General features: G+C 57.2%; 112 protein-coding genes and 3 pseudogenes (1 of these 115 cut by a window edge). 54 read left to right on the forward strand and 61 right to left on the reverse strand.

Translation table 11 applies throughout. From position 1 onward, the window contains the following. Positions 1-60 precede the first annotated feature (60 nt). A pseudogene (locus tag FIV39_RS33295) lies at positions 61-478 on the forward strand (KUP/HAK/KT family potassium transporter); the annotation flags it as partial. Positions 479-743: 265 nt separating this feature from the next. Here FIV39_RS33295 and FIV39_RS07875 read toward each other — a convergent pair. The 3 genes from FIV39_RS07875 to FIV39_RS07885 are packed head-to-tail and all read right to left on the reverse strand — an operon-like array spanning position 744 to position 2,527. Then, complete coding sequence (locus FIV39_RS07875) at positions 744-1,391, reverse strand: hypothetical protein (RefSeq protein ID WP_032856627.1); 648 nt, start codon at positions 1,389-1,391, stop codon at positions 744-746. Between the two features lie 12 nt (positions 1,392-1,403). Beyond that, entirely contained in the window at positions 1,404-2,141 is a 738-nt protein-coding gene (locus FIV39_RS07880; RefSeq protein ID WP_032856628.1) for a HupE/UreJ family protein, read from the reverse strand. Positions 2,142-2,188: 47 nt separating this feature from the next. After that, positions 2,189-2,527: a hypothetical protein gene (locus FIV39_RS07885; RefSeq protein ID WP_229752137.1), complete on the reverse strand. Its 339-nt coding sequence runs from the start codon at positions 2,525-2,527 to the stop codon at positions 2,189-2,191. A gap of 127 nt (positions 2,528-2,654) precedes the next feature. On the opposite strand from FIV39_RS07885, the gene FIV39_RS07890 reads away from it, so the two are divergent. The 4 genes and pseudogenes from FIV39_RS07890 to FIV39_RS07905 all read left to right on the forward strand — a co-directional run bounded on the left by FIV39_RS07890 (position 2,655) and on the right by FIV39_RS07905 (position 5,287). Then, positions 2,655-2,954, forward strand: a complete 300-nt coding sequence (locus tag FIV39_RS07890) for a metal-sensing transcriptional repressor (protein WP_032856629.1) — start codon at positions 2,655-2,657, stop codon at positions 2,952-2,954. A gap of 7 nt (positions 2,955-2,961) precedes the next feature. After that, a pseudogene (locus FIV39_RS07895) lies at positions 2,962-4,097 on the forward strand (nickel/cobalt efflux protein RcnA). Between the two features lie 12 nt (positions 4,098-4,109). Beyond that, a complete protein-coding gene (locus FIV39_RS07900) occupies positions 4,110-4,547 on the forward strand; it encodes a YqaA family protein (protein WP_032856630.1) in 438 nt (145 codons plus the stop codon). Further along, entirely contained in the window at positions 4,544-5,287 is a 744-nt protein-coding gene (locus tag FIV39_RS07905; RefSeq protein WP_050593284.1) for a TraX family protein, read from the forward strand. Before FIV39_RS07900 ends, FIV39_RS07905 begins: the two co-directional genes overlap by 4 nt. Before the next feature lie 41 nt (positions 5,288-5,328). On the opposite strand, the gene FIV39_RS07910 is transcribed toward FIV39_RS07905, so the two are convergent. Then, positions 5,329-6,639, reverse strand: coding sequence for an MFS transporter (locus tag FIV39_RS07910; protein WP_032856631.1), 1,311 nt, complete (start codon positions 6,637-6,639; stop codon positions 5,329-5,331). 359 nt (positions 6,640-6,998) lie between these two features. On the opposite strand from FIV39_RS07910, the gene FIV39_RS07915 reads away from it, so the two are divergent. Genes FIV39_RS07915 through FIV39_RS07925 form a run of 3 tightly spaced genes read left to right on the forward strand, consistent with a single transcriptional unit; the run spans position 6,999 to position 8,477 of the window. Next, on the forward strand, positions 6,999-7,274 hold the full coding sequence (locus FIV39_RS07915) for a metal/formaldehyde-sensitive transcriptional repressor (protein WP_025992775.1): 276 nt from the start codon (positions 6,999-7,001) through the stop codon (positions 7,272-7,274). 11 nt (positions 7,275-7,285) lie between these two features. Further along, positions 7,286-8,251, forward strand: coding sequence for a CDF family Co(II)/Ni(II) efflux transporter DmeF (gene dmeF / locus FIV39_RS07920; protein WP_032856632.1), 966 nt, complete (start codon positions 7,286-7,288; stop codon positions 8,249-8,251). Between the two features lie 43 nt (positions 8,252-8,294). Then, positions 8,295-8,477 carry a DUF1289 domain-containing protein gene (locus tag FIV39_RS07925; protein ID WP_017341650.1) on the forward strand — a complete coding sequence of 61 codons (183 nt, stop codon included), beginning with the start codon at positions 8,295-8,297 and terminating at the stop codon, positions 8,475-8,477. Between the two features lie 319 nt (positions 8,478-8,796). Here the strand turns inward: FIV39_RS07925 and FIV39_RS07930 are convergent, their stop codons facing one another. The 5 genes from FIV39_RS07930 to FIV39_RS33300 form a co-directional block, all read right to left on the reverse strand. Further along, positions 8,797-9,264, reverse strand: coding sequence for a DUF411 domain-containing protein (locus FIV39_RS07930; RefSeq protein ID WP_032856633.1), 468 nt, complete (start codon positions 9,262-9,264; stop codon positions 8,797-8,799). Positions 9,265-9,426: 162 nt separating this feature from the next. After that, positions 9,427-10,428: a copper resistance protein B gene (locus tag FIV39_RS07935; protein WP_032856634.1), complete on the reverse strand. Its 1,002-nt coding sequence runs from the start codon at positions 10,426-10,428 to the stop codon at positions 9,427-9,429. Further along, the gene (locus FIV39_RS07940) at positions 10,400-10,645 is read right to left on the reverse strand and encodes a hypothetical protein (protein WP_099170805.1); all 246 of its coding nucleotides are present in this window, start codon (positions 10,643-10,645) and stop codon (positions 10,400-10,402) included. Before FIV39_RS07940 ends, FIV39_RS07935 begins: the two co-directional genes overlap by 29 nt. 12 nt (positions 10,646-10,657) lie before the next feature. Continuing rightward, a complete protein-coding gene (locus tag FIV39_RS07945; RefSeq protein ID WP_032856635.1) occupies positions 10,658-12,586 on the reverse strand; it encodes a copper resistance system multicopper oxidase in 1,929 nt (642 codons plus the stop codon). A 178-nt stretch (positions 12,587-12,764) separates the two neighbouring features. Continuing rightward, a complete protein-coding gene (locus tag FIV39_RS33300; RefSeq protein WP_032856636.1) occupies positions 12,765-12,971 on the reverse strand; it encodes a co-regulatory protein PtrA N-terminal domain-containing protein in 207 nt (68 codons plus the stop codon). Between the two features lie 392 nt (positions 12,972-13,363). On the opposite strand from FIV39_RS33300, the gene flgB reads away from it, so the two are divergent. Beyond that, a complete protein-coding gene (gene flgB, locus FIV39_RS07955; RefSeq protein WP_080761982.1) occupies positions 13,364-13,777 on the forward strand; it encodes a flagellar basal body rod protein FlgB in 414 nt (137 codons plus the stop codon). Between the two features lie 30 nt (positions 13,778-13,807). On the opposite strand, the gene FIV39_RS07960 is transcribed toward flgB, so the two are convergent. The 5 genes and pseudogenes from FIV39_RS07960 to FIV39_RS07985 all read right to left on the reverse strand — a co-directional run bounded on the left by FIV39_RS07960 (position 13,808) and on the right by FIV39_RS07985 (position 17,875). Beyond that, positions 13,808-14,008 carry a heavy-metal-associated domain-containing protein gene (locus FIV39_RS07960; protein ID WP_074321237.1) on the reverse strand — a complete coding sequence of 67 codons (201 nt, stop codon included), beginning with the start codon at positions 14,006-14,008 and terminating at the stop codon, positions 13,808-13,810. 111 nt (positions 14,009-14,119) lie between these two features. Next, positions 14,120-16,478: pseudogene (locus FIV39_RS07965) on the reverse strand (heavy metal translocating P-type ATPase). Positions 16,479-16,480: 2 nt separating this feature from the next. Further along, positions 16,481-16,726: a DUF2933 domain-containing protein gene (locus FIV39_RS07975; protein WP_050587200.1), complete on the reverse strand. Its 246-nt coding sequence runs from the start codon at positions 16,724-16,726 to the stop codon at positions 16,481-16,483. A gap of 95 nt (positions 16,727-16,821) precedes the next feature. Next, positions 16,822-17,358 carry a cupredoxin domain-containing protein gene (locus tag FIV39_RS07980; RefSeq protein WP_019334911.1) on the reverse strand — a complete coding sequence of 179 codons (537 nt, stop codon included), beginning with the start codon at positions 17,356-17,358 and terminating at the stop codon, positions 16,822-16,824. 163 nt (positions 17,359-17,521) lie between these two features. After that, entirely contained in the window at positions 17,522-17,875 is a 354-nt protein-coding gene (locus tag FIV39_RS07985; RefSeq protein ID WP_019334912.1) for a co-regulatory protein PtrA N-terminal domain-containing protein, read from the reverse strand. A 206-nt stretch (positions 17,876-18,081) separates the two neighbouring features. Between FIV39_RS07985 and FIV39_RS07990 the strand changes: the two genes are divergently transcribed. The 12 genes from FIV39_RS07990 to FIV39_RS08045 all read left to right on the forward strand — a co-directional run bounded on the left by FIV39_RS07990 (position 18,082) and on the right by FIV39_RS08045 (position 33,175). After that, entirely contained in the window at positions 18,082-18,777 is a 696-nt protein-coding gene (locus FIV39_RS07990; RefSeq protein WP_090401330.1) for a heavy metal response regulator transcription factor, read from the forward strand. Continuing rightward, on the forward strand, positions 18,774-20,162 hold the full coding sequence (gene copS / locus FIV39_RS07995) for a copper resistance membrane spanning protein CopS (RefSeq protein WP_032856638.1): 1,389 nt from the start codon (positions 18,774-18,776) through the stop codon (positions 20,160-20,162). Before FIV39_RS07990 ends, copS begins: the two co-directional genes overlap by 4 nt. 339 nt (positions 20,163-20,501) lie before the next feature. Then, positions 20,502-20,885 (forward strand): copper homeostasis periplasmic binding protein CopC, encoded by a 384-nt coding sequence (copC, locus tag FIV39_RS08000; protein WP_017341635.1) that lies wholly within the window; start codon positions 20,502-20,504, stop codon positions 20,883-20,885. Between the two features lie 3 nt (positions 20,886-20,888). Further along, positions 20,889-21,827 (forward strand): copper homeostasis membrane protein CopD, encoded by a 939-nt coding sequence (gene copD, locus FIV39_RS08005; protein ID WP_019334915.1) that lies wholly within the window; start codon positions 20,889-20,891, stop codon positions 21,825-21,827. A gap of 74 nt (positions 21,828-21,901) precedes the next feature. Then, positions 21,902-22,243 (forward strand): hypothetical protein, encoded by a 342-nt coding sequence (locus FIV39_RS33305; RefSeq protein WP_080761980.1) that lies wholly within the window; start codon positions 21,902-21,904, stop codon positions 22,241-22,243. Between the two features lie 99 nt (positions 22,244-22,342). Then, positions 22,343-23,599, forward strand: a complete 1,257-nt coding sequence (locus FIV39_RS08015; RefSeq protein WP_032856639.1) for a TolC family protein — start codon at positions 22,343-22,345, stop codon at positions 23,597-23,599. Then, positions 23,596-25,080, forward strand: a complete 1,485-nt coding sequence (locus tag FIV39_RS08020) for an efflux RND transporter periplasmic adaptor subunit (RefSeq protein WP_032856640.1) — start codon at positions 23,596-23,598, stop codon at positions 25,078-25,080. Before FIV39_RS08015 ends, FIV39_RS08020 begins: the two co-directional genes overlap by 4 nt. Beyond that, entirely contained in the window at positions 25,077-28,220 is a 3,144-nt protein-coding gene (locus FIV39_RS08025) for an efflux RND transporter permease subunit (protein WP_032856641.1), read from the forward strand. Before FIV39_RS08020 ends, FIV39_RS08025 begins: the two co-directional genes overlap by 4 nt. 291 nt (positions 28,221-28,511) lie before the next feature. Next, entirely contained in the window at positions 28,512-29,678 is a 1,167-nt protein-coding gene (locus FIV39_RS08030; protein ID WP_032856642.1) for an SAVED domain-containing protein, read from the forward strand. Beyond that, on the forward strand, positions 29,678-30,928 hold the full coding sequence (locus FIV39_RS08035; protein ID WP_019334920.1) for a nucleotidyltransferase domain-containing protein: 1,251 nt from the start codon (positions 29,678-29,680) through the stop codon (positions 30,926-30,928). The genes FIV39_RS08030 and FIV39_RS08035 overlap by 1 nt, the downstream gene beginning before the upstream one ends. Continuing rightward, positions 30,912-32,696: a HesA/MoeB/ThiF family protein gene (locus FIV39_RS08040; protein WP_032856643.1), complete on the forward strand. Its 1,785-nt coding sequence runs from the start codon at positions 30,912-30,914 to the stop codon at positions 32,694-32,696. Before FIV39_RS08035 ends, FIV39_RS08040 begins: the two co-directional genes overlap by 17 nt. After that, complete coding sequence (locus FIV39_RS08045) at positions 32,693-33,175, forward strand: Mov34/MPN/PAD-1 family protein (protein ID WP_019334922.1); 483 nt, start codon at positions 32,693-32,695, stop codon at positions 33,173-33,175. Before FIV39_RS08040 ends, FIV39_RS08045 begins: the two co-directional genes overlap by 4 nt. Positions 33,176-33,203: 28 nt before the next feature. Here the strand turns inward: FIV39_RS08045 and FIV39_RS08050 are convergent, their stop codons facing one another. After that, on the reverse strand, positions 33,204-33,752 hold the full coding sequence (locus FIV39_RS08050) for a 3'-5' exonuclease (RefSeq protein WP_032856644.1): 549 nt from the start codon (positions 33,750-33,752) through the stop codon (positions 33,204-33,206). A 227-nt stretch (positions 33,753-33,979) separates the two neighbouring features. Here FIV39_RS08050 and FIV39_RS08055 point away from each other — a divergent pair, with 227 nt between their 5' ends. Then, complete coding sequence (locus FIV39_RS08055) at positions 33,980-34,618, forward strand: antitoxin Xre/MbcA/ParS toxin-binding domain-containing protein (protein WP_224793261.1); 639 nt, start codon at positions 33,980-33,982, stop codon at positions 34,616-34,618. Positions 34,619-34,987: 369 nt separating this feature from the next. Then, positions 34,988-35,380 carry a DUF6957 family protein gene (locus FIV39_RS08060; RefSeq protein ID WP_143513845.1) on the forward strand — a complete coding sequence of 131 codons (393 nt, stop codon included), beginning with the start codon at positions 34,988-34,990 and terminating at the stop codon, positions 35,378-35,380. A gap of 249 nt (positions 35,381-35,629) precedes the next feature. Here FIV39_RS08060 and glmS read toward each other — a convergent pair whose 3' ends face one another. From glmS to rpmH, 21 genes are all read right to left on the reverse strand, one after another. Then, entirely contained in the window at positions 35,630-37,462 is a 1,833-nt protein-coding gene (gene glmS, locus FIV39_RS08065; protein ID WP_090401329.1) for a glutamine--fructose-6-phosphate transaminase (isomerizing), read from the reverse strand. 10 nt (positions 37,463-37,472) lie between these two features. Further along, positions 37,473-38,240 (reverse strand): DeoR/GlpR family DNA-binding transcription regulator, encoded by a 768-nt coding sequence (locus FIV39_RS08070; protein ID WP_090401328.1) that lies wholly within the window; start codon positions 38,238-38,240, stop codon positions 37,473-37,475. Between the two features lie 230 nt (positions 38,241-38,470). Beyond that, complete coding sequence (gene glmU / locus FIV39_RS08075; protein WP_090401327.1) at positions 38,471-39,838, reverse strand: bifunctional UDP-N-acetylglucosamine diphosphorylase/glucosamine-1-phosphate N-acetyltransferase GlmU; 1,368 nt, start codon at positions 39,836-39,838, stop codon at positions 38,471-38,473. A gap of 123 nt (positions 39,839-39,961) precedes the next feature. Next, a complete protein-coding gene (locus FIV39_RS08080) occupies positions 39,962-40,378 on the reverse strand; it encodes a F0F1 ATP synthase subunit epsilon (protein WP_003177061.1) in 417 nt (138 codons plus the stop codon). 44 nt (positions 40,379-40,422) lie between these two features. Continuing rightward, positions 40,423-41,799, reverse strand: a complete 1,377-nt coding sequence (gene atpD, locus FIV39_RS08085; RefSeq protein WP_003177062.1) for a F0F1 ATP synthase subunit beta — start codon at positions 41,797-41,799, stop codon at positions 40,423-40,425. A gap of 27 nt (positions 41,800-41,826) precedes the next feature. After that, positions 41,827-42,687, reverse strand: coding sequence for a F0F1 ATP synthase subunit gamma (atpG, locus tag FIV39_RS08090; RefSeq protein ID WP_003195829.1), 861 nt, complete (start codon positions 42,685-42,687; stop codon positions 41,827-41,829). Positions 42,688-42,737: 50 nt separating this feature from the next. After that, positions 42,738-44,282 (reverse strand): F0F1 ATP synthase subunit alpha, encoded by a 1,545-nt coding sequence (gene atpA / locus FIV39_RS08095; RefSeq protein ID WP_003177064.1) that lies wholly within the window; start codon positions 44,280-44,282, stop codon positions 42,738-42,740. Positions 44,283-44,303: 21 nt separating this feature from the next. Continuing rightward, complete coding sequence (locus FIV39_RS08100) at positions 44,304-44,840, reverse strand: F0F1 ATP synthase subunit delta (protein WP_053127454.1); 537 nt, start codon at positions 44,838-44,840, stop codon at positions 44,304-44,306. 12 nt (positions 44,841-44,852) lie between these two features. After that, positions 44,853-45,323 carry a F0F1 ATP synthase subunit B gene (locus tag FIV39_RS08105; RefSeq protein ID WP_008439543.1) on the reverse strand — a complete coding sequence of 157 codons (471 nt, stop codon included), beginning with the start codon at positions 45,321-45,323 and terminating at the stop codon, positions 44,853-44,855. A gap of 55 nt (positions 45,324-45,378) precedes the next feature. After that, positions 45,379-45,636, reverse strand: a complete 258-nt coding sequence (gene atpE / locus FIV39_RS08110; RefSeq protein WP_002555987.1) for a F0F1 ATP synthase subunit C — start codon at positions 45,634-45,636, stop codon at positions 45,379-45,381. Positions 45,637-45,769: 133 nt separating this feature from the next. Next, positions 45,770-46,639: a F0F1 ATP synthase subunit A gene (atpB, locus tag FIV39_RS08115; RefSeq protein ID WP_017736231.1), complete on the reverse strand. Its 870-nt coding sequence runs from the start codon at positions 46,637-46,639 to the stop codon at positions 45,770-45,772. Positions 46,640-46,655: 16 nt separating this feature from the next. Then, entirely contained in the window at positions 46,656-47,063 is a 408-nt protein-coding gene (locus FIV39_RS08120; RefSeq protein ID WP_010565865.1) for a F0F1 ATP synthase subunit I, read from the reverse strand. 148 nt (positions 47,064-47,211) lie between these two features. Continuing rightward, complete coding sequence (locus FIV39_RS08125; RefSeq protein WP_146371495.1) at positions 47,212-48,084, reverse strand: ParB/RepB/Spo0J family partition protein; 873 nt, start codon at positions 48,082-48,084, stop codon at positions 47,212-47,214. A gap of 9 nt (positions 48,085-48,093) precedes the next feature. Continuing rightward, positions 48,094-48,891, reverse strand: a complete 798-nt coding sequence (locus FIV39_RS08130) for a ParA family protein (RefSeq protein WP_090401326.1) — start codon at positions 48,889-48,891, stop codon at positions 48,094-48,096. Between the two features lie 18 nt (positions 48,892-48,909). Then, positions 48,910-49,554 carry a 16S rRNA (guanine(527)-N(7))-methyltransferase RsmG gene (gene rsmG / locus FIV39_RS08135; protein WP_090401325.1) on the reverse strand — a complete coding sequence of 215 codons (645 nt, stop codon included), beginning with the start codon at positions 49,552-49,554 and terminating at the stop codon, positions 48,910-48,912. Beyond that, positions 49,551-51,443, reverse strand: a complete 1,893-nt coding sequence (gene mnmG / locus FIV39_RS08140; protein WP_090401324.1) for a tRNA uridine-5-carboxymethylaminomethyl(34) synthesis enzyme MnmG — start codon at positions 51,441-51,443, stop codon at positions 49,551-49,553. The genes rsmG and mnmG overlap by 4 nt, the downstream gene beginning before the upstream one ends. 552 nt (positions 51,444-51,995) lie before the next feature. Continuing rightward, a complete protein-coding gene (gene mnmE, locus FIV39_RS08150) occupies positions 51,996-53,366 on the reverse strand; it encodes a tRNA uridine-5-carboxymethylaminomethyl(34) synthesis GTPase MnmE (RefSeq protein ID WP_090401323.1) in 1,371 nt (456 codons plus the stop codon). Between the two features lie 79 nt (positions 53,367-53,445). Next, positions 53,446-55,149: a membrane protein insertase YidC gene (yidC, locus tag FIV39_RS08155; RefSeq protein WP_090401322.1), complete on the reverse strand. Its 1,704-nt coding sequence runs from the start codon at positions 55,147-55,149 to the stop codon at positions 53,446-53,448. Positions 55,150-55,151: 2 nt separating this feature from the next. Next, positions 55,152-55,397 carry a membrane protein insertion efficiency factor YidD gene (gene yidD / locus FIV39_RS08160; protein ID WP_010207715.1) on the reverse strand — a complete coding sequence of 82 codons (246 nt, stop codon included), beginning with the start codon at positions 55,395-55,397 and terminating at the stop codon, positions 55,152-55,154. Beyond that, positions 55,390-55,794, reverse strand: coding sequence for a ribonuclease P protein component (gene rnpA, locus FIV39_RS08165; protein ID WP_053128141.1), 405 nt, complete (start codon positions 55,792-55,794; stop codon positions 55,390-55,392). The genes yidD and rnpA overlap by 8 nt, the downstream gene beginning before the upstream one ends. A 16-nt stretch (positions 55,795-55,810) precedes the next feature. Next, complete coding sequence (gene rpmH / locus FIV39_RS08170) at positions 55,811-55,945, reverse strand: 50S ribosomal protein L34 (protein WP_003213577.1); 135 nt, start codon at positions 55,943-55,945, stop codon at positions 55,811-55,813. A 585-nt stretch (positions 55,946-56,530) separates the two neighbouring features. On the opposite strand from rpmH, the gene dnaA reads away from it, so the two are divergent. The 4 genes from dnaA to gyrB are packed head-to-tail and all read left to right on the forward strand — an operon-like array spanning position 56,531 to position 62,739. Next, positions 56,531-58,051 carry a chromosomal replication initiator protein DnaA gene (gene dnaA, locus FIV39_RS08175; RefSeq protein WP_090401321.1) on the forward strand — a complete coding sequence of 507 codons (1,521 nt, stop codon included), beginning with the start codon at positions 56,531-56,533 and terminating at the stop codon, positions 58,049-58,051. 38 nt (positions 58,052-58,089) lie between these two features. Next, the gene (gene dnaN, locus FIV39_RS08180; RefSeq protein ID WP_065926810.1) at positions 58,090-59,193 is read left to right on the forward strand and encodes a DNA polymerase III subunit beta; all 1,104 of its coding nucleotides are present in this window, start codon (positions 58,090-58,092) and stop codon (positions 59,191-59,193) included. 20 nt (positions 59,194-59,213) lie between these two features. Then, on the forward strand, positions 59,214-60,317 hold the full coding sequence (gene recF / locus FIV39_RS08185; RefSeq protein ID WP_010565854.1) for a DNA replication/repair protein RecF: 1,104 nt from the start codon (positions 59,214-59,216) through the stop codon (positions 60,315-60,317). Positions 60,318-60,321: 4 nt separating this feature from the next. Then, entirely contained in the window at positions 60,322-62,739 is a 2,418-nt protein-coding gene (gene gyrB, locus FIV39_RS08190) for a DNA topoisomerase (ATP-hydrolyzing) subunit B (protein WP_090401320.1), read from the forward strand. 108 nt (positions 62,740-62,847) lie between these two features. Here the strand turns inward: gyrB and FIV39_RS08195 are convergent, their stop codons facing one another. Then, positions 62,848-63,570 carry a response regulator transcription factor gene (locus FIV39_RS08195; RefSeq protein ID WP_090401319.1) on the reverse strand — a complete coding sequence of 241 codons (723 nt, stop codon included), beginning with the start codon at positions 63,568-63,570 and terminating at the stop codon, positions 62,848-62,850. Between the two features lie 281 nt (positions 63,571-63,851). On the opposite strand from FIV39_RS08195, the gene FIV39_RS32955 reads away from it, so the two are divergent. Both FIV39_RS32955 and FIV39_RS08200 read left to right on the forward strand, forming a co-directional pair. After that, complete coding sequence (locus tag FIV39_RS32955) at positions 63,852-64,019, forward strand: hypothetical protein (protein WP_159440116.1); 168 nt, start codon at positions 63,852-63,854, stop codon at positions 64,017-64,019. 3 nt (positions 64,020-64,022) lie between these two features. Next, positions 64,023-66,305 (forward strand): CHASE2 domain-containing protein, encoded by a 2,283-nt coding sequence (locus FIV39_RS08200; RefSeq protein ID WP_090401318.1) that lies wholly within the window; start codon positions 64,023-64,025, stop codon positions 66,303-66,305. 179 nt (positions 66,306-66,484) lie between these two features. Here the strand turns inward: FIV39_RS08200 and FIV39_RS08205 are convergent, their stop codons facing one another. The 4 genes from FIV39_RS08205 to glyQ form a co-directional block, all read right to left on the reverse strand. Continuing rightward, positions 66,485-67,255: a lysophospholipid acyltransferase family protein gene (locus FIV39_RS08205; RefSeq protein ID WP_090401317.1), complete on the reverse strand. Its 771-nt coding sequence runs from the start codon at positions 67,253-67,255 to the stop codon at positions 66,485-66,487. Positions 67,256-67,337: 82 nt separating this feature from the next. Then, entirely contained in the window at positions 67,338-67,874 is a 537-nt protein-coding gene (gene gmhB / locus FIV39_RS08210) for a D-glycero-beta-D-manno-heptose 1,7-bisphosphate 7-phosphatase (RefSeq protein WP_167361095.1), read from the reverse strand. A gap of 2 nt (positions 67,875-67,876) precedes the next feature. Continuing rightward, entirely contained in the window at positions 67,877-69,931 is a 2,055-nt protein-coding gene (gene glyS / locus FIV39_RS08215; RefSeq protein WP_090401316.1) for a glycine--tRNA ligase subunit beta, read from the reverse strand. Continuing rightward, a complete protein-coding gene (glyQ, locus tag FIV39_RS08220; protein WP_003213601.1) occupies positions 69,928-70,881 on the reverse strand; it encodes a glycine--tRNA ligase subunit alpha in 954 nt (317 codons plus the stop codon). The genes glyS and glyQ overlap by 4 nt, the downstream gene beginning before the upstream one ends. Positions 70,882-70,962: 81 nt before the next feature. Here glyQ and FIV39_RS08225 point away from each other — a divergent pair, with 81 nt between their 5' ends. Next, positions 70,963-71,520 carry a DNA-3-methyladenine glycosylase I gene (locus tag FIV39_RS08225; RefSeq protein WP_090401315.1) on the forward strand — a complete coding sequence of 186 codons (558 nt, stop codon included), beginning with the start codon at positions 70,963-70,965 and terminating at the stop codon, positions 71,518-71,520. A 40-nt stretch (positions 71,521-71,560) separates the two neighbouring features. Next, complete coding sequence (locus FIV39_RS08230; protein WP_090401314.1) at positions 71,561-72,448, forward strand: lysophospholipid acyltransferase; 888 nt, start codon at positions 71,561-71,563, stop codon at positions 72,446-72,448. A 135-nt stretch (positions 72,449-72,583) separates the two neighbouring features. Here FIV39_RS08230 and FIV39_RS08235 read toward each other — a convergent pair whose 3' ends face one another. From FIV39_RS08235 to def, 5 genes are all read right to left on the reverse strand, one after another. Beyond that, a complete protein-coding gene (locus FIV39_RS08235; protein ID WP_090401313.1) occupies positions 72,584-72,895 on the reverse strand; it encodes a tetratricopeptide repeat protein in 312 nt (103 codons plus the stop codon). An 18-nt stretch (positions 72,896-72,913) separates the two neighbouring features. Further along, a complete protein-coding gene (trkA, locus tag FIV39_RS08240) occupies positions 72,914-74,287 on the reverse strand; it encodes a Trk system potassium transporter TrkA (protein WP_090401312.1) in 1,374 nt (457 codons plus the stop codon). Positions 74,288-74,309: 22 nt separating this feature from the next. Continuing rightward, the gene (gene rsmB, locus FIV39_RS08245; RefSeq protein ID WP_090401311.1) at positions 74,310-75,620 is read right to left on the reverse strand and encodes a 16S rRNA (cytosine(967)-C(5))-methyltransferase RsmB; all 1,311 of its coding nucleotides are present in this window, start codon (positions 75,618-75,620) and stop codon (positions 74,310-74,312) included. Continuing rightward, on the reverse strand, positions 75,617-76,570 hold the full coding sequence (gene fmt, locus FIV39_RS08250) for a methionyl-tRNA formyltransferase (protein ID WP_090401310.1): 954 nt from the start codon (positions 76,568-76,570) through the stop codon (positions 75,617-75,619). The genes rsmB and fmt overlap by 4 nt, the downstream gene beginning before the upstream one ends. Before the next feature lie 69 nt (positions 76,571-76,639). Then, a complete protein-coding gene (gene def, locus FIV39_RS08255) occupies positions 76,640-77,146 on the reverse strand; it encodes a peptide deformylase (RefSeq protein WP_053127413.1) in 507 nt (168 codons plus the stop codon). 136 nt (positions 77,147-77,282) lie between these two features. Here def and FIV39_RS08260 point away from each other — a divergent pair, with 136 nt between their 5' ends. The 3 genes from FIV39_RS08260 (at position 77,283) to FIV39_RS08270 (ending at position 79,859) form a co-directional block, all read left to right on the forward strand. Further along, a complete protein-coding gene (locus FIV39_RS08260; RefSeq protein WP_090401309.1) occupies positions 77,283-78,059 on the forward strand; it encodes a peptidoglycan-binding protein in 777 nt (258 codons plus the stop codon). A gap of 63 nt (positions 78,060-78,122) precedes the next feature. Next, a complete protein-coding gene (gene dprA, locus FIV39_RS08265; RefSeq protein ID WP_090401308.1) occupies positions 78,123-79,226 on the forward strand; it encodes a DNA-processing protein DprA in 1,104 nt (367 codons plus the stop codon). A gap of 75 nt (positions 79,227-79,301) precedes the next feature. Beyond that, positions 79,302-79,859 carry an L-threonylcarbamoyladenylate synthase gene (locus FIV39_RS08270; RefSeq protein ID WP_027608149.1) on the forward strand — a complete coding sequence of 186 codons (558 nt, stop codon included), beginning with the start codon at positions 79,302-79,304 and terminating at the stop codon, positions 79,857-79,859. Between the two features lie 102 nt (positions 79,860-79,961). On the opposite strand, the gene FIV39_RS08275 is transcribed toward FIV39_RS08270, so the two are convergent. Next, entirely contained in the window at positions 79,962-80,939 is a 978-nt protein-coding gene (locus FIV39_RS08275; RefSeq protein ID WP_090401307.1) for a quinone oxidoreductase family protein, read from the reverse strand. A 160-nt stretch (positions 80,940-81,099) separates the two neighbouring features. Between FIV39_RS08275 and hemF the strand changes: the two genes are divergently transcribed. Together hemF and aroE are read left to right on the forward strand one after the other, a co-directional pair. Beyond that, a complete protein-coding gene (hemF, locus tag FIV39_RS08280; protein WP_090401306.1) occupies positions 81,100-82,032 on the forward strand; it encodes an oxygen-dependent coproporphyrinogen oxidase in 933 nt (310 codons plus the stop codon). Further along, positions 82,032-82,850 carry a shikimate dehydrogenase gene (gene aroE, locus FIV39_RS08285; protein WP_053127400.1) on the forward strand — a complete coding sequence of 273 codons (819 nt, stop codon included), beginning with the start codon at positions 82,032-82,034 and terminating at the stop codon, positions 82,848-82,850. Before hemF ends, aroE begins: the two co-directional genes overlap by 1 nt. 113 nt (positions 82,851-82,963) lie before the next feature. Here the strand turns inward: aroE and FIV39_RS08290 are convergent, their stop codons facing one another. The 3 genes from FIV39_RS08290 to betC form a co-directional block, all read right to left on the reverse strand. Continuing rightward, positions 82,964-84,532, reverse strand: coding sequence for a SulP family inorganic anion transporter (locus FIV39_RS08290; RefSeq protein ID WP_090401305.1), 1,569 nt, complete (start codon positions 84,530-84,532; stop codon positions 82,964-82,966). A gap of 159 nt (positions 84,533-84,691) precedes the next feature. Then, positions 84,692-85,606: a choline ABC transporter substrate-binding protein gene (choX, locus tag FIV39_RS08295; RefSeq protein ID WP_090401304.1), complete on the reverse strand. Its 915-nt coding sequence runs from the start codon at positions 85,604-85,606 to the stop codon at positions 84,692-84,694. Between the two features lie 15 nt (positions 85,607-85,621). Further along, on the reverse strand, positions 85,622-87,136 hold the full coding sequence (gene betC, locus FIV39_RS08300; RefSeq protein WP_090401303.1) for a choline-sulfatase: 1,515 nt from the start codon (positions 87,134-87,136) through the stop codon (positions 85,622-85,624). A gap of 103 nt (positions 87,137-87,239) precedes the next feature. Between betC and FIV39_RS08305 the strand changes: the two genes are divergently transcribed. From FIV39_RS08305 to FIV39_RS08330, 6 genes are all read left to right on the forward strand, one after another. Beyond that, positions 87,240-88,190, forward strand: a complete 951-nt coding sequence (locus tag FIV39_RS08305) for a choline sulfate utilization transcriptional regulator (RefSeq protein ID WP_146371497.1) — start codon at positions 87,240-87,242, stop codon at positions 88,188-88,190. A 31-nt stretch (positions 88,191-88,221) separates the two neighbouring features. Next, on the forward strand, positions 88,222-88,548 hold the full coding sequence (locus FIV39_RS08310) for a DOPA 4,5-dioxygenase family protein (RefSeq protein ID WP_090401302.1): 327 nt from the start codon (positions 88,222-88,224) through the stop codon (positions 88,546-88,548). Between the two features lie 166 nt (positions 88,549-88,714). Then, positions 88,715-89,680, forward strand: coding sequence for a 2-dehydro-3-deoxygalactonokinase (locus FIV39_RS08315; RefSeq protein WP_090401301.1), 966 nt, complete (start codon positions 88,715-88,717; stop codon positions 89,678-89,680). Position 89,681: 1 nt separating this feature from the next. Beyond that, complete coding sequence (locus FIV39_RS08320) at positions 89,682-90,302, forward strand: 2-dehydro-3-deoxy-6-phosphogalactonate aldolase (protein ID WP_090401300.1); 621 nt, start codon at positions 89,682-89,684, stop codon at positions 90,300-90,302. Positions 90,303-90,350: 48 nt separating this feature from the next. Further along, positions 90,351-91,499 (forward strand): galactonate dehydratase, encoded by a 1,149-nt coding sequence (dgoD, locus tag FIV39_RS08325; RefSeq protein WP_003170741.1) that lies wholly within the window; start codon positions 90,351-90,353, stop codon positions 91,497-91,499. Positions 91,500-91,613: 114 nt separating this feature from the next. Further along, positions 91,614-92,918, forward strand: coding sequence for an MFS transporter (locus FIV39_RS08330; protein WP_090401299.1), 1,305 nt, complete (start codon positions 91,614-91,616; stop codon positions 92,916-92,918). Positions 92,919-92,956: 38 nt separating this feature from the next. On the opposite strand, the gene FIV39_RS08335 is transcribed toward FIV39_RS08330, so the two are convergent. The 3 genes from FIV39_RS08335 to FIV39_RS08345 form a co-directional block, all read right to left on the reverse strand. Then, positions 92,957-94,618, reverse strand: a complete 1,662-nt coding sequence (locus FIV39_RS08335; protein WP_090401298.1) for an FAD-dependent oxidoreductase — start codon at positions 94,616-94,618, stop codon at positions 92,957-92,959. Positions 94,619-94,868: 250 nt separating this feature from the next. Continuing rightward, a complete protein-coding gene (locus tag FIV39_RS08340; protein ID WP_143513844.1) occupies positions 94,869-96,017 on the reverse strand; it encodes a hypothetical protein in 1,149 nt (382 codons plus the stop codon). A gap of 35 nt (positions 96,018-96,052) precedes the next feature. Beyond that, positions 96,053-96,643, reverse strand: coding sequence for a hypothetical protein (locus FIV39_RS08345; RefSeq protein WP_143513843.1), 591 nt, complete (start codon positions 96,641-96,643; stop codon positions 96,053-96,055). Here FIV39_RS08345 and FIV39_RS08350 point away from each other — a divergent pair. Continuing rightward, complete coding sequence (locus FIV39_RS08350; protein WP_143513842.1) at positions 96,642-96,839, forward strand: hypothetical protein; 198 nt, start codon at positions 96,642-96,644, stop codon at positions 96,837-96,839. The genes FIV39_RS08345 and FIV39_RS08350 overlap by 2 nt on opposite strands. Positions 96,840-96,908: 69 nt before the next feature. Here FIV39_RS08350 and trpA read toward each other — a convergent pair whose 3' ends face one another. Then, positions 96,909-97,721: a tryptophan synthase subunit alpha gene (trpA, locus tag FIV39_RS08355; RefSeq protein ID WP_090401296.1), complete on the reverse strand. Its 813-nt coding sequence runs from the start codon at positions 97,719-97,721 to the stop codon at positions 96,909-96,911. Continuing rightward, positions 97,722-98,948 carry a tryptophan synthase subunit beta gene (gene trpB, locus FIV39_RS08360; protein ID WP_053127374.1) on the reverse strand — a complete coding sequence of 409 codons (1,227 nt, stop codon included), beginning with the start codon at positions 98,946-98,948 and terminating at the stop codon, positions 97,722-97,724. A gap of 111 nt (positions 98,949-99,059) precedes the next feature. Here trpB and FIV39_RS08365 point away from each other — a divergent pair, with 111 nt between their 5' ends. Beyond that, a complete protein-coding gene (locus tag FIV39_RS08365) occupies positions 99,060-99,956 on the forward strand; it encodes a LysR family transcriptional regulator (RefSeq protein ID WP_090401295.1) in 897 nt (298 codons plus the stop codon). Here FIV39_RS08365 and FIV39_RS08370 read toward each other — a convergent pair. Next, positions 99,953-100,279, reverse strand: coding sequence for a DUF883 family protein (locus FIV39_RS08370; RefSeq protein ID WP_003170746.1), 327 nt, complete (start codon positions 100,277-100,279; stop codon positions 99,953-99,955). The genes FIV39_RS08365 and FIV39_RS08370 overlap by 4 nt on opposite strands. A 156-nt stretch (positions 100,280-100,435) precedes the next feature. Here FIV39_RS08370 and FIV39_RS08375 point away from each other — a divergent pair, with 156 nt between their 5' ends. Together FIV39_RS08375 and FIV39_RS08380 are read left to right on the forward strand one after the other, a co-directional pair. Then, the gene (locus FIV39_RS08375; RefSeq protein ID WP_017848986.1) at positions 100,436-100,651 is read left to right on the forward strand and encodes a dodecin; all 216 of its coding nucleotides are present in this window, start codon (positions 100,436-100,438) and stop codon (positions 100,649-100,651) included. A 115-nt stretch (positions 100,652-100,766) separates the two neighbouring features. Then, the gene (locus FIV39_RS08380; RefSeq protein WP_090401294.1) at positions 100,767-100,991 is read left to right on the forward strand and encodes a DUF1161 domain-containing protein; all 225 of its coding nucleotides are present in this window, start codon (positions 100,767-100,769) and stop codon (positions 100,989-100,991) included. A 60-nt stretch (positions 100,992-101,051) separates the two neighbouring features. Here FIV39_RS08380 and FIV39_RS08385 read toward each other — a convergent pair whose 3' ends face one another. After that, complete coding sequence (locus tag FIV39_RS08385) at positions 101,052-102,053, reverse strand: LLM class flavin-dependent oxidoreductase (RefSeq protein WP_090401293.1); 1,002 nt, start codon at positions 102,051-102,053, stop codon at positions 101,052-101,054. Between the two features lie 217 nt (positions 102,054-102,270). On the opposite strand from FIV39_RS08385, the gene FIV39_RS08390 reads away from it, so the two are divergent. Continuing rightward, entirely contained in the window at positions 102,271-102,702 is a 432-nt protein-coding gene (locus FIV39_RS08390; protein WP_027608131.1) for an OsmC family protein, read from the forward strand. Between the two features lie 207 nt (positions 102,703-102,909). Beyond that, positions 102,910-103,149 (forward strand): DUF1161 domain-containing protein, encoded by a 240-nt coding sequence (locus tag FIV39_RS08395; protein WP_090401292.1) that lies wholly within the window; start codon positions 102,910-102,912, stop codon positions 103,147-103,149. Here FIV39_RS08395 and FIV39_RS08400 read toward each other — a convergent pair whose 3' ends face one another. After that, on the reverse strand, positions 103,150-103,572 hold the full coding sequence (locus tag FIV39_RS08400; protein ID WP_090401291.1) for a PA0061/PA0062 family lipoprotein: 423 nt from the start codon (positions 103,570-103,572) through the stop codon (positions 103,150-103,152). Positions 103,573-103,682: 110 nt separating this feature from the next. Between FIV39_RS08400 and FIV39_RS08405 the strand changes: the two genes are divergently transcribed. Next, positions 103,683-104,726 (forward strand): aminopeptidase, encoded by a 1,044-nt coding sequence (locus tag FIV39_RS08405; RefSeq protein ID WP_090401290.1) that lies wholly within the window; start codon positions 103,683-103,685, stop codon positions 104,724-104,726. Between the two features lie 86 nt (positions 104,727-104,812). Here the strand turns inward: FIV39_RS08405 and FIV39_RS08410 are convergent, their stop codons facing one another. Together FIV39_RS08410 and FIV39_RS08415 are read right to left on the reverse strand one after the other, a co-directional pair. After that, entirely contained in the window at positions 104,813-105,472 is a 660-nt protein-coding gene (locus FIV39_RS08410) for an HAD family hydrolase (protein ID WP_090401289.1), read from the reverse strand. Then, positions 105,469-106,011, reverse strand: a complete 543-nt coding sequence (locus FIV39_RS08415; RefSeq protein WP_090401288.1) for a gamma carbonic anhydrase family protein — start codon at positions 106,009-106,011, stop codon at positions 105,469-105,471. Before FIV39_RS08415 ends, FIV39_RS08410 begins: the two co-directional genes overlap by 4 nt. A 54-nt stretch (positions 106,012-106,065) precedes the next feature. Between FIV39_RS08415 and prlC the strand changes: the two genes are divergently transcribed. Both prlC and FIV39_RS08425 read left to right on the forward strand, forming a co-directional pair. Next, entirely contained in the window at positions 106,066-108,165 is a 2,100-nt protein-coding gene (prlC, locus tag FIV39_RS08420; protein WP_186731508.1) for an oligopeptidase A, read from the forward strand. After that, positions 108,162-108,434 (forward strand): YheV family putative zinc ribbon protein, encoded by a 273-nt coding sequence (locus FIV39_RS08425; RefSeq protein WP_027608125.1) that lies wholly within the window; start codon positions 108,162-108,164, stop codon positions 108,432-108,434. The genes prlC and FIV39_RS08425 overlap by 4 nt, the downstream gene beginning before the upstream one ends. A gap of 25 nt (positions 108,435-108,459) precedes the next feature. On the opposite strand, the gene FIV39_RS08430 is transcribed toward FIV39_RS08425, so the two are convergent. Beyond that, positions 108,460-109,146 (reverse strand): phosphatase domain-containing protein, encoded by a 687-nt coding sequence (locus tag FIV39_RS08430; RefSeq protein ID WP_090401286.1) that lies wholly within the window; start codon positions 109,144-109,146, stop codon positions 108,460-108,462. Between the two features lie 274 nt (positions 109,147-109,420). On the opposite strand from FIV39_RS08430, the gene FIV39_RS08435 reads away from it, so the two are divergent. The 3 genes in view from FIV39_RS08435 to FIV39_RS08445 are tightly spaced (at most 12 nt apart) and all read left to right on the forward strand, a layout consistent with a single transcriptional unit that may run on beyond the window. Then, positions 109,421-110,173 carry a gluconate 2-dehydrogenase subunit 3 family protein gene (locus FIV39_RS08435; RefSeq protein WP_090401285.1) on the forward strand — a complete coding sequence of 251 codons (753 nt, stop codon included), beginning with the start codon at positions 109,421-109,423 and terminating at the stop codon, positions 110,171-110,173. A gap of 2 nt (positions 110,174-110,175) precedes the next feature. Further along, positions 110,176-111,960, forward strand: a complete 1,785-nt coding sequence (locus FIV39_RS08440) for a GMC family oxidoreductase (protein ID WP_090401284.1) — start codon at positions 110,176-110,178, stop codon at positions 111,958-111,960. Positions 111,961-111,972: 12 nt separating this feature from the next. Further along, positions 111,973-111,982 carry the beginning of a cytochrome c gene (locus FIV39_RS08445; protein ID WP_090401283.1) on the forward strand. 1,289 nt of this gene lie beyond the right edge of the window, so the window shows 10 of its 1,299 coding nt (coding positions 1-10); the start codon lies at positions 111,973-111,975; its stop codon lies off the right edge, out of view.

Below are 111,982 nucleotides of genomic sequence, written 5' to 3' on the forward strand. Positions count from 1 at the left end.
AGTGGCGCCTTTTTTTGTGGATTGACATAAATGTTGGTATGACCCGGCAGTTATTACAATGCTGATACAGCCCCTCATGCGCTCTCGCACAATCTATTGCATAAACAGGTTCTGCACGAGCAGGTGGTGTTGCTAACTGTGGCGTCTGAAGACAGCTGCGCGTACCAGATGATCGGCGGTTTGAGGTCTAGGCTTATGACGAATAATTTTTCCGGGTTAACCCGCACTTTGGTCTTATCGGGGAGCCTGACCTAGCCGTAGCCTTGAGTTTCTTACACTTGAATGAGCTGGATTTCTGCACGAAGCAATCCACCTACTTCCTTAGCCGCGAGACGGATATCCCGATCAAGCGTATCGGAATGGCTCGTCGGCGAGAAAGCTTGTTCACTTTTTTACTGAAGCACGTCAACAGCAACCTCAAATACTTCCATTTGCCGCTGACCGAGTGGTCGAACTGGGTGCGCAGGTTGAGATATAGAAGCAAACAAGGCCGCAAATGCGGCCATGTTTTATTCAGGGTGTTACTCGTGTGAGTGTCCGTGCTCAGCGGTCTTGGATGTTGTTCCTTTCTCACCGCCACCGCATGCGGTCATCAGGCCAATAAAGCAAATCAGGAGCATCGAACGAATCAGCGTTGCTGGGGTTTTCATGGAATGACTCTTCAAAAAATGGATGAGATAAATGGTCTTTATCTAGGTTGATCGCTGCATTTTCGGCAATAGAACAGCCATCGCTGCTTCGGATTACTGTTTGACGCTCAAGTAATCGCCGGCCGTTCTCAGTGAGATGGTCACGTCGCTATTGCTGCGGTTACGCCAAAACCAACCATGGGTGCCGTCAAAAATGGCGGTGAATTCACCTTTGTCACTTTTGACTTGCTTGCCCTTGGTATAGCTGTGGAAGTAACCCTTTTCACCGTTGTAAGGCTCGCCATGGGTGTCGTAATTCACAGGCCCACCAGCCGCTGTCCATTCATAGCTGACCGTCTTGCCCTTCAGCACTTTCAGTTTGATTTCTGTCCCTTCACCTGGCTTGAGCGTGACGCTCATTTGATTTGTCTTCAGAGCTGGGGGAGGTGTCGCCACTGGCGGAGTAACAGGTGTCGCAACAGGTTCAGCCTGTGCAACCTGCGAAGCTGGAGCTGGAGCTAAAGTTGCTGGTTGAGGTGGTGCTGCATCCGCCAAAGCCTCCTGGGCCAGGATGATCTTCAGTTCGCCCATTTGGGTCAGCCCCAGTGCTCGGCCCACACCCGTTGGATCAACGGCATATTCCGAAGGCATGACAACGGTCACCAGCAGGACGACCGCAGTCAACAGTGCAATGACAGTCGAACGCACCAGTTTGCGAGTGCTGGGCAATTCATTAACAGTTGGAAGCGGAGTATTGAACATGGTCAGAATTCCTTACGCAGAGACAAACAGGCCGGTGATCTGGTAACCCATCAGCAGGAAACCGGCACTCATCATGGCGACGTTGGCGGCGTAGGCGTGGCGCCAGAAACCGCCGGTGCGCCGCCAATACCCCATCAAAATGAGAATCGCGCTAAGGGCCAGCAATTGGCCGATCTCAACACCTACGTTGAAGGCGATCAGGTTCGGAATCAGGCCATCAGACGAGATCTCGTACTCCTGAATCTTCGTTGCCAGCCCAAAACCGTGGAGTAGTCCGAAGATCAACGTGGCCACCTTGGTGTTGGGTTGGAAACCGAACCAGCGCTGGAATGCACCCAGGTTATCGAGCGCCTTGTACACCACCGAGAAACCGATGATGGCGTCGATGATGTAGGAGCTGATGCTGATCTCGGTCAGTACGCCAAGCAGCAGCGTGACCGAGTGGCCTACAGCGAACAGCGTGACGTAGAGCCCCACGTCTTTCAGGCGGTAGAGGAAGAAGATCACCCCGAACAGAAACAGCAGGTGGTCGTAGCCTGTCATCATGTGTTTGGCTCCCATGTAGATGAAGGGCAGCAACAAGACGCCGGAACTTTCCTGGATGAAGCCCTTGTCTCCTTCCGCGACGGCGTGAGCCATCGCCTCGGGCATCCCGAGGAAAAGTGCAGTGACAAGTAAAAAAAACAGCAGTAGCGGGCGGTGCGATGGCGCAGTGAATGCGACAACGCCGCTCATCGAGTGCGAATGCATAGATCAATCCTACGTTGCAGGGATCAAAGGCCGCGGTGCGGCCATGGTCAGGATGCGAACGAAGGACGGGGTGGACGCTCGATCAAGAAAATCGGCGGACGAGGAACGGAATATCGGCGTGCATCAACTCGTATGGACAGCTTCGGCTGTGCAGCCAAACTCAACGCGGACGTGAGCTGTGGCGTTTCGTGCTGATGGTCAGGGGTCAACGGCGAGTGGTAGTGATCCGAGTAGCTCGCGCTCGACATCTCTGCCTGCTGCTCATTGGAGTGATGGGCATCTTGCGCAATCTCCCAGGCTGGCTGTTTCGATGTCACCGACAACGTATAGGTATGCCCGGCCCAAGCCACAAACATGGCCAGAGCAAGTGCGATTACCACCGTCATTGTCAGTGTTCTACTGAACATAGTGTTCGGCTTTCAACTCGTTTTGTGGGGCTTTGATGCGTTTGACCGCATCCCCCTAGGGGGGATAGGATGCCAGCCTAATTCATTGAGGCCTGAGGCTCAAGTCATGAGTGAGCAAGAACACGAACACAGCCATGCGCATACCCACCAAAGTCATGAAGCAATCATCAAGCGGCTCAAGCGGGCGGACGGCCATTTACGCGGCATCATCACCATGATCGAAGAGGGTCGTCAGTGCGTGGACATCGCCCAGCAGCTGCATGCTGTTGAAAAAGCGGTGTGCCAAGCGAAGCGCACGCTCATCCAGGATCACATTGATCACTGCCTGGAGGACACCGTCTCGGCGTTGAACAATGGCGAGCGCGCACCACTGGAAGCCTTCAAGCAAATCACCAAGTACCTTTAGGTCTGACATGCCCAACTTCGCTGAACTCTTGCAGCAGGTGGTTCACACGCCTGGCTGTATTTTCCGAGCGCTATTCTGCTCGGTGCCTTACATGGCCTGGAGCCGGGCCATTCAAAAACCATGATGGCGGCCTTCATCGTGGCTATCCGTGGCTCGGTCAAACAGGCCGTTTTGTTGGGCTTGGCCGCGACGCTTTCGCACACCGCAGTGGTGTGGTTGGTTGCAATCGGCGGAATGTACCTGGGCAAAGGTCTGGATGCTCAAACCACAGAACCTTACTTCCAGCTCGCGTCCTCCGCGCTGATCATTGTGATTGCGCTCTGGATGTTGTGGCGTACCTGGCGTGGTGAGCAGATGTTCAAGTTCGAGCAAGGTGATGATCACCACCACGACGAGCATGACCATGGTCATCATGATGAGACCCACCGAATCGATACCAGCCATGGCCGTGTTGAGCTGTCAATCTTCGAAGAAGGCATGCCACCGCACTGGCGCCTGAAGACATTGACCGGACACGCCTGGGCAGCCTCAGATGTTCGCCTGATGACTACCCGTCCGGACGGCAGCACTCAATCGTTCTCTTTCGTCGAGCGCGAAGGCTTCCTGGAGTCGGCAGTCGATATCCCGGAGCCTCATGAGTTCAGTGCCCGCTTGAGTCTGGGCCATGCGGGTCATTCCCATGATTATGACCTAGAATACCAAGAGCATGATCACGGGCACGCGCATTCCGAACTGGAAGGCCTGGAGTTGTCGATTGATGGCTATCAGGATGCGCATGAGCGCGCCCATGCCAACGATATCCGCAAGCGCTTTACCAACCGTGAGGTCACCACGGGACAGATCATTATGTTCGGCTTGACGGGGGGGCTCATTCCTTGCCCTGCGGCCATCACCGTTCTACTGCTCTGCCTTCAGATCAAAGAAGTCGCCTTGGGTGGCGTGCTCGTCCTGTGCTTCAGCATTGGTCTGGCGCTCACACTGGTTACCGTCGGTGCAGCAGCCGCTATTGGCGCCAAGCAGGCCTCGAATCGCTGGCCTTGGATGGGCGCCGTTGCGCGTCGTGCACCTTACCTGTCCAGCGTGTTGATCATCGGTGTTGGTCTGTACGTCGGCTTTCATGGCTGGATCGGCCTGAACGCATGAGGCGACGTCCGAGTGTTTGAACTCACCAGCTACGTTGGTCTGTTCCTGGCGGCATTCGGTGCCGCCACGTTACTGCCAATGCAATCTGAAGCTGTGCTGGTCGGGATGCTGCTTTCCGACCAGTACGTCGTTTCTACGCTTTTGGCGGTCGCCACCTTCGGCAACGTGCTCGGATCGGCGCTGAACTGGATTCTAGGTCGCTCTATTGAGCGATTGCGCCACAAGCGCTGGTTCCCGGTGAGCGAGAGCAAGCTTGAAAAGGCCCGGAACTCCTACCTGCGCTACGGGCGCTGGTCGTTGCTGCTGAGCTGGGTGCCGATCATTGGCGATCCGCTGACAGTCGTCGCCGGAGTCATGCGCGAGCCACTTTGGAGTTTTCTGCTGATTGTCACCCTGGCCAAGGGCGTGCGTTATCTCGTGCTGACCGCCGTCACACTGGGGTGGGTATGACGACTGCTCATACAGCCCAGAATTCCTTACTCAAGAGCCGAAGCAGTAGTCTGGATCTGATCAAGTGGCTGGCGATGCTGACCATGGTTATCGATCACTTACGCTTGGTGTGGCCGGAGATGAGTAATCTGTTCATTCTGGGGCGGCTGTCTTTTCCGCTGTTCTGTCTCGCCATTGCGGCCAACGTGGCGCGCTCCAAACCGGGTGAGTGGCTGACTGCTGCGAACGGACGCTACCTCGCCTTGATGCTGTTGTTCGCCGCCATTTCAGAAGTGCCTTATCGCTACATCAGCACCTCGGGATCATTCAACGTGTTGGTTACCCTGGCGTTAGGGCTGGTGATTGCCTGGGGGTGGCAACATCGCACTTTGTTGAGCGGCGCTATGGCGTTGATGGCCGCTGCAGTTGCCTACGTGCTGGATGATCCTCTGATGTACGGCTTCTACGGTGCACTTGTTCCAGCGGCTGTCTTAGTAGCAATAAAGAACCCAGGTGTTCTTTGGCTGCTGCCAGCGGCTCTATGCCTGTTGAGCAATACCCGCAGTAGCATCGTAACCAGGGCGTTGGACTTGGAAATCTATTCAATGCTGGCTTTGAGCACCGCATTCGCGGCCCCCTTGATCGGACTTTGGCTTCTGCGTCAGACCTTCTCCTTCAAGATCTGGCCGGTCGGGCAATGGGGCTACTGGTTCTATCCGGGGCACCTTGCCGCTCTGCAAGCCCTACGGCTCCTAGTCTGAATGTCCGACAGCTAGCCTTAGCAAATCTTAGGAACTTACAATCATTTGTTGGGCCATCGGCGATGTTGATCATCGATCACGTATGGATGTTCGTGATCCGCACCTTCCTGGCCGTCGACGTGCGTGTGATCGCCCGGCAGATTCTCATGGGTGTGCTTGATAGAGTCTTGGTCATGAGCTGGACGCCAGATCACGATGCTGACCACCAGCGCACTACCTGCCACGACAGCGAGCCCAACAAACGACGCAGTGAGGCTGATGTTCGCACCCAACCATCCCGCCAATGGGTAGGTAATCAACCAGCAAGCATGGGATAGCGCAAATTGGGCGGCAAACAACGCTGGGCGATCTTCGGCATGTGCCGAGCGACGCAACAGTCGACCGCTCGGGGTTTGAGCCAAGGAGTAGCCCACCCCAAGCACCACCCACAGCGGTAGCAGGAAGTTATAGGTGGTTAGGTTGATGCCAACTGCTAAGCCTGCGACCAATACTCCTCCACCAAACAACATGGCCGTTCGGTCTTTGATATTTTTCAACAGTCGAGGCAAGACCAGGGCCGCCACCATGGAACCGCCACCAAACGCGGCCAGCGCCAATGCCGTAGAACTCTGCGGCAGAGCGAAGCGCGACTGCACCAGCACCACCGTATTGACGATGACCATAGCACTGGCGGCCGCAACCGTAAGATTGAGAGCCAACAGCCCTCGCAAGCGAGGTGTGGCCAGAAATATGCGCATGCCACGGGTGGTTCGTTCGTAGATGCTGCGTCGTGGTATCTGCTTCGCCTTAGGCAGCAGCACTGTGGCGACTAGGGCCGCTGAGGCAAGGAACCCAATGACCGTGCCGGCGAACAGGCTATGGAAGCTGATCACCGTCAACAGTGCAGCGGCAAGCATCGGGCTCGCGACACTTTCAAGATCATAGGCCAGACGTGATAGCGACAAGGCACGGGTGTAGTCGTCTTCATCCACCAGTATGTCTGGAATGGTCGCCTGGAACGTCGGAGTGAACGCTGCCGAAGCGGACTGAAGGACGAAAATCAGCACGTAGATTTGCCAGACTTCCGTCACAAACGGAAGAGCCAGTGCGACCAGTGCTCGCACCAGATCCAGAGAGACCAGCATTGCCCGGCGGGGTAAACGCTCTGCAAAAGCGGCTGCGATTGGCGCAACGCCAATGTAGGCCGTCATTTTGATCGCCAACGCCGTACCGAGCACAGCGCCCGCATTGGCACCTGCAAGGTCGAACGCTAATAGGCCTAATGCAACAGTGGCAAGACCCGTCCCAATGAGCGCAATCACTTGAGCCAAGAAGAGGTGGCGGTAGGTACGGTTGGCTAGGATTTTCAGCATGAAATATCTCAAATAGCGAAGTGCGTAACCATGTGGTTACCGAACTTTCCACGAAGAGACGCAATCAGCTGGTTTCGTCTCTGTTGATTGCTGCATCCTCCCAGGGGGGATGTGGTTCGATCCTAAACCATAGACCTAGGCAGCTCAAGAGATAGGCGCTACGCCATCTATCGAATTATTGAAGTGCCGGGCCGCCCATACGGCTTGTATTGGTACTGCGCGGCGAGGCGACGTGCTGAATGTTTCGAATGCAGCATTCAGATGCTGCAACGCTGCTGGTCGGATGGATTCCCTCCCTGGGTTGTATGGCCAATTGGAACGTGTGATTATATTGTTCTAATAGGTAGGGGGGGTATGGTATGAGTCACATGAGATCAAGCAAAGACAATCTTCTTAAGCGCGTAAAGCGAATCGCTGGGCAAGTCCAGGCGATTGAGCGAGCACTCGACTCTGATGATGACTGCTCGAAAACCCTGCTTTTGGTCGCTTCTGCCCGTGGCGCTATCAATGGGCTGATGGATGAAATTATCGAAGACCACGCTCGTGAACACGTCGCGAATCCGACACTCAGCAATGACGAAAGAGCGAAAGGTGTCGACGAGCTGCTCGAAGCCATTCGCCGCTATTCCAAATAGGATTTGCCCAGATGAGTAATTCGTACGCCGAGTATTCCCACGACCATATGTTCCTTGGGAAATCACATGAAGAAAACGCCAAGCGAACCTTGTGGGTGGTGGCCCTGACCGTCGTAATGATGGTTGCTGAAATCACCGCAGGTTATCTCACTGGCTCAATGGCGTTGCTTGCCGATGGTTTTCACATGGCAACGCATGCAGGAGCACTCGGCATAGCCGCAGCTGCTTACGCTTACGCTAAAAGACATGCCTCAAGTGCTCGCTACAGTTTTGGAACTGGCAAGGTGGGAGACTTGGGTGGCTTCGCTTCTGCTCTGATTTTGGGACTGGTTTCCTTGGGAATTGCTGGAGAGTCGCTGTTTCGTCTCTTTCAACCGACTCAAGTGCAATTCGGGACAGCGACTCTAATCGCGATTGTCGGACTAGCAGTGAATGTGGTGAGCGCGCTTTTGCTGTCTGGCGGTCATGATCATCACCATGGGCATGACCACGATCACGATGAATCTCACCATGCGCATGGCCACGACAATAATTTGCGCTCTGCTTACGTTCACGTCATTGCAGATGCACTGACATCAGTTCTGGCCATCGCAGCCCTTCTTGCTGGTCGATACCTTGGTTGGGTATGGCTCGACCCTGCAATGGGGATTGTGGGTGCCGTTGTGATTGCACGCTGGGCTTGGTCGTTGATGCGGGTGACTTCGGGTGTATTGCTCGACCAGACAGATGATCATGTCGCTGAAGAGATTCGTGAACTGGTTGAGCGACCGGGAGATGCTTCGATCATTGATCTTCATGTCTGGCAGGTTGGGCCGCAAGCCCGCGCCGCGATTGTGAGTGTTCTGGGCAGCCCAGCAGTCAATGCAGAAAACATACGAGAACGGCTTGCGACGGTTCATGAGATCACTCATCTGACAGTTGAGTACCGCACGAAGTTGGGCGCTGACGCACCCGATCAGATCGCCGTTCTGGCTTAGCAATGAAACCGCAGCACGCATAAGTTCGACGAGGAATTGAACAATGGCAAAGGACATCGAAAATCCCTGTATTTCTGTTTGCCAGCTGAACAGCGAACTGTGCGTTAGCTGCGGTCGCACCAAGGAAGACATCAGAAAATGGAAACGAATGAAGCGTCCAGAAAAAATGGCCGCTGTACAACGCGCGACCCTGCGTCTGAAGAGCCTTCAAAAAAAGAACTCTTAAGCCACCGTCATTTACGTTTTCTACTGTTTCAGCCGAGACAGATGTCCTGATTCGGGAAGGTACGCTGAGGGTGCAACGCCATCTCCGAACTTAACACTATCGCGATCAACTGCGCAGTGCTTGTCAGCATGCGGAGGATGGGGTCATCTCAAATTCTTATTGAGGACTGCGGTTCGGGGTTATCTGATTAGGCACAAGCATGCCTTTACGACGGCTGTTGATCGTCTTTAGCCATGGCTTGAGAATGAAATCGAAGGAGCATGTCCCGCTGCATGGTCATGAACGCTGACCATGCTGTGACGGGAGGGATGGGGTGGGATTAGTTTTGAGGGTACTCAGCAATGACCTGATCTGTGCCAGCTTTGGTCAGGCCGATTATCTGGTAGGCCTCATGCACTCCGTCGACTTCCATTCCTGGAGAACCAGGTGGCATGCCAGGAGCAGCGATCCCGAGAAGGTCGTCGCGTTTACTCATCGCAATTATTTGCTCAGCTGGCACGTGGCCTTCAACAAACTTCCCGTTGATCATCGCGGTGTGACAAGACGAGAGTCGTGGAGCGACACCCAGATCTAGTTTGAGAGCACTCATGTTGGTTTCTTCATGATCGATGACGGTGAAGCCATTGGCCTCAAGATGCTGAATCCATTTTTTGCAACATCCGCAGTTTGCATCACGATGCACATCGATGGTGAGGGCCTGCGCCGCTTGAGCCGTTGAGCCAATGAACAGCGCGGCGAATGTTGCGATACGCAGAAATCGACTTGAAAGTCGGAAGCTACCTGTCATGAATATTTCCTTTTCCCTCGGAGACGGCGAGATGTTCCATGAAGCAATAGAACCCCACTCAAGCGTTTATGCCGCTGCAAAGGTTACATTGAAGGATCTACTTTAGAGTCGGGGAGCCAACTCCCCGATCATTTGAATCCGTAGGGCTAGTGCTCAAATCGCTCAGAACCACATCCGAATACCAGCTACAAATCGGGCCTCGTTTGTTTTTTCCCCTTCATCGCTGGCCAGGTCAGCCGTTTTACCGTATGAGCGATTCCAGCTAACACCAATGTAGGGTGCGAATTGACGAGTAATTTCGTAGCGCAACCGCAGGCCTAGTTCGGTGTTGGCCAATCCAGATCCTATGCCGCGCTGAGGATCATTTTTCCCGTACAAGTTTACTTCGGCGGTCGGCTGCAAGATCAGGCGATTGGTCAACAGGATGTCGTAATCGCCTTCAAATCGAGCAGCGGTTTGACCGTTCTCACCAATATAAGCAGTCGCTTCAGCTTCAAAGTTATAGAGGGCCATGCCCTGAATACCGAGCGCTCCCCAGGTTTGAGGTGACCCGGGTTTGAAATCTTGTCGAATACCGGTGACGACATCCCACCATGGACCGATGGCGTGTCCCCACAGAGCCTGAAGTTCAGCGTTTTCGGTTACGCCATTTGTACGTTCACCTTCCGAACGCAACCAGAGGCGGTCGACGTCACCGCCGATCCACCCTTTTGCATCCCAAGCCAGCGCACTGCCGTTGTCAGCGTCTTGGTACTCAAATTTATCCAGGAGGATGAACGAGTTAATTTTTTTATCGTGCACACCATGGCCTGGTACGTCTGGAAAAGCGGCGGCCCGGTCAGCGTCGGTAAGTACGGGGATCGGGGTTCGGCTTGTGGTAGTCGCCCCTCCATCCATGCTTTGCATACCGTCCATTTGCCCGTTATCCATGCTCATCTTGCTGTGATCCATCGCGGCATCTTTCGCTTTGGCTGGTTTGGATTTTTGTGCAGTTGAAGGCTTTGCGTCCGCACTTGATGGCATCGCCATCGACGGATCCATCTCTTCAGCGGCTTGAGCCATAAAAAAGAATGCTGGACCGGTGGAGACTGCAAGTGCCATCAGCGTTGGGCGTAAAAACTTACTGGTCATGATCTCAATCTGCCTTTTTGGTTTTTTGGTCATGATCCATCGACTCATGGCTCATCTTGCTATGGTCCATTGACCCGTGATCTAGCTTCGAATCGTTTGCCGCTGCTGGCTTGTCCGTTGCTGTAGCAGGAACAGTGGTTGAATGATCGCTGCCATTTTCCTCTGCCAGCACCGTGGACGAGAGTCCACTCAGCAGGACAGCGGCAAAGAGGCAACCCACGAGGGAATTACGATTTAGGTATGTGCTCACAGATCGTCTCCTTTACTCATCAACCCGTACTTCACGGAACATGCCCATTTCCATATGGAAAAGCAGATGGCAGTGATATGCCCAGCGGCCTAAGGCATCAGCGGTGACTCGATAGCTGCGTTTGGTACCTGGTGGCATATCAATCGTGTGCTTGCGCACCATGAACTTGCCGTTCTCATCCTCGAGGTCACTCCACATGCCGTGAAGGTGGATGGGGTGGGTCATCATGGTGTCGTTCACCAAGGTGATGCGCAGACGCTCGCCATACTTCAGGCGCAGCGGTTCGGCGTCAGAGAATTTGATGCCGTTGAACGACCACGAAAACTTCTCCATGTGACCGGTCAGGTGAAGCTCGATGGTACGATTTGGCTCGCGGCCGTCAGGATCTTGGAAAGTGCTTTTCAAGTCGGAGTAAGTGAGCACTCGACGACCATTGTTCCGCAAGCCTATGCCAGGATCGTTCAGCTTTGGCGTTGGACTCATGGCTTGCATGTCAACCAAGGGATTGTTGGTTTCAGAGGCTGGGTGAGTCTGCATTTCTCCACCCATACCGCCCATGCCAGCCATCCCTGACATATCGCCACTGCCCATTCCTGCCATCTTGCTGTGGTCCATGCCAGCCATGTTGGACATGTCGCCTTTGTCCATGCCAGCCATCTTGCTGTGGTCCATGCCAGCCATGTTAGTCATGTCACCGCTGTCCATGCCGGTCATCCCGGTCATGTCACCTTGGTTCATCCCTGCCATCTTGCTGTGATCCATGCCGGCCATGTCGCCGCCGCCCATTCCACCCGAGCTGCCATGGTCCATACCAGCCATACCGCCCATCCCCATGTCATCCATAGTTACTATAGGACGTGGGTCAATCGCAGGTATCGGTGCCTTTAGGCCGTCACGCACTGCAAGTGTTCCGCTGGCGTAACCTGTGCGATCCATAGACTGAGCGAAGATGGTGTAAGCCTCATCAGTAGCAGTCTCCACAATAACGTCATATGTTTCAGCTACCGCAATACGAAACTCGTCGACGCTCACCGGCTTGACATGTTGACCGTCTGCGGCAACCACGGTCATCTTCAACCCAGGAATGCGGACGTCGAAATAGCTCATGGCGGAGCCGTTGATAAAGCGCAGACGGAGTTTCTCACCCGGTTTGAAAATACCAGTCCAGTTACCGTTGGGTGCCTGGCCATTCATGAGATAGGTATAGGTATCCGCGCTGACATCGCCGAGGTCAGTAGGACTCATGTTCATCTCAGCCCACATCTTTCGATCTGCTACCGTCGAAGACCAACCTTTGCTGCTGACATCGTCTATGAAGTCTCCGACGGTGCGCTTGTGATGGTTGTAATAGCCCGATTGTTTCTTGAGCTTCGCCATAACGCGACTGGGATCTTCGTCGGTCCAGTCAGTCAACATCACCACGTAGTCGCGATCGTATTGAAACGGTTCAGGTTCTTTCGAATCGATGACGATTGGACCGTAAACGCCTGCCTGCTCCTGCAAACCCGAGTGGCTGTGATACCAGTAGGTTCCGTTCTGATGAAGCTTGAATTTGTATTCGTACATGCCATCGGGTGCGATGCCATGGAAGCTCAAGCCAGGCACACCGTCCATGTTGGCGGGTAGGATGATCCCGTGCCAATGGATTGATGTGTCTTGGTCTAGACGGTTTTTTACACGCAGAGTGACGGTCTCCCCCTCACGCCAACGCAGCAAAGGTCCGGGCAATGATCCGTTGATGGTCATAGCTGTGCGAGGCGAGCCTGTGATGTTTACAGGGCTTTCACCAATAAACAGATCAAATTCGTTACCGGAGAGTACGCTCGGCATACCAGGACTTGTCACCGCCCATACAGGAGTGCGCCAAAGGCCAAGGCCGCCGAGAATGCCACCAGCGGCCAAGCCTTTCACGAATGTCCGCCTAGAGGTTTTGGAGTGCATGCCGTTATGTCCAATCAGTCAAAAGGGAAGCCGCGCGAAACAACAAATGAATTGTCTGGATGAGACTCACTCACCGTTACAAAAGACGAACTCAAACGGTAAGCGAGCTCAGAAGTTGCCACATTTAAACCACCACAGTGATTACATTTCTGTCAGCTTGTGAGCGTAGCTCAAATATTTAGCAATTTTTGTGGTCCATCGCCCTGGCTTTGCTTTCCGCGACAGGAGGCTGGGCATTTTTCGTTTGGGCTACTTGGTACGATTCCATCGAGTTACTCCTGGCCGCTTCCATACGTTCGAAAGTGCGGTCACCTCCGCCTTCAGCCATAGCAAAAGAAGATACGGTCAGAGCAGCGATGACGAACAAGGTTTTGATAGGGTTCAATAGGGTTCATTTGGGTTTCCTCTGATAGATGGTAGCCCCTGAATCCACAACAAAGTTGATGCTCAGGGAAGAGCTTAAGGCTCAATAAGACTATAAGACTGATTCCCTGTCAGGCAGCTTAGGCCAATATTACAGTTGTGTCAGGTTCCGATATTTCTCTTGAGGTGCGATGTACTTAATCCGTATGGTCTATCCACTGTCGGAGTTCGCTGAAACCAATCTCCTAAAATTTAGCCGTTCGGTGTTCTGTGCTTTCGGTCACTTTCACAGGGCTTGACGTTTTTTGAATTTGCACCGGAGTTATAAGTCGACTTAGACGCACCACATTCAACACATAAGTGTTTGATATAGGTGAAAATTGGAAATAGTAGCGTAACGGAAGGTGGCCGCTTGTGAGCATTAATTTTGAAAAAGCGCTTGGCTCCGCCGAAAGAGCGTTAGTTTATCGCAGCCAAAGAGCCGAGGTACTTAGCAATAATATCGCTAACGCCGATACTCCTAACTTTAAGGCTAGAGATTTGGAGTTTTCTGCTGTGCTCGCCAGCCAGACAACACGAGGCTTGAATTCTCCATTCTCTTTGAAAACAACAAACATAAAACATATTGCCATTAACGAATCAGCAAGTGATGGTCAACGTGATGCTTTGTTTTACAGCACGCCTTACCAACCTTCAATTGATCAAAATACTGTGGATGCACAGCTTGAAGTTGCAAAGTTTACTGAGAACGAAATTCATTTTGAAAGCGCTTTTAATAGATTGAACGGAGCATTTAAGGGGCTGCTTAAAGCTCTGCGAGGTGATTAGTAAAATTTACCCAACAATGAAATCAGCGCCTTAAGCGCTGATTTGCGATGGGAAACCGAGTGATTCGACAGCTTTACGAACTTGCTCTGGGTTTTCGCTACTTTCAACGCTTACCTTACCTGCCGCGCGATCCACGGAAACTTTAGCCTCGCTGTCCAACGATTGAATCGCTTTAGTGATTTTGCTGACGCAGCTACCGCAACCAATGCCTGATACGTTTAAGACGAACATGGTTATTCCTCTTGTGCTGAGCGGTCTCTTTTCACCGCGATGACAGCATCAACGTTGACACCGCGGTAAGGTCAAGAGTTATGTTTTGTGGGGTGCGAGCAACGGTTTCGCTCAAGCTATATGGGTATTCCTCAGTCTCAAAGCATTGAAAACTACAGACGCAGAACTGACGCTCATGGCTAACGCAGCGATCATTGGCGACAGAAGGTGCCCCGTCAGCGGATAGAGTAGGCCTGCGGCCAAGGGAATACCCATTGAGTTGTAAAGGAAGGCGAAACCCAAGTTTTGCCGCATGTTTTTTACTGTCGCAACCGAAAGTGCCCGTGCCCGTAGAATCCCCATCAGGTCGCCTTTTACCAGCGTGAGCTGAGCGCTATTCATCGCGACATCAGTCCCTGTACCCATGGCAATGCCCACATCTGCACGCGCCAAGGCCGGTGCGTCGTTGATACCGTCGCCGGCCATGGCAACCTTTCGACCGTATCGCTGGAGGTCCGCCACCAGGCGCTCTTTGTCCTGAGGTTTAACTTCTCCATGAACCTCTTCAATACCCATCTCCTTGGCGACAGCACGTGCGGTGGTGAGCCCGTCTCCGGTGGCCATGATGATTTTTACGTTATCAGCTTTAAGCTTGGTGACTGCTTCTTTGGAGGTCGGTTTTATCGGATCTGAGACCGCCAGTAATCCTGCCAGAACCCCGTCAACTGCTAGATAGATGATGCTGATGCCTTCAAGGCGCAACAACTCTGCACGGTACTGTAAGACCTTAGTGCTTACACCGGCAGCGTCCATCAGTGCTGTGTTGCCCAGCTGTACCTTCTTGCCATCAACAAGGCCACTGACTCCAATCCCAGACCCGGACTCAAACGATTCAGGCTTGGTGAGCGCGATATTTTCAGTTCGGGCGTGATCGACGATGGCGTGCGCCAAAGGATGTTCGCTGCCTTGATCAAGGCTAGCGGCCAGTTGAAGAACATCGTGTGGGTTGAAATCTGGTGTGGCCTCCACACTGTGAAATACCGGCCGTCCCTCTGTCAGGGTCCCCGTTTTATCGACAATCAGCGTGTCGATCTTGCAAAGGTTTTCAATAGCACTGGCGTCCCTGAACAGCACACCCATACTGGCCGCTTTACCCGTCGAAACCATGATCGACATGGGCGTTGCGAGACCAAGTGCACAGGGGCAAGCGATGATAAGTACGGCGACAGCGTTGATCAGGCCGAAGACCCAGCTGGGTTCCGGGCCGAATAGTCCCCAGCCTAAGAATGTCAGCAACGCAATCGCGATAACCCCCCATCACAAAGTAGCCGGCGATCGAGTCGGCCATTCTTTGCATTGGCGCTTTGGAGCGTTGGGCTAGAGCAACCATTTGCACTATCTGCGATAGCATGGTGTCGGCGCCGACCTTTTGCGCCTCCATCACCAAGCTCCCGTGAGTATTAAGCGTGGCGCCGATCAAACTATCCCCTGGTCTTTTCATTACCGGCACAGGTTCACCAGTGAGCATGGACTCATCCACCGCACTTTCTCCCTCGAGCACAGAGCCATCAACTGGCACCTTTTCACCAGGTCTGACCCGCAAATGGTCGCCCAAGTGAACATGGGTAAGAGGAATGTCTTCCTCCTGACCATCGGCGTTGATCTTGCGTGCAGTTTTGGGAGATAGGCCTAGAAGGGACTTAATGGCGGCGGAGGTTTGTGACCGTGCTTTTAGCTCAAGAATCTGCCCAAGCAAGGTGAGCGAGATGATGACTGCAGCGGCTTCGAAGTAAACGCCGATGCGTCCATCTTGCATGAAGGTGGTGGGAAAACTTTGGGGAAAGAGGGTTGCTGCGACGCTGTAAAGATAAGCTGCGGAAGTACCCAAACCTATCAGAGTCCACATATTTGGACTGCGATTTCTAACAGATGCTATGCCCCTTACAAAAAAGGGCCACCCTGCCCATAAGGTGACCGGTGTCGCAAGAGCAAACTCGATCCAGTTTTGAACCGAGCCATGGAAGAGTTGTAATGAATGGCCCGCCATGGCTAGAACGGTCACTATCACGGTTAAAGGCAGAGACCACCAAAAGCGGCGCGCGAAATCACGGAGCTCGGTTTTGTCATCGTCATCTAGCGCCGGAATGACAGGTTCTAATGTCATGCCACATTTTGGGCAATTGCCGGGCCCTGGCTGTTTTATTTCCGGGTGCATCGGGCAGGTAAATTCAGTGGCTACTTGGAGCGCGGGCTCTGTAGCCGCGATGCTGGGTTCAGTGCTGGGATGAATACCGCTGTAGTGCTCTGGAGCTGCCCGAAATTTCTCTTGGCATTTCTGGCTGCAAAACTGATAAATCTGTCCCTGATAAGACTCGCCAAATTTACTTGGAGGCGTAATCGTCATGCCGCACACCGGGTCACGTAGATCAGCGTCAGGGGGCGAGGCTGCGTGGGTAGGACCGTGATCGTGGTGGCTCGGTTTATTGGGCATAGCTATTTCTCTTCCTTGTTGGCTTGCGCCTGATTGCCATGGTCATGTGCGCCATGTCCATGCCCAAAAAAATGCATCAATGGACAGATCAACAGAATGAGATAGGGCAAGTATGGATAGACGTGGCTGAAATGCTCCCGCACCACGTAGAAGGCGCCGATCACAATGAACATAATCAGCACAACGCCTGTTTTGCGCGTCCAAAATGGGGTGGTGATGCTTCCAGCCGGATGCTGATGGTTATTCATGATCTAGACCCCAGCGTGTGAGCGAATTGCTCTGATGTCTGCCTCAGAGCGTAGCCAACTCTTGAGGAGACGCGGGTTTAGCGGTCAGTTCAGGCTCACTTCAGGTCAAATTGACCGACCATCCCAGACTGGTAATGACCTGGCACGTTGCAGGCAAATTGAAGTCCAGTTGTATTGTTGAAGGTCCAGATCAATTCCTTTGTTGCTCCTGGCTCGATCAGCATGCTGTTCGGGTCGTTGTGTTCCATTCCAACCATCTTCATCCCTCCCATGCTGTGACCCATGCTGCCCGTCATTTTCCCTGACCCGGTGGGTGTAAGCGTTCCATTCTGGAACATGCTCGCCATTTCTTTTTGGTGCGCCGCATGAGCGGCGGCTTGGCCGATATTGAATTCGTGCAGCAGTGCGCCCTTATTACGAAGGACAAAACGAATAGTCTCACCAGGCTTCACATCGATGTTTTTAGGCATGAAGAAAATATCACCCATCTCCACATCTACCGTACGGGTCACCGCAGAAGCGACGCCAGGCTGGCCGATGTCCTCTTTGCCATGACCTACGTCTGCCATGGCCGTCGCACCGAAGAATAAGGTGATCGCCGCAATAACTGGGGTAACGAGCTTAGCTTTCATGATGACCTCAAGAGCAAATGGAAAACACTAGCTATGCTAAACGGATAGAGCTGCCAGCTAACTGACGTGAACACTACATTTCTGTCAGTTTCCAAGAGTAGTACGGCGCGCATATGACGCCGTACCAACCGAGCGGATCAAACAGCCCATCGGAGGTACCCGGTTACTGATGGTTCTCAGAAAGCATCAGTTTGTGTTCGCGCTGCATTTGGTTCAAAACGTCATCAACCATAGCGTCGTGCTTTTCCATCCAGGAAAGATGTTCCTGAGGCGACATTGATGCTTTTGGGTGATCCTGATGGAGTTGGTTCATGATTTCGCCCAGCAGTTTCATATGCTCGGCCATGTGTACATGGCGCTCTCCCTCTGGGGCTTTTTCAGCTTGCACCAAGGTCGCTTCTGCTTTGTCGCGTAGGCTTTCCATACGCTCCGCAATCCGATCTGCGCCACCTTCAGCCAAAGCAGACGCTGAGATGAGTATCGAACCCACAAAGAAAAGGATTTTTAGATGATTCATGAGGAAGCTCCTTTTTGATCTGTTTTCCGGCTCCCCCAAGGTTTCATGCGGAGGCGTCGGTCGAGTACTAGGGAGTACCCATGCTCGAACCCTAGACAGCACTCGCTGACATCTACCTGAAGCCAATATTACTTTTCTGTCAGTTGCTGGTTGGCAGAAGCATTTCCTTGCAGACTCATCATCACAATCATTCGAGAGCCACCCCCATGAGACTTCTGGTTGCGGAAGACGAACCCAAAATAGGCATTTATTTGCAGCAAGGTCTTGCTGAGGCAGGGTTCAATGTTGATCGCTTTACCAATGGTAAGGAGGCGCTTCAACACGCGTTGAGCGAGGCTTATGACCTGCTGATTCTCGATGTGATGATGCCTGGGCTGGACGGATGGGAAGTACTTCAGAAGGTGCGGGCATCCGGAAAAAATGTCCCCGTGCTTTTTCTCACGGCGCGAGACCGCGTCGAGGATCGCGTCAAAGGACTTGAGCTGGGGGCAGACGATTACCTCATAAAACCCTTCGCTTTTTCTGAATTGCTTGCCCGCGTCAGAACGCTGCTGCGAAGAGGGAGTACAGCCCCCTCCCAAACTCATATGAAATTGGCTGATCTTGAGGTTGACCTGCTCAAGCGCAGGGTTGTCCGTGGAGGCAAACGTATATATCTCACGACCAAAGAGTTTGCGTTACTCGAATTGCTGCTCCGTCGTCGAGGTGAGGTGCTGCCTAAGTCGCTTATCGCTTCCCAGGTGTGGGACATGAACTTCGACAGCGATACGAACGTCATCGAGGTCGCCGTAAGGCGGCTCAGAGCAAAGATTGATGATGATTTTGAGGTCAAGCTTATCCACACCTCCCGAGGCATGGGCTACATGCTAGATGCGCCGGATTCTGGGACGGGGCTGGAATGAAGCGAATGTCTCTGACTACCCGCATGAGCCTGATGTTCATGCTAGCTGTAACGGCGGTGCTCACCGTCGCTGGACTCAGTTTTAACAGCCTTAGCCGGCATCATTTCAAAATGCTAGATCAGCAGGCGCTAAACGAGAAGCTACACTCGACCCAAAGAATTTTGACGGGATTGAGTAGCATTGACCAGTTCAGTGATGTTAAGCCTGAGTTGGAGGCGCTGCTGGGTGCTCACCGAGATTTGATAGCCCTGATCTTCGATGGTCACGGCAAGACCCTTTTTGCTGATCCAGGTCCAATCGATATTCCTGAAGACTTTCGCACGACCTCAAACAACAACGTTTGGGAGTGGCGTGATGATGAGCAAACGTTCCGGGGAATAACGGCGCAGGCGATTGTGACTGGACAAGAAAAACCGCTGACCGTTATGTTGATCTTTGACGTTACGCAACATATGGCGTTCTTTGAGACGCTTGAACGCTGGTTTTTGATAGGGTTGTTTATAAGCGCGCTGGTCAGTGCGGCGCTGGGCTGGATGGTCGCGAGCAGTGGACTAAGACCTATTCGCCAGGTTACTCAAGTCGCTGCGTCAATGTCTGCTAAATCGCTCAAAGAACGGATTCCTTTAGCGGCCGTGCCTAAAGAGCTTCAGCAGATGGTGCTTTCTTTCAATGCAATGTTATCTAGACTTGACGATGCATTTGTTCGCTTATCAAACTTCTCTGCGGACATTGCTCACGAACTACGAACACCAGTCAGCAATTTGATGACACACACCGAAGTGGTGCTTTCTCGAAAAAGGAATATTGAAGATTACGAAGACAACTTGTATTCGAATCTTGATGACCTGAAGCGTATGGGGCGGATGATCGATGACATGCTTTTTCTAGCGAAATCAGATAATGGTCTGATTACTCATGAAAACAAACCGATAGACTTGGTAGCGCTAGTAGAAAAATTACTCGAGTACTACCGCTTGTTGGCTGATGAGCAAGGCATCGACCTTAAGGTGACAGGGAGGGGCAGCGTCCGAGGTGACGTTCTTATGCTCGACAGGGCTATCTCTAATCTGCTCTCGAATGCCCTCCGGTACACCCCCGCAGGGAAATGTATCAGCGTCGATATAAGGCAGGAAGGGACGTCAATCTCTGTCTCCGTGGAAAACCCTGGAGAACCTATCGCTCCTGAGCACCTTGAAAAACTGTTTGATCGATTTTATCGAGTGGACCCCGCTCGTAGAGAAGGAAACCCAAGTAATGCGGGGCTAGGCTTATCAATCACTCGATCCATTATCGAGTCGCATGGCGGCAAGATATGGTGCACGTCGTCAGATGGAAAAACAGCCTTTCATATACAGCTCCCATGTGCGAGTGCAGAAAATGCCTAATCAACGACACCATATACACCCGAGCAGCTATGTGGTCTTGCGAACGGTTTTCACGGTGTGAACGTCGCAAAACGGAAGCCCGTTTTAACCATTTTTTCAAGAAATTCAGCGTCCCAAAGCAGGTCCAAGCTGACTGAAATGTAATCGAATAGTTTGCGTTCGTGTGGCATCGTGTACTTGCGCTGTGACGTTGGAATTCTTGTGATTATTCCTGTCCAGCCCGCCCTAGAACACGGAATTTGCTAGGTAGCTCGCCAGTGTTTTTAATAAGCGTAAAAGTAATAACTAGATACTCATCAAAAACCTAGAATCAACAGCTTTTGCTGTGAGGAGTCTTGCATGTCATTCCTTAAAACCACCACCGTAGCTGTAGCACTGACAGCGGGTTTGCTTTTGAGTGCAGTTGCTCAAGCACATCCAAAGCTGCTTTCTTCTACTCCAGCAGAAGGGTCGGATGTTGCTGCTCCTGCGAAAATTGAACTGCAATTTTCTGAGAATCTAACGACTCAGTTTTCCGGTGCTAAGCTGATCATGACCGATATGCCTGGCATGCCTAACTCCCCAATGGGCGTTAAAGCAGCCGTTGCAGGCGGTGGAGATCCTAAGACGATGGTTATTACGCCTGCATCGCCATTGACCACAGGTACTTATAAAGTTGAGTGGCGTGCCGTCTCGTCTGACACTCATCCAATCACCGGCAATTTTTCTTTCAAAGTGAAATGATTCATGAGCGACTCAATAAATATAGCTGTTCGCTTTGCTCTATATTTTGATCTGATGCTGTTATTTGGACTGGCAATATTTGGTCTTTATAGCCTGAGGGGAAAAGAGAGAGTATCGGGAGCGGTTTTAAATTTTGAGTCGCTTCTTTACAGTACATCTGTTTTAGGTGTAGCTCTGTCTCTAGCAGCCATGTTGTTGCTTGCGAAAGCTATGAGTGGTGTGTCGGGCTTCATGGAGCTACATCACCATATTTTTCAAATGGTTCTCATGGGGACTGACGTCGGTTTGACCTGGATGGTCCGGATAGTGGCGTTGCTGACGGCTGTTCTCGGCGTTGCTCTGAGCAAGCGCTTTCCGACACTCAGTCTTTGGATTGTCACTGTATGTGGCGCCATTGCGCTAGCGACGCTGGCATGGACAGGGCATGGTGCGATGGACGAAGGGAGCCGTCGTTACTGGCATTTTACTAGCGACATCTTCCATCTCTTGGCCGCAGGCGGTTGGTTGGGTGCGTTGGCAGCATTTGCACTGCTGCTGCGTTTAAAATCGCTGAAAGGTGATCAGGAAGTACGAGTTCTTGCTCGGGTACTGACAGGGTTTGAATCGGCCGGCGCGGTGATTGTAGTGATCATCAGTATAACGGGCGTGGTGAATTATCTATTTATCGTAGGACCGAGCCTCGATGAGGTGATGCTCAGCACTTATGGCCAGTTGCTATTTTTGAAAATCCTGCTATTTGCAGGGATGATCGTATTAGCCACGCTTAACCGTTTTCATCTAAGCCCCTTATTGGAGCGATCAGTTCGCAATGGCGAATACGCTGTCGCGGTGAATGCCTTGCGCCGTAGCATGAAACTTGAGTTTTCAATGGCGGTCATCATTATCTGTCTTGTCGCATGGTTAGGTACTTTAAGCCCTGTCATGGAAATGAGCGCAGCATAGACGTTGGTAACAGCCAATACAGGAGTCTTAAGGGTGAATTGTAAGGGCCATTTGCACCGTCTACACTTTAGCCCATGAAACGCTATGTGCGGTGTTGCCTGATTTTCCTAATTAGCTTGGCGCTTCCCCTTAGCGGGATGGCGGGTGTTCAGGCATCGACTGAACCATGCCCGATGAAAACCATGGGTATAGCGATGATGGATGGTATGGGTCAAGACTGCTGCCACGACATGAAAAGTACCGCTGAGCATGGCAAACCTTGTAAGTCGGGCCAGGAATGCAAAACGGGCGGCATGCTGCAAGTCTCGATCATCAAGCCTCCTATTACCTTGTCCAGTCCAATCGTTCTGCCCTTCTCCAGCCATTTCCCACTCGTACAAACCCCTTCTGGGTTATGGCGACCTCCCCGTACTTGATTCCTGTACCACACTGAGCCTCATTCCGCGTTAGCGGGATGGCATATCTGCGCGCATGTCTTATGAAGCGCGCGGTGGATCATCACAGGAATCGTGAACATGAACTCCAACTGCTTTTGCACAGGTTGGTCCCTCGTGGCCGGCCTGGCGGCAAGCGTACTGGCATTGCCGAGCCTTGCTGGTGCATTGACACTCGATGAAGCGCTGCGGCTGGCCGAAAACAATGCACCGTCGTTGACCGCACAAGACGCCAAAATTCAAGCAGCCACCAGTGCGGCCATTCCCGCCGGCGAACTACCCGATCCCAAGCTACTGCTGGGCTTGCAGAACTACCCCATTGGTGGTGCCGACAGATGGAGCATCGACCAGGACTTCATGACCATGCAAGTGGTCGGGATCAGACAGGAGATGCCCAACAGCGATAAGCGCAAAGCACGTATCGAGGTCGCGGATGCGGCTGTTGATCGAGCGTCCGCTGAGCGTCGAGTGGCGCGTCTGAACGTCCGACAGTCCACGGCATTGGCCTGGATCAGTAGCTACTCGGTTGAGCGTAAAGATGCGATGTTCCAGGACTTCTACAAAGAAAACCGTCTTCTGACCGATACCGTCAGATCTCAGATTGCGGGTGGCCGCGCCCAACCCGCCGATGCGGTGACACCTAAACAGGAAGCTGCCCAACTGGCGGAGCAGCAGGATGATTTAGTTCGCCAACGTGCACAGGCCCGGGCGGCCCTCAAGCGCTGGATTGGCCCAGCTGCCAATGACAAACCGGCGGGCAGCTTGCCTGATTGGCCCATTGAAACCTCTGGATACTCCCATAAGCTGCAACATCACCCTGAATTGGCGGCGTATGTGCCGATGACCCGTGAAGCACAAGCCAAGATCCGTGAAGCTGAGGCGGAAAAGCAATCTGACTGGAGCTGGGAATTCGACTATCAGCATCGAGGCAAACAATTCGGTGACATGGTTAGCGTCCAGTTTTCATGGGATCTCCCGCTGTTTCCTGACTCTCGGCAAAACCCCAAAATTGCGGCAAAGCACGCCGAACTCAACCAACTTGAAGCTGAGCGGGAAGCTCTGTCGCGCGAGCATACCCAGCAACTGGAGGATGAGTTGGCCGACTACGAGCGACTCAATCGTGCAGTCACCCGTAATCAGGAAAGCTTGTTGCCGCTGGCTAAAGAAAAGGTTGAACTCACCATGGCTAGCTACCGTTCCGGCAAAGGTGATTTGAACTCGGTTGTGGCCGCCCGACGCGAACTCATCGAAGCCCGTCTCAAGCAGATTGACGTTGAAGAGCAACGTGCTCTCACCAGCGCTCGCTTGTATTTCTCTTACGGGGAGCCCGCTCAATGAATTTCAAAGTATGGAAAGGGACTTTAGTTGTCGGCATCTCGATTGCCTTGGGTGTTGCCGGAGGTTACTGGTTAGCCCAACCGCGAATGAGCGAAGTAGCTGGTGTCGAGCCGGATCAGGAAGCCAAAGCCTCTCCCGATCGAAAGGTTCTGTATTGGTATGACCCCATGTACCCACAACAGAAATTCGATAAACCGGGTAAGTCACCCTTCATGGACATGCAGATGATCCCCCAATACGCAGATACCAAGGGGGACAGCGGCGGCATTCGAATTGATCCAAGCCTGACTCAGAACCTTGGTGTGCGACTGGCTAGTGTCAGTCGAGGGGTATTTGCCTCGACACTGAACGTGGTAGGTGTTCTGGCCTTCAACGAACGGGACGTTGCAGTCATTCAGGCCCGTACGGCGGGTTTTGTCGAGCGCGTGTACGCCCATGCACCTGGTGATGTGCTGAAAGTGAATGCAGCCTTGGCAGATATCTTGGTGCCGGATTGGGCAGCTGCTCAAGAGGAATTTCTCGCCCTCAAGCGTAGTGGCGATGCTGACTTGCTGACAGCGGCCCGCCAGCGATTGAGGCTCACCGGAATGCCAACTAAGTTAATTGCTCAAGTTGAGCGCAGTGGCAAAGTTCAACCGAACCTGACTCTGACCAGCCCTATTGGTGGTGTGCTTCAAGAGCTGAGTGTGCGTGAAGGTATGACGGTGGCCGCAGGCGAGACGCTCGCGCGTGTTAATGGTTTGAGCAGTGTCTGGCTGGCCGTGGCGGTACCAGAGTCGGAGGCTGGGTCAATCGTCGTAGGGCAAGCAGCCGAAGCGCGTTTGTCCGCGCTCCCTGGAGTTGTGCTCAAGGGCGTCGTCAGTGCGATTCTTCCGGAAACCAGTTCGGACAGTCGCACACTTCGCGTTCGAGTTGAGTTACCCAATCCGGATGGCCGACTCAGGCCAGGTTTGACCGCGCAGGTAAGTCTCAATCGTTCGACGGAGCAAAGTGTTTTGTGGGTGCCGAGCGAGGCCGTCATTCGTACCGGTCGACGTACGTTGGTCATGCTCTCTGAAGACGCTGGTCGATATCGCCCGGTGGAGGTGCAGTTAGGCCAAGATAACGATGGCAAAACGCTGATATTGAAAGGCTTGGAAGAGGGGCAAAAAGTGGTGACTTCTGGCCAGTTCCTTCTCGACTCGGAGGCCAGTCTCAAGGGCGTTGTCGCAAGCTCACTGGACGTTTCGCCATCTACTGTAACCGCAGGCGCTTTGCATGAGGCCGATGGTCAGATCGTTGAGATCAACGACAAAGAAGTCACGCTCGCCCACGGTCCCTTCAGAACATTGGGTATGTCAGGCATGACGATGACTTTCCCTCTCGCCGCTCCAGCTCTGATGAAGGGTCTTAAAACGGGCGACAAGGTTCGGATCGCTGTCAGCCAGACGGAAGATGGTCTGCGAGTTGAGCGTCTGGAACGCTTTGGGAGCCAGCCATGATCGCGGCCCTTATTCGCTGGTCGGTGGCTAACCGCTTTCTTGTGTTGCTGGCGACGCTGTTTGTCACGGCATGGGGGATCTGGGCGGTTCAAAGTACGCCCATTGACGCATTGCCAGACCTGTCGGATGTTCAGGTAATTATCCGTACACCATATCCAGGCCAAGCCCCACAGATCGTAGAAAACCAGGTCACCTATCCATTGGCAACCACTATGCTCTCTGTGCCTGGTGCCAAGACTGTGCGCGGTTATTCCTTCTTTGGCGACAGTTTCGTTTACGTACTATTCGAAGACGGAACTGACTTGTACTGGGCCCGCTCGCGCGTATTGGAATATCTGAGCCAGATACAAAGCCGGCTTCCGGCCAGTGCCAAGCCCGCATTAGGACCTGATGCCACTGGGGTTGGCTGGATTTTCCAGTACGCCCTGGTAGACCGAAGCGGCGGGCATGACTTGGCGCAGTTACGTGCCTTGCAGGACTGGTTCCTCAAATTCGAGCTTAAGACCCTACCGAACGTTGCGGAAGTGGCCACGGTGGGTGGCATGGTAAAGCAGTACCAGGTGCAGCTTGATCCGGTGAAGTTGGCCAGCTTGGGGATCACGCAGTCTGAAGTGACCGAGGCGATCGGCAAGGCCAATCAGGAAACTGGTGGGGCGGTGCTGGAGATGGCGGAGACCGAGTTTATTGTGCGGGCTTCCGGGTACTTGAAGACCCTCAATGACTTTCGTGCTATCCCACTCAAACTGGGCACGGGTGGTGTGCCGGTCACTCTGGGCGATGTTGCCACGATTCAGATGGGGCCTGAGATGCGTCGAGGCATCACCGAACTCGATGGCGAAGGTGAGACCGTCGGCGGCGTGGTAATTCTGCGCAGCGGTAAGAATGCTCGAGAAACCATTGCGGCGGTCAAGACCAAACTCGACGAGCTGAAAAGCAGTCTGCCGGCGGGGGTAGAAATCGTCACCACCTACGACCGCAGCAAGTTGATTGATCGTGCCGTGGAAAACCTCAGCCACAAGCTGATCGAAGAGTTCATCGTCGTCGCGTTGGTCTGCGGAATCTTTCTCTGGCACCTGCGTTCATCTCTGGTGGCAATCATCTCCCTGCCGGTTGGGGTGCTGATCGCCTTCATCGTAATGCGCTATCAGGGTATCAACGCCAACATCATGTCCCTTGGCGGGATTGCCATCGCCATCGGCGCCATGGTCGACGCTGCCGTGGTGATGATTGAAAACGCCCACAAGAAGGTCGAGGCTTGGCACGTGGCTAATCCTGGGGAGGAACTGAAAGGTGAACGTCATTGGCACGTGATGACTGAAGCGGCTGCCGAGGTAGGACCCGCATTGTTCTTCTGTCTGCTGATCATCACCCTGTCGTTCATTCCGGTGTTCACGCTGGAGGCTCAGGAAGGACGTCTATTCGGTCCATTGGCGTTCACCAAAACCTACGCTATGGCCGCAGCGGCTGGACTGTCGGTAACTCTAGTTCCGGTGTTGATGGGGTATTGGATTCGCGGACGAATTCCTAATGAGCAACAGAATCCGCTAAATCGCTGGTTGATCCGGATCTACGAGCCCGCTCTGGACGCCGTATTACGTCGACCTAAAGTAACGCTGCTGGTTGCATTGCTAGTCTTTGTCAGCGCGTTGTGGCCGATCTCTCGTCTGGGTGGTGAGTTTCTTCCCCCGTTGGACGAAGGGGACCTGCTCTATATGCCGTCAGCTCTGCCTGGATTATCGGCGCAGAAGGCCGCGCAACTGCTTCAGCAGACTGACCGTCTAATAAAGACAGTTCCAGAGGTCGAACACGTTTTCGGAAAAGCCGGCCGCGCTGAAACCGCGACTGACCCGGCACCGTTGGAAATGTTCGAGACCACCATTCAATTCAAACCACGCGAGCAGTGGCGCCCAGGCATGACCCAGGAAAAGCTCGTTGAGGAGCTAGAACAAGTGGTGCGTGTCCCAGGATTAACCAACATCTGGATACCGCCTATTCGTAACCGTATCGACATGCTGGCCACCGGCATAAAAAGCCCGATTGGCGTGAAGGTTGCCGGTACCAACCTGACGGAGATCGATGCCGTCACCCAAGCCATCGAGCGTGTTGCCAAGGACGTCTCAGGTGTCAGTTCAGCGTTAGCCGAACGACTGACCGGTGGCCGCTATATTGATGTAGATATCGATCGCAAAGCTGCGGCACGCTATGGGTTAAATATTGCCGATGTGCAATCAATCGTGGCCGGCGCAATCGGCGGTGAAAACGTCGGGGAGACGATTGAAGGGTTGGCTCGTTTCCCAATTAACGTACGTTACCCTCGTGAGTGGCGGGATTCGCTCGGCGCTTTGGAGCAGTTGCCGATCTACACCCCGCTAGGCAGCCAGATCACCCTTGGCACCGTGGCGAAGATCAAGGTCAACGACGGGCCGCCAATGCTCAAGAGTGAGAACGCACGGCCTTCAGGCTGGGTGTACATCGATGTGCGTGGCCGGGACATTGCCTCCGTAGTCGCCGATCTACGCCGGGTCGTCAGTGAGCAGGTCAAGTTGCAGCCCGGCATGAGCCTGAGCTACTCAGGTCAGTTCGAGTTTCTCGAAAGGGCCAACGCACGACTCAAACTGGTGGTGCCTGCCACGCTGTTGATCATCTTCGTGTTGCTCTACCTGACATTTGCACGCCTTGATGAGGCTTTGCTGATTATGGCCACGCTGCCATTCGCTCTCACGGGCGGGGCATGGTTTCTCTATCTGTTGGGATTCAACCTGTCGGTTGCCACCGGGGTCGGCTTTATCGCCTTGGCCGGTGTTTCTGCCGAATTTGGCGTGATCATGCTGCTCTACCTGAAAAATGCATGGACCGAGCGTCAAGACCTCGGTGACAACACAGAACGCGGGTTGATGGCCGCGATTTGTGAAGGCGCTGTCCAGCGCGTTCGACCTAAGGCTATGACCGTGGCAGTGGTTATCGCTGGTTTGTTACCTATACTTTTGGGAGGCGGTTCCGGTAGCGAGGTTATGAGCCGCATTGCCGCCCCGATGATTGGCGGTATGGTTACGGCACCCTTGCTATCGCTGTTTGTGATCCCGGCGGCCTATCACCTCATGCGTCGTCGACACTTGTCCGTTGAGCCTGGCAAGCACTGACGCGTAAAAACGCATACGAAAGGGGCTGCGCTTGCAGCCTCGTTTGAGCTGCACAGCTCGTTTTCATCAGTCTTACATGCGCTGTGGTCAGTGCCATTACCCACCAGCACTTGCCAGAAAACGAACGCCGCCACCACCGCCTTTCGATGAGCCAAAAAAGCATCCTGCTAAAAGGCGACTCAGCATTCGTCACCCTCAGATCTCTCTTGAAATCGGGACGAATGACCCTAATATGATCTTATCTTGCCATCATCGTTTTCAATCATGGATGTTTTTCGGGGGTCGGTCGAAATGGCAGAAAAAGAAGACGCTAAGCCCGCGAGCGGGCGCTTTAACACGAATGATGAGACGAAGCGGATCGTATGGACACAGACCGCTGGTCATTGTGAACTGTGCGGTACGGATCTAACGTTCGACTATCGTGCCGGCAAGCCAATGAAATGGGGCGAAGTGGCGCATATCTTACCCGCCAGTCCCAAGGGGCCTCGGGGACGCGCGGATCATGATGCTGAGGCGCACACTAACGATACTGCTAACCTGATGCTCCTGTGCCCAGGCTGTCATGACAAAATTGATCGTGACGCAGATGGCTACCCTGAAAATGATCTGAGCGGTTTGCACCAAGCGTACCTTGAACGCATCCGACTCGCCGCAACGACCCCCGATGGTGGCAGAGCCATTCCTCTCATCGTCCAGAGTCAGCACTTTCAGACGATCAACGATATCCCCGTTCGCGATCTGTTGGCTGCGATGTCCGCCGAGGGATTAACCGCCTTCGATCAAGGCATCAAAATCGCCTTCGCTGCGCCCGGACCACGTGGCAGGGACACTACCTATTGGCAGAACGTCAAAGACAGCGTCCAGTATGAGCTGGAGCAGCAACTCAAACGTCGCGGCGGCACTTATGGCGATTCGCCCGCGCTAGCAGTAGTCGGCTTGGCCGACATTCCGGCCTTGATGATGTTGGGCCAGAGTATCGGCGACCGTTCCAAACGCTTGATCTTCTCTTTTCATCGCGAGCATCTTTTGCGCTGGCCCGATCAGTCTGCTGAGCCGCCTAGTTTTCTGTTTACGCCTCCACCCAACGGCGATGGCCCACTGGCGTTGGTGCTCTCCATTTCTGCGCAAGTTCCAGTACGCGACGTGACCGACGCTCTACCCGGTGCACGTATTGCAGAGCTGTCGATCCCAGAACCAAGCTACGCGATGGTACAGAACCGTCGGGTGATTCATGCTTTTCGCGACGCACTTCAAATACGACTGAGCCAGCTTGAGGCTCTGACTCCTGACCCCATCCACGTCTTCGCCGCCATTCCTGCGGCATTGGCCATCGAGTTTGGCGCGTTGCTCACAACACAGCATCAACATACATACCTGATCTTCGATCGGGACAAAGAAAACCAAGATCGGTTTACGCAAACACTGCAATTGGGTCCCGTGGCCCAGGAGGCTATGTAATGCTTTTGAGCAACGAACAGACCAAGCGCAGCAGTTGGGAATATTTTCTGCTTCGCGCCGCGAGGGAGATCTCGCTGTCGGAAGCGCAGTACGAAAAAATCAATGACCGCTACTCCCAACTGGAAAAAATCCTCTCGGCTTCCGACAATCCGTTGCTCGCTGAGGCTCATATTTTCGTTCAGGGCTCAATGCGGCTGAAAACGACCATTAAGCCAATTCCCGGGGCGCCTGCGGATCTGGACACCATTGATGCGGACGCGATTATCTGGCTCCCTCACGCTCAAGGCGCTGGTGCGAAGGAAGTTCTAGAGGCGATTGAGCAGCGTTTTAGGGAAGGCTCCCGCGTTCAGGAAGAAGTTAAGCAACTACGTCGTGGTATTCGAATCGTTTATGCAGACGAAAATCCAGGTTTCCACATCGATGTCACACCTGCCCGGGCGATCAACGGAAATGGCGAAGCAAACGGCGAGGGTAAGCTTGAGGTTCCGGATCGAGTCACAGGATGGAAAGCGAGCAGCCCTATTCCTTACTCGAATTGGTTGCAGGTCGCTTCCGCCCAGGAAATCTCTCTGGAAAGCTTAGTGGTTGCCAAAAGCCAGCGGATGCTTGATGCCGCGACCCAAGATCCTTTGCCGCATTATCAGGATTACATCGATCAAGATCCCCTGCGTGCGACCATTAAGCTGCTCAAGCGGCATCGCGATGAATGGGCCATCAAGACAAGGAGCGCTGATACTCGCCCAATATCTGCGGTCATCACCACTCTAGCCACGCACGCATACCTGGATGTCGTAAAGGAGTCGCAGTCGAAGCCTCTGGCACCGCTCGATGCAATTTTGGAAATCGTTCGCAGAATGCCGCAGCACATCGCGCATAGAGGTAGCGACTGCTATGTCTGCAACCCTGCCGATAACGGCGAAAACTTTGCAGAGAAGTGGAATCGACCGGGCGAGGGGCAAGGCTACCGTCAGGCATTCGCCAAGTGGCATGCGGACGCCAGTGCATCTGTGTCATTAGGTTTGGAAAGTTTTGAATCCAATGACTCCTTTGCCGAGGCAGTGAAAAAGAACTTCGGTATTGCGCCGGCGTTCATCACGGCAGTGAACAATGAAATCCCTGCGAATTGGACGATGCCCGGTCGACCGGATGGCACTACTCGAAACTCTGCTTCGATGGGTTCGCTCTTCGGAGGGGCCAGCGGTGGCGGAACCTCTCAGTCGAGCGTAAAGCCAGTTGGACGCCTTGGCTGATCCTATTAAGACACCATTGCAGCGCGGAATCGCCGCACTGCGTAACACCCTAGGTCAGGATGCTGCCGATGCATTGCTCCAGCCCGCACCCATGCGGGCTGACGAAGCGGCGTGCTTTCACTTCCCCTTGCCCACCGATTACACGGGGCAGGAGCGGCGACTGCGTATAGGTTTCCCCTCCAACTTTCCCCGCGGGCTCTTGCGGCTGAACGTCGAACCCTCTCCATGGCTGGTTTGGCCGCATGCCACTAAGTCGGGGCTTTGCCTTCATGGCTTTCAGGAACGCCCCATCATGGGCTCCCCGGAGGTCGTGGTAGAGGACAGCCTTGCTCGCTTGGCCCAGATCGTTTCGTTGTCCAAGATGGGATCAAACCAGGCAACACGCGATATCGAATTTCAGAATGAGATCACTACCTACTGGTCGTTTCAGCACGGGCAGTCATTCCAGAACCTCTTACTGTTGGATCGACCTCAGGCTGCCTCGCAGTTGTTTGCGCTCAGCGATCCGCGCCGAGCTGTGCCATCCGGTCAGGAAACGGTTTGGTTAGCATCGAATGTAGCTGCACTCAAAGGGCATTACCGACGGGTCGTCGGGCGCTCTGCTGTCATTCGTGCGGCCGAAACTCCCGGTTTTTACGTCAAGCTTCAGACTTATCCGGATATCCGCACCCCGGATCCAGAAGATTTATTGCTGTGGCTAAAGCCACACCTTCAACCAGACGATGCCGAGCAATTGCTGGCATGGTTTGAGCTGCATGGAACGTTGGCGAGTCGATGGATTGTTCTGGAGCTTCCAGGAGGCGCAGATGCTCCAACATATTGTCTCAATGTGCGTTCGCTCGGTGTACAGCAGGAGCGGGGGGCAAAGTTTGGCTTGCGTACAGCTCGCCGGCGGCCAGCTATCGCAAATGCTCATCCTCCGGCGCTCGTCCGAGCAACTGCCCTGGATGTGCTTGATCGAGCGTCTATCCTGTCCCGCGATATAAGCGGCACTGCACAGCACCTTGAAAATGCTCGAGTCGTTTGTGTTGGCGTTGGCTCATTAGGCAGTACGGTGGCAATACAATTGGCACGATCCGGTGTCGGCCACCTTACCCTCATCGATCCTGACACTTTGGTGTCAGCCAATCTGGGGAGGCACGTTCTGGGAGCGGATAGCCTAGGGAGGCTGAAAGCCTCAGCGTTGAGGGACAAGATTCTGTTAGATCTTCCGACGACAGAATGCACCGCTTATTCGACTTTTGCCGAAGTAGTGATGAGTAGCAAACCAGAAGTGTTCGATAACGCAGATCTGGTGGTGATCACGACAGCAGACTGGCAGTCGGAGGTCACTGTATGGCGAACCAAATCCAGCGGCGCTCCTTGGGGGCTTTTACAAGCCTGGAGCGAACCGTATACCCAGGTCGGCCATGCTCTATTCGCACCAGGCGGCACCTTTGATGGCCGTCAGTTGTTCACGGACGTCGGCGATTTTTTGCATAGATTTACAGAGTGGCCGGGAGGCGGTGTTGTTCCACTGCCCGCGTGTGGCGAGAGCTTTATCCCAGGCGGCTCGCTGGGAATGACCAATATCGCCTCTATGGTGTCGCACACGGCCTTACGCGCATTGACCGGCAAGATCGCCACTGCATCTTGGGTCAGCAGCATTTATAGGCCTGAAGATGTGCTGAGCCTAGGAGGCCAATACCATGGGCCCAAACTGCCAGAGGGGACGCAGCAAATCCTACTCGAACGCGGATGGCCGGAAGATAAGGACGAAATGGTATGACGGATATCGCATGGCGCTGGCGATGGCCGGAGGTGGACTCCGAGCTATTGGTGTCCCAGGCGGTCGCGGACATCTTGGATAGTCATCGGCAGGGCCTTTTTGGCGTGGAGCGAGGTGGACAGTTATTCGTCAACCCTGTTGATCCGAAAGGTTTGCTGCTGGCCTTGGCCACGTTGCCTCATCGCGCCGATCGGTCAGGCTGGTCTTGGCTAGAGTTGGATGCGGCGCGGTGCCGTCAGGAGATCCAGGCTGCCAACGAACAAGGGTTACGCCTGGTGGGCTATTGGCATACGCATCCCCAATCCGTTCCGGTGATCTCTCCGGCAGACATCGGTAGTTTCTCCAAATTTGCTGCACGTTACACGCAGGATCTGCCGCACCCAATAGCCATTATTGTCGGCAAGTCCGAAAAACCAGAAGGTATCAAGGCGTGGTCGTTCAGGGACGGCAGATATGTTGAGGCAACCTGGGTCAGATGAACTTCAAGTCAGTGCGGTGGAAGGCAGGTCAGCGTTTATAGTTACCCGCTAGCATTAGGGCGAAGAGCTCTGCCTGAAAGCGGGCATCATCCAATGCGTTATGGTTCGGTTCGCTGAGTGGCTTCAGCGCAGCGGTCATTTTGGATGATTTTGTTTCCTTCCAGCTGCAACCTACAGCGCCCATAAAGTAGGCCTTCATGTCGATAGCGGTAAAACCAAAGGGGTTGGTTTCCAGGTATTTGTGGAAGTAGTAATTGACGAATGACCAGTCAAACGGTGCATTGAGTCCTACGAAAATGACCTTTTGCCCCGTTTGGCAGGACGATCTCAGCCACTGATCAAATGTCAGCATCGCCTGTTGCGGAGCGAGACCCTCGCGCTCCAGCTTCTCCAGACTCAGCCCCGATACTGCCAGCGCTTCGGGGTCGTGTTTCGGACTGTCAGGCCGTAGTTCAAGATATATGGACGTTTCAGGTTGGGCTACAAGACAAGCTCCAATGGAAAGCAGACTGTAATCGCCTGGTATAGGCCCAGAAGTCTCGACGTCGACGGAAACATAAAGCTCATTAGGGTGCATGTCATATCCTTTCGTGTAGTTAACTGATCACGCTCAGGCTCTTAGCCATGTGAAGGTGGAAAGGCAGGTATATCCATTGCCCCATTTTTTGCTGTTTCACTCGCTATCCGGCGTTCGAGCAGCGGCAGTGCCTGTCTACCAGCGGATTGCGCGTTCCTTTGGTCAGCTCTGGGCCCAACCATGATGATGTGTGTCATTCTCTGATGGCGGATGAGGGCCGGACGATCATGAGTGAAACTGAGCGTTGGATAGTAAAATCCCAGAAAACTGAGGACGGAACTGGCGACATCATCATTGATCTGCCTCAAGAGTTGCTTGACCAAATGAGGTTAGGTGTTGGGGACGACTTGGAGCTAACGGTATTGAATGGCACATTAGTCCTGACGCCCGTCCGCAACGCAACATCAGTGCGGCCCATGTTTGCTGGCGTCCTGCGTCAGGATGCCAGTCATGCTTACCGCATGCGTCTGGAGACGCTTCTTCATATTTCTGTCAATGCTTCGGATCTGGACATTCACGACATGATAGTAGCTGGCTTCTCGGCCAGCCTGATCAAAATGCTTTGTGATGATGGAACCCTCAGCGACGAAGAACGCGACAGAATCATTCAACCCAAAACGCTCAAAACAAAACTGTCAGCCAATCAGCTTTTAACGTCGCATGAGAGCGATCGCCTGTTCCGTTTTGCACATATTACCGCTATGGCCGAGGTGGTCTTCGGTGACAAAGGGAAGGCCAAACATTGGCTTTCCAAACCCAAAGCCCGTTTTTTAGGAGAAAGCCCATTGGCGATGGTCACTACAACCTTTGGCACACATCTAGTCGAAGAAATGCTGATTCAAGTGTCTGAGGGCATGTCATTTTGATTCAGTCGCAGCCAAACGGACTCTACCGCTCCTTGAGTAACATGGATTTCATGCACCAATACCGGCGTCGCATAGCCGAATACGGCATGCACGGGCATCCATGAAGCACTAGGTTTCACCCGCATCGGCACCTACCGCTAGGTAGGGTTCACGCACGGCAATGGTATAGCTGTGTACTGGCGCAAACCACTTTATCCGGTGACAACTCGATAGAAATCATCCCGTTCAGTGAGATGAAGGGAGAAGACGGAACAGCCATGAGATCACCCTGCTGCTATCCGTCGGCATCGGAACCTGGTGATCCGCTGGGAGCTAAGCTGAATGATGCTTCTCGTTCGAATCGGTTTTTTGGATCGGCAGGAGGTACAAATGAATTTGGCAGATTATGTTTCAGTGCTTTCTGCAGGCGAGAAAATAGACGGATGCCAACTCGCCCCCTCAGATGCAGTGGCTTTCGCCAGTCTGCATTTTCCTTCCCGTGCCTATTGTCTTGTTGCTGATTGGGCAATATTGGATCTCGACATTACAACACGTCAGCGAAAAGCCATTACGGATAGACAGCTAATTCCTGCTCTCGTTTACGCTTTGACCGTTATCCAAGACAGTAAAGGCCGCTTCCCGCCTGGTGATTGGGTCCGATCAACGCTGGGTGTTTCCTTCACCAATGACTGCTTATTTCGAACAAAAAACACAGTGTATGTGCTGATGGGGACCGGTCGAAGGTTGCGCACGGATTTAGACATCGCACTGAGCCTGTGTTGAAAAAAGACTATTTCCGCACAGGTGATTGACCGGTCGCGCTCACATGGTGTTTCGGCATAAATGATTGCTCTCGCTGTTGTGTCAAACTATGTTGTTACCAATCGAGCCCCGTATTTGAAGTGCGACCCGTCTGTGTCAGTCTATGTTGCTGTTGTGTGGCCCCCGGATCATCCTACAGGCCCCGATTTACGAGAGGGGCTGTGTCAAACTATGTTGTTGGTAACCAGTGGGCCTCCAGCGTGAAGCGGATTACTCCACCGTCACCGACTTCGCCAGGTTGCGCGGCTGGTCAACGTCGGTGCCTTTGAGCACGGCGACGTAGTACGACAGCAGCTGCAGCGGGATGGTGTAGAGGATCGGCGACAGGGTGTCGTGGATGTGCGGCATGTTGATGACGTGGGTGCCTTCGCCGTTGGTCATGCCGGCTTTTTCGTCGGCGAACACGATCAGTTGGCCGCCACGGGCGCGGACTTCCTGCAGGTTGGACTTGAGCTTCTCCAGCAGTTCGTTGTTCGGCGCTACGGTGACCACCGGCATGTCGTCGTCCACCAAGGCCAACGGGCCGTGTTTGAGCTCACCGGCCGGGTAGGCTTCGGCGTGGATGTACGAAATTTCCTTGAGCTTCAGCGAGCCTTCCATCGCCACCGGGTACTGCGCGCCACGGCCGAGGAACAGGGTGTGGTTCTTGTCGGCGAACAGCTCGGCAACTTTTTCCACGGTGCTGTCCATGGCCAAGGCTTCGCCCAGGCGGGTCGGCAGGCGGCGCAGTTCTTCCACCAGGGTGGCTTCGACGCCGGCAGCCAACGTGCCGCGAACCTGGCCCAGGGACAGGGTCAGCAGCAGCAGGCCAACCAACTGGGTGGTGAACGCTTTGGTGGACGCTACGCCGATTTCGCGACCGGCCTGGGTCAGCAGGGTCAGGTCGGACTCACGCACCAGGGAGCTGATGCTGACGTTGCAGATCGCCAGGCTGGCAAGGAAGCCCAGCTCTTTGGCGTTGCGCAGCGCGGCCAGGGTGTCGGCGGTTTCGCCGGACTGGGAAATGGTCACGAACAGGGTGTCGGGCTGCACCACCACCTTGCGGTAGCGGAACTCACTGGCGACTTCGACCTGGCACGGGATGCCGGCCAGTTCTTCCAGCCAGTAACGAGCAACCATACCGGCGTGGTAGCTGGTGCCACAGGCCACGATCTGCACATTGCGCACTTTGGCGAACAGCTCGGCGGCCTGGGGGCCGAAGGCGTTGACCAGCACTTGCTTGTCGCCAAGGCGGCCTTCCAGGGTGCGCTGCACCACGGCCGGTTGCTCGTGGATTTCCTTGAGCATGAAGTGGCGGAACTCGCCTTTGTCGGCGGCCTCAGCACCGTCGCGGTATTGCACGGCTTCGCGTTCGACGGAATTGCCGTTCACATCCCAGATCGCCACGCTTTCACGGCGAATGTCGGCAATATCGCCTTCTTCCAGGTACATGAAGCGATCAGTGACCTGGCGCAGGGCCAGTTGGTCGGAGGCGAGGAAGTTCTCGCCCAGGCCCAGGCCGATTACCAGCGGGCTGCCACTGCGGGCGGCAACTACGCGGTCCGGTTGGCTGGCGCTGACCACGGCCAGACCGTAGGCGCCGTGCAGTTCCTTGACCGTGGCCTTGAGGGCGTTGGTCAGGTCGCCGTGGTCCTTGAGCTTGTGGTTGAGCAGGTGGGCGATGACTTCGGTGTCGGTGTCCGAAGTGAATACGTAGCCCATGCTCTTGAGCTGTTCGCGCAGCACTTCGTGGTTTTCGATGATGCCGTTGTGCACCACCGCCAAGTCACCGGAGAAGTGCGGGTGGGCGTTACGCTCGCACGGTGCGCCGTGGGTAGCCCAGCGGGTGTGGGCAATACCCAGGCGACCTACCAGCGGCTCGCCGGCCAACGCCTGCTCCAACTCGCTGACCTTACCTGGGCGACGCATGCGCTCAAGCTTGCCGGCGTTGGTGAAGACGGCCACACCCGCGCTGTCGTAGCCGCGGTATTCCAGGCGCTTGAGGCCTTCGAGCAGGATGGCAGTAACGTTACGTTCGGCGACTGCGCCAACAATTCCACACATGGTGCTTCTCCTAGATGATTGCCGCGCATATCAGCGTAATGCCGCGGGCTTGGATCTGGTCGCGGGCCTCAAGCGGCAGGCGATCATCGGTAATCAGGGTATGGACGCTGCTCCAGGGCAGTTCCAGGTTGGGAATCTTGCGGCCGATCTTGTCGGATTCGACCATCACCACCACTTCACGGGCGACCTCGGCCATCACACGGCTCAGGCCCAGCAATTCGTTGAACGTGGTGGTGCCACGTTGCAGATCGATGCCGTCGGCGCCGATGAACAGTTGATCAAAGTCGTAGGAACGCAACACCTGCTCGGCGACCTGGCCCTGGAACGAGTCCGAATGCGGGTCCCAGGTACCGCCGGTCATCAACAGCACCGGCTCGTGTTCCAGTTCGCTCAAGGCGCTGGCCACGTGCAGGGAATTGGTCATGACGACCAGGCCGGGCTGGTGGCCCAGTTCCGGGATCATGGCAGCGGTGGTGCTGCCACTGTCGATGATGATGCGGGCGTGTTCACGCAAACGTGTCACGGCAGCACGGGCGATCGCACGCTTGTAGGCAGAGACCGGTTGGGCGGGGTCGCCCACCAGTTCCTGAGGCATGGTGATCGCGCCCCCGTAGCGGCGCAGCAACAGGCCGTTACTTTCGAGGGCGGCCAAGTCCTTGCGGATAGTGACTTCCGAGGTTTCGAAACGCTTGGCCAATTCGTCCACGCTCACTTCGCCCTGTTCGTTGAGCAAGGTGAGGATGTTGTGGCGTCGTTGGGGTGTATTTCGTTTCGACATGGTGATGATAAGTTTCGTTTCGAAAGATAACGAAGGCAATCAAAACCTATTGGTGAAAGATCGTCAAGCGGCGGGCTGCATTTTTTTGATAACGACGCAGAGCAAATGTGGGAGGGGGCTTGCCCCCGATAGCAGTGTGTCAGTCGGTACATAAGCTGACTGATCTACCGCCATCGGGGGCAAGCCCCCTCCCACATTGGAGTTATGTCGCCTGAGAGATTGTGGATAACTCAGGTCTTTTTGATTTTGACCGGGCGTTTCCAGCCGTCGATGTTGCGTTGGCGGGCACGGGCTACGGCCAGTTGGGACTTATCCACATCCTGGTTGATGGTTGAGCCCGCGGCAGTGTTCGAACCATCACCGATAGTCACTGGTGCAATCAGCGAGTTATTCGAGCCGATGAATACGTCCTCACCAATAGTGGTCTGGTACTTGTTGGCGCCATCGTAGTTGCAGGTGATTGCGCCGGCACCAATGTTGCTGCGAGCACCGATTACCGCATCACCGAGGTAGGCCAGGTGGCCGGCCTTTGCGTCGTCGCCCATTCGTGCGTTTTTCAGTTCGACGAAATTGCCGACATGCGCCCTGGCGCCCATCACTGTGCCCGGACGCAACCGCGCAAACGGGCCGGCATCGCTGCCCTCGCCCATCACCGCGCCGTCGATATGGCTGTTAGCCTTGATCACCACGCCCTTGCGCAGGGTGCTGTCCTTGATCACGCAGTTCGGGCCGATGACTACGTCGTCTTCGATGATTACACGACCTTCAAGGATCACGTTGATGTCGATCAGCACGTCGCGGCCCACGGTGACCTCACCGCGTACGTCAAAACGCGCAGGGTCGCGCAGGGTCACACCTTGGGCCATCAGGCGGCGGCCTTCACGCAGTTGGTAGTGACGCTCGAGCTCTGCAAGCTGCTTACGATCATTGGCGCCTTGCACTTCCATTGGGTCGTGAGGCTGTTCGGTGGCGACCAGCAGGCCATCACTCACGGCCATCTCGATCACATCGGTGAGGTAGTACTCACCTTGGGCGTTGTTGTTGGACAGACGGCTCATCCAGTCGGCGAGCTTGTCGGCAGGGACGGCGAGGATACCGGTGTTGCCTTCGGTGATCGCGCGCTGGGCTTCGCTGGCGTCCTTGTGCTCAACGATGGCCGCGACCTTGCCGTCGGCATTGCGCACGATACGTCCGTAGCCGGTAGGGTCGTCAAGTTCAACGGTGAGCAGGCCCATTTGGCCAGGTACCACATGCTTGAGCAGGCGTTGCAGGGTTTCCACTTCGATCAGCGGCACGTCACCGTAGAGGATCAGCACGGTGTCAGCGGTAATGAACGGCACAGCTTGCGCGGTGGCGTGGCCGGTCCCCAGTTGTTTGTCCTGTAATACGAAATTCAGGTCATCCGCAGCCAGGCGCTCGCGCACCACATCAGCACCGTGGCCGATTACTACGTGGATGCGTTGCGGGTCCAACTGACGAGCACTGTGGATAACATGCCCAAGCATGGAGTTGCCAGCAACCGGGTGCAGCACCTTGGGCAGGGCCGAACGCATGCGGGTGCCCTGGCCTGCGGCGAGAATGACGATTTCAAGAGACATGAATGGCTACCAATCCTGGACGGTCCGGCTTCAGACCAAAGATGTGTTTTGCTAAATAAAGAAAAAGGGTAGCCGAGGCTACCCTTTTTAATCAATCGCGCATAAGCATCACGGCGTGGCCGCTTACTTCTTGCGGATCTGCTGGAGCGTGCGCAGCTGGGCTGCAGCCTCGGCCAGACGTACAGCAGCAGCGCTGTAGTCGAAGTCCGCACCCTTTTCGTTCAGGGCCTTCTCGGCAGCCTTGACGGCTTCCTGAGCGGAGGCTTCATCCAGATCGCCAGCACGTTGCACGGTGTCGGCAAGTACCTTGACCATGTTCGGCTGAACCTCAAGGAAACCACCGGAGATGTAAAACACCTCCTTTTCCCCGCCTTGCTTGGTCAGAGTGATCGGACCTGGCTTCAAGCTGGTGATCAATGGCGCGTGGCCCATGGCAATACCCAGGTCACCGAGTTCGCCGTGTGCAATCACCATTTCTACCAGACCGGAGAAGATTTCCCCTTCCGCGCTGACGATATCGCAATGGACTGTCATAGCCATCTGATTGCCTCAACCTGATGAGCGCCCGTTTCCGGGCGCTTGGATTACAGTTTCTTGGCTTTCTCGATCGCTTCTTCGATGCCGCCGACCATGTAGAACGCTTGTTCTGGCAGGTGGTCGTAGTCACCGTTGAGGATGCCTTTGAAGCCAGCAATGGTGTCTTTCAGGGAAACGTATTTACCCGAAGCACCGGTGAAGACTTCAGCCACGAAGAACGGCTGCGACAAGAAGCGCTGGATCTTACGAGCACGGTTTACCAACTGCTTGTCGGCTTCCGACAGCTCGTCCATACCCAGGATCGCAATGATGTCCTTCAGTTCTTTGTAACGCTGCAGCACGTACTGAACGCCGCGAGCGGTGTCGTAGTGCTCCTGGCCGATCACGTTCGGGTCCAGCTGGCGCGAAGTCGAGTCGAGTGGATCGACCGCTGGGTAGATACCCAGGGAAGCGATGTCACGGGACAGAACGACGGTGGCGTCCAAGTGGGCGAAGGTGGTCGCAGGCGATGGGTCGGTCAAGTCATCCGCAGGTACGTATACCGCTTGGATCGAAGTGATCGAACCTTCCTTGGTCGAAGTGATACGTTCTTGCAGAACGCCCATCTCTTCAGCCAGGGTCGGCTGGTAACCTACTGCGGAAGGCATACGGCCCAGCAGTGCGGATACTTCAGTACCGGCCAGGGTGTAACGGTAGATGTTGTCGACGAACAACAGAACGTCGTTACCTTCGTCACGGAACTTCTCGGCCATGGTCAGGCCAGTCAGTGCTACGCGCAGACGGTTTCCCGGCGGCTCGTTCATCTGACCGTAAACCAGTGCCACTTTGTCCAGAACGTTGGAGTCCTTCATCTCGTGGTAGAAGTCGTTACCCTCACGAGTACGCTCACCCACACCGGCGAACACGGAATAACCGCTGTGCTCGATGGCGATGTTACGGATCAGTTCCATCATGTTTACGGTCTTGCCTACACCGGCACCACCGAACAGACCGACTTTACCGCCTTTGGCGAACGGGCAAACCAGGTCGATAACCTTGATGCCGGTTTCCAGCAGGTCGTTGCCGCCAGCTTGTTCCGCAAACGAAGGTGCTGGACGGTGAATGCCCCAGCGCTCTTCGGTGTCGATCGGACCAGCTTCGTCAATCGGGTTGCCCAGTACGTCCATGATCCGGCCCAGGGTCGCTTTACCGACCGGTACGGAGATGGCAGCGCCAGAGTCGATAACGTCCAGACCGCGCTTCAAGCCTTCGGTGGAACCCATCGCAATGGTACGAACTACGCCGTCGCCCAGCTGCTGCTGAACTTCCAGAGTAGTTTCCGCGCCTTGTACTTTCAGCGCGTTGTAGATGCTCGGTACGCTGTCGCGTGGAAATTCCACGTCGATAACGGCGCCGATGATTTGAACGATACGTCCGCTACTCATAGCTGGATCCTCTGAATATTTGAACCGTTAAACCGCGGCAGCGCCGCCGACGATTTCCGAGATCTCTTGGGTGATCGCAGCCTGACGCGCCTTGTTGTAGATCAGCTGCAAATCGCTGATCAGATCACCGGCGTTATCGGTAGCGTTTTTCATCGCGATCATCCGCGCCGCTTGTTCAGCTGCGTTGTTCTCGACCACCGCCTGGTACACCTGCGACTCCACGTAGCGCACCATCAAGCCGTCAAGCAGCTCTTTGGCGTCTGGTTCGTAGAGGTAGTCCCAGTGGTGCTTGAGTTCCTGATCCGGAGTCGCCACCAGTGGAATCAATTGCTCCACGGTTGGCTGCTGGGTCATGGTGTTGATGAACTTGTTGGATACCACGGAAAGGCGGTCAATCCGGCCTTCCAGGTACGCATCCAGCATCACCTTCACACTGCCGATCAAATCATTGATCGACGGTTCTTCACCCAGGTGGCTGATAGCTGCAACGACGTTACCGCCGAAGTTGCGGAAAAAGGCCGCACCCTTGCTACCAACAACACACAGATCGATCTCGACGCCGTTTTCGCGGTTTACCGCCATGTCCTTGACCAGGGCCTTGAACAGGTTGGTATTCAAACCACCGCACAAACCACGGTCACTGCTCACTACCACATAACCCACACGCTTGACGGCGCGTTCGATCATGAATGGGTGGCGGTATTCCGGGTTGGCGTTGGCCAGATGCCCAATTACCTGGCGGATACGCTCCGCATAAGGACGGCTAGCAGCCATGCGCATTTGTGCCTTGCGCATTTTGCTGACCGCCACTTTTTCCATGGCGCTGGTAATTTTTTGCGTGCTTTTGATGCTCGCAATCTTACTGCGAATCTCTTTTGCGCCTGCCATGTAACACCTATCAGGTTAGCAAGCGGGAGCCTTGCGGCTCCCGCTGCGGCTTACCAGGTTTGGGTGGCCTTGAACTTCTCGATACCGGCTTTCATGCCAGCGTCGATATCGTCATTGAAGTCACCCTTCACGTTGATCTTCGCCATCAATTCGGCGTGATCGCGGTTGAAGTAAGCAATCAGCGCTTGTTCAAAGCTGCCGACCTTGGCGATTTCAACGTCGGTCAGGAACCCACGCTCAGCGGCATACAGCGACAACGCCATGTCAGCGATCGACATTGGGGCGTATTGCTTCTGCTTCATCAGCTCGGTAACGCGCTGACCATGCTCAAGTTGCTTACGGGTCGCTTCGTCCAGGTCAGAAGCGAACTGGGCGAATGCCGCCAGTTCACGGTACTGAGCCAGAGCGGTACGGATACCACCGGAGAGCTTCTTGATGATCTTGGTCTGAGCGGCACCACCCACACGGGATACCGAAACACCGGCGTTCACTGCAGGACGGATGCCCGAGTTGAACATGGCCGATTCCAGGAAGATCTGACCGTCGGTGATGGAAATCACGTTGGTCGGAACGAACGCGGAAACGTCGCCAGCCTGGGTTTCGATGATCGGCAGTGCGGTCAGGGAACCGGTTTTGCCGGTCACTGCGCCGTTGGTGAACTTCTCTACGTACTCTTCCGAAACGCGGGATGCGCGCTCCAGCAAACGGGAGTGGAGATAGAACACGTCGCCTGGGTAAGCTTCACGGCCTGGTGGACGGCGCAGCAGCAGGGAAATCTGGCGGTAAGCCACTGCTTGCTTGGACAGATCGTCATAAACGATCAGCGCGTCTTCACCGCGGTCGCGGAAGAATTCACCCATGGTGCAACCGGAGTACGGTGCCAGGAATTGCAGCGCAGGAGATTCCGAAGCACTGGCAGCCACGATGATCGTGTTGGCCAGGGCGCCGTTTTCTTCCAGCTTGCGAACCACGTTGGCGATGGTCGATTGCTTCTGACCGATCGCTACGTAGACGCAGAAAATGCCGCTGTTCTTCTGGTTGATGATCGCGTCGATCGCCAGAGCGGTTTTACCGATCTGACGGTCACCGATGATCAGCTCACGCTGACCACGGCCGACTGGGATCATGGCATCGACAGCCTTGTAGCCAGTCTGTACAGGCTGGTCTACCGACTTACGCCAGATCACGCCTGGAGCAACTTTCTCGACCGCATCGGTCTCGGTGTTGCCCAGTGGACCTTTACCGTCAACAGGGTTACCCAGTGCGTCGACTACGCGACCCAGCAGTTCCTTACCAACCGGAACTTCCAGGATACGGCCTGTGCACTTGGCGCTCATGCCTTCAGCCAGACTGGTGTATGCGCCCAATACAACGGCACCTACGGAGTCTTGCTCCAGGTTGAGGGCCATACCGTAGACGCCGCCCGGAAACTCGATCATCTCGCCGTACATAACGTCGGCCAGACCGTGAATCCGCACGATGCCGTCAGATACGCTGACGACAGTGCCTTCGTTACGGGCTTGGGAGGTCACATCGAGCTTGTCGATGCGGCCCTTGATAATTTCACTTATTTCGGAAGGATTGAGTTGCTGCATTGCTCTGCTGCCCCTTCAAACTCAAGATTTCAATGCTTCGGCAAGATTCGCGAGTTTGCCGCGAATCGAGCCATCGATAACCAGGTCGCCGGCGCGAATGACAACACCCCCAATAAGGGATGGGTCTTCCGCAACTTGCAGGCGCACTTCCCGGTCGAGTCGTGCACTGAGAACCTTGGCGAGTTTGTCTTGCTGTTCTTGGTTCAATGCAAAAGCACTGGTCACTTCAACGTCTACCGATTTCTCCTGCTCGGCCTTGTACAGGTCGAACAGAGCGGCAATCTCCGGCAAAAGCAGGAGACGGTCGTTTTCGGCGATGACATTGATGAAGTTCTGCACTTTCACATCAAACTTGTCGCCGCACACTTCAATAAAAGTGGCGGCCTTGTCTGCGCTCGTCAGTCGCGGGGCCTTGAGCACGCGCTGCATGGTGTCGTCTTGCGACACTGCTGCAGCCAGGCCGAGCATGGCTGACCAAGAGGCCAGCTGCTGGTGGGCCTGGGCGTGCTCGAAGGCTGCCTTAGCGTAAGGTCGGGCCAACGTGGTCAATTCTGCCATGATCGCCCTCGCTTAAATTTCAGCAGCCAGTTTGTTAACCAGCTCCGCGTGCGCGTTTTGATCGATTGTGGCACCCAGGATCTTCTCAGCACCGCCGACGGCCAGAGCACCCAGTTGGGCACGCAGCGCATCTTTGACACCGTTCAGTTCCTGCTCGATCTCGGCTTGAGCCTGAACCTTCACACGGTCAGCGTCGATACGGGCTTTTTCAACAGCCTCTTCAACAATCTGGTTACCGCGTTTCTTGGCTTGCTCAATGATTTCGGCTGCTTGAGCTTTCGCTTCGCGCAGTTGCTGACCCGCTTTATCTTGGGCCAACTCCAGGTCGCGAGCTGCTCGTGCGGCAGCGTCCAGTCCATCCGCGATCTTCTTTTGACGTTCGTGCAAAGCCGCGATGACCGGAGGCCATACGAACTTCATGCAGAAAACGACAAAAATCAAGAACGCTAAGGACTGACCAATAATGGTTGCATTAATGTTCACGCCAATACCTCGCTCATTCGTTGCACAACACACCAATCACTCGAAAAACGAGTGATTAACCGGCGAGTTGACCAACGAAGGGGTTCGCGAAGGTGAAGAACAGAGCGATACCAACGCCGATCATGGTCACGGCGTCGAGCAGGCCGGCAACGATGAACATTTTAACTTGCAGCATTGGAACCATTTCTGGCTGACGCGCTGCGCCTTCCAGGAACTTGCCGCCCAGCAGGCCGAAACCAATGGCAGTACCCAGGGCGCCCAGGCCGATCAACAGTGCAACAGCGATAGCGGTTAGACCAACTACAGTTTCCATCTTTCCTCCCGACTTTTACGTCGTATGGTTTAGGTTTTTTAGATTTTAAAGCGGTAAAACAAATCGTTTCATAGCCCTGGTGGGCCACCTTCCCGTTTCACCGGGAAGGACATCAGACTAGTCGAGACTGGTCTTAATGGTTCTCTTCGTGCGCCATCGACAGGTAGACGATGGTCAGCATCATGAAGATGAAGGCCTGCAGGGTGATGATCAGGATGTGGAACACAGCCCACGCCCACTGCAGAACAATGCCCAGGCCGCTAAGCCAGAGCAGGCCGCTGCCGAACATCACAGCGATCAGAATGAACACCAGCTCGCCGGCATACATGTTGCCGAACAGTCGCAGGGCCAGGGAGATCGGCTTGGCGATCAGGGTGACGAATTCCAGCAGGAAGTTCACCGGGATCAGCAGGGCTTGAACGAAGATGTTCTTGCTGCCGAACGGGTGCAGGGTCAGTTCGCCGATGAAGCCGCCGATGCCCTTGATCTTGATGCTGTAGAAAATGATCAACGCAAATACCGACAGGGCCATGCCCAGGGTAGCGTTCGGGTCAGTGGTCGATACGGCACGGAATGGAATGTGCGGGTCGCCGGAAATCGCCATGGCCAACTGAGGAATCCAGTCAACCGGGATCAGGTCGACGGCGTTCATCAGGAACACCCAAACGAAGATGGTCAGTGCCAGCGGTGCAATCACCGGGCTACGGCCATGGAAGCTGTCTTTCACGCTGCCATCGACGAATTCGACCAATACTTCGACGAAGTTCTGCAAAGCACCTGGCTGACCGGAAGTCGCCTTCTTTGCCGCCATGCGGAAAATCAGGACGAAGATCAGACCCAAAGCGACCGACCAGCCCAGAGTATCCAGGTGGAAAGCCCAGAAGCCCATTTCTTTGGCCTCTGCTGCGGAGTGGGCAAAGCCCCAGCCGCCGTTGGGAAGCTGACCGAAGGTCAGGTTCTGCAAGTGGTGCTGGATATAGCCCGAAGCGGTTGTTTCTGCCATGGTTGCCTCAAACGCCCTAAGGTTTCGAAAGTCTTGTTTTCATTAGCAGGGGAGCGAACCAGCTGACCAGTTGGGTCAACACGAAGACGCCGAATACAGCCAGCGGCGCCAATGGCTTCACACCTGCAAAGGTCAGTGCAAACAGCACTGCCGTCAAAATCAGTTTCCCCGCCTCGCCGGCATAAAAAGACCGGACGATAGCCTGGGCTGCTCGGGCGCCGGAAAACCGAAAGGCCCTGTGAGCAAAATACATATTGGGCAGCAAGGCTATCAGGCCTCCGCAAAGTCCTGAATATCCGGCTACGACTCCATGCCAATACCAGAGCGCCAATGCGGCGATCAGCAAAATGACAAATTGAGCCAATAAAACCGGAAAAACAGCCAAGCGATGGAAGGGCAACGTGTTTGGCGTGCGGGTTTCCATCACTCTTGCTCCTCAATAGTCGGCTGCCGGAAATCAATAACTTGGCATAATTTGTGCCGACAAAATGCGCGCAGAGTATAGGGGCGGTTCTGCCCCTATTCAACTGCCGGGTAGTGATTTCCGATCACGCGCTACATAAGCAAATGTTTCAGCGGATGTGGGCAAGGACACCCTGAAGCTCATCAAGGGAGTTATATCCGATAACCAATTGTCCTTTGCCTTTCTTGCCGTGGCGAATTTGTACCGCAGAGCCCAGGCGCTCGGCCAGGCGCTGCTCGAGACGCGCAATATCCGGATCAGGTTTGGCCGTTTCGACCGGTGCAGGTTTGCCGCTTAGCCACTGACGAACCAAGGCCTCGGTCTGACGAACGGTGAGCCCTCGTGCGACAACGTGTCGCGCCCCTTCAACCTGTTGATTTTCCGGCAACCCGAGCAAAGCACGAGCGTGCCCCATCTCCAGGTCGCCATGGGACAACATGGTCTTGATGACTTCCGGCAGCGCGATCAGGCGCAGCAAGTTGGACACGGTGACACGGGATTTACCCACGGCCTCGGCGACTTGTTGCTGGGTCAGTTGGAACTCCTGCTGCAAACGCTGCAAGGCGATCGCTTCTTCGATCGGATTGAGGTCTTCACGCTGGATGTTCTCGATCAGCGCCATGGCGATGGCGGTTTCATCCGGTACATCGCGCACCATCGCCGGGATGGTGTCCTTGCTGGCCTGCTGGCTGGCACGCCAGCGGCGTTCACCGGCGATGATTTCAAAGCGGCCGCCGCCGATCGGGCGAACCACAATCGGCTGCATCACGCCCTGGGCCTTGATCGAATTGGCCAGTTCTTCCAGCGCCTGGGGGTCCATGTCCCGGCGTGGCTGGTATTTGCCCCGCTGGATCAGGTCCAGGGGCAGGTGCTGCAGCTCGCGTTCCTCGGCCTGCACCGCTTGTTCTTCAAGCGATGTGACGGTTGGACCACTCAACAGTGCATCCAGTCCACGTCCGAGACCTCGTTTCTTGACGGCCATGGGGATTCCTTAAGTTGGCTGGGCTGCAGCGGTGCGTGAGTTGCGGCGTTGACGGCGAACCATCTCGCCGGCCAGAGCCAAGTAGGCAATGGCGCCACGCGAAGTTTTATCGTACGCCAGCGCAGGCATTCCATAGCTTGGCGCTTCGGCCAGGCGGATGTTGCGTGGAATCACGGTGTCGTACAACTGGTCACCGAAGTGTTCCTTGAGCTGCGCCGATACATCGTTCATCAGGCTCAGGCGCGGATCGAACATGGTCCGCAGCAGGCCTTCGATCTGCAGGTTCGGATTGAGCAGTTCGGCGATACGCTTGATGTTATCCACAAGGTCGCTCAAGCCTTCCAACGCGTAGTACTCGCACTGCATGGGGATAATCACCCCATCGGCGGCCACCAATGCGTTAAGCGTGAGCATCGACAGCGACGGTGGGCAGTCGATCAAAATGTAGTCGTAGTTCTCGCGGATCGGTGCCAAAGCGCTGCGCAGACGGCTTTCCTTCATCTGCATTTCCAGCAACACCACTTCCGCCGCGGTCAAATCGCGGTTGGCCGGCAGCAGTTGATAACCGCCATGCTCGGAGTAGTGCATGGCCTGGGCCAGGTCGCACTCGCCAATCAGCAAGTCGTAGACCGAGTTTTCCAAGCCGTGTTTATCCACACCGCTACCCATGGTGGCGTTGCCCTGTGGATCGAGATCGATCAGCAGCACCCGGCGCTTGGTGGCGACCAGGGATGCTGCGAGGTTGATGCAGGTGGTGGTTTTGCCCACGCCACCTTTCTGGTTCGCTATCGCGAATACCTTAGCCATTCTTGCTTGTGTTCCCAATCATGCCGTGCGGCGCAGTATCAGCAGATGGCGTTGGCCTTGGCAACCGGGTACGGCCAAGGCGTGTTCGCTATCGAGGTGGAAGTCTGCCGGCAATGCTAACAGCTCATCGCTTGGATGGACGCCCTTCATTGCCAGCCAGCGGGTGTCGCGATCGCCCAGGTGACGGGTCCAGTTGCTGAAGTTCTCCATGCTGCTGAACGCCCGGGAAACAATTCCGTTGAAGGGCTGTTCAGGCGTAAAGGCTTCGACGCGACTGTGGATAACTTGCAGGTTATCCAGCTTGAGCTCGAGTTTGACCTGGGTGAGGAAACGAGTTTTCTTGCCGTTGCTGTCCAGGCAGGTCACTTGCGACTCCGGAAACAGGATAGCCAGTGGAATGCCAGGCATACCGCCACCACTGCCCACATCGAGCCAGCGGCCGTTTTCGATAAATGGCATCACGCTCAGACTGTCGAGCAAGTGACGGGAAACCATTTCGTCAGGATCACGCACGGCCGTCAGGTTGTAAGCCTTGTTCCATTTGATTAACAGGGCCAGGTAACCCAACAGCAACTCGTGCTGGGCTGCGGTCAAGTCCACACCCAATTGGCGCGCACCTGTGGATAACTCTTCGGCGTGTTGCGAGGTGACCAACGAACTCAAGCGCTTTGCTCCAACTGACGGCCCGCGCCGCGTTTTTTCAAGTGAATCATCAACAGCGAAATGGCTGCCGGGGTGACGCCGGGGATACGTGAGGCCTGGCCGAGTGTTTCGGGGCGAGTTATCCCCAGCTTGCTTTGGATTTCTTTCGACAACCCGGAAATGCCGGTGTAGTCGATATCCACAGGCAGCTTGGTGTCTTCACTGGCGCGCAGGCGAGCGATCTCGTCCTGCTGGCGGTCAATGTAACCAGCGTACTTGGTCTTGATTTCGACCTGCTCGGCAACCTGTGGATCATCTGCGCCGCCGCCGGTCACTTCGACCAGACCAGCGTAGTCGATTTCCGGACGGGACAGCAGGTTCAGCAAGTTGTACTCATGAGTCAGCGGCGTGCCGAATTTTTCGGCAATCGCGTCGCCCTGCTCGGTCCCCGGGCGAACCCAGGTACTTTTCAGGCGTTGCTCTTCGAGCTCGATGCTTTCGCGTTTTTTGCAGAAGGCGGCCCAACGGGCATCGTCGACCAGGCCCAGTTCACGACCTTTTTCGGTCAGGCGCAGGTCGGCGTTGTCTTCGCGCAGGATCAGGCGATATTCCGCTCGGGAAGTGAACATCCGATACGGTTCCTGGGTTCCCAGGGTAATCAGGTCATCGACCAACACGCCGATATACGCTTCATCGCGACGCGGGCACCAGCTGTCTTTGCCCTGTGCACGCAATGCGGCGTTGGTCCCGGCCAGCAAACCTTGGGCGCCGGCTTCTTCGTAACCGGTGGTGCCGTTGATTTGACCAGCGAAGAACAGACCGCCGATCACTTTGGTTTCCAGGCTGTACTTCAGATCACGCGGATCGAAGTAGTCGTATTCGATGGCGTAGCCAGGACGCACGATGTGTGCGTTTTCCATGCCGCGAATCGATTGCACGATCTGGATCTGCACGTCGAACGGCAGGGAGGTGGAAATCCCATTCGGGTAAAGCTCGTGGGTGGTCAGGCCTTCGGGCTCGATGAAGACCTGGTGGCTTTCCTTGTCGGCAAAGCGGTGGATCTTGTCTTCGATCGACGGGCAGTAACGCGGGCCAATCCCTTCGATCACCCCGGAGTACATCGGCGAACGGTCGAGGTTCGCGGCAATGATTTCGTGAGTGCGGGCGTTGGTGTGTGTAATCCAGCAGCTCACCTGTTTGGGGTGTTGCTCCTTGGAACCCATGAACGACATCACCGGAATCGGCGTATCGCCGGCTTGTTCGGTCATCACTGAAAAATCCACAGAACGCCCGTCGATGCGCGGCGGGGTCCCGGTTTTCAGGCGACCGACGCGCAGCGGCAATTCACGCAGGCGTTTTGCCAAGGCAATCGACGGCGGATCACCGGCACGACCACCCGAATAGTTCTGCATACCGATGTGGATAAGTCCGCCGAGGAAAGTACCGGTGGTCAACACTACGGATTCTGCGAAGAAACGCAGGCCCATTTGCGTAACAACACCGCGAACGACGTCCTGTTCGACGATCAAGTCATCGGCAGCTTGTTGAAATATCCACAGGTTGGGTTGGTTTTCCAGGGTTTCGCGGACCGCAGCTTTGTACAGGATGCGGTCTGCCTGGGCCCGAGTGGCGCGCACGGCCGGGCCTTTGCGGCTGTTGAGCACGCGAAATTGAATACCACCCTTGTCGGTAGCCATGGCCATCACGCCACCCAGGGCATCGATTTCCTTGACCAGATGGCTTTTGCCGATCCCACCAATGGCGGGGTTGCAACTCATGGCACCGAGGGTTTCCACGTTATGCGTCAACAACAGGGTTTTTACGCCCATGCGTGCTGACGCCAGTGCTGCCTCGGTACCGGCATGACCGCCGCCGATGACGATCACTTCAAAACGGGAAGGGAAATCCACCACGCACCTCGTGCCTGCTTATGTAGGTAATTAGGAATTGATTGGTTGAGCTGGTTTTAGAGCTTTGGCGGCAAGTATAGGGACTTCGCCCTTCCTAAAGAACCCTTTGCACAAAATTTAACCAGCTGTGGATGAATCACAGACAATAGAAATTAAAAGAGAGAAAGTTATTAAATCTTTGTTTTTATGTTTATTTCTACTGAGCATGATTTCTGTGGATAGATCTCTACAGGCCTTTATTTACAATGTGTACAGCGATTCAAAAGTCTGTGGTCATGTAGCCATGAGGCCCTTGGATAAGTGCTTTAAGCCTGTGGATTAAACAGGTGGTTATCCACAGATGGGTTTTTGCTCAGGTTCCAAGCCCTGTTATCAACTGGGCACAGGGGCGGTTATTCACAGGGCTTAATCCACAGAAAAGGGGCCGCCGGGGCAAATAGCGCCCACGGGAAAGCCGCCACTGTCTCGGTGGTTATTCAGAAAAGGGAATGTGGTGCCCTGAAACGAGCAGGGCAGACAGGTACGAATGGCCTGTCTGTAAATATCAGAGGTCTATTTACCGATACAGAAGCTGGAGAATATCCGCCCCAGCAGATCATCCGAGCTGAATGCACCGGTGATTTCTCCCAACAGCTGCTGCGCCTGACGCAAGTCCTCAGCCAACAGCTCACCAGCCCCCGCCAAGGTCAATTGAGCCCGACCGTGCTCCAACGCCGCACTGGCGTGACGCAGCGCCTCCAGGTGCCTGCGACGTGCACTGAAGCTGCTTTCCGACGTCTGCTCGTAACCCATGCAGGCCTTGAGGTGGTCGCGCAGCAACTCCAGCCCATCACCAGCCGATTTCGCACTCAGGCTGATGGTGACATGGCCATCCTCGCTGGTTTCCATGGCAATGGGTTCACCGGTCAGGTCAGCCTTATTCCGGATCAAGGTGACTTTCGAGGGGTCTGGCCGCTGTTCAAGGAATTCCGGCCACAGTGCAAATGGATCTACGGCTTCCGGCGCCGTGGCATCTACCACCAGCAACACGCGGTCCGCCTCACTGATAGCCTTGAGCGCCCGCTCGACGCCGATCTTTTCCACCTGGTCGTCGGTGTTGCGTAAACCCGCGGTGTCGACCACGTGCAACGGCATGCCATCAATGTGGATATGTTCGCGCAAAATATCCCGGGTAGTACCGGCAATCTCGGTGACGATGGCCGCTTCTCGACCCGCCAGGGCGTTGAGCAGGCTGGATTTGCCGGCATTGGGCCGCCCAGCGATCACCACCGTCATGCCGTCGCGCAGCAACGCGCCCTGCCCCGCTTCACGCAGGACTGTGGATAATTCATCGCGGACTTTATCCAGCATCGCCAATACATGGCCATCGGCAAGGAAGTCGATTTCCTCTTCAGGAAAATCAATCGCTGCCTCGACATAGATGCGCAGGCTGATCAACTGTTCGGTCAAGTTATGCACACGCAGGGAAAAAGCGCCTTGCAAAGAGCGCAATGCATTACGCGCAGCTTGTGCCGAACTCGCCTCGATCAAGTCGGCAATCGCTTCAGCCTGTGCCAGGTCGAGCTTGTCGTTAAGGAATGCCCGCTCACTGAATTCTCCAGGACGGGCCAGGCGGCAACCCAGTTGCAGGCAGCGCTGCAGCAACATATCCAGAACGATTGGGCCACCATGACCCTGCAATTCCAGCACGTCTTCACCCGTGAAGGAGTTTGGTCCAGGGAAATACAGGGCGAGGCCTTCGTCCAATACTTCTTCATCAGAGCCCAGGAATGGGCCGTAGTGGGCATAGCGCGGCTTCAACTCCCGCCCGCTGATGGCCTTCGCGGCAATGCCGGCGAGCGGCCCGGAAATACGAACGATACCGACACCGCCGCGACCCTGAGCGGTGGCGACAGCAGCGATGGTTTCACGAGGAGCGCTCATCAGCAGGTTCCAGAATAAAAGTGACGGAAAGCAAAACGCCCCACTAGGGGGCGTCTTGAGTGGTTATCCACAGAGTAAATTACGCCTCGGCTTTTTTGGTAGCCGCTTCGATTTTACGTGTGATGTACCACTGTTGAGAGATCGACAACACGTTGTTGACCACCCAGTACAGAACCAGTCCAGCTGGGAACCACAGGAAGAAGAAGGTGAAGATGATTGGCATCATTTTCATCACTTTGGCCTGCATCGGATCCGGCGGTGTCGGGTTCAGGCGCTGCTGGATAAACATGGTCGCGCCCATGATGATCGGCAGGATAAAGAACGGGTCCTTGATCGACAGGTCAGTTATCCACAGCATGAACGGTGCCTGGCGCATTTCCACGCTTTCCAGGAGTACCCAGTAAAGCGACAGGAATACCGGCATCTGCACCAGAATCGGCAAGCATCCACCCAGCGGGTTGATCTTCTCTTTCTTGTACAGCTCCATCATGGCCTGCGACATTTTCTGCCGGTCATCGCCATGTTGTTCTTTCAGCGCGGCCAGTTTAGGGGCCACAGCCCGCATGCGCGCCATCGACTTGTAGCTGGCGGCCGACAGTGGGAAGAAGATCCCCTTGATCAGCATCGTCAGGAAGATGATCGAGAAGCCCCAGTTGCCGACGATGCTGTGGATATGTTGCAGCAGCCAGAAGATCGGCTGGGCAATGAACCACAGGATGCCGTAATCCACAGTCAGTTCCAGACCTGGGGATAACTCTTTCAGCACGGCTTGGCTTTTCGGGCCGGCGTACAGGGTAGCGCTGGTTTCAGCCTTGGCACCTGGAGCGACGGTCAATGCCGGGCCGGTGTAGCCAATGATGTAGTTGCCTTTGCTGTCCTTGCGCGCCAGGACTGCATTGTTCTGGCCAGGCTGAGGAATCCATGCGGTCACAAAGTAGTGTTGCAGCCAGGCTACCCAACCACCGTTCACGTTGTAGGTGATCGGTGCCTTGGTTTTGTCTTCGGCCACTTTATCCATGTCTTTCATGGATACTTTTTTATACGGTTCCGAACTTGTCCACAGGGCCGCGCCCAGGTAAGTCGCGGTACCGGTCGCAGTGCTGGACGATGGATCGGAGCTGGCGTCACGCTTGAGCTGTGCAAACATTGCACCGGTCCAAGGCTGAGCGCTCTGGTTGTCGATCAGATAGGTAACAACGATGTCGTACAGGCCGCGCTTGAGTGTGAAGCGCTTGATGTAGTTGACGCCGTCCTTGCTGAACTTCAAGTCCACGACCAGTTGGTCTTGGCCATCTGCCAGCTGATAGCTCTTCTTCTCCGCAGAGAAAATCGGACGACCGGTAGCGCTCGCATCAGGGCCGTTGGTGCCGATCAGGCCACTTTGTGCCTGGTAGACACGTTCACCACCGTTATCGAACAACTGGAATGGAATTTCCGGGTGATCCTGACGACGCGGATACAGCGGAAGTGTCAGTTTGGCAACATCGCCACCTTGCGGGTCGATAGCCAGGTCCAATACATCCGTCTTGATCTGGATGAGGTCGGTGCTTGCGGCAACTGCAACTTCGGCAGGTGCTTTTGTTTCGCCCGCTGCGCGTGGAATGTCATCACTGGCGGCAGTATTGGTGCCACTTACTGTATCGGGAAGTCCCGCTGGAACAGCATTGGCAGCAACATTCTGAGTCGGCAGGGCAGCTTGGCCATAGTCCTGGTTCCATTTAAGGACCATGACGTAGGACACGATTGCCAGGGCGACGATCAGGATCGTGCGTTTAATATCCATGATTACTCGGCCATCGAAGAAGAACGGGAGGTAGGGATAGGTGGAACCGGGTCATAACCACCGGGATTCCACGGATGACAGCGACCTAAACGACGAAAGGTCAGCCAGCCACCGCGCAGAAGACCATGATTTTCTATGGCCTCTAACGCGTAGCAGGAACAACTGGGGTAGAAACGACAGTGGCTGGCCATCAGAGGACTAATGGCATAGCGATAAAACTGGATCGGAACGAGTGCCAGTTTACGCATCGGTGCTGTCTACCCCTACAGTTTCGGTGCTGACTGCTGGTGCTGGTTTGTTGGTACGCGCCAGACGTTTCCAGAGCTTGCCGAAATGCTGAATCAATTCGGGGTTTTCTACATCCCCCAAGCCTTTGCGCGCGACGATAACAATATCCCAACCAACCAGAGTGTCCTGGTGGAGGCGAAACGATTCGCGCATCAGACGCTTGAGGCGATTGCGCTCAACGGAGAGCTTTACGCTCTTCTTGCCGATCACTAACCCGAGACGGGGGTGATCAAGATCGTTGTTACGCGCAAGGAGCAGGAGATTTTTCCCCGGAACCTTGCCGGTGGGGGAGTCAAAGACTGCCTTGAAGTGCCGGGGGGTTAGCAGACGCTTTTCCCGACTGAAGTCCTGACTCACCACCAGTACCGGATTATCAAACTGCCAGACGCGCACGACCTTTGGCGCGGCGACGCGACAGGACAGCACGGCCGTTCTTGGTAGCCATGCGAGCACGGAAGCCGTGGGTACGGGCGCGTTTGATGGTGCTTGGTTGGAAAGTACGTTTCATGGCGTTGTTACCTGGTTCGTCCACAACGGGCCGGAATGGCCCCCGTTTTAAGAGACCGGCGATTCTAGAGAAAGCAAGCCTCTAGGTCAATTTCCAACCAGCTTTTCCTTCAATTAGATCTTTACGGGCCTCCAGACCTTTGCTTTCCGTTCTGCTTCCATGAGCAATGCCATAAATATAAAAATAAAGAAGGAAGTTATTTAAAGCTTTTCTGTAAAGCTTATAAAAGCTAGGCAGGCCATCCTCTGTGGATAACTGCCTTAAGGCCATATTCCACGTGCTGTACAGAGGATGACAACACGGGGGAGAAACGGTGCTCTGCCTGTGCTGCGCTGTCGGATAAGCTGTGTGTGGAATGGCATGTTATCCACAGGCCAGTTACCCACAGACTTTCGACCCCACTTGTACAACGAGCTCAGGCCTGCTTATCCACAGACCTTATGCACAGACCATCTGTCGCATTTTTTGCAGTTAAGGCATTGATTTTGGCTGGCCTGTGAGCAACCTACATGTGGATAAGTGGGCTGCTGGCCGCTACAATGGCGGCTGTTTTTGCCTCACCGGCTTTCAACTTAGGGGATATCCGTGTCAGTGGAACTTTGGCAGCAGTGCGTGGAGCTTTTGCGCGATGAGCTGCCTGCCCAGCAATTCAACACCTGGATCCGCCCGCTACAGGTCGAAGCCGAAGGCGACGAGTTGCGTGTCTATGCACCCAATCGTTTTGTTCTCGACTGGGTCAACGAGAAGTACCTGAGCCGCGTTCTCGAATTGCTCGATGAACACGGTAATGGCCTCGCGCCCGTGCTTTCCTTATTAATAGGCAGTAAACGCAGCTCGGCACCTCGGGCTGCACCGAATGCTCCGCTCGCTGCAAGTGCCTCGCAGGCTCAGGCCGCTGCGGCACCTGTTAATAACTCGCCAGCGCCGGTTGCCCAGACGCCTTCGAAATCCTCGTCGCAGAAAAGCGCGCCTGTAAATGAAGAGCCGTCCCGCGACAGCTTCGACCCGATGGCGGGTGCCAGTTCCCAGCAGGCTCCAGTCCGCGCCGAGCAGCGCACGGTTCAGGTTGAAGGTGCGCTCAAGCACACCAGCTACCTGAATCGCACGTTCACCTTTGAGAACTTCGTCGAAGGTAAATCCAACCAGCTGGCCCGCGCTGCCGCCTGGCAGGTCGCCGATAACCCCAAGCACGGTTACAACCCGCTCTTCCTTTATGGCGGCGTTGGCTTGGGTAAGACCCACTTGATGCACGCTGTGGGTAACCACCTATTAAAGAAGAACCCGAATGCCAAGGTTGTGTACCTGCACTCGGAGCGCTTCGTGGCTGACATGGTCAAGGCCCTTCAGCTCAATGCGATCAACGAGTTCAAGCGGTTCTACCGCTCCGTTGATGCATTGCTGATCGATGACATTCAATTCTTCGCGCGCAAGGAGCGTTCCCAGGAAGAGTTTTTCCACACCTTCAACGCCCTGCTCGAAGGCGGCCAGCAGGTCATCCTGACCAGTGACCGTTACCCGAAGGAAATCGAAGGCCTGGAAGAACGCCTGAAGTCGCGCTTTGGTTGGGGCCTTACCGTTGCGGTAGAGCCGCCGGAGCTGGAAACCCGCGTTGCGATCCTGATGAAAAAGGCCGACCAGGCGAAAGTCGATCTGCCCCATGATGCTGCGTTTTTCATCGCTCAACGCATTCGCTCCAACGTGCGCGAGTTGGAAGGTGCGCTCAAGCGTGTCATCGCTCACTCTCACTTCATGGGCCGCGATATCACCATCGAGCTGATTCGTGAATCCCTGAAAGACTTGCTGGCATTGCAGGACAAACTGGTGAGTGTGGATAACATCCAGCGCACCGTGGCCGAGTACTACAAGATCAAGATTTCCGACTTGCTGTCCAAGCGTCGTTCGCGCTCGGTGGCTCGTCCTCGCCAGGTGGCCATGGCACTCTCCAAGGAGTTGACCAACCATAGCCTGCCGGAAATCGGTGATGTGTTTGGCGGTCGCGACCACACCACGGTCTTGCACGCGTGCCGTAAGATCAACGAACTTAAGGAATCCGACGCGGATATTCGCGAGGACTACAAGAACCTGCTGCGTACACTGACTACTTGATGACACCAGCGCAGCTTATTAAGGCAAGGGACTAGACCATGCATTTCACCATTCAACGCGAAGCCCTGTTGAAACCCCTGCAACTGGTCGCAGGCGTCGTCGAGCGCCGACAGACCTTGCCGGTGCTCTCCAACGTATTGCTGGTGGTCGAAGGCCAGCAATTGTCCTTGACCGGTACCGACCTGGAAGTCGAGCTGGTCGGTCGCGTGCAACTGGAAGAGCCGGCTGAACCTGGCGAGATCACAGTGCCTGCGCGCAAGCTTATGGACATCTGCAAAAGCCTGCCGAACGACGCGCTGATCGACATTAAGGTTGATGAGCAGAAGTTGGTGGTCAAGGCGGGTCGCAGTCGTTTCACGCTGTCTACTTTGCCGGCCAATGATTTCCCGACTGTGGAAGAAGGCCCAGGCTCACTGACTTGCAGCCTTGAGCAAAGCAAACTGCGCCGTCTTATCGAGCGCACCAGCTTCGCCATGGCCCAGCAGGACGTGCGTTACTATCTCAATGGCATGTTGCTGGAAGTGTCGGAGGGCATCATCCGCGCCGTGGCTACCGACGGTCACCGTCTGGCGATGTGCTCGATGCGCGCCGATATCGGTCAACCTGACCGTCATCAGGTCATCGTGCCGCGTAAAGGTATTCTGGAATTGGCGCGCCTGCTCACCGAGCCAGATGGCAATGTCAGCATCGTGCTGGGTCAGCACCATATCCGCGCGACCACCGGCGAATTCACCTTCACCTCCAAGCTGGTTGACGGCAAGTTCCCGGATTACGAGCGTGTCCTGCCTAAAGGCGGCGACAAGTTGGTGATCGGTGATCGTCAGGCCCTGCGTGAAGCGTTCAGCCGTACTGCGATTCTGTCCAACGAGAAGTACCGTGGTATTCGTCTGCAACTGGCCAATGGTCAGTTGAAAATCCAGGCTAATAACCCGGAGCAGGAAGAAGCGGAAGAGGAAGTGGGCGTCGACTACAACGGCGGCACTTTGGAAATCGGCTTCAACGTGAGCTACTTGCTGGACGTGCTGGGTGTGATGACCACCGAACAAGTTCGCCTGATCTTGTCGGACTCCAACAGCAGCGCCCTGGTGCAGGAATCCGATAATGACGACTCGGCTTACGTTGTTATGCCGATGCGCCTGTAATCATGCTCAGCAGAAGCTAGATGTCCCTTAGTCGTGTCTCGGTCACCGCGGTGCGCAATCTGCACCCGGTGACCTTCTCCCCCTCCCCCCGCATCAATATCCTCCACGGCGCCAACGGCAGTGGCAAAACCAGCGTGCTGGAAGCCATCCACCTGCTAGGGCTTGCCCGTTCCTTTCGCAGTGCCCGCTTGTTGCCGGTGATTCAGTACGAACAACTGGCCTGCACAGTATTTGGCCAGGTCGAACTGGCAGAAGGTGGGCACAGCAGCCTGGGGATTTCTCGTGATCGCGGCGGTGAGTTCCAGATTCGCATCGACGGGCAAAATGCTCGCAGTGCTGCGCAACTGGCAGAGATCCTGCCATTGCAACTGATCAACCCTGACAGCTTCCGCTTGCTGGAAGGCGCGCCAAAAATCCGTAGGCAGTTCCTCGACTGGGGAGTGTTCCACGTGGAACCGCGATTCATGGCCACTTGGCAGCGCCTGCAGAAGGCCCTGCGGCAGCGGAACTCATGGCTGCGGCATGGTACACTTGACGCCGCTTCGCAAGCGGCCTGGGACCGGGAATTGTGCCTGGCCAGCGATGAAATAGATGAATACCGCCGCGCCTATATCAAAGCCCTGAAACCAGTCTTTGAGCAGACCTTGAGTGAGTTGTTGGATCTCGAGGGGCTGACGCTGAGTTACTACCGTGGTTGGGATAAAGAACGTGAGCTGAGTGCAGTGCTCGCGACGTCCCTGCAACGGGATCAGCAAATTGGCCACACCCAGGCCGGACCCCAACGGGCTGATTTGCGTCTTAGATTAGGCGCACACAATGCTGCGGATATCTTGTCCCGCGGCCAGCAGAAGTTGGTGGTGTGTGCACTGCGTATCGCCCAGGGGCATCTGGTTAGCCAAGCCCGACGTGGTCAGTGTATTTATCTGGTGGATGACTTGCCGTCCGAACTCGACGAGCAACACCGCCGTGCGTTATGCCGCTTGTTGGAAGACTTACGCTGCCAGGTGTTTATCACCTGTGTAGACCACGAATTATTGAGGGAAGGCTGGCAGACGGAAACGCCAGTCGCTTTGTTCCACGTGGAACAAGGCCGTATCACCCAGACCCACGACCATCGGGAGTGAAGGCATGAGCGAAGAAAACACGTACGACTCGACCAGCATTAAAGTGCTGAAAGGTTTGGATGCCGTACGCAAACGTCCCGGTATGTACATTGGCGACACTGATGACGGTAGCGGTCTGCACCACATGGTGTTCGAGGTGGTCGATAACTCCATCGACGAAGCTCTGGCCGGTCACTGCGACGACATCAGCATCATCATCCATCCGGACGAATCCATTACTGTGCGCGACAACGGTCGTGGCATCCCGGTAGATGTGCACAAAGAAGAAGGCGTTTCGGCGGCAGAGGTCATCATGACCGTGCTCCACGCCGGCGGTAAGTTCGACGATAACTCCTATAAAGTCTCCGGTGGTTTGCACGGTGTGGGTGTGTCGGTGGTGAACGCTCTGTCCGAAGAGTTGATCCTGACCGTTCGCCGCAGTGGCAAGATCTGGGAGCAGACCTACGTCCACGGTGTGCCACAGGAGCCGATGAAAATCGTTGGCGACAGTGAAAGCACCGGTACCCAGATCCATTTCAAGCCATCGGCTGATACCTTCAAGAACATCCACTTCAGCTGGGACATCCTGGCCAAGCGGATCCGTGAACTGTCCTTCCTCAACTCCGGTGTTGGCATCGTCCTCAAGGATGAGCGCAGCGGCAAGGAAGAACTGTTCAAATACGAAGGCGGCTTGCGTGCATTCGTTGAATACCTGAACACCAACAAGACTGCGGTCAACCAGGTATTCCACTTCAACATCCAGCGTGAAGACGGCATTGGCGTGGAAATCGCCCTGCAATGGAACGACAGCTTCAACGAGAACCTGTTGTGCTTCACCAACAACATTCCACAGCGTGACGGTGGTACTCACTTGGTGGGTTTCCGTTCCGCGCTGACGCGTAACCTGAACACCTACATCGAAGCCGAAGGCCTGGCGAAGAAGCATAAAGTCGCCACCACCGGCGATGATGCGCGTGAAGGTCTGACCGCGATTATTTCGGTGAAAGTGCCGGACCCAAAATTCAGCTCCCAGACCAAAGATAAGCTGGTGTCTTCCGAAGTGAAAACTGCGGTTGAACAGGAAATGGGTAAGTACTTCTCCGACTTCCTGCTGGAAAACCCGAACGAAGCCAAGTTGGTTGTCGGCAAGATGATCGACGCCGCGCGTGCCCGTGAAGCGGCGCGTAAGGCTCGTGAGATGACTCGCCGGAAAGGCGCGCTGGATATCGCCGGCTTACCAGGCAAACTGGCTGACTGCCAGGAGAAGGACCCTGCCCTCTCCGAACTGTACCTGGTGGAAGGTGACTCTGCTGGCGGTTCCGCCAAGCAGGGTCGTAACCGTCGCACCCAGGCCATCCTGCCGTTGAAGGGTAAGATCCTCAACGTCGAGAAGGCTCGCTTCGACAAGATGATTTCCTCCCAGGAAGTCGGCACCTTGATCACGGCGCTGGGCTGCGGTATTGGCCGTGACGAGTACAACATCGACAAACTGCGCTATCACAACATCATCATCATGACCGATGCTGACGTCGACGGTTCGCACATCCGCACCCTGCTGCTGACCTTCTTCTTCCGTCAGTTGCCTGAGTTGATCGAGCGCGGCTACATCTACATCGCCCAGCCGCCGTTGTACAAAGTGAAGAAAGGCAAGCAAGAGCAATACATCAAAGACGACGACGCCATGGAAGAGTACATGACGCAGTCGGCCCTGGAAGATGCCAGCCTGCACTTGAATGATGAAGCACCGGGGATCTCCGGCGAGGCACTGGAGCGTCTGGTAAACGACTTCCGCATGGTGATGAAGACCCTCAAGCGCCTGTCGCGCCTGTACCCACAGGAGCTGACCGAGCACTTTATCTACCTGCCGTCCGTAAGCCTGGAGCAGTTGGGCGACCACGCACACATGCAGGAATGGCTGGCGCAGTACGAAGTACGCCTGCGTACTGTCGAAAAATCCGGCCTGGTGTACAAAGCCAGCCTGCGTGAAGACCGTGAGCGTAACGTCTGGCTGCCAGAGGTCGAACTGATCTCCCACGGCCTGTCGAACTACGTCACCTTCAACCGCGACTTCTTCGGCAGCAACGACTACAAGACCGTTGTGACCCTCGGCGCGCAACTGAGCACCCTTCTGGACGATGGTGCTTACATTCAACGTGGCGAGCGTAAGAAAGCGGTCAGGGAGTTCAAGGAAGCCCTGGACTGGTTGATGGCGGAAAGCACCAAGCGTCACACCATCCAGCGATACAAAGGTCTGGGCGAAATGAACCCGGATCAGCTGTGGGAAACCACCATGGACCCAGCGCAACGCCGTATGCTGCGCGTGACAATCGAAGACGCCATTGGCGCGGACCAGATCTTCAACACCCTGATGGGTGATGCGGTCGAACCTCGTCGTGACTTCATCGAGAGCAATGCCCTGGCTGTGTCGAACCTGGACTTCTGATCCAGACGCGACACCCCAAAAATAAAAAAGGCCAACGCTATGCGTTGGCCTTTTTTATTGCGCGGAAATCACCGTCTGCAAAATGCTCCACGTGGAACATCGTGGTTTTTATCCATGGGAAGCTGTAGCCACACTCTCCAACCGATACCCATACCCATAGATCGTCAACAACTGCCAACCCCTATCTGCGGTAAGCCCGAGCTTGTTGCGTAGCCGATAGATATGCGTATCCAGCGGCCGAGAGGACACCATTTCTTCATGGGTCCAGAATCGCTCATAAAGGTACTCGCGCGACAGCGGCCGAGCCAGGTTGGCGAACAAGCAGCTCGCCAGACGGTATTCGCGCTCGGTAAGGTTGATCGGTTTGCCTGCGCGTGTGACGGTCAACTCCGCGTCGTCGAAGGTCAGGTCATTGAAACTCTGCACTTCAGGGGTCGCCGATTTCTGCAGGCCATGCCGACGTAGAACGGCTGTCACTCTCGCCTTCAGTTCGTTAGGTCGAAAGGGTTTGCTGACGTAATCGTCGGCGCCACTGTTCAATGCGGTGACGATATCGCTTTCGGCGTCACGGCTGGTGAGCATGATGACAGCGGGTGGTGACTCCATGTGCTCACGGGTCCAGCGCAGCAAGGCAATACCGGTGATGTCGGGCAGTTGCCAGTCGAGTATCAGCAGGTCGAAGGTCTCCCGGCGCAATTGACGCAGCAGGTCTTCGCCGCGCTCGAAGCAATGCAGGGTCCAGGGTTGTTCGGCAGTGCTGGGGATTTGTCGCAGTGTCTGTTCTACCCGTCGCAATTCAGCGGGTTCGTCATCCAGTATTGCGACACGCATGGGTGGGTCCTTTCTTCTCGAAGAGTACGGCAGTCGTATTATTGAGGGCACGTACTGCACAGATGCCGGTCACTGAATCTGAATAATTGTGCTCAGGTTCGTTGACCCCTTGGATCTCTCGGTACGCTGGAATCAACAAGCGAATAGGCCATTGAACGTTCTCCATACCGATGTGGGAAAGATACCGGCTCCAGGCCTTAAGGAAAAGGATCAGCCGACGCGTGCGCTGTCGTAAACTTCTGTGTCCTGATAGTGGATAGCCTTTTGGACTCCCCGCCGTTATGAACATCAAGCAGGATTTTTTTTCCACCGCGTCAAAAATGAGCTTCACTGGGCTCAGCGCGTCGTTCTATCACGTACGTGTGTCGGCTTACGACGTGCAACGTCTTGAGGGGGAATCGGGGGGCTATGCCATCTTCTACCGCACGCCAACAACACAGGCGCGTTGACCCGTGATGCTCTGGGGAAAGGCCGAAAAGCGTCAACCCACCCATGCCCAGCGCCTATTCCACGGTCTGGTACGTGAGTGGTTGTGGATTGGTTTGCTGTTATTGCCGATCACTGCCTATCTCTCGATGAGTCCAGGCCTGGCCTTGAACAACCCGCTATACGACAGCCTTCGCCGTCTGGCGCCACTGCCGGTGGACCCGCGCATCCTGCTGGTGACCATCGATGACCCTAGCCTGAAGAAACTCGGCCAGTGGCCCTGGCCGCGCAGTTTGCATGCCGACCTGATCGATCGTCTTAGCGCGGCGCAGCCGGCCGGTATCCTGTTTGATGTGATCTTCAGCGAGCCCGGTAACCCCATTAATGACAAACGCCTGGCCGACGCAGTGTGCAACGCCGGCAACGTATTGTTGCCCTTGGCCCGTGACGATGCCGCCAGCTACAGTCAGCCCGGGGCACAAATGCTGTCACTGCTCAAATGTGCCAAGGGCGTCGGGCATATCAATGTGGAGGCGGATAGCGATGGCGTGGTCCGCAGGCTGTATATGCGCGAGGGGCCAGCCGACGCCACGGCGCTTCAGTTAGCGTGGCTGGCCTTCGCAATGAGCGGGCAATCGGCCGAGATGCCTGGGGAGCCCCTGACATCGATCACCCAGGATTGGCACCGGGAGTATGCCGTCCGTATCCCGTTTATTGCTGCCGACACCCATTTCCCGAGCGTGTCTTATGTCAGCGTATTGCGCGGTGAGGTCCCTCCCGAGCGGTTGCGGGGCCGTCTGATTCTGGTGGGGGCGACAGCGTCGGGCATGGGCGATCGCTTTGTCACACCGCTCTCTCCTATGGCCGGCACCACCGCGGGTGTGGAGATCCAGGCCAATGTGCTCAATGGCTTGCTGCAAGGTCGAAGTATTGTGGACTTGCCCGCATGGCTGGCCGCACTGATTGCAACGTCCCTGGTGGCGATGCTGCTGGGCCTGCTGCTCTACCGTCCACGCTATGCGCTGTGGATGACCCTGGGGTGCATGTTCACGGCCTTGCTCGGTTCAGCGGGCTTGTTGCGCTTGGGCTATTGGTGGTCGCCTGCGGCCTGCTTGATCGGTTTGCTGTTGAGCTATCTGATCTGGAACTGGCGCCGTCTAAGTGTGATCCTGGCCTACTTCGGCTGGGAATTGGCGCGCCTGGATAACGAACCCAAAGTATTGCCCGAACGCCGTCGCGCACCCGCCAACAAAGGTGACGTATTGCAGGGCCGCATCTTTGCCCTGGAGCAAGCCGTAAGTCGTACGCGGGACACCCGACGTTTTATGGCCGATGGGTTGGAATGCTTGCCGGTGGCGACACTGATCACAGACACCCAGGGCAATATCCTGTTGGCCAACCGGATTGCCCGGGAAGTGTTCGGCAATGACTTGATCAACCATAACCTTCTGGAGCAACTGGCTGACCTCGGTTATCCGCCGCTGCACAATGGCGTACGCCCCACCCTCTCAACGCTGGAACTCGTTGAGTTTCGTGATATTCACCAGCGTAGCTTACGCATGGAACTTGCCCCGTTGCTGCCGGCCGAAGGGGATGTCGCGCTTGGCTGGCTGCTGAGCCTCACCGACCTGAGCCAGGAACGCGAGGCCCAGCAGCATCGGGAAACCATGTTGCGCTTCCTCTCCCACGACTTGCGTGCACCCCACTCGGCGATCCTCGCACTGTTGGATGTGCACAACAGTGAGTCGCCGATATTTGCCCAGATCGAGCAGCAAGTACGCCGTGCCTTGAGCCTGACCGAATCGTTTGTGCAACTGGCGAAAGCCGAGGCCGATGGCTACCAGTTCGAGCCTACGCTGTTCGCCATGTTGGTAATGGATGCCTTTGATCAGGTGGCAGTGATCGCCCAGCTCAAAGGTATTCACTTGGTCCACGATCTGGACGAGGCCGACGAAGGGATGGTGTCAGCCGATCAATCGCTGCTCACCCGCGCATTGTTCAACGTGTTGGAGAACGCGATCAAATACTCCCCGTCCGGTACCACTGTCCGGCTGCGACACAGCAGCGCGCAAGGCTGGTTGGAATGCCGCATCAGCGACCAGGGGCCGGGGATAGCCGCCGAGGATTTGCCTGAGCTCTTCAGCCAGTACAAGCGCTTTGACTCGGCCCAAGGCAGCGAAGGGTTGGGCTTGGGACTGAGCATGGTCAAGGCGGTCGTGGAGCGTCATGGGGGCCGTATCGAGTGTGAAAGCACCGTGGGCAAAGGCACTACGTTCAGTCTGCAGCTGCCCTTGCTGGACGACGGCTAAAACGTACTTTTCTGCTGTGCATAAAAAACCGGTCTCAAGGACCGGTTTTTTAATGCGGAAAAAACTTATGCACGTTTTCCGCGATTTTATGATCTTTAGAAATATCTAAGTAAATCAACTTATTAGGATCAAAAAAAGCCAATTCGCCAACAAACCGTACACAGGTTATCCACAGATGCTCATACCACCGGCGTATCCACCACCACCGGCTCCGGCGGCAGGGAACCCATGGCCCGCTGCTGCGCTTCATTCCATGCCTGGGCACGGTCATTCAGCGCGGCAATGGCGCGTGGGCCTTCGCCTTCTGCGTACATTGGCTCGCCAATCACCACAGTGATGGTGCCCTCGCGTTTTGCCCAACCGGTCTTCGGCCAGAACTTGCCGGCGTTATGCGCAATCGGCAGCACCGGCAGGTTGGCATTGACCGCCAATGCCGTACCCCCTCGGGAGAACTTGCCCACGGTCCCAAAGGGGACCCGTGTGCCTTCCGGAAAGATCAGTACCCACACGCCATCCTTGAGCAGTTCATCGCCCTTCTTGGCGACATGCTTGAGCGCCGCCTTGGGGTTGTCACGGTCGATAGCGATCGGGCGCAACATGGCCATGGCCCAGCCGAAGAACGGCACGTACAGCAGTTCACGCTTGAGCACTTGGCTCAACGGCGAGAAGTAAGCCGAGAGGAAGAAGGTCTCCCAGGTGCTCTGGTGATTCGACAGAATCACGCAGGGCTGGTCCGGTACGTTTTCCGCGCCCTTGATCTCGAAACGAATGTTCAGGAACACCTTGGTCAGCCACAACGCGCAGCGGCACCAATAGACGTTGATAAAGCGATAGCGCGCCTTGAACGGGAGAAACGGCGCAATAAAAAAGCTCAGGGTGCACCAGAGAAACGAACTGGTGCCCAGCAGCAGGTAAAAGAAAAAGGTTCTGATGGCCTGCAAAATCGACATGGCGGCATTTACCGTTGCGGGACATGGCCCGCCTGTTAAAAGCGCACTCCCGAACAGTCCTTGGTCAGGAAGTCGAGGGCGGCTAGTTGTTGATAAGTTCTGCGGCAACCGCCGCCAGATCGTCAAAAATCAAGGTGCCTACCGGCAGGTTTTTCGCCTGGGTCTTTTCGCCTTTCCCGGTCTTTACCAAAACTGGCTGAGAGTCGACGGCTTTGGCCGCCTCCAGGTCACCGAGGCTGTCCCCGACGAACCATATCCCAGCCAAGGGCACCTTGTAATGTTCTGCAATGGTTTTCAACATGCCAGGCTTGGGTTTGCGGCAATTGCAGCCCTCATCCGGCCCGTGAGGGCAGTACACCACCAACCCCACCTCACCGCCCTGCTCCGCCACCAGCGTGCGCAAGCGCGCGTGCATGGCGTCCAGGGTAGCGATGTCGTAGTAGCCGCGGGCTATGCCGGACTGGTTGGTGGCGATGGCCACCGTCCAGCCGGCTTTGCTCAACTGCGTGATGGCCTCGATCGAACCGGGCAGTGGAATCCATTCCGCCACCGACTTGATGTAAGCGTCGGAGTCGTAGTTGATCACCCCGTCCCGATCGAGAATCAGCAGTTTCAACATGCTCAGCTCAGCGTCGAAATGTCAGCGATGTTGACGAACAAGCCACGCAGACGCGCCAGCATGGCGTAGCGGTTTTTCCGCACGCCGGCATCTTCGGCATTGATCATCACCGCTTCGAAGAACGCATCCACCGGCTCACGCAAGGTGGCCAGGCGTGCCAGGGCCTCGGCGTAATTGCGTTCGGCGATCAGCGGCTTCACCGCATTCTCTGCCTTGGCAATGGCCGAGTTCAGCGAGAACTCCTTGGCGTCGGCAAACAGGCCAGGGTCGACATCGGCGTTGCCCAGGCCTTCGGCCTTGCTCAGCAGGTTCGACACACGCTTGTTCACGGCGGCCAGGGCATCGGCTTCCGGCAGCTTGCGGAACGCCTGTACGGCTTGTACGCGTTGATCGAAGTCCAGCGCCGAACCCGGTTGCAGGGCACGTACCGACAGGTAGACGGAAACGTCCACGCCTTCATCTTCATAACGCGCACGTAGGCGGTCGAACACGAATTCCAGCACTTGCTCGGCCAGGCCGGCTTGCTTGACCTTGCCACCGAACTGGCCGACCGCGAACACCACGGCCTGGGTCAGGTCGAGGTCCAGCTTCTTGTCGATCAGGATACGCAGTACGCCCAGGGCCGCACGACGCAGGGCATACGGGTCTTTGCTACCGGTGGGCAGCATGCCGATACCGAAGATACCGACGAGGGTATCCAGCTTGTCGGCGATGGCCACGGCCGCACCGGTCAGGGTGGTCGGCAGCTCGGCACCGGCACCGCGCGGCATGTACTGCTCGTTCAGCGCCAGGGCGACATCGTTCGGCTCGCCATCGTTGAGGGCGTAGTAGTAACCGGCAACGCCTTGCATCTCCGGGAACTCGCCGACCATCTCGGTGGCCAGGTCGCACTTGGACAGCAAGCCTGCACGCGTAGCCCAGGCGGCATCACCGCCAATGCGTGGGGCAATGTAGGCCGCCAGCTTGGAAACGCGCACAGCCTTGTCGTAGACGCTGCCGAGTTTTTCCTGGAACACCACGTTTTGCAGGCGCAGGTTGAAGTCTTCGAGTTTCTGCTTCTTGTCTTGCTTGAAGAAGAACTCGGCGTCAGTCAGGCGCGGGCGAACGACTTTTTCGTTACCGGCGATGATCTGCTGGGGGTCCTTGCTTTCGATGTTGGCCACGGTGATAAAGCGCGGCAGCAACTTACCGTCCACGTCCAGCAGGCAGAAATACTTCTGGTTGTCCTGCATGGTGGTGATCAGCGCTTCCTGCGGCACCTCGAGGAAACGTTCTTCGAACGAGCACACCAGCGGAACTGGCCATTCAACCAGCGCGGTCACTTCGTCGAGCAGGCTTGGCGGCACGATGGCGGTGCCTTCCTGCAGGCGGGCCAGCTCTTCGGTGCGCTTGCTGATCAGCTCGCGACGCTCGTTGGCATCGGCCAGCACGTAAGCCGCGCGCAGATCGGCGGCATAGTTAGCCGGCGAAGTGATGCGCACCGCTTCTGGGTGGTGGAAGCGGTGACCACGGGAATCACGGCCAGCCTTCTGGGCGAGGATGGTGCAGTCGATGACCTGGTCACCGAGCAGCATCACCAGCCACTGGGTTGGGCGCACAAACTCTTCCTTGCGCGCGCCCCAGCGCATGCGCTTAGGGATCGGCAGGTCGTTCAGGGAGTCTTCGACGATGGTCGGCAACAGGCTGGCGGTCGGCTTGCCTTTGATGACCTGGCTGAACCGCAGTTTCGGGCCGCTCTGGTCGATCTCGCTCAGCTCCACGCCACATTTCTTGGCGAAGCCCAGCGCGGCTTGAGTCGGGTTGCCTTCGGCGTCGAAAGCCGCCTGGCGTGGCGGGCCGTCGAGGTTGATGCTGCGGTCCGGCTGCTGGGTTTCCAGCGCGGTCAGCAACACGGCCAGGCGGCGCGGCGCGGCGTAGACTTTTTTCGCTTCAAACTTCAGGCCGGCGCTCTGCAGGCCTTTTTCGATACCGGCCAGGAACGCATCGGCCAGGGTATTGAGTGCCTTGGGTGGCAGCTCTTCGGTGCCCAGTTCAACCAGGAAATCTTGAGCACTCATTGTGCAGCCTCCAGCTTAGCCAACACTTCATCACGCAGGTCCGGGGTGGCCATCGGGAAGCCCAGCTTGGCGCGAGCCAGCAGGTAGGCTTGGGCGACGGAACGTGCCAGGGTGCGTACACGCAGGATGTATTGCTGACGCGCGGTTACCGAGATGGCACGGCGGGCGTCCAGCAGGTTGAAGGTATGGGACGCCTTCAACACCATTTCATAGCTTGGCAACGGCAGCGGCTGGTCGAGTTCGATCAGGCGCTTGGCTTCGCTTTCATAGAAGTCGAACAGTTCGAACAGCTTCTCGACGTTGGCGTGTTCGAAGTTGTAGGTCGATTGCTCCACTTCGTTCTGGTGGAACACATCGCCATAGGTCACTTTGCCGAACGGGCCGTCAGCCCACACCAGGTCGTAGACCGAATCCACGCCCTGCAGGTACATGGCCAGGCGCTCAAGACCGTAGGTGATCTCGCCGGTCACTGGGTAGCATTCGATGCCACCGGCCTGCTGGAAGTAGGTGAACTGCGTGACTTCCATGCCATTGAGCCAGACTTCCCAGCCCAAGCCCCAGGCGCCGAGAGTTGGCGATTCCCAGTTGTCTTCGACGAAACGGATGTCGTGTACCAGAGGGTCCAGGCCCACGTGCTTGAGCGAGCCCAGGTACAGTTCCTGGAAGTTGTCCGGGTTCGGCTTCAGGACTACCTGGAACTGATAGTAGTGCTGCAGACGGTTCGGGTTTTCGCCGTAGCGGCCGTCAGTCGGTCGACGACTGGGCTGCACGTAAGCGGCGTTCCAGGTTTCCGGGCCGATGGCCCGCAGGAATGTAGCGGTGTGGAAAGTGCCGGCGCCTACTTCCATATCGTAGGGCTGAAGTACCACACAACCTTGCTCGGCCCAGTATTGCTGGAGGGCGAGGATCAAGTCTTGGAAGGTACGCACGGCTGGCGTAGGCTGGCTCACGAAATTCACCTGTTACTTGGGCTGCGATTTAAAGAGCGGGAGTATACCCGATTCGGCCGCGCCACCATCCCCTGGAGCCTTATGCCACGCTGCTTTTGGTGTTCTGAAGATCCGCTGTACATGGCTTATCACGATCAGGAGTGGGGAACGCCGCTGCGCGATGCGCAGGGTTTGTTCGAGTTGCTTTTACTGGAAGGGTTCCAGGCGGGCCTGTCCTGGATCACCGTTTTACGCAAACGCGAGCATTATCGAAAGGTCTTGTTTGGTTTTGATGCCCGGCGTCTGGCACAGCTGACCGACGCTGAGATCGAAGCACTGATGCTCGATCCAGGCATTGTGCGTAACCGCATCAAGCTCAACGCGACCCGGCGCAACGCCGCGGCCTGGCTGGCGCTGGAGGACCCGGTGGGGTTGCTCTGGTCGTTTGTCGGCGGAGTGCCCAAGGTCAACCATTTCAAGGATCGCAGCGAAGTGCCGGCGATTACGCCGGAGGCTGAAGCCATGAGCAAAGCACTCAAGAAAGCCGGCTTCACCTTTGTCGGCCCGACCATTTGTTACGCGTTCATGCAGGCCTCGGGCATGGTCATGGACCACACTCAGGACTGCGACCGTTACGCGGACTTGGCCAACGCCGGTTAGAATGGCGGCTTTGCGCACCACACACGATCAGGAGTGACCTGTGGAAAAGTTTAAAGGCGCCTTGCTGGTAGGCGCTCTTCGGTTGTTTGCCCTGCTGCCATGGCGCGCGGTGCAAGCCGTGGGTTCGGCCATCGGCTGGATCATGTGGAAAACCCCCAACCGCTCCCGTGACACGGTGCGGATCAACCTCTCAAAATGCTTCCCCGACATGGACCCCGCCGCGCGCGAGCGCCTGGTCGGCCAGAGCCTGAAGGACATCGGCAAGTCCCTGACCGAAAGCGCCTGCGCCTGGATCTGGCCGGCCCAGCGCTCCATCGACCTGGTGCGCGAAGTCGAAGGCCTTGAGGTGCTGCACGAAGCCCTGGCCTCGGGCAAAGGTGTGGTCGGCATCACCAGCCATCTGGGTAATTGGGAGGTGTTGAACCACTTCTATTGCAGCCAGTGCAAGCCGATCATTTTTTACCGCCCGCCCAAGCTCAAGGCAGTGGATGAATTGCTGCGCAAGCAGCGTGTGCAACTGGGCAACCGCGTGGCGGCGTCCACCAAGGAAGGCATCCTCAGTGTGATCAAGGAAGTACGCAAAGGCGGCCAGGTGGGCATTCCGGCGGACCCGGAGCCGGCCGAATCCGCCGGGATCTTCGTGCCGTTCTTCGCCACCCAGGCACTCACCAGCAAGTTCGTGCCAAACATGCTCGCCGGCCACAAGGCCGTGGGGGTGTTCCTGCACGCACTGCGGCTGCCGGACGGTTCGGGCTACAAAGTGATCCTGGAGGCGGCACCGGAAGACATGTACAGCACCGACACCGCCACCTCCTGCGCGGCAATGAGCAAGGTAGTGGAGCGCTATGTCGGCGCTTACCCGAGCCAGTACATGTGGAGCATGAAGCGCTTCAAGAAACGCCCGCCGGGTGAGGAGCGGTGGTATTGACCCACTGCTGACCCAAAAACAACGCAAAACCAAATGTGGGAGGGGGCTTGCTCCCGATAGCAGTGTGTCAGCCAATGCATATTTGACTGATCCACCGCTATCGGGAGCAAGCCCCCTCCCACATTTTCGATCTGCTTAGACCTGGCGGTCGAGTTTCTTCAGGAACACCGTCATCTCTTTCTCGGCCTGCTTGTCACCATGGGCCAAGGCCGCTTCGATGCCCTTCTCCCACGCCTGTCGCGCTGCGGCGTTATCACCCTGCCCCAATTGCGCCTTGCCCAACAACTTCCATGCCGCCGAATACTTCGGATCGAACTCGACGCATTTCTGCAAATGCTCCGCCGCCTTGGCGTTGTCCTTCAGGTCCAGGTAACCCTTGCCCAGCCCAAAGCGCAGCAGCGAGTTATCCACACCCTTGGCGAGCATTTTTTCCAGGGATTCGAGCATGTCGGTCACTCCGTTTGATCAGAAAAAGCTCAATCCCACGTGGAACAACTTCTCCACATCGCGGATATGTTTTTTATCCACCAGGAACAGGATCACGTGGTCACCCGTGGCGATCACCGTGTCGTCGTGGGCGATGATCACTTCCTCATCACGAATGATTGCGCCAATGGTGGTGCCCGGCGGCAGGCCTATATCGCGGATGGCCTTGCCGATCACTTTGCTCGACTTCGAATCACCGTGGGCAATTGCCTCGATGGCCTCCGCCGCACCCCGGCGCAGGGAGTGCACGCTGACTATGTCGCCACGGCGTACGTGGGCGAGCAAGGTACCGATGGTGGCCAGTTGCGGGCTGATAGCGATGTCGATATCGCCGCCCTGGATCAGGTCGACATAGGCCGGGTTGTTGATGATGGTCATCACCTTCTTCGCCCCCAGCCGCTTGGCCAGCAGCGACGACATGATGTTGGCCTCGTCATCGTTGGTCAGGGCCAGGAAGATGTCGGCGTCGGCGATGTTTTCTTCCATCAGCAGGTCGCGGTCCGAGGCACTGCCTTGCAGTACGACGGTGCTGTCCAGGGTGTCGGACAAATGCCGGCAGCGTGCCGGGCTCATCTCGATGATTTTCACCTGGTAGCGACTCTCGATCGCTTCGGCCAGGCGTTCGCCAATCTGCCCGCCGCCGGCGATGACGATGCGTTTGTAGTTCTCATCGAGCCGACGCATTTCACTCATGACTGCACGAATATTCGCTTTGGCAGCGATGAAGAATACTTCGTCGTCTGCCTCGATCACCGTATCACCCTGGGGCAGGATCGGTCGGTCACGTCGGAAAATGGCGGCTACGCGGGTTTCCACATTCGGCATGTGTTCACGCAGTTGACGCAATTGCTGACCCACCAGCGGCCCACCGTAGTAGGCCTTCACGGCGACCAATTGCGCCTTGCCGCCAGCGAAGTCGATCACTTGCAAGGCGCCCGGAATTTCAATCAGGCGCTTGATGTAGTGGGTCACCACTTGTTCCGGGCTGATCAGCACGTCAACCGGAATAGCGTCGTTATCGAACAGGCCGGCGCGTGTCAGGTAGGCCGCTTCACGCACCCGGGCGATCTTGGTCGGGGTGTGGAACAGGGTGTGGGCGACCTGGCAGGCGACCATATTGGTCTCGTCACTGTTGGTGACCGCGACCAGCATGTCGGCATCGTCGGCACCCGCCTGACGCAGCACGGTAGGAAACGACGCACGACCTTGTACGGTGCGGATGTCCAGGCGGTCACCCAAGTTGCGCAGGCGCTCGGCATCGGTGTCGACCACGGTGATGTCATTGGCTTCACTGGCCAAATGTTCGGCCAGTGTGCCGCCAACCTGCCCTGCTCCAAGGATGATGATTTTCATCCGGTCACTCCCTTAAACCCGTTCAGCCGCGCGCGGCGGCGATCTTGATCAGTTTGGCGTAGTAGAAACCATCATGCCCGCCTTCCTGCGCAAGTAACTGGCGGCCATGGGGCTGCTTGATACCGGCTGCCGTGGCGAGGTCCAGTTCCCGGGCGCCGCTGGTGCGGGCAAGAAAGGCTTCGATCACCTCGGTGTTTTCGGTGGGCAAGGTGGAGCAGGTGGCGTAGAGCAGGATGCCGCCGACTTCCAGGGTCGGCCACATTGCATCGAGCAGTTCACCTTGCAGCACCGCCAGGGCCGCGATGTCGTCGGGTTGGCGAGTGAGCTTGATGTCCGGGTGGCGGCGGATCACACCGGTGGCCGAACACGGCGCGTCGAGCAGGATGCGTTGGAACGGTTTGCCGTCCCACCAAGTGGCGGTGTCGCGGCCGTCGGCGGCGATCAGTTCGGCGCTGAGGCCCAGGCGTGCGAGGTTTTCCCGTACACGCACCAAGCGCTTGGCTTCCAGATCGACAGCCACTACACCGGCGAGGTCCTTTTCGACTTCGAGGATGTGACATGTCTTACCGCCCGGAGCACAGCAGGCGTCCAGCACACGCTGGCCGGGAGCCAGGTCGAGCAGGTCGGCGGCCAGTTGCGCGGCTTCATCCTGCACACTGATCCAACCTTCGGCGAAGCCCGGCAGGCTGCGTACGTCGGCGGCCGCTTCCAGCACGATGCCGTCGGTGCTGTACACGCATGGCGTGGCGTCGATGCCTGCGTTCATCAGCAATTGCAGGTACGCATCACGGCTGTGATGTCGACGGTTGACCCGCAGGATCATCGGCGGGTGCGCATTGTTGGCTGCGCAAATGGCTTCCCATTGCTCGGGCCAGAAGGCCTTCAGGGATTTTTGCAGCCAGCGCGGATGAGCGGTGCGCACCACCGGGTCATGTTCCAACTCGGCCAGCAGCGCTTCGCCTTCGCGCTGGGCGCGGCGTAGTACCGCGTTGAGCAGGGCCTTGGCCCAGGGCTTTTTCAGCTTGTCGGCGCAACCGACGGTCTCACCAATGGCGGCGTGGGCCGGTACGCGGGTGTAGAGCAACTGATAGAGCCCGACCAGCAGCAGCGCCTCGACATCCGCATCGGCCGCCTTGAACGGCTTTTGCAGCAGCTTGGCTGCCAGCGCCGACAACCTTGGTTGCCAGCGGGCGGTGCCGAAGGCCAGGTCCTGGGTGAAACCGCGATCGCGGTCTTCGACCTTGTCCAACTGCGTGGGCAGCGAACTGTTCAGCGAAGCCTTGCCGTTGAGTACGGCGGCGAGAGCCTTGGCGGCGGCCAGACGTGGGTTCATTGAGTTGCCACCCCGAGGATCGTGCCCTGGGAAAATTTCTCACGGCGACTGTTATACAAATCGCTGAAATTAAGCGCCTTGCCACCGGGCAATTGCAGACGGGTCAGGCACAGAGCCTGTTCGCCGCAAGCGACCAGCAGGCCGTCCTTGCTGGCGCCGATGATTTCACCGGGTGCGCCTTTGCCGTCGGCCAGGGTCGCGGCCAATACCTTCAAGGCTTCGCCATTGAGGGTGCTGTGGCAGATCGGCCATGGGTTGAACGCACGTACCAGACGTTCCAGCTCCACCGCCGGGCGGCTCCAGTCAATGCGGGCTTCATCCTTGTTCAGTTTGTGGGCGTAGGTGGCCAGGCTGTCGTCCTGCACCTCGCCTTCCAGGGTTCCGGCAGCGAGGCCGGCGATTGCCTGGATCACGGCGGGCGGGCCCATCTCGGCGAGACGGTCGTGCAGGCTGCCACCCGTGTCTGCGGTCGTGATCGGGGTGGTGACTTTGAGCAGCATCGGGCCGGTGTCCAAACCCGCCTCCATGCGCATTACGGTCACGCCGCTTTCGCTGTCGCCTGCCTCCACGGCACGCTGGATCGGCGCCGCACCGCGCCAGCGTGGCAGCAGTGAGGCGTGGCTGTTGATACACCCCAGGCGTGGAATATCCAGCACGACCTGGGGCAGGATCAAACCGTAGGCCACCACCACCAGCAAGTCCGGTTGCAGCGCCGCCAGTTCAGCCTGGGCCTCGGCGTTGCGCAGGCTCGGCGGTTGCAGCACGGGGATGTTGTGCTCAACCGCCAACTGCTTGACCGGGCTCGGCATCAGTTTTTGCCCGCGACCGGCCGGGCGATCCGGCTGGGTGTACACCGCGACGATGTCATAAGGGCTGGCAAGCAGGGCCTTGAGGTGTTCGGCGGCAAATTCAGGAGTGCCGGCAAAAACAATGCGCAGTGGCTCGGTCATGGGAGTTCTCGGTTAAAAACAGTCACAAAAGAAAAAGGCTTGCCGCAGCAAGCCTTTGGAAGGAGGGCATCAAGCTTGCTGGCGATGCTTTTTTTCCAGCTTCTTCTTGATCCGGTCACGCTTGAGCGTGGACAGGTAATCGACAAACAGCTTGCCGTTGAGGTGGTCGCATTCGTGCTGGATGCACACCGCCAACAGGCCTTCGGCGATCAGTTCGAACGGCTTGCCGTCGCGGTCCAGCGCCTTGATCTTCACACGTAGTGGGCGTTCGACGTTTTCGTAGAACTCCGGCACCGACAGGCAACCTTCCTGGTATTCGCCCATCTCGTCGGTCAGCGGTTCGAACTCGGGGTTGATGTACACCCGTGGTTCGCTGCGGTCTTCCGACAGGTCCATGACCACGACGCGCTGATGCACGTTGACCTGGGTGGCGGCGAGGCCAATACCCGGGGCTTCATACATTGTTTCAAACATGTCATCGACCAACTGACGAACCTTGTCGTCCACTACGGCCACCGGTTTGGCGATCGTGCGCAGGCGCGAGTCGGGGAATTCGAGGATGTTCAAAATAGCCATAAGCGTAATTGCTGCACATGTGAGGTAGAGGCAAATCGGCGGTGGGAATGGACCCATACGGCCGGTGTGAAACGCCCGAAAGCCGCGAAGGCTCTGGCATTTCACGCGAACGCACATAATAAAGGAGATTCACCCCATGAGGAAATCGCTACTCGTCTTGCTGCTATGGGCCCCGTTTGCCATGGCCCTGCTTCCCCAGCCCGGCCGGCACCTGGATCAACCGACGCAACAGGCCATCCAGCGCTTTTTACTGCATAACCGTATTCTCGATTCGCCCCTGGACCTGGACAACGCGCCGTACATTGTCGCCGCAGAGGCAGGGCGGGTGTTGGGTGCCCAAGGTGAGCGCGCATACGCCAGGGGCGTGTTGGACCCGGCCCAGCCAAGCTATGGGATCTTTCGCCGAGGCAAGGTCTACACCGACCCGCAAACCCAGGAGCTGTTGGGGATTAACGCCGACGACATCGGCACCGCACGGTTTGTGACGGCAGGCGACCTCAGCACCCTGGCCCTGCAGCGCGTTACCCAGGAGGTACGTCCCGGCGACCGTTTGCTCCGTGATCAACCGCCCGTTGCACCGGACCACCTGGAACGGGCGAAGCCCGCGCCTTTTATACAAGGACATATCATTGACGTCCCCAAGGGTGTTACCCAGATCGGCGTACTGGACGCCGTGACCCTGAATAAAGGTCGTCGCGATGGCCTGGTCGAAGGCCAGTTGCTGACCGTTATCAAAACTGGCGCCACCGTGCGCGATACCCTCGCCGGCAACCAGGTGAAGCTTCCCGATGAGCGTGCCGGCACCCTACTGGTGTTTCGCACCTACGAAAAACTCAGCTACGGCCTGGTCCTGACTGCCTCGCGCCCACTGGCGGTAAAGGACCGTTTCGAGACTGTCCCTCAATCGCAATAAATAGCCTGCTAAATAAGTTACCAACAGAGTTATCCACAGCTTGTTCCGGTCAAGGATGATCAGATGTTTCCGATAAACAGCAATGAAATTTCCCCTTCAGAACTGGAAGCCCGCCTACGCTTGCACAGGCTGCCGGAAGTAGGCCCGAAGCGTTTTCGCTTGTTGATCGAAGCGTTCGGCAGTGCTTCAAAGGCCATCAGTGCCCCTGCCGGCGCGTGGCGCTCCTTGGGATTGTCACCGATCAGCGCCGATGCCCGCCGTAGCCATGAAATCCGCGACGGTGCCAGTGAGGCATTGGCTTGGTTGGAACGTCCGGCCCAGCATTTGCTGATGTGGGACCAACCTGAGTACCCGGCACTGCTCGCCCAGATAGATGACGCACCGCCGCTTTTATTCGTCGCCGGTGACCCCGGGATCCTGGAAAAACCGCAACTGGCGATGGTCGGCAGCCGCCGTGCGTCCCGCCCGGGCATGGACACTGCGGCTGCATTTTCCCGCAGCCTGGCGAGCGCCGGTTTTGTCATCACCAGTGGCCTTGCGCTGGGTATTGACGGTGCGGCCCATCAAGCAGCGTTGGATGTTGGAGGGCATACAATCGGCGTGCTTGGCACGGGCCTGGAAAATCTTTATCCACAGCGTCATCGGCGGCTCGCAGCGGCGATGATTGCCCAAGGCAGCGCCGTGGTTTCCGAGTTCCCGCTGGACGCCGCGCCGCAGGCCGGTAACTTCCCGCGGCGCAACCGTATTATCAGCGGCCTGTCCCTGGGCGTGCTGGTGGTGGAAGCCAGCATGGCCAGCGGCTCGCTGATCACCGCCAAGCTCGCGGCCGAGCAAGGGCGCGAGGTGTATGCAATCCCGGGCTCCATCCATCATCCCGGGGCCAAGGGTTGTCACCAGTTGATCCGTGATGGCGCGATGCTGGTGGAGACCATTGAACACATCCTCGAAGGTTTGCGTGGCTGGCAGGCGTTGTCGCGCCCGGTGCCGACGCCCGTCATACATCCGTTGGTGGCGCTGTTGCACGCGGCCCCCCATACCAGCGAAGCCTTGGCGCTTGCCAGCGGGCGGTCGTTGGCCCAGGTGCTGGCGACCCTCACGGAGTTGGAGCTTGAAGGCCAAGTGATCTGCGAAAGCGGGCGCTGGCTTGCGCGCGGCCAGCTTTTGTAGCTGCCAGTTTTTTGGAACTAGGTTTTGTAAAGAAGATCGGTAAACTGCCCAGAGCTTTAGTCCGGAGAGTAAACAATGGTCAATAGGTGGCGTGTGCTGGAAGCCGCACGAGAAATTCGCGCAGGCGCGGTGATTGCCTATCCAACCGAAGCGGTCTGGGGCCTGGGCTGTGATCCTTGGAACGAAGAGGCGGTGGATCGGCTGCTGGCGATCAAGAACCGTTCGGTGGACAAGGGCCTGATCCTGGTGGCAGACAATATTCGCCAGTTCGACTTTCTGTTCGAAGACTTCCCGGATACCTGGATCGAACGCATGGCCAGCACCTGGCCTGGGCCGAATACGTGGCTGGTGCCGCATCAGGATTTGTTGCCGGAATGGGTCACCGGTGTGCACGACACGGTGGCGCTGCGGGTGAGCGATCATCCACTGGTGCGGGATTTGTGCGCGCTGGTGGGACCGTTGATTTCTACCTCAGCCAACCCTCAGGGCCGCCCGGCGGCACGCACGCGGATTCGTGTGGAGCAGTATTTCCGCGGGCAGGTGGATTTGGTTTTGGGTGGTGCCCTGGGTGGACGCAAGAACCCCAGCCTGATTCGCGATTTGGCAACGGGTGAGGTGGTGCGGCCTTCCTGAGACCGTGTCGCACCCATCGCGGGCAAGTCCCCTCCTACATTTGAACCGTGTCCGTTATGAAACAGGGTCAAATGTAAGAGGGGCTTGCCCCCGAAGAGGCCCTCAAGGCAACAGAATTGTCGACCCGGTGGTACGCCGCCCCGACAACTCCGTCTGTGCCTTCGCCGCGTCCGCCAGCGAATACCGCTGGTTGATATCAATGCGCACTTTGCCGCTCTTGATCATCGAAAACAGGTCATCCGCCATTACCTGCAAGTTCGCCGGATTGTTGGCGTAGGTCGCCAGGGTCGGCCGTGTCACGTACAGCGAGCCTTTGGCCGCGAGTATCCCCAGGTTCACCCCATCCACCGCGCCCGAAGCATTGCCAAAGCTCACCACCAGACCACGTGGCGCCACGCTGTCCAATGAGGTCAGCCACGTGTCCTTGCCGACGCCGTCGTACACCACGGACACCTTTTTGCCGTCGGTCAATTCCAGCACGCGTTGTGCGACGTTTTCCTTGCTGTAGTCGATGGTTTCCCACGCGCCGAGGGATTTGGCCAGGGCGGCTTTTTCTGGCGAGCTGACGGTACCGATCAGCTTCACACCCAATGCCTTGGCCCATTGGCAGGCCAGGGAGCCCACGCCACCGGCGGCGGCGTGAAACAGGATGGTCTCGCCACCTTTCAACTCATAGGTCTGGCGCAGCAGGTATTGCACGGTCAGGCCCTTGAGCATGGCGCCGGCGGCTTGTTCGAAGCTGATGTCGTCCGGCAGGTGCACCAGGTTGGCGGCGGGCAGTACATGCAGTTCGCTGTATGCACCCAGTGGTCCACTGCCGTAGGCCACGCGGTCGCCAACTTTAAATTGCGTGACTTCGCTGCCCACCGCATCAACCACACCGGCGCCTTCTGCGCCCAGCCCCGATGGCAGGGCAGGCGGCGCGTAAAGGCCGCTGCGGAAATAGGTATCGATGAAGTTCAGGCCAATCGCCTCGTTACGCACTCGAACCTGCTGCGGGCCCGGCTCTGCCGGTGTGTAGTCCACATATTCAAGTACGTCGGGGCCGCCATGGGCGCTGAACTGGATACGTTTGGCCATCTGCACATCTCCTTGGGTCGATCTCGCGTAGCTCCCTATCGGACTCCTAAGCGTGATCTTCGTCAACTGTGGCGACATGGAGTGCAGTGGTATCCTGTGCGCCCATTTGCCGCCGACGCCCTGTGGCCTCGCGTAGCTTTGCCCGATTCAAGGTGATGTCATGACTACTCGCACCGAGGCTGTCAAAGCCTACCTGCTCGACCTGCAAGACCGCATTTGCAGCGCCCTGGAAACCTTCGAGACGGACACTCGCTTTATCGAAGACGCCTGGACCCGGCCTGCCGGCGGTGGCGGTCGTACCCGTGTGATCGAAAACGGCTCGGTCATCGAAAAGGGCGGCGTTAACTTTTCCCACGTGTTCGGCAGCGGCCTCCCACCGTCAGCCAGTGCGCATCGCCCCGAGCTGGCCGGTCGTGGGTTTGAAGCCCTGGGCGTGTCGCTGGTGATTCATCCGCACAACCCACATGTGCCGACGTCCCACGCCAACGTACGTTTTTTCATCGCCGAAAAAGAAGGCGAAGAGCCGGTGTGGTGGTTCGGTGGTGGCTTCGACCTCACGCCCTACTACGGCAACGCAGAAGACTGCATCCACTGGCACCGCGTGGCCGAGCAGGCCTGCGCGCCCTTCGGCCCGGACGTGTACTCGCGCTACAAGGCCTGGTGCGACACCTACTTCCATATCAAGCATCGCAACGAGCCCCGAGGTATCGGCGGCCTGTTCTTCGATGATTTGAACGAGTGGGACTTCGACACCTGCTTCGCGTTTATCCGCGCCATCGGCGATGCCTACATCGACGCCTACCTGCCGATTGTGCAGCGCCGCAAAGCCAGTGCTTATACCGAACAGCAACGCCAGTTCCAGGAATTCCGTCGCGGCCGCTACGTTGAATTCAACCTGGTCTACGACCGTGGCACCCTGTTCGGCCTGCAATCGGGCGGGCGCACGGAGTCGATCCTGATGTCGCTGCCGCCCCAAGTGCGCTGGAGCTACGACTGGAAAGCCGAGGCCGGCAGCGAAGAAGCGCGCCTCACCGACTACTTCCTGCAAGACCGCGACTGGCTTGGCGTCGCCGCGCCCAAGGCGGCTGTCTGATGGATCGTTATGTGGTGTTCGGCAACCCCATCGGCCACAGCAAGTCGCCGCTGATTCACCGTATGTTCGCCGAGCAGACCGGCGAGCAACTGGACTACAGCACCTTGCTCGCGCCTCTGGAGGATTTCACCGGCTGTGCCCGTGAGTTTTTCCAACAGGGCCGAGGTGCCAACGTCACCGTGCCGTTCAAGGAAGACGCTTACCGCCTGGCCAACAGCCTCACCGAACGCGCCCAGCGTGCTGGGGCGGTGAACACCTTAAGCAAACTGGCTGACGGCACACTGCTCGGCGATAACACCGATGGTGCCGGCCTGGTACGCGACCTGACGGTAAACGCCGGCTTGAATCTGCAAGGCAAGCGCATCCTGTTGCTGGGCGCGGGTGGCGCGGTAAGGGGCGCGTTGGAGCCGTTGCTGGCTGAACGACCCGCCTCGTTGATCATCGCCAACCGCACCGTGGAAAAAGCCGAATTACTCGCCGAGCTGTTCGACGACCTGGGCCCCGTGTCTGCCAGTGGTTTCGACTGGCTGCGTGAGCCGGTGGACGTGATCATCAATGCCACGTCCGCCAGCCTGTCAGGCGATGTACCGCCGATTGCCGGCAGCCTGATCGAGCCGGGCAAGACGTTTTGCTACGACATGATGTACGCCAAGGAACCGACTGCGTTCTGCCGTTGGGCCGCTGAACAAGGCGCTGCCGTGGCGATGGACGGCCTGGGCATGCTGGTGGAGCAGGCGGCAGAGGCGTTCTTCCTGTGGCGCGGCGTGCGCCCGGATTCGGCGCCGGTGTTGGCTGAACTGCGCCGCCAGTTGGCCTGACACTAAACAAAATGTGGGAGGGGGCTTGCCCCCGATGGCGGCCTGGCAGCTATAAATATGCTGGCTGACACACCATTATCGGGGGCAAGCCCCCTGCCACATTTTGACCGTATTCAGTCTTCGAAATGAATGGGGCATTTGTCGGCCCCTTCCAGTTTTTTCAACTCTTCCACCACCTGCGGCCTGGCGCGACGCAGTGTCAGGCTACGCCCCAGCCCCCTTAAGCGACGCGCCTCCTGGTGCAGCATCTCCACCCCGGAATAGTCGATAAAATTGATCTGCTGCGCCTCGATCACCACCCGCTCACCTTGCAAGCTTTGCAGGCGCACTTGCAGGTAGTGGCTGGCGCCAAAGAAGATCGACCCACCGACGCGCAGCACATCCTCTTCCCCATCACGCCATTGCTGTACCCGTGGCTGCGACGTGCGCTTGAGGTAGAAAAACAACGACGCCAACACGCCCGCATAAATCGCCGTTTGCAACTCCAGCAGCAAGGTGGCGATGCAGGTCAGGCTCATCACTACGAACTCTGCGCGGCTCACGCGGAACAACGCACGAATACCCCGGCGATCCACCAGGCCCCAGGAAATCAGCAAGATGCTGGCGGCCATGCTCGGGATCGGAATGTGCGCGATCAGTGCGGCGCCAAACAGCGCAAACAAGGCCACCCATACTGCGGAAAACACTCCTGCCAACGGTGAGCAGGCGCCCGCTTCATAGCTGAGGCCGGAGCGAGTAAACGAACCAGCTGACAAGTACCCGGAGAAAAATCCGCCAACGATATTGGATAAACCCTGTGCACGAACTTCCTGGTTGGCGTCGAGCAATTGTTGCGAGCGGGCTGATAGCGAGCGGGCAATCGACAGGCTGGTTACCAGCCCCAGCATGCCCACCGCAACAGCGCTGGGCAGCAGGCGCAGGATCATGTCCGGATCCAGCGGCAACGGGCTGAACGGCGGCAGTTTGCCGATAAACGAACTGACCAGCGCTACATGCCCGAACATCGCCGGCCACAGCCACGCCGCCAGGCTACCCAAGGCGAGCGCGATCAGTAGCGTTGGCCAGCGAGGCACAAGGTATTTGAGCAACGCGCCCACCAGCAAAGTACCGAGCCCGAGGGTGAGGGAGGCGTGGTCCCACTCGCCACTATGGTGGATCAGCGCCAGCAGACTATTGATCGCTGTGGCCTGGCTCGGTAAATCCAGGCCCAGCAGATTAGGCAACTGCCCCAGGGCAATCACCACGGCGGCGCCCAGGGTGAAACCCAGCACCACCGAATGTGAGACGAAGTTCACCAGCGCGCCAAAGCGCAGCATGCCCAGTAACCACTGGAACACCCCGGCCAGGAATGTCAGCAATAGGATCAGGGTGATGTAGTCCTGAGACCCGGGCACGGCCAACGGACTGATGCTGGCGTACAGCACGATGGAAATCGCCGCCGTAGGGCCACAGATCAGGTGCCAGGATGAACCCCACAGGCACGCGATCAGCACCGGGAGGATGGCGGCGTACAGACCGTATTCCGGTGGGAGACCGGCGATCAGCGCGTAGGCAATCGACTGCGGCAAAGCAAGCACGGCGCCGCTGAGGCCGACCAGCGCGTCCCGGCCGACGCTGGCGCGCGTTTGGCGCGGGAGCCAACTGAGGAAGGGGAAGAGTGTATGGCGGTTGGGCCGGGGCATTTATAACTCGGCTGAAAAGGTTTGACTCAGGGTATCAGTACACACTGGTCCTTGTGGGAGGGGGCTTGCTCCCGATATAGGTGGACCCGTCCAAATCTCTCTGACTGGCACTCCGCTATCGGGAGCAAGCCCCCTCCCATATTGGAATAGCGCAAGGCCCTAGAGTTTGGCTTTTACTGCCGGCAACGCGTCCTTGCCATCCACGGTTTTCACACCGTCCAACCATTTATCCAGTACCGCCGGGTTCGCCTTGATCCACGCCTTCGCCGCCTCGGCATTGCTGACTTTTTTGTTGACCACCTCAGCCATGATGCTGTTCTCCATCTCCTGGGTAAAACTCAGGTTGGTCAGCAGTTTTCCTACGTTAGGGCAAGCCTGCGCATAACCCTTACGGGTCAAGGTATACACGCTGCCAGTGTCACCGAAGTATTTCTCGCCGCCCTTGAGGTAGTGCATTTTCAACTGCACGTTCATTGGGTGCGGTGTCCAGCCGAGGAAGGTGACGAATTTCTGCTTCTTCACCGCCCGTGACACTTCCGCCAGCATCGCCTGTTCGCTGGACTCGATCAGCTTCCACTGGCCAAGGTCGAAGTCATTCTTCTTGATGATCTCCTGCAGCGAGATATTCGCCGGCGCGCCGGAGCCGATGCCGTAGATTTTCTTGTCGAACTTATCGGCGAATTTGTTCAAGTCGGCAAAGTCATGCACCCCCGCATCCCAGACATAATCCGGTACGGCGAGGGTGAACTCGGTACCGTCGAGGTTCTTCGCCAGTTGCACCACATCGCCATTGGCGACGAACTTGTCGTAGAAGCCCTGCTGCGCCGGCATCCAGTTACCCAGGAACACATCCACCTGGCCGTCCTTGAGCCCGCCAAAGGTAATCGGCACCGCCAGGGTGTCGACCTTGGCCTTGTAGCCCATGCCGTTCAGCAGAAAACCGGCGATGGCATTGGTGGCGGCGATATCGCTCCAGCCTGGGTCGGCCATTTTCACCGTGTCACAGCGGGTGTCCGCATACGCATTGGCGCTACCCAGCACTAACAAGCCCACTACCGCAGTTAACTTTTGCATGGCCTTCCCTCAGTGTTATTGGTTTTGGCAGGGTTGTGGATAACGTGCCTTGCGCTCCAGGTCGTCGAGGTCGATATGGTTGCGCATGTATTGCTGACTGGCGTCTACCAGTGGCTGGTGATCCCAGCTCTTCAGCTTGCCTTCGGTCAGCGCCTCGAACACCAGGCGACGCCGGCGTTGGCTGGCGAGCACCTGCTGGTGGATCGCCGGGATGTCCCATTTGGCCCGCGCTTCATTCAAAAACGCCTCGAACAGTGGCCGGTGTTCCGGTGACTGGCTGAGGTCTTCCCGCTCGTGCGGGTCGTTGTGCACATCGAACAGTAGACAAGGGTCGTCTTCGCTGTAGATGAATTTGCAGGCGCCACGGCGAATCATCATCAATGGGCTGATGGTGCCTTCGGCCATGTATTCACCAAAGACTTCGTCATGCCCGCCCTGCCCCCGCAAGTGCGGGACCAGCGAGCGACCGTCCAGTGGCAGGCGCGGGTCCAGCTCGCCGCCGGCCAGTTCCACCAGGGTCGGCAGCAGGTCGGCGGTGGACACGGCCTTGGTCACGCGGGCCGGCGCAAACTGTCCTGGCGCGATGACCAGCAGCGGCACGCGGGCGGCCATTTCAAACCAGTGCATTTTGTACCAGAGGCCGCGTTCACCGAGCATGTCGCCGTGGTCGCCGGAGAAAACGATGATGGTGTCGTCGGCCAGGCCGGTGTCTTCCAGGGTTTGCAGCAGCTTGCCGACATTGCTGTCGATGTAGCTGCACGCGCCGAAGTAGGCGCGGCGGGCGTCGCGAATCTTATCCACCGGCAGCGGCTTGTCCCACAGGTCATAGACCTTGAGCAGGCGCTGGGAATGCGGGTCGAGGTCTTCCTGGTTCGGCGTTGCAGGCAAAGGGATGGCGTTGTCGTCGTACAGGTCCCAGAACGGCTTGGGAATGGTGTAAGGGTCGTGGGGATGGGTCATCGACACGGTCAGGCAGAACGGCTGGTCGCCGTCTTCGCGGATGTGGTCGAACAGATACTGCTGGGCCTTGAACACCACCTCTTCGTCGAAATCCAGCTGGTTGGTGCGCACGCACGGGCCGGCTTGCAGCACCGAGGACATGTTGTGGTACCAGGTGGGGCGTACGTCCGGCTCATCCCAGTTGACTGCCCAGCCGTAGTCGGCGGGGTAGATGTCGCTGGTCAGGCGCTCTTCATAGCCGTGCAGTTGGTCGGGGCCGCAGAAGTGCATCTTGCCCGACAGCGCGGTGCGATAACCGAGGCGCCGCAGGTAGTGGGCATAGGTCGGCACATCGGCGGGGAAATCTGCCGCGTTGTCGTAGGCGCCGATCTTGCTCGGCAGTTGGCCGCTCACCAGGGTGAAGCGTGAGGGTGCACACAGCGGGCTGTTGCAATAGGCGGCGTCGAACACCACGCCCTGTTCGGCGAGGCGGCTCAAATTCGGCAGCTTGATCGGGGAAGGTCCGTAGAACGGCAGCATCGGCGCGGCCATTTGATCGGCCATGATGAAAAGAATGTTCTTGCGCTTCATGGTTCTTCGGCATTCCATAGGCGGTGTTTATGCGAATGAGCATGCAGCCCATGGAAAATGGGGTAAAGCCCATCACCGGCAATGTCTAGGATAAGCACAGCTTATGTATGAAACCCTTGGCGATGTATCCCTCGATTTGCTGCGTGCGTTTGAAGCCGCCGCCCGTCACCGCAGCTTTACCGCCGCTGCGATGGAGCTGGGCACCACTCAGCCGGCGATCAGCCAGCAGATCAAGCGTCTGGAAGAACAGTTGGCGATCCGCCTGTTTGATCGCATCTATCGCGGGATCGAGCTGACCGACGCCGGGGCCTTGCTGTTCGAGCATGTGCAGGGCGGTTTGCAAGCCATTAACCACGGCTTGAGCGTGATCACCCAGCAGGACCAGCATGAAGTGCTGCAAGTGGCCACCGACTTCGCGTTCGCCGCCTACTGGCTGATGCCGCGCTTGCATCGCTTCCACGCCGCCAACCCCCAGGTGGACGTGAGCCTGGTGACCAGCGAGCGCAACCACGCGACACTGCGCAGCGACATCGACGTGGCGGTGCTGTTTGGCGATGGCCGTTTCAAGCAGGGCGACAGCCTGTGGCTGTTCAACGAGGAAGTGTTCCCGGTGTGCAGCCCGCAATGGCTCAAGGACCAGGCCAAGCCATTGACTGTGCAAACCCTGCACGACTGCCCGTTGCTGCACCTGCGCCAGGAACACAACAGCCAGTGGTTCGACTGGAGCGGCGTGTTTCGCGAGCTGGGTATCGCTGCCGCGCCCACCCCCGGCCAACTGCGCTTCGACAACTACACCCTGCTGATCCAGGCCGCGATTGCTGGCCAAGGTGTGGCGATCGGCTGGCGCCATCTGGTGGATAACCTGCTGCAACAGAACTGGCTGTGCCGGCCGATCAGCGACACCGTGATCTCGCGCTTCGGCTATTACGTGGTGCAGCCCCAGCGCAAACGCCGGGGCCAGCTGGTCGAGCGTTTTGTCGATTGGCTGGTGACCGAGCAGGCCAGCAGCGCGCAATCCCTGACCGGACTGGCCCTGCCGTCAATTGCGGTCTAGGATTTGCCGCACATTGGATCCGGAGTCCGTCATGCAGCGTATCAAGGGTTACCACGCCCATATTTACTTCGACGCCAGCACCCTCGAGCAGGCGCGTGCCTTGTGCGAAGACGGCGCGAAACTGTTTCCGTTGCGCATGGGCCGCGTGCATGAACGTCCTGTAGGCCCGCACCCGGACTGGAGCTGCCAGCTGGCATTCGACCCCGAATACATCGGGGTGGTGCTGCCGTGGCTGGCCTTGCATCGCAATGGGCTGGTGGTGTTCCTGCACCCCGAAACCGGTGACGACCTGAAAGATCACACCGACTATGCGATCTGGATGGGTGCGATGCGCGAACTGGACCTGTCTGCTTTTTAACCACCCTGTCTAATCCGCAATCCTCAACTTTCCTGAAACGTTGTAGGGATTTGCGCATTAATCTCCCAATATATGGGACTGTTATTTATATATTGAGATATATCCGGCCATAGGTTTATATTCGCCCATCTGCTTTTTTCAGCACCCACTCATTTCAGGTGAAGCGATGCAGGCGCAATTGATCGCGCTCGATTGGGGGACCAGCTCCCTTCGTGCTTACAAACTCGGCCCCGCAGGCACAGTGCTGGAACAGCGTTCGCTGGCGTCGGGCATCATGCACTTGCCCTCTGAGCCCCGGGACATCGCCGGTGTGCGCTGCAGCGATGGCTTCGAGCTGGCGTTCGATGCGGCGTGCGGCGATTGGCTTGACGCCCAACCCGGTCTTCCGGTGATCGCCTGTGGCATGGTCGGCAGCGCCCAGGGCTGGAGCGAAGCGGCCTATCGCAGTACGCCGGTCGATGTCGCCAGCCTGGGCAAGGCGTTGCACACGGTGCGCAGCCTGCGCGGTGTCGATGTGCATATCGTGCCCGGCGTCATCGAGCAGGTCGGCTTGCCCAACGTGATGCGCGGTGAAGAAACCCAGGTGCTGGGTGTGCTGCAAAGCCTGTCGGCCAGCGGCGAATTGCTGATCGGCCTGCCCGGCAGCCATTCCAAATGGGTCGAGGTGGTGGAAGGTTGCATCACCCACTTCGATACCTTCATGACCGGTGAACTGTTCGCGGTGCTGAGCAAGCACAGCCTTCTGGGGCGTACGCAAAAGGTATCCGAGCAGTTCCAGGCCGAGGCTTTTGACCGCGGCGTTCAAGTGGCGCTGTCAAAAGATGGTCAGCGCGGCGTGCTCTCGACCTTGTTCAGTGCGCGCACCCTGGGCCTGACGGCCGAACTCACCCCTGAGCAGCAGCCTGATTACTTGTCCGGCCTGCTGATCGGCCATGAACTGGCCGGCTTGCCAGCCAGTGCACGGCACATCCCCATCATCCTGGTGGGCGCCGGCCCGCTTTGCGCGCGCTACCAACGCGCCCTCGCCCTCTGCGGTTTCGCCCACGTCAGCCTGGCGCAAGAAGCGACCGAGCGCGGCCTGTGGCAACTGGCAGTGGCCGCCGGGCTCACTCAACCTGCAACGGAGGCCTGACATGCTCAAGCAAGCACTCGCACAAAACGGTTTGATCGCCATTCTTCGCGGCATACGTCCGGACGAAGCCCAGGCGGTCGGCCAGGTGCTGTACGACGCCGGGTTTCGCGTGATCGAAGTCCCGCTCAATTCACCGGACCCTTACACCAGCATCCGCACCCTGCGCGACAGCCTGCCCGCCGATTGCCTGATCGGCGCCGGTACGGTGTTGACGCCTGCGCAGGTCGAACAAGTGAAAGCCGCCGGTGGCCAAGTGGTCGTCATGCCCCACAGCGATGCCAAGGTCTTGCGCGCCGCGAAAGCCGCTGGCCTGTACCTGTCGCCGGGTGTGGCCACGCCCACCGAAGCGTTCGCCGCGCTGGACGAAGGTGCCGACGTGTTGAAGCTGTTCCCGGCCGAGCAAATGGGCCCTTCTGTGATCAAGGCATGGCTCGCGGTATTGCCGGCAGGCACGTTGCTGCTGCCGGTGGGCGGCATTACCCCGGACAACATGCAGGTGTTTATCGACGCCGGCGCCAAGGGGTTCGGGCTGGGTTCCGGGTTGTTCAAACCGGGTATGACAGTGGATCAGGTAGCGAGCCGCGCCCAGGCTTATGTCGCCGCCTGGAAAGCCCTGAGCTGAGATCAAGTTCCGCGCCCACAGGCGCTGCATCTATAAGAGAGATAACAGATGAAAATCACCAAACTGACGACCTTTATCGTCCCGCCGCGCTGGTGCTTCCTCAAGGTCGAAACCGACCAGGGCGTGACCGGTTGGGGTGAGCCCGTAGTCGAAGGCCGCGCTCACACCGTGGCCGCTGCGGTCGAGGAACTGTCCGACTACCTGATCGGCAAAGACCCACGCAATATCGAAGACATCTGGACCGTGCTCTACCGCGGCGGCTTCTACCGTGGCGGCGCCGTGCACATGAGCGCCCTCGCCGGCATCGACCAGGCGCTGTGGGACATCAAGGGCAAGGCCCTTGGCGTATCGGTCAGCGACCTGCTGGGTGGCCAGGTACGTGACAAGATCCGTGTGTACTCGTGGATCGGTGGCGACCGCCCGGCCGACACCGCCCGCGCCGCCAAAGAGGCCGTAGCCCGTGGTTTCACTGCGGTGAAAATGAACGGCACCGAAGAGTTGCAGTTCGTCGACAGTTTCGAGAAAGTCGACCTGGCCCTGGCCAACGTCGCCGCTGTGCGTGATGCGGTCGGCCCTAACGTCGGCATCGGTGTCGACTTCCATGGCCGTGTGCACAAGCCCATGGCCAAGGTCCTGATGAAAGAGCTGGACCCGTACAAACTGATGTTTATCGAAGAGCCGGTGCTCAGCGAAAACTACGAAGCCCTCAAGGAACTGGCGCCGCTGACCAGCACCCCGATTGCCCTGGGCGAGCGTCTGTTCTCGCGCTGGGACTTCAAGCGCGTGCTCAGCGAAGGCTACGTCGACATCATCCAGCCGGACGCTTCCCACGCGGGCGGTATCACCGAAACCCGCAAGATCGCCAACATGGCCGAAGCCTACGACGTGGCCCTGGCCCTGCACTGCCCGCTGGGCCCGATTGCGTTGGCGGCGTGCCTGCAACTGGATGCGGTTTGCTACAACGCGTTTATCCAGGAGCAAAGCCTGGGCATTCACTACAACGAGAGCAACGACCTGCTCGACTACGTGCGCGACCCGGGCGTGTTCGACTATGACCAAGGCTTTGTGAAGATCCCCAACGGGCCGGGCCTGGGCATTGAGATCAACGAGGAATACGTGATCGAACGCGCAGCTATCGGCCACCGCTGGCGCAACCCGATCTGGCGCCATGCCGACGGCAGCTTTGCCGAGTGGTGATTTCTGTCTGAAAGAACACGGTCAAAAATGTGGGAGGGGGTAAGCCCCCTCCCACATTTTGATCAGGTTTCTTCAGAAGGCCCACCTCAATAAACATAAGAAGAGGCAACCCCCATGCACCCTGAATCCCTCACCGGACAGGCATCTTTAGTCACGCCTACCCGAAAGCGCTTCTTCATCATGGTGCTGCTGTTTATCACCGTGGTGATCAACTACCTCGACCGCAGCAACCTGTCGATTGCCGCCCCGGCGCTGACCAGCGAGCTGGGCATCGACCCGGTACATGTCGGGCTGATTTTCTCGGCGTTCGGCTGGACCTATGCCGCCATGCAGATCCCCGGCGGCTGGCTGGTGGATCGGGTGCCACCGCGCATCCTCTACACCGTTGCCTTGCTGCTGTGGTCCATCGCCACCGTGATGCTCGGTTTCGCCGCCAGCTTTATCGCGTTGTTCGTGCTGCGCATGGCCGTTGGTGCCCTGGAAGCTCCGGCCTATCCGATCAACAGCCGCGTAGTCACCACGTGGTTCCCTGAGCGCGAGCGCGCCACTGCGATTGGCGTCTACACCTCCGGGCAGTTTGTCGGGCTGGCGTTCCTGACGCCGGTGCTGGCGTGGCTGCAACACCATTACGGCTGGCATATGGTGTTTGTCGTCACCGGTGGCGTCGGCATCCTGTGGGCGGCGATCTGGTACGCGGTGTACCGCGAGCCGAAGGATTTCAAAGGCGCCAACGCGGCCGAAATCGAGCTGATCCGTGAAGGCGGCGGACTGGTGGATATGCAGGCGAAAACGGTCAAGGCGCCGTTCAGTTGGGTCGACCTGGGCATTGTGCTGAGCAAGCGCAAACTCTGGGGCATCTACCTGGGGCAGTTCTGCCTGAACTCCACCCTGTGGTTCTTCCTGACCTGGTTCCCGACCTACCTGGTGAAATATCGCGGCATGGACTTCATCAAGTCCGGCTTGCTGGCCTCGTTGCCGTTCCTTGCGGCGTTTGTCGGCGTGCTGTGTTCCGGGATTTTTTCCGATTGGCTGATTCGCCGTGGCGCGTCGGTAGGTTTTGCGCGCAAGTTGCCGATCATTGGCGGGCTGCTGATCTCCACGGCGATCATCGGCGCCAACTATGTGGACTCGACCGCGTGGGTGATTGCGTTCCTGGCGGTGGCATTCTTTGGTAACGGCCTGGCGTCGATTACCTGGTCGCTGGTGTCGACCCTGGCGCCCGCGCGTTTGCTGGGTTTGACTGGCGGGGTGTTTAACTTCATCGGCAACCTGGCGGCGATTGCCACGCCGATTGTGATTGGTTTCCTCGCCAGCGGTGATTCGTTTGCGCCGGCGATTACCTATATCGCAGTGCTGGCGTTGCTTGGGGCGCTTTCCTACATATTGCTCGTAGGCAAGGTCGAACGCATCGAGCTGTAAAATCGGGCGACCTGATGGTCGCCCTTTATTTACGGCAATTACGGCACGGACATCTCGTTGCGAAACACATTCAGCGGGTCCCAGCGCTGCTTGGTACGCCGTAGACGGCTCTCGATGATGAGGTCGGGGAAGAAGATCCTGTACCAGTAGGGGTTTTTGGCATGGGTTGGATCGCCATCAACGTACGTCATGTCGAGGTCGGGGTAGTTGATATAGCAACCTTCGAACTCGGCGTTGATCGGTACGCCCTGATCATTGGCGAAGGCCTTGGCAAATAGTCCCTGGATCCAGCGCGCATGGGCCTGGTCCGAAACCTCGCTGGTATCGCGCCAGTAACATTGCGGTTGCCATTTCAAGTAAGAGGAGCGCTGTGCAGCCGATGACTCACGGCGTACTGCCGGTGTCGGCTCATTAATGCGACCGCCAAACGATTGGATCTGTATCAGGCTCTGGGTCAGGTGTTTATCAGGATCCTCCAAGGTCAACGTATCCCAGATCGCCTGTAGTACCTGAGGGGTGAAAACACCCTTCTGATAGGCCGACTTATAGCGCCCCCGCTGGTTATCCCCCGAACCGTTCAAGGTTTGCTGGCACACCAGCCAATCCAGGCGCCGAGTGGCGGCTAATGCGGCGTTTAACGTGTTGATGGTGCGCCCGCTGGTGCTGCCTCGGGGCATATGCGCCACGTAAAACGGCACTATGCATTCGGTAGCGGGCAGGCCAATGGCGTCCAGCATCTGGGTAACGAAGTCGTCGAAGGGCGCCCGGTCGTTCAGTTCGCCATCCTTATCCACATAGTGAATACCCAGCGTTACATTGCCAGTGTGCTGGTGACGCATCTCCAGCTTGGTTGCCAGGCCCCACGTGTCAGGGTTGCTTTGATTGCGGACAAACCAGGCCTGGTAGGCTGTCAGCAAGTTATCGAGCCTGGATTTATCGGTCAGCAGCGCCCAATCCCATTCCAGCACCAGCCAGAGCACTTCCTTCGGCGCATCCGGCAATGATTTGAAGTAGTAGCTGGTGATGATACCGAACTGCCCTCCGCCCGCACCGCAGCAAGCTGCGAACAGGTTGAGCTCATCGGGATCGCTGCTGTCACGCGAGACATGCACCGGTTCCAGGCCGTTGCCCTGCGCATTCGGCACCAGCATATCGACACCGTCCAACCAGTCGCAGACCAGGCCGTATTTGCGCGACAGCAACCCGTAGCCTCCGCCACAGATATGCCCGCCCAGGCCCACCGAATAACACGAGCCGCCGGGCAGGGTCTTGCCGGCCAGTTTATACAGCGCGACATAGGCATCCCAATTCTGGCCGCCCGCTTCCAGGCGAAAAGTGTAGCGATAGGGTAAGCCTGCCACGCGTTGGGGTTCTATCTGCCCATTGGCGTCATAGGCCACTTGGTTCATTTGTCCGACATCCAGAATCGACAACACTTCGCCTTGGGTATCGGGCATTTTGTTGGCGACAAAGCCCTCATAACAGTGGCCACCGCTGCGCACGGTGATCCGGCCGTTGGGGGTGGCCAGTGCCTGCGCGGCGGCATCGATGATGTCTTGGGGGCTGTGGCAGATGTAGATGAAGTCGGCGCCATTGGGCGACGACTCGCCTTGCACATTGCCCAACGGCCAGCGCAGGTTGAAACCTTTTTGCAACGTTGAGTGACGGCGCTCTGCCGGGGTGATGAGATCAAATGCCATGATGTACTCCTAAGAGCCAAGGATGACTTCTGATGCAACTAACTTAACAACCGGAGGGCAAGAACTGCAGGGGCTTGCAGAGGTGGTTAGACGACAATAGGCACGAAGTGTGTTGGGGGGACGGAATGTCCCCCTCTCAAGCCTAGCGGAAAAATCGAAATATTGAGGGCTCACTACAACGCGATCCACACTCCGGCCGGGATGGAACATATTGACTGCCGGTATACGGTGGAGCTTGGATAATCACTCACTATAATTCTGTGAGTGGTGGCACGCCAGATTCACGCAGTTTTACATGGGTTGTTCCGTTTTCGCGAATGACGGATTCGACAATAAAGGGCGTCCCTCTCTTGAAGACATTATCGGCGCCATCATGCGTCTTTGCCTCGTACGGTTTTCCGACGATAGTAAATACCGTATTGAGGGGTTGATTACCTTCGACAGCGCTGTTGTTACTCAATGATGCGGTGATAAAGCCAGTGGGCTTGTAGTGTTTTTTAGTGTGCTCAAGCTTTACAAGGTTTGTGATCTCTGTCTCGGGCAAAGAAGTCGTATGCGTATATATATTTGCCTTGTTCGATTGAGTATTCAGCGCGGCATTCATATAAGTAATGATGCCTTCGCGGGAATGAGCCCATATTTTTGCCATACTCGGATCTTCAGTGTTTTGCAATGTGGGCTGTTTGTTGGAACGCTCGGGCGTGGCTTTTTTGTTTACATAATTCATAGCCGGCTCGTCGTTAAAGATTTTTAGAGCGCCCTCCCTCAAATGTCTGGCTGCTTCTTGTTTTGCACTGTTCTTGTCAAGCTTTTTCTGGTTTCTGCCCTGTTTTTCCTCATAAATAGCTTTCTCTTTTTGGCGTACATCGAGTACTTCTAATTGCTTAATGGCATCTACGGCAAGTTTCAAGTCTAAAACTGTAATTCGTGATGACGTGTCAATCATCCGTTCGGGAAGGCTGTCGTCAAGCGGAATTAATTTATGCTGTGCTTCTTTAAAACCGCCGTTGCAAGATTTGTGTTTTAACGTCAACTGGGTATTGAACAACCCGTCAAACTTTTCAGCCCAGTACACTCGCACACCTTTGTGCGCGGAGAGGGTAAATTTTCCATCTTTTATCCTGGGATAGCCCTCCGTCCTGGATTCGGTGCTCCAAGGCGATGTGTACTTGGTGAAGTGTGCCAGCTTTCTCTGGCTACTTGCGGCAGCACTGGAGAGCTCCGATGCCAAAACAGGATATTTAGCCAGATGCTCCATTTTTTTCGTTCGAAGCTCATTGCTGTTTTCTGTCAGCTGAATCTGGTCCTTGAGTCGCTCTCTTTTATTTTGGAGTTTTTCAGAATTGTCTGTTGGGTGCAGCTCATTATTCACAAAGTGATTTCTAATGGCGCCAATCATAGGATGACCTATTTTTCAGGTTAATTAATCTCTGGTTAATTACGGCGTTCCCACGCTTGTGCACGCTCCTTGATGGACAACGTATCCGCCTCGACCGGGGGGCTGGATAAGGCTGGCGACTTTATATAATCGTTCATTACGTTTTGATATTTTGGTAAATCCAGACGTAGTGAGGGGATCGGTGTTTCAGGCGGTGTAGCGTTTGGGAAAATCGTACGACGGAGTGGAGTAGGCTTTACGGGCTTCGCAGCGAGTGAGCTCGGGCCTGGCTCGGCAACGGGTGGTGTGAAGGGTGTTTTTTCGAATGATTCCAGCGTGACGGGGTAGCTGTTTATTTTCGTGTTCAACCGTTGCAAAAGGTTGCAAAGCGCGATTTCTTCGCCCGGTTTTACGAGCCCCATATCGGCAGGGTTGATAGGGGCCTTTGAAAACCCGGCATCCCGCATATGAAGGCTGTCGCGCCAGCTCTTATTGGGGCTGAACTTCCACCCGGTGTCCTCGGAGTAGCGTAAGTAGCCGTTTTTATGCGGGGACTCTTTAAGGTATGTCGACAGGTTGTCGAGACTTTTCAATTCATCGTGAACATGTGAGCTGAATTTTTTTTCAGGGGGGACTGGCGTAGGCATGGTTGACGCTAGAGAAACGTCGGCGTGGGAACGGGTGGGCGGAAGAGAATTTACCGGCATGATCAAAGTATCCTTTCTGGCGTTTATAGAACCAAAATTCGCCGAAGGATTATCAGTGAAGGATGAAAGTATTGGTGAAGCCTGCGTCGTGTTTTGCCGTAAGACAAGACGCCAGAAAATGCAGTCCATTAGTTGATGACGCGATGGGAAAAACTTAAGGAAAGAGGGCTCAACGTTGCTGTTGAACCCTTTTTATATAAGCGGCCTAACTGACGCGTGCGTTACGTACGCCTTCCGACAACGCCGAGCACAGGTTCAATACCCCGTCGATGGCTTGTTGGTCATTGCTGGCATTGGCGATGTGATCGATCAGCGCCGAACCTACCACTACACCGTCCGCCAGGCGCGCGATTGCAGCAGCTTGTTCAGGCGTACGGATACCAAAACCGATGCTGATCGGCAGGTCGGTATGCCGGCGCAGGCGGGTCACGGCTTCTTCGACGTGTTCCAGGGTCGCGGCGCCGGCACCGGTCACACCGGCCACCGACACGTAGTACACAAACCCGGAGCTGCCGTTAAGCACGGTCGGCAGGCGCACGTCATCGGTGGTTGGTGTGGTCAGGCGGATAAAGTCGATACCTGCAGCCTGGGCCGGGTCGCACAGCTCGCCATTATGCTCGGGCGGCATGTCGACCACGATCAGGCCGTCGACGCCGGCTTCTTTGGCGTCAGCGATGAACTTAGGCACGCCGTATTTGTGGATCGGGTTGAAGTAGCCCATCAACACCAGCGGGGTGTCGTTGTTGTCCTTGCGGAACTCACGCACCATCTGCAGGGTTTTCAGCAGGTTCTGCTTGGCTTCCAGCGCACGGATGTTGGCCAGTTGGATGGCCGGGCCGTCGGCCATTGGGTCGGTGAAGGGCATGCCCAGTTCGATCACATCGGCGCCGGCAGCAGGCAAGCCTTTGAGGATCGCCAGGGAGGTCTCATAGCCAGGGTCGCCGGCAGTGATGAAGGTCACCAGGGCGGCGCGGTTCTGTTCTTTGAGTTGCGCAAAGCGGGTTTGCAGGCGGCTCATTTAGTGTTTCTCCTGCTGAGACTGTTCCATGTGGTGCATCACGGTCTGCATGTCTTTGTCGCCACGGCCGGACAGGTTGACCACCATCAGGTGATCTTTCGGCAGGGTCGGTGCGCGCTTGAACACTTCGGCCAGGGCGTGGGCGCTTTCCAGGGCAGGAATGATCCCTTCCAGGCGGCAGCATTTGTGGAAGGCATCCAGGGCTTCGTGGTCAGTTACCGAGGTGTACTGGACGCGGCCGATATCGTGCAACCAGGCGTGTTCCGGGCCGATGCCGGGGTAGTCGAGGCCGGCGGAAATCGAGTGGGCGTCGATGATCTGGCCGTCGTCATCCTGCAGCAGGAAGGTGCGGTTACCGTGCAGCACGCCCGGTACGCCGCCGTTGAGGCTGGCGGCGTGCTTGCCGGTTTCGATGCCGTGGCCGGCGGCTTCAACGCCGATGATCTCGACGCTGGTGTCATCCAGGAACGGGTGGAACAGGCCCATGGCGTTGGAACCGCCGCCGATGCACGCCACCAGGCTGTCCGGCAGGCGGCCTTCCTGGGCTTGCAGCTGAGTGCGGGTTTCCTTGCCGATCACGGCCTGGAAGTCGCGCACCATCGCCGGGTACGGGTGCGGGCCGGCCACGGTGCCGATCAGGTAGAAGGTGTCGTCGACATTGGTCACCCAGTCACGCAGGGCTTCGTTCATCGCGTCCTTGAGGGTGCCGGTGCCGGCGACCACCGGGATCACTTCAGCGCCCAGCAGCTTCATGCGGAACACGTTGGCCTGCTGGCGCTCGATGTCGGTGGTGCCCATGTAGATCACGCATTGCAGGCCGAAACGCGCGGCCACGGTAGCGGTAGCCACGCCGTGCATGCCGGCGCCGGTCTCGGCGATGATGCGTTTTTTGCCCATGCGCCGCGCCAGCAGGATCTGGCCGATGCAGTTGTTGATCTTGTGCGCGCCGGTGTGGTTCAGCTCTTCGCGCTTGAGATAGATCTTGGCGCCGCCGCAGAACTCGGTCAGGCGCTCGGCGAAATACAGCGGGCTTGGGCGGCCGACGTAGTCGCGCTGGAAGTAGGCCAATTCTTCATTGAACGCCGGATCGATCTTGGCCGCTTCGTATTCGCGGGCCAGGTCGAGGATCAACGGCATCAGGGTTTCGGCGACGTAGCGGCCGCCGAACGCGCCAAACAGGCCGTTGGCGTCAGGGCCGTTGCGCAGATCGGTCTGGGACTGAGTCATGGGACGCTCCAGGTAGGAAATTTGTGTGAGAAGCAATGACGGCCACTCTACCCCTCACATCCGGTGCTGAAAACCGATAAGATCGCTGCAACCTGTCAGGAAAACTCACATATGAGCCGAGACCTCCCGCCCCTCAATGCCTTGCGCGCGTTTGAAGCCACCGCTCGCTTTAACAGCGTCAGCCAGGCTGCCGAGCAATTACACGTGACCCACGGCGCGGTCAGCCGCCAGTTGAAGGTATTGGAAGAGCATTTGGGTGTCAGCTTGTTCACCAAGGATGGGCGCGGCCTTAAACTCACAGATGCAGGTGTGCGGTTGCGAGATGCCAGCGCCGAGGCGTTCGAGCGCTTGCGGGACGTGTGCGCCGAACTCACCCAGGCCAGCGCTGATGCGCCGTTCGTGCTCGGCTGCTCAGGCAGTTTGCTGGCGCGCTGGTTGATCCCGCGCCTGGGTCGCTTGAATGCCGACCTGCCGGACCTGCGCCTGCACCTGTCGGCAGGCGACGGCGACCTCGACCCCCGACGTCCCGGCCTAGATGCCCTACTGGTCTTCGCCGAACCGCCGTGGCCGGCGGATATGCAGGTGTATGAGTTGGCGAGCGAGCGTATCGGCCCGGTGATGAGCCCGCGTTTTTCCGGTTACGAGCGCCTGCGCCAGGCGCCGCCGCAGGCCTTGTGTGGCGAAGCCTTATTGCACACCACTTCACGCCCGCAAGCCTGGCCCAGTTGGGCGCAACAACACGGCATCGAGCCCGGCGCGTTGAAACACGGTCAGGGTTTTGAGCATTTGTATTATTTGCTGGAGGCGGCGGTGGCGGGGTTGGGCGTGGCGATTGCGCCGCAGCCGCTGGTGGCAGAGGATCTGCGCGCGGGTCGCCTGGTGGCGCCATGGGGTTTCAGTGAAACCCCGGCGCACCTGGCGTTGTGGCTACCCAAGCGCGCCGCAGACGGGCGCGCGGGTCAGTTGGCGCAGTGGCTCAAGGCTGAGCTGGTGCGCGAGCCGGCTTAATCACCACGTTTGCACAGCAGATAAGCCGCCAGCAGGCCCAATGCGCCAACGGCGACGCCGGCGGTAGTCCATGGGTGCTCTTGTGCGTAGTCACGGGTGGCGACGCCGGTTTCGCGGATTTTGACTTTGCTTTCTTCGTAGGCATCGCTGATCAGATGACGGGAGTGCTTGAGGGCATTCTCGGCATTGCTTTTCAGGGCCTTCAGCGTTTTGCGCGACTCATCGGACGCATCGTCCTTGAGGCTCTCAAGGGACTTGAGCAGGCTCGAAATCTCGGCTTCCATGCTTTCCAGCGACGCTTTGCGTAAAGAAGTGTTGGCCATTTGGACTCTCCTGAAGTGATTGAGTGGCGTGTGTAGATACCGACTGCGGCCGTTTCAGAAAGTGCAGTAAATCTGAACTTTCAGGTAGGAACGGTCGCCAGAAGCAGTATGAACAATGACTGCTAGGCTTTATTGACGACCCTCAGGAGAAACACCATGTCTGATCATCACACCTACAAGAAAGTCGAATTGGTGGGTTCATCCACCACCAGCATCGAAGAGGCGATCAACAACGCCCTGGCCGAAGCCAGCAAGAGCATCAAGCATCTGGAATGGTTCGAGGTGACCGAAACCCGTGGCCACATCAAGGACGGCAAGGCCGCGCACTTCCAGGTCACGCTCAAGGTGGGGTTCCGAATTGCCAGCAGTTGATCCGGTGGGTTGAACTTGCTGGCTGGCCGATTGCCATAACCTGCGCTACAAACAATGGGTGCCGATGCGATAAGCCTCGGCACGCTTTTTTCGATCAGCGCAAGGAAAGTAACGGATGAAGAAGCTCCTGTTAGCGGTAGGTTTGTTGAGCATTGCGGGCACAGCCCTGGCGGCGGGCAAGCCTTGTGAAGAGCTGAAAAGCGAAATTGCAGCGAAAATCGACGCCAAGGGCGCTTCGGGTTATTCGCTGGAAGTGGTGGATAAAGGCGCCTCGACTGACGCTAAAGTGGTCGGTACCTGCGAAGGCGGCACCAAGGAAATTGTCTACAAGCGCGGTTAATCCCGTGTGGCAGACATAAAAAACCGACGCAGGTGCGTCGGTTTTTTTTCGCCTGCGGGTTTAGCCCTTCATCAACTGCGCCAGCAGTTCGTAGGAATGAATCCGGTCGGCGTGCTCGTACAGGTCGCAGGTGAAGATCAATTCGTCGGCGCCGGTCTGTTCGATCAACACTTCCAGCTTGGCACGGATCTTCGCCGGGCTACCCACCATCGCCAGGCCGAGGAAGCTGCCGACCGCGTCTTTTTCATGAGGCAGCCACAGGCCGTCCATGGTTTTCACCGGAGGGCGCTGCACCAGGCTCTGCCCGCGCATCAAGGCGAGGATGCGTTGGTACACCGAGGTGGCCAGGAAGTCGGCGTGCTCATCGGTGTCTGCCGCCACCAGCGGGATGCCGAGCATCACGTAAGGCTTGTCCAGCACGGCCGAAGGCTTGAAGTGATTGCGGTACACGCGAATCGCCTCGTGCATCAAACGCGGTGCGAAATGGGAGGCGAAGGCGTAGGGCAAACCACGCTCTCCCGCCAGTTGCGCGCTGAACAGGCTGGAACCGAGCAGCCACACCGGTACATTGGTGCCGGTGCCGGGCACCGCGATCACCCGCTGGTCCGGGGTGCGTGGGCCGAGGTAGGCCATCAGTTCGGCCACGTCTTCCGGGAAATCGTCGGCGCTGCCTGAACGTTCACGGCGCAGGGCGCGGGCGGTCATCTGGTCGGAGCCGGGCGCGCGGCCCAGGCCCAGGTCGATACGGCCGGGGTAGAGGCTTTCCAGGGTGCCGAACTGCTCGGCGATCACCAGGGGGGCGTGGTTGGGCAGCATCACGCCGCCGGAGCCGACACGAATCGTCGAGGTGCCGCCGGCCAAGTAACCCAGCAATACCGAGGTGGCCGAACTGGCGATGCCATCCATATTGTGGTGCTCGGCCACCCAGAAACGGTGGTAGCCAAATTTTTCCACATGCTGGGCCAAGTCCAGGGAATTGCGCAGCGACTGCGCCGGGCTGCCGTTGGCGCGCACGGGCACGAGGTCGAGGGTCGAGAACTTTACGGCGGACAGCGATTTCATAAGCCTGCTTCTCCAATGGGGGCGCAGGCTTCTTAGACGAACCAAAACCTGCCGCTTCATGTGCATGTCCTATGCAATGAGGGCATATACCCGAGATTCAATAGCGATGGTTAAATTTCCTACTTAATTGCTAGGTTTCTCCGACAAGATGAACTTTGCCGGGGCGTCTATCCTCAGAACCCTTACTGACGCAAAACCACCGTTCGAGGAGACCGCTATGAGTATCGTTAAAAAAGCATCCGCGCATTGGGAAGGTGACCTGAAGACTGGCCTGGGTTCCATCTCCACGGAAACCGGCGTGCTGCGCGAAGCGCCTTACGGCTTCAAGGCCCGCTTCGAAGGCGGCAAGGGTACCAACCCTGAAGAACTGATCGGCGCGGCCCATGCCGGCTGTTTCTCCATGGCCTTCTCCATGATTCTCGGCGACGCCGGGCTCAAGGCTGACAGCATCGATACCCAGGCCGAAGTGACCCTGGACCAGGTCGATGGTGGCTTCGCGATCACCGCCGTGCACTTGGTGCTCAAGGCCAAGATCCCGGGCGCGAGCCAGGCGCAGTTCGATGAGTTGAGCAAGAAGGCCAAGGAAGGGTGCCCGGTGTCCAAGGTGCTGAATGCGAAGATCAGCCTGGACGCCACGCTGGTCAGCTGACACTGCAGGTCCACTGTGGGAGGGGGCTTGCTCCCGATAGCGGTCTATCAGTAACCGAGATGTTGACTGATGCACCGCTATCGGGAGCAAGCCCCCTCCCACATTTTGTTCTGCGTTAAATCAGAACTCGTGTTTCCTGAATGTGGTCCTATAGCCTATGCAGCCTTAGGCGCACACCCGTGCGCATGCATTCAGGGAGCTTCACACATGAAACGTTTTGCCTTGGCGATCATCTGCGGTGCGTTGGCCACTTCGGCCGTGGCCGCTCCAAAAGATTGTGAAGAGCTCAGGAAAGAGATCGAAGTGAAGATCCAGGCCAAGGCGATTCCGTCCTACACCCTGGAAATCATCACCGCCGAAGAAGCCAAGAATCATGACAGCGCGATGATTGTCGGTACGTGCGAAAACGGCACCAAGCGCATCATCTACCAGAAAAATAACGACTGATCACAGGCAGTTGACGCTGCGTTCTTCAGCCAGCAATTGGCGGGCGGCGTTATACAGTCGGATATTCGGCGTAAAGGCCAATGAGCGCCCTTCCAGGCGATAACGTTGGCCGGCCTCGAAATGGTCGTACTGCAGGGTGATGAAACAGGTGCGGTCGGCCGTTTGCCCAAAGCCATTGAGGCTGCCGCCGGTTGGCACCTCGAAATCAAAGCGCACCATCAACTCGTGACTGCCCGGTGGTACCTGGAAGTAGCGTCCGTCCGGCAGGCTCTTGCCGTCCAGGCGCTGCGCCATCACCAGCTTGGCTCCCGGCGTCGGCGTGGCGAAATCAATCCAGGCTTGATGCGGGTCGACCGGCGGGACGGGCGTCGAAGCGCAGGCGCTGAGGAACAGGGCGACGACGGAAAGCAGGAGCTGGCGCATGGCAGGTACTCAACGCGAGGAGAGGTTTGAGTATAAACACGCTGCGCCGTGGAAAAATCCCCTTCAGGCGCGATAGTCTGGCGCACAAATCACCCAGGAGCGGTCGAGGCATGGTCAGGCGTTTTCTTCCAGGGTTGATAGTTGTACTGCTCAGTGGCTGTTCCAGCGTCAGTTACTACAGCCAATTGGCGGGCGGCCAGTGGCAGCTGTTGCGGGCCCGAGAGCCGGTTGCCGAGGTCATCGCCGATCCATCACGGCCGCAGCTGCTGCGTGATCATCTGGCTCAATCACAGAAAGCTCGAACCTTCGCCAGTGAGCACCTGCATCTGCCGGACAACCAAAGTTACCGGCTGTACGCCGATATTGGCCGACCTTATGTGGTCTGGAATGTCTTCGCTACGCAGGAATTTTCCCTGGCGCCTCAAACCCATTGTTTCCCCATTGCCGGTTGCGTGGCCTATCGCGGCTATTATCGCCAGGGTGCGGCGCGCGGTGAAGCGGCGTTGTTGCACCAACAAGGCCTGGACGTGTCGATTGGCGGTGTCGAAGCCTATTCCACCCTGGGATGGTTCAACGACCCGATCATGAATTCGATGATGAACTGGGGCGACGAACGCCTGGCCACGCTGATTTTCCACGAGCTGGCGCACCAGCGTTTCTACGTCAAGGACGACACCGAGTTCAACGAGTCATTTGCCAACTTCGTCGAGCAGGAAGGCACCCGCCAGTGGCGCGCGACCCAGGGCCTGGCGCCGCTTGGCAACTCGACGCGGCAGCAGCGTGACCAATTTACCCAACTGATCCTCGATACGCGTAAACGCCTGGAAAAACTCTACGCGCAACCGCTGTCTGCCGACGCGATGCGCCAGGCCAAGGCGGCCGAATTCGAGGGTTTGCGCCGTGAGTACCGGCAGCTGCGCGATAACCAATGGGGCGGGGACAAGCGTTATGACGCCTGGATGAACCTGCCGTTGAACAACGCGCGATTGTTGCCGTTCGGGCTGTATGACCAATGGGTGCCGGCGTTTGCGGCGCTGTTCCGGCAGGAAGGTGGGGATTGGCTGAAGTTCTACGCAGCGGTGGAGACGATGGGCAAGTTGCCGGTGGCGCAGCGCAAGGCTGCGTTGAGGCAGTTGGAAGAGGTTGATCTGTAGGGCCTCATCGGGAGCAAGCCCCCTCCCACATTTGCCCGGCGTACACAGGTCAACAGGTGGGAGGGGGCTTGCCCCCGATGGCGGCCTCAAGGCCGCTGCAAAAACGCCTGATGCATCTGTGCCAATGTCTCAAAATGCCAGGTCGGCGCCTCGGCGTTCAACTCTTCGAAACTACCAAACCCATAACCGACGGCCGCCGAATCCACCCCATTACTACGCGCCCCGATCAGGTCGTGCTTACGATCACCAATCATCAGGGTGGTCGCCGGGTCCAGGCTTTCTTCGCTGATCAAATGCGCAATCAACTCGACCTTGTTGGTGCGTGTGCCGTCCAGCTCGCTGCCGTAGATCACCTTGAAGTGCCTGGCAAAATCGAAATGCCGTGCGATCTCGCGGGCAAACACCCAGGGCTTGGACGTGGCGACATACAGCTGGCGGCCCTGTTTGCTCAGGTCTTCGAGCAGCGGCATCACGCCGTCGAACACGCGGTTTTCATACAGCCCGGTGACCTTGAAGCGCTCGCGGTAGAAATTCACCGCCTCCCAGGCCTTGGCCTCATCGAAGTCGTAGAACTGCATGAACGCTTGCAGCAACGGCGGGCCGATGAAGTGTTCGAGTTTGGTCAGGTCGGGTTCGTCGATGCCCAGTTTGCCAAGGGCATACTGGATCGAGCGGGTGATGCCCTCGCGCGGGTCGGTGAGGGTGCCATCCAGGTCGAACAGGACGGTTTGGTAATTGAGGATCATCGGTCGAATCCTTCAGCCAGGTGCAGGTCTTTGAGCTTCACGTAGTTGGCGGCGCTGTAGGTGAAAAAGGCGCGTTCCTTGTCAGTCAGCGGGCGGATTTGTTTAACCGGGCTGCCGACATACAAAAAACCGCTGTCGAGTTTCTTGCCCGGTGGCACCAGGCTGCCGGCGCCGATGATCACGTCGTCTTCCACCACGGCGCCGTCCATCACGATGCTGCCCATGCCGATCAAAATCCGGTTGCCCACCGTGCAGCCATGCAGCATGACTTTGTGGGCGATGGTGACGTCGTCGCCGATCAGCAGGGGGAAACCATCAGGATTGAACGGGCCCGCGTGGGTAATGTGCAGCACGCAGCCGTCCTGCACGCTGGTGCGCGCACCGATGCGGATGCGGTGCATGTCGCCGCGAATCACGGTCAACGGCCAGACCGAGCTGTCGGTGCCGATTTCGACATCGCCGATCACCACCGCCGAAATATCGACAAAAGCCCCGGCGCCCAGGGTTGGCGTGTGGTTCTGATAGGTGCGAAGGGTCACGATAGCCTCTCTCTTATGTGCTGATAGCTGCGGTGGACGTTGATTGTAATTAAGATGGCCCCATCTTTGTTCTTACATGTTTCTTCAGCCAAGGTGCCAACCGTGAGCGCGAACAACCCTCTTCTGCAGTCCTACGACCTGCCGCCGTTCTCGGCGATCCGTGCCGAGCACGTGCAGCCGGCCATCGAACAGATCCTCGCCGACAACCGTGTTGCCATCGAAGGCATCCTGCAAAGCCAGGGTAAAAATCCTACATGGGCCGGGCTGGTGCTGGCCATGGACGAATTGAATGATCGCCTCGGCGCCGCCTGGAGCCCGGTCAGCCACCTCAATGCCGTGTGCAACAGCGCCGAGCTGCGCGAAGCCTACGAGGCGTGCCTGCCGGCATTGAGCGCCTACTCCACCGAGATGGGCCAGAACCGCGCGCTGTTCCAAGCCTTCGAAGCCCTGGCCAACAGCCCGGAAGCCGCCGGTTTCGACGTGGCGCAAAAAACCATTCTTGAACACTCCCTGCGCGACTTCCGCCTCTCGGGTATCGACTTGCCGCCTGAGCAGCAAAAACGTTACGCCGAAGTGCAGAGCAAGCTTTCCGAGCTGGGCAGCAAATTCTCCAACCAACTGCTGGACGCCACCCAGGCGTGGACCAAGCACGTCACCGAGGAAGCCACCCTCGCCGGCCTGACCGATTCGGCCAAGGCGCAGATGGCCGCTGCCGCGCAGGCCAAGGGCCTCGACGGTTGGCTGATCACCCTGGAGTTTCCGAGCTACTACGCGGTCATGACCTACGCCCAGGACCGCGCCCTGCGTGAAGAAATCTACGCGGCCTACTGCACCCGTGCGTCAGACCAAGGCCCGAATGCGGGTCAGAACGATAACGGCCCGGTGATGGAACAGATCCTCGACCTGCGTCAGGAACTGGCCAAGCTCTTGGGTTACGCCTCGTTCTCCGAGCTGAGCCTGGCCACCAAGATGGCCGAGTCCAGCGACCAGGTGCTGAGCTTCCTGCGTGACCTAGCCAAGCGCAGCAAGCCGTTCGCTGCCCAGGACCTGCAACAGCTCAAGGCCTACGCCGCCGAACAAGGCTGCGCCGACCTGCAAAGCTGGGACAGCGGTTTCTACGGCGAAAAGCTGCGTGAGCAACGCTACAGCGTGTCCCAGGAAGCCCTGCGCGCCTACTTCCCAATCGACAAGGTGCTGAGCGGCCTGTTCGCCATTGTGCAGCGTTTGTACGGTATCGAGATCGCCGAGCAAAAAGGCTTCGACACCTGGCACCCGGATGTTCGACTGTTTGAAATCAAGGAAAACGGCCAGCATGTCGGCCGCTTCTTCTTCGACCTGTACGCCCGCGCCAATAAGCGTGGCGGTGCCTGGATGGACGGCGCGCGCGACCGCCGCCGCACCATCGACGGCGTGCTGCAAAGCCCGGTGGCGAATCTGGTGTGCAACTTCACCCCGGCCGACAGCGGCAAGCCTGCCCTGCTGACCCACGATGAAGTGACCACCCTGTTCCACGAATTCGGCCACGGCCTGCATCACCTGTTGACCCGCGTCGAGCATGCCGGTGTGTCCGGTATTAACGGCGTGGCGTGGGATGCGGTGGAGTTGCCGAGCCAGTTCATGGAGAACTGGTGCTGGGAACCGGAAGGCCTGGCGCTGATCTCCGGCCACTATGAGAGCGGCGAGCCACTGCCCCAGGACCTGCTGGAAAAAATGCTCGCGGCGAAGAACTTCCAGTCCGGCCTGATGATGGTGCGCCAGTTGGAGTTCTCGCTGTTCGACTTCGAATTGCATGCCACCCATGGCGATGGCCGCAGCGTGGCCCAGGTGCTCGAAGGCGTGCGCGATGAGGTGTCGGTGATGCGTCCTCCTGCCTACAACCGTTTCCCTAACAGCTTTGCGCACATTTTTGCCGGCGGTTATGCCGCGGGTTACTACAGCTATAAATGGGCCGAAGTGCTGTCGGCGGATGCCTTCTCCAAATTCGAAGAAGACGGCGTGCTCAATGCCGAGACCGGCCGTGCCTTTCGCGAGGCGATCCTGGCGCGTGGCGGCTCCCAGGCACCGATGGTGCTGTTCGTCGACTTCCGCGGACGCGCTCCGTCGATTGACGCACTCTTGCGTCACAGCGGCCTGAGTGAGGACGCAGCAGCATGAGTGAAGGGCCTGTGATTACCAAAAAGCAATTTATCGCCGGGGCGGTGTGCCCGGCGTGCAGCGAGCCGGACAAGTTGAAGATGTGGACTGAGGACAGCGTGCCGCATCGCGAATGCGTGGCCTGCGGGTATACCGATACGCTGAATGATCAAGGTCTGTCGGTGCCCAAGGAGTTGGGCACGCGGGTCAATACGTCGGCGTTGAAAGCGCCGGACCCGAAGGTGCAGGCGGTGCAGTTTTTCCCTAACCCGAAGCTGAAGAAAGACTGATTCGTTTACCCCCTGGGAGCGCGTCTCAGGGGGTGACCAGCAGTGCAGTTTTTTCCTCGGCGGGCTCGTGATCCTTGCTCGCCGGGTTCAGCCAGCTGTTCATTGAGCACAGGGCAAACGCGCTGGTGCTGCAATCGCCATTCGCCAAGGCTGTGCGCAACTTGTCGATATCGGCCTTCATCATGTAGCGAATGCCGTCCTTGAAGCCGTTACTGGTGCCGAAACCGCCCAAGGTCATCTCGTTCAGCGCATCCTCCTTGCTCCATCCCTGGATCACCACGCGATACATCGCCGCCATCAGGCCGGTGCGGTCAGAACCGTGCTTGCAATGCATCAGCACCGGGCCGTCAGCTTCCGCTTCCTTGATCGCCCTGAGCGCCGCCAGCACGTCGGAGTCATCCACATGGTTGGTGCGATAACTCAACTGAACCTGACGGATGCCTGGAGCCTTCAGCCAGTTGCTATCGGGCTCGGGCAGGAAATTGATCACGGTGCCTATCTTGAGTTGTTCCAACAACGGCGCTGCATTGCTATCCGGTAGTGCGCTGCGATAGAGCGTCGGCGTCATTTGATGCAGGTTGTAGCGGTCGCCCACGGGTTGGGCCCATTCGGGAGAACGAAGGAACGTAGCATCATCGGCCTGTGCAAAAGCTGTGTTGAACAGTGCCATAAACGCCAGGCCGAGGGCTGGCAACCAATGATGCGTGTGCATGGGCGACGTAACCGTATAGGGAATGGGTGGATAGCGCCCAGAGTCAGTCACAGGGGGTCAACGAGGTGTGAGGTGCCCGTCAAAGAATCGTGAATCCTCAATCTTTAGTCGCTGAAACGATTCTCTCGATGCTTAGGCTGCTATCATTTGTAACCATTGTTTGCCGCTGCGCTCTATCCCTTTGGATCGCCTGGATCCAATTCGCCGCGCGACAAAACCAAGCCGCTCCCTAGAAGCGGCTGAAAACCCCGTGACCACATGATGAGGTGCCACCATGTCTGATCAAGATCAAGACAACCCCCGGCGTGACTTTCTACGCAAATCCTTGACCTTGATCCCGGTGGTCACGGTTGCCAGCACCGGCCTTGGCGGTTCGATGCTGATGGCGACACCTGCGCCTGCCGAGGCTGCGCCGGCTAAGCCAGCGGCCAGCGAAAAAGCCTACGAGCCAAGCTATTTCACTACCGAGGAATGGGCGTTTATCAACGCTGCCGTCGAGCGTCTGATCCCGGCCGATGCCCAAGGCCCCGGAGCCCTGGAAGCCGGCGCGCCGGAGTACATCGACCGTCAGATGAACACGCCTTACGCCAGCGGCGCCCTGTGGTTTATGCAAGGCCCGTTTAATGCCGACGCTCCACCGGAGATGGGCTGGCAGAGCAAATTGGTGCCCAAGGAGATCTATCGCCTGGGTATCGCCGCGACGGATGCCTGGTCCAAGGCGTTCAACGGCAAAGCTTTTGCTGAGCAAGACAGCGCTACCCGAGACGATATGCTGCGTCGCCTGGAAGCGGGCGGCAGTGAAGTCACGGCACATTTTGACGCGGTGCCACCGAAGATATTCTTCAACCTGCTGCTGCAAAACACCAAGGAAGGGTTCTTCTGCGACCCGATCCACGGTGGCAACAAAGGCATGGTCGGCTGGACCATGATCGGCTTCCCCGGCGCCCGCGCCGACTTCATGGATTGGGTGGAACGCAACGAGCAGTACCCCTTCCCGGCAGTTTCCATCCGCGGCGAGAGGGCATAAACGTGGCGACCATCATGAAGAAAGTGGATGCGGTGATTGTCGGCTTCGGCTGGACCGGCGCGATCATGGCCAAAGAGCTGACGGAAGCGGGCCTCAACGTGCTGGCGCTGGAGCGCGGTCCGATGCAGGACACTTACCCGGACGGCAACTATCCCCAGGTCATCGACGAACTGACCTACAGCGTGCGTAAAAAACTCTTCCAGGACATCTCCAAGGAGACGGTGACGATTCGCCATAGCGTGAATGACGTTGCCTTGCCTAACCGTCAGCTCGGCGCGTTTTTGCCGGGTAACGGCGTGGGCGGTGCGGGCTTGCACTGGTCGGGCGTGCATTTCCGTGTCGATCCGATTGAACTGCGCATGCGCAGCCATTACGAAGAGCGCTACGGCAAGCATTTCATTCCCAAGGACATGACCATCCAGGACTTCGGCGTGAGCTACGAAGAGCTGGAGCCGTTTTTCGACTATGCAGAAAAAGTCTTCGGCACCTCAGGCCAGGCCTGGACCGTGAAAGGCCAGGTCGTGGGCGAAGGGCGTGGCGGCAACCCTTATGCGCCGGACCGTTCCAACCCATTTCCGTTGGAAGCGCAAAAGAACACAGTCTCCGCACAGCTGTTTCAGAAAGCGGCCGCCAGCGTCGGGTATAAGCCCTACAACCTGCCGTCAGCCAACACCTCGGGGCCCTACACAAACCCCTACGGCGCGCAGATGGGGCCGTGCAACTTCTGCGGTTTTTGCAGTGGCTACGTGTGCTACATGTACTCCAAGGCCTCGCCGAACGTGAACATCCTGCCGGCGCTGCGCCAGGTGCCGAATTTCGAGCTGCGGCCTAATTCCCACGTGCTCAAGGTCAACCTGGACAGCACCAAGAGCAAGGCCACCGGCGTGACCTACATCGACGCCCAGGGCCGCGAGTGCGAACAACCGGCAGACCTGGTGATCCTCGGCGCGTTCCAGTTCCACAACGTGCGGCTGATGCTGCTCTCGGGCATCGGCAAACCTTATGACCCGATTACCAATGAGGGCGTGGTGGGCAGGAACTTCGCCTACCAGAACATGGCCACCATCAAGGCGTTCTTCGACAAGGACACCCATACCAACAACTTCATCGGTGCCGGCGGCAATGGCGTGGCGATGGATGACTTCAACGCGGACAACTTCGACCACGGCCCTCATGGGTTTGTCGGGGGCTCACCGATGTGGGTCAACCAGGCGGGCAGCCGGCCGATTGCCGGTACGTCCAACCCGCCCGGCACACCGGCCTGGGGCAGTGCCTGGAAGCGCGCCACCGCCGATTACTACACCCACCAGGTGTCGATGGATGCTCACGGCGCCCATCAATCCTACCGGGGTAACTACCTGGATCTGGACCCTGTCTACCGCGATGCCTACGGCTTGCCGTTGCTGCGCATGACGTTCGACTGGCAGGAAAACGACATCAAGATGAACCGCTTCATGGTCGAGAAAATGGGCAAAGTCGCCGAAGCGATGAACCCCAAGGCGATTGCGGTGCTCGGCAAAAAAGTCGGTGAGCACTTCAACACCGCGTCGTACCAGACCACCCACCTCAACGGTGGCGCGATCATGGGTACCGACCCGAAAACCAGTGCGCTGAACCGCTACTTGCAGTGCTGGGATGTGCACAACGTGTTTGTCCCGGGCGCATCCGCTTTCCCACAAGGCTTGGGCTACAACCCTACCGGCCTGGTGGCGGCGTTGACCTACTGGTCGGCCCGGGCGATCCGCGAGCAGTACCTGAAAAACCCCGGCCCGCTGGTTCAGGCATAAGGAGCGATGACCATGAAAGCAT

This window comes from Pseudomonas grimontii, assembly GCF_007858185.1.
GTDB classification, from domain to species: domain Bacteria; phylum Pseudomonadota; class Gammaproteobacteria; order Pseudomonadales; family Pseudomonadaceae; genus Aquipseudomonas; species Aquipseudomonas grimontii.

What these genes read in the sequence shown, in the direction of transcription:
- FIV39_RS07945 (WP_032856635.1), bottom strand. Translation starts at nt 12,586, where the DNA reads ATGCACTCCAAAACCTCTAGGCGGACATTCGTGAAAGGCTTGGCCGCT.
- FIV39_RS08390 (WP_027608131.1), top strand. Translation starts at nt 102,271, where the DNA reads ATGAGTATCGTTAAAAAAGCATCCGCGCATTGGGAAGGTGACCTGAAG.
- rsmB (WP_090401311.1), bottom strand. Translation starts at nt 75,620, where the DNA reads ATGAACCCACGTCTGGCCGCCGCCAAGGCTCTCGCCGCCGTACTCAAC.
- FIV39_RS08330 (WP_090401299.1), top strand. Translation starts at nt 91,614, where the DNA reads ATGCACCCTGAATCCCTCACCGGACAGGCATCTTTAGTCACGCCTACC.
- FIV39_RS08130 (WP_090401326.1), bottom strand. Translation starts at nt 48,891, where the DNA reads ATGGCTAAGGTATTCGCGATAGCGAACCAGAAAGGTGGCGTGGGCAAA.
- FIV39_RS08350 (WP_143513842.1), top strand. Translation starts at nt 96,642, where the DNA reads ATGGTTGACGCTAGAGAAACGTCGGCGTGGGAACGGGTGGGCGGAAGA.
- FIV39_RS08080 (WP_003177061.1), bottom strand. Translation starts at nt 40,378, where the DNA reads ATGGCTATGACAGTCCATTGCGATATCGTCAGCGCGGAAGGGGAAATC.
- FIV39_RS08270 (WP_027608149.1), top strand. Translation starts at nt 79,302, where the DNA reads ATGGTCAATAGGTGGCGTGTGCTGGAAGCCGCACGAGAAATTCGCGCA.
- FIV39_RS08100 (WP_053127454.1), bottom strand. Translation starts at nt 44,840, where the DNA reads ATGGCAGAATTGACCACGTTGGCCCGACCTTACGCTAAGGCAGCCTTC.
- FIV39_RS08260 (WP_090401309.1), top strand. Translation starts at nt 77,283, where the DNA reads ATGAGGAAATCGCTACTCGTCTTGCTGCTATGGGCCCCGTTTGCCATG.
- FIV39_RS08430 (WP_090401286.1), bottom strand. Translation starts at nt 109,146, where the DNA reads ATGCACACGCATCATTGGTTGCCAGCCCTCGGCCTGGCGTTTATGGCA.
- glmS (WP_090401329.1), bottom strand. Translation starts at nt 37,462, where the DNA reads ATGTGTGGAATTGTTGGCGCAGTCGCCGAACGTAACGTTACTGCCATC.
- dgoD (WP_003170741.1), top strand. Translation starts at nt 90,351, where the DNA reads ATGAAAATCACCAAACTGACGACCTTTATCGTCCCGCCGCGCTGGTGC.
- FIV39_RS33305 (WP_080761980.1), top strand. Translation starts at nt 21,902, where the DNA reads ATGAAACGCTATGTGCGGTGTTGCCTGATTTTCCTAATTAGCTTGGCG.
- FIV39_RS07925 (WP_017341650.1), top strand. Translation starts at nt 8,295, where the DNA reads ATGGCAAAGGACATCGAAAATCCCTGTATTTCTGTTTGCCAGCTGAAC.
- FIV39_RS08405 (WP_090401290.1), top strand. Translation starts at nt 103,683, where the DNA reads ATGGTCAGGCGTTTTCTTCCAGGGTTGATAGTTGTACTGCTCAGTGGC.
- FIV39_RS08015 (WP_032856639.1), top strand. Translation starts at nt 22,343, where the DNA reads ATGAACTCCAACTGCTTTTGCACAGGTTGGTCCCTCGTGGCCGGCCTG.
- FIV39_RS08060 (WP_143513845.1), top strand. Translation starts at nt 34,988, where the DNA reads ATGAATTTGGCAGATTATGTTTCAGTGCTTTCTGCAGGCGAGAAAATA.
- FIV39_RS08435 (WP_090401285.1), top strand. Translation starts at nt 109,421, where the DNA reads ATGTCTGATCAAGATCAAGACAACCCCCGGCGTGACTTTCTACGCAAA.
- dprA (WP_090401308.1), top strand. Translation starts at nt 78,123, where the DNA reads ATGTTTCCGATAAACAGCAATGAAATTTCCCCTTCAGAACTGGAAGCC.
- rpmH (WP_003213577.1), bottom strand. Translation starts at nt 55,945, where the DNA reads ATGAAACGTACTTTCCAACCAAGCACCATCAAACGCGCCCGTACCCAC.
- FIV39_RS08310 (WP_090401302.1), top strand. Translation starts at nt 88,222, where the DNA reads ATGCAGCGTATCAAGGGTTACCACGCCCATATTTACTTCGACGCCAGC.
- dmeF (WP_032856632.1), top strand. Translation starts at nt 7,286, where the DNA reads ATGAGTAATTCGTACGCCGAGTATTCCCACGACCATATGTTCCTTGGG.
- yidD (WP_010207715.1), bottom strand. Translation starts at nt 55,397, where the DNA reads ATGCGTAAACTGGCACTCGTTCCGATCCAGTTTTATCGCTATGCCATT.
- FIV39_RS07960 (WP_074321237.1), bottom strand. Translation starts at nt 14,008, where the DNA reads ATGTTCGTCTTAAACGTATCAGGCATTGGTTGCGGTAGCTGCGTCAGC.
- FIV39_RS08050 (WP_032856644.1), bottom strand. Translation starts at nt 33,752, where the DNA reads ATGCACCCTAATGAGCTTTATGTTTCCGTCGACGTCGAGACTTCTGGG.
- FIV39_RS08205 (WP_090401317.1), bottom strand. Translation starts at nt 67,255, where the DNA reads ATGTCGATTTTGCAGGCCATCAGAACCTTTTTCTTTTACCTGCTGCTG.
- FIV39_RS07990 (WP_090401330.1), top strand. Translation starts at nt 18,082, where the DNA reads ATGAGACTTCTGGTTGCGGAAGACGAACCCAAAATAGGCATTTATTTG.
- FIV39_RS08380 (WP_090401294.1), top strand. Translation starts at nt 100,767, where the DNA reads ATGAAGAAGCTCCTGTTAGCGGTAGGTTTGTTGAGCATTGCGGGCACA.
- glyS (WP_090401316.1), bottom strand. Translation starts at nt 69,931, where the DNA reads ATGAGTGCTCAAGATTTCCTGGTTGAACTGGGCACCGAAGAGCTGCCA.
- FIV39_RS07975 (WP_050587200.1), bottom strand. Translation starts at nt 16,726, where the DNA reads ATGAATAACCATCAGCATCCGGCTGGAAGCATCACCACCCCATTTTGG.
- FIV39_RS08365 (WP_090401295.1), top strand. Translation starts at nt 99,060, where the DNA reads ATGAGCCGAGACCTCCCGCCCCTCAATGCCTTGCGCGCGTTTGAAGCC.
- aroE (WP_053127400.1), top strand. Translation starts at nt 82,032, where the DNA reads ATGGATCGTTATGTGGTGTTCGGCAACCCCATCGGCCACAGCAAGTCG.
- FIV39_RS08320 (WP_090401300.1), top strand. Translation starts at nt 89,682, where the DNA reads ATGCTCAAGCAAGCACTCGCACAAAACGGTTTGATCGCCATTCTTCGC.
- atpE (WP_002555987.1), bottom strand. Translation starts at nt 45,636, where the DNA reads ATGGAAACTGTAGTTGGTCTAACCGCTATCGCTGTTGCACTGTTGATC.
- atpA (WP_003177064.1), bottom strand. Translation starts at nt 44,282, where the DNA reads ATGCAGCAACTCAATCCTTCCGAAATAAGTGAAATTATCAAGGGCCGC.
- atpG (WP_003195829.1), bottom strand. Translation starts at nt 42,687, where the DNA reads ATGGCAGGCGCAAAAGAGATTCGCAGTAAGATTGCGAGCATCAAAAGC.
- FIV39_RS08225 (WP_090401315.1), top strand. Translation starts at nt 70,963, where the DNA reads ATGCCACGCTGCTTTTGGTGTTCTGAAGATCCGCTGTACATGGCTTAT.
- FIV39_RS08035 (WP_019334920.1), top strand. Translation starts at nt 29,678, where the DNA reads ATGCTTTTGAGCAACGAACAGACCAAGCGCAGCAGTTGGGAATATTTT.
- FIV39_RS08425 (WP_027608125.1), top strand. Translation starts at nt 108,162, where the DNA reads ATGAGTGAAGGGCCTGTGATTACCAAAAAGCAATTTATCGCCGGGGCG.
- FIV39_RS07905 (WP_050593284.1), top strand. Translation starts at nt 4,544, where the DNA reads ATGACGACTGCTCATACAGCCCAGAATTCCTTACTCAAGAGCCGAAGC.
- FIV39_RS08340 (WP_143513844.1), bottom strand. Translation starts at nt 96,017, where the DNA reads ATGATTGGCGCCATTAGAAATCACTTTGTGAATAATGAGCTGCACCCA.
- atpB (WP_017736231.1), bottom strand. Translation starts at nt 46,639, where the DNA reads ATGGCAGAAACAACCGCTTCGGGCTATATCCAGCACCACTTGCAGAAC.
- FIV39_RS08395 (WP_090401292.1), top strand. Translation starts at nt 102,910, where the DNA reads ATGAAACGTTTTGCCTTGGCGATCATCTGCGGTGCGTTGGCCACTTCG.
- trpB (WP_053127374.1), bottom strand. Translation starts at nt 98,948, where the DNA reads ATGACTCAGTCCCAGACCGATCTGCGCAACGGCCCTGACGCCAACGGC.
- def (WP_053127413.1), bottom strand. Translation starts at nt 77,146, where the DNA reads ATGGCTATTTTGAACATCCTCGAATTCCCCGACTCGCGCCTGCGCACG.
- betC (WP_090401303.1), bottom strand. Translation starts at nt 87,136, where the DNA reads ATGAAGCGCAAGAACATTCTTTTCATCATGGCCGATCAAATGGCCGCG.
- dnaN (WP_065926810.1), top strand. Translation starts at nt 58,090, where the DNA reads ATGCATTTCACCATTCAACGCGAAGCCCTGTTGAAACCCCTGCAACTG.
- FIV39_RS08045 (WP_019334922.1), top strand. Translation starts at nt 32,693, where the DNA reads ATGACGGATATCGCATGGCGCTGGCGATGGCCGGAGGTGGACTCCGAG.
- hemF (WP_090401306.1), top strand. Translation starts at nt 81,100, where the DNA reads ATGACTACTCGCACCGAGGCTGTCAAAGCCTACCTGCTCGACCTGCAA.
- FIV39_RS07880 (WP_032856628.1), bottom strand. Translation starts at nt 2,141, where the DNA reads ATGCATTCGCACTCGATGAGCGGCGTTGTCGCATTCACTGCGCCATCG.
- FIV39_RS07915 (WP_025992775.1), top strand. Translation starts at nt 6,999, where the DNA reads ATGAGTCACATGAGATCAAGCAAAGACAATCTTCTTAAGCGCGTAAAG.
- FIV39_RS07980 (WP_019334911.1), bottom strand. Translation starts at nt 17,358, where the DNA reads ATGAAAGCTAAGCTCGTTACCCCAGTTATTGCGGCGATCACCTTATTC.
- FIV39_RS08235 (WP_090401313.1), bottom strand. Translation starts at nt 72,895, where the DNA reads ATGCTCGAATCCCTGGAAAAAATGCTCGCCAAGGGTGTGGATAACTCG.
- FIV39_RS08025 (WP_032856641.1), top strand. Translation starts at nt 25,077, where the DNA reads ATGATCGCGGCCCTTATTCGCTGGTCGGTGGCTAACCGCTTTCTTGTG.
- FIV39_RS07935 (WP_032856634.1), bottom strand. Translation starts at nt 10,428, where the DNA reads ATGACCAAAAAACCAAAAAGGCAGATTGAGATCATGACCAGTAAGTTT.
- mnmE (WP_090401323.1), bottom strand. Translation starts at nt 53,366, where the DNA reads ATGAGCGCTCCTCGTGAAACCATCGCTGCTGTCGCCACCGCTCAGGGT.
- FIV39_RS32955 (WP_159440116.1), top strand. Translation starts at nt 63,852, where the DNA reads ATGAACATCAAGCAGGATTTTTTTTCCACCGCGTCAAAAATGAGCTTC.
- FIV39_RS08370 (WP_003170746.1), bottom strand. Translation starts at nt 100,279, where the DNA reads ATGGCCAACACTTCTTTACGCAAAGCGTCGCTGGAAAGCATGGAAGCC.
- FIV39_RS08030 (WP_032856642.1), top strand. Translation starts at nt 28,512, where the DNA reads ATGGCAGAAAAAGAAGACGCTAAGCCCGCGAGCGGGCGCTTTAACACG.
- FIV39_RS08335 (WP_090401298.1), bottom strand. Translation starts at nt 94,618, where the DNA reads ATGGCATTTGATCTCATCACCCCGGCAGAGCGCCGTCACTCAACGTTG.
- FIV39_RS08375 (WP_017848986.1), top strand. Translation starts at nt 100,436, where the DNA reads ATGTCTGATCATCACACCTACAAGAAAGTCGAATTGGTGGGTTCATCC.
- FIV39_RS08055 (WP_224793261.1), top strand. Translation starts at nt 33,980, where the DNA reads ATGAGTGAAACTGAGCGTTGGATAGTAAAATCCCAGAAAACTGAGGAC.
- copC (WP_017341635.1), top strand. Translation starts at nt 20,502, where the DNA reads ATGTCATTCCTTAAAACCACCACCGTAGCTGTAGCACTGACAGCGGGT.
- FIV39_RS08195 (WP_090401319.1), bottom strand. Translation starts at nt 63,570, where the DNA reads ATGCGTGTCGCAATACTGGATGACGAACCCGCTGAATTGCGACGGGTA.
- FIV39_RS08020 (WP_032856640.1), top strand. Translation starts at nt 23,596, where the DNA reads ATGAATTTCAAAGTATGGAAAGGGACTTTAGTTGTCGGCATCTCGATT.
- fmt (WP_090401310.1), bottom strand. Translation starts at nt 76,570, where the DNA reads ATGACCGAGCCACTGCGCATTGTTTTTGCCGGCACTCCTGAATTTGCC.
- yidC (WP_090401322.1), bottom strand. Translation starts at nt 55,149, where the DNA reads ATGGATATTAAACGCACGATCCTGATCGTCGCCCTGGCAATCGTGTCC.
- gmhB (WP_167361095.1), bottom strand. Translation starts at nt 67,874, where the DNA reads ATGTTGAAACTGCTGATTCTCGATCGGGACGGGGTGATCAACTACGAC.
- recF (WP_010565854.1), top strand. Translation starts at nt 59,214, where the DNA reads ATGTCCCTTAGTCGTGTCTCGGTCACCGCGGTGCGCAATCTGCACCCG.
- FIV39_RS08400 (WP_090401291.1), bottom strand. Translation starts at nt 103,572, where the DNA reads ATGCGCCAGCTCCTGCTTTCCGTCGTCGCCCTGTTCCTCAGCGCCTGC.
- copS (WP_032856638.1), top strand. Translation starts at nt 18,774, where the DNA reads ATGAAGCGAATGTCTCTGACTACCCGCATGAGCCTGATGTTCATGCTA.
- FIV39_RS07890 (WP_032856629.1), top strand. Translation starts at nt 2,655, where the DNA reads ATGAGTGAGCAAGAACACGAACACAGCCATGCGCATACCCACCAAAGT.
- FIV39_RS08315 (WP_090401301.1), top strand. Translation starts at nt 88,715, where the DNA reads ATGCAGGCGCAATTGATCGCGCTCGATTGGGGGACCAGCTCCCTTCGT.
- FIV39_RS08120 (WP_010565865.1), bottom strand. Translation starts at nt 47,063, where the DNA reads ATGGAAACCCGCACGCCAAACACGTTGCCCTTCCATCGCTTGGCTGTT.
- FIV39_RS08345 (WP_143513843.1), bottom strand. Translation starts at nt 96,643, where the DNA reads ATGCCTACGCCAGTCCCCCCTGAAAAAAAATTCAGCTCACATGTTCAC.
- FIV39_RS07875 (WP_032856627.1), bottom strand. Translation starts at nt 1,391, where the DNA reads ATGTTCAATACTCCGCTTCCAACTGTTAATGAATTGCCCAGCACTCGC.
- trpA (WP_090401296.1), bottom strand. Translation starts at nt 97,721, where the DNA reads ATGAGCCGCCTGCAAACCCGCTTTGCGCAACTCAAAGAACAGAACCGC.
- FIV39_RS07910 (WP_032856631.1), bottom strand. Translation starts at nt 6,639, where the DNA reads ATGCTGAAAATCCTAGCCAACCGTACCTACCGCCACCTCTTCTTGGCT.
- copD (WP_019334915.1), top strand. Translation starts at nt 20,889, where the DNA reads ATGAGCGACTCAATAAATATAGCTGTTCGCTTTGCTCTATATTTTGAT.
- FIV39_RS07885 (WP_229752137.1), bottom strand. Translation starts at nt 2,527, where the DNA reads ATGACGGTGGTAATCGCACTTGCTCTGGCCATGTTTGTGGCTTGGGCC.
- glmU (WP_090401327.1), bottom strand. Translation starts at nt 39,838, where the DNA reads ATGTCTCTTGAAATCGTCATTCTCGCCGCAGGCCAGGGCACCCGCATG.
- FIV39_RS08410 (WP_090401289.1), bottom strand. Translation starts at nt 105,472, where the DNA reads ATGATCCTCAATTACCAAACCGTCCTGTTCGACCTGGATGGCACCCTC.
- FIV39_RS08125 (WP_146371495.1), bottom strand. Translation starts at nt 48,084, where the DNA reads ATGGCCGTCAAGAAACGAGGTCTCGGACGTGGACTGGATGCACTGTTG.
- prlC (WP_186731508.1), top strand. Translation starts at nt 106,066, where the DNA reads ATGGCCCCATCTTTGTTCTTACATGTTTCTTCAGCCAAGGTGCCAACC.
- FIV39_RS08070 (WP_090401328.1), bottom strand. Translation starts at nt 38,240, where the DNA reads ATGTCGAAACGAAATACACCCCAACGACGCCACAACATCCTCACCTTG.
- FIV39_RS08290 (WP_090401305.1), bottom strand. Translation starts at nt 84,532, where the DNA reads ATGCCCCGGCCCAACCGCCATACACTCTTCCCCTTCCTCAGTTGGCTC.
- FIV39_RS08275 (WP_090401307.1), bottom strand. Translation starts at nt 80,939, where the DNA reads ATGGCCAAACGTATCCAGTTCAGCGCCCATGGCGGCCCCGACGTACTT.
- FIV39_RS08305 (WP_146371497.1), top strand. Translation starts at nt 87,240, where the DNA reads ATGTATGAAACCCTTGGCGATGTATCCCTCGATTTGCTGCGTGCGTTT.
- atpD (WP_003177062.1), bottom strand. Translation starts at nt 41,799, where the DNA reads ATGAGTAGCGGACGTATCGTTCAAATCATCGGCGCCGTTATCGACGTG.
- trkA (WP_090401312.1), bottom strand. Translation starts at nt 74,287, where the DNA reads ATGAAAATCATCATCCTTGGAGCAGGGCAGGTTGGCGGCACACTGGCC.
- FIV39_RS07930 (WP_032856633.1), bottom strand. Translation starts at nt 9,264, where the DNA reads ATGACAGGTAGCTTCCGACTTTCAAGTCGATTTCTGCGTATCGCAACA.
- FIV39_RS07985 (WP_019334912.1), bottom strand. Translation starts at nt 17,875, where the DNA reads ATGAATCATCTAAAAATCCTTTTCTTTGTGGGTTCGATACTCATCTCA.
- choX (WP_090401304.1), bottom strand. Translation starts at nt 85,606, where the DNA reads ATGCAAAAGTTAACTGCGGTAGTGGGCTTGTTAGTGCTGGGTAGCGCC.
- gyrB (WP_090401320.1), top strand. Translation starts at nt 60,322, where the DNA reads ATGAGCGAAGAAAACACGTACGACTCGACCAGCATTAAAGTGCTGAAA.
- FIV39_RS08385 (WP_090401293.1), bottom strand. Translation starts at nt 102,053, where the DNA reads ATGAAATCGCTGTCCGCCGTAAAGTTCTCGACCCTCGACCTCGTGCCC.